The 115,343-nt window shown below is 47.4% G+C and carries 81 protein-coding genes (1 of these 81 running past the window's edge); 45 read left to right on the top strand and 36 right to left on the bottom strand.

Annotated elements, in window-relative coordinates:
• From FXO21_RS00405 to FXO21_RS00395, 3 genes are all read left to right on the top strand, one after another.
• On the top strand, positions 1 to 698 hold the 3' portion of the coding sequence (locus FXO21_RS00405) for an alginate lyase family protein (RefSeq protein ID WP_149638241.1). Its footprint begins 583 nt before the window's first position; the window shows 698 of its 1,281 coding nt (coding positions 584-1,281); its start codon lies beyond the left edge, outside the window; its stop codon occupies positions 696 to 698.
• A 2-nt stretch (positions 699 to 700) separates the two neighbouring features.
• Positions 701 to 2,566 carry a heparinase II/III domain-containing protein gene (locus tag FXO21_RS00400; RefSeq protein WP_149638240.1) on the top strand — a complete coding sequence of 622 codons (1,866 nt, stop codon included), beginning with the start codon at positions 701 to 703 and terminating at the stop codon, positions 2,564 to 2,566.
• Between the two features lie 98 nt (positions 2,567 to 2,664).
• Complete coding sequence (locus tag FXO21_RS00395) at positions 2,665 to 4,125, top strand: BNR-4 repeat-containing protein (protein WP_149638239.1); 1,461 nt, start codon at positions 2,665 to 2,667, stop codon at positions 4,123 to 4,125.
• A gap of 90 nt (positions 4,126 to 4,215) precedes the next feature.
• Here the strand turns inward: FXO21_RS00395 and FXO21_RS00390 are convergent, their stop codons facing one another.
• The 3 genes from FXO21_RS00390 to FXO21_RS00380 all read right to left on the bottom strand — a co-directional run bounded on the left by FXO21_RS00390 (position 4,216) and on the right by FXO21_RS00380 (position 6,037).
• Positions 4,216 to 4,629, bottom strand: coding sequence for a hypothetical protein (locus FXO21_RS00390; protein WP_149638238.1), 414 nt, complete (start codon positions 4,627 to 4,629; stop codon positions 4,216 to 4,218).
• Between the two features lie 255 nt (positions 4,630 to 4,884).
• A complete protein-coding gene (locus FXO21_RS00385; RefSeq protein WP_149638237.1) occupies positions 4,885 to 5,592 on the bottom strand; it encodes a porin family protein in 708 nt (235 codons plus the stop codon).
• A gap of 34 nt (positions 5,593 to 5,626) precedes the next feature.
• Entirely contained in the window at positions 5,627 to 6,037 is a 411-nt protein-coding gene (locus FXO21_RS00380) for a hypothetical protein (RefSeq protein ID WP_149638236.1), read from the bottom strand.
• 195 nt (positions 6,038 to 6,232) lie between these two features.
• On the opposite strand from FXO21_RS00380, the gene FXO21_RS00375 reads away from it, so the two are divergent.
• Together FXO21_RS00375 and FXO21_RS00370 are read left to right on the top strand one after the other, a co-directional pair.
• Complete coding sequence (locus tag FXO21_RS00375; protein WP_149638235.1) at positions 6,233 to 6,565, top strand: PadR family transcriptional regulator; 333 nt, start codon at positions 6,233 to 6,235, stop codon at positions 6,563 to 6,565.
• Complete coding sequence (locus tag FXO21_RS00370; RefSeq protein ID WP_225865502.1) at positions 6,565 to 9,207, top strand: ABC transporter permease; 2,643 nt, start codon at positions 6,565 to 6,567, stop codon at positions 9,205 to 9,207. Before FXO21_RS00375 ends, FXO21_RS00370 begins: the two co-directional genes overlap by 1 nt.
• 80 nt (positions 9,208 to 9,287) lie before the next feature.
• Here FXO21_RS00370 and FXO21_RS00365 read toward each other — a convergent pair whose 3' ends face one another.
• From FXO21_RS00365 to FXO21_RS00345, 5 genes are all read right to left on the bottom strand, one after another.
• Positions 9,288 to 11,198: a SusD/RagB family nutrient-binding outer membrane lipoprotein gene (locus FXO21_RS00365; RefSeq protein WP_149638234.1), complete on the bottom strand. Its 1,911-nt coding sequence runs from the start codon at positions 11,196 to 11,198 to the stop codon at positions 9,288 to 9,290.
• Between the two features lie 32 nt (positions 11,199 to 11,230).
• Positions 11,231 to 14,338, bottom strand: a complete 3,108-nt coding sequence (locus FXO21_RS00360; RefSeq protein WP_149638233.1) for a SusC/RagA family TonB-linked outer membrane protein — start codon at positions 14,336 to 14,338, stop codon at positions 11,231 to 11,233.
• Between the two features lie 301 nt (positions 14,339 to 14,639).
• Positions 14,640 to 18,785: a hybrid sensor histidine kinase/response regulator transcription factor gene (locus tag FXO21_RS00355; RefSeq protein WP_149638232.1), complete on the bottom strand. Its 4,146-nt coding sequence runs from the start codon at positions 18,783 to 18,785 to the stop codon at positions 14,640 to 14,642.
• A gap of 83 nt (positions 18,786 to 18,868) precedes the next feature.
• Positions 18,869 to 20,584, bottom strand: a complete 1,716-nt coding sequence (locus FXO21_RS00350) for a GMC oxidoreductase (protein ID WP_149638231.1) — start codon at positions 20,582 to 20,584, stop codon at positions 18,869 to 18,871.
• 8 nt (positions 20,585 to 20,592) lie between these two features.
• On the bottom strand, positions 20,593 to 21,201 hold the full coding sequence (locus tag FXO21_RS00345) for a gluconate 2-dehydrogenase subunit 3 family protein (protein ID WP_149643297.1): 609 nt from the start codon (positions 21,199 to 21,201) through the stop codon (positions 20,593 to 20,595).
• Positions 21,202 to 21,407: 206 nt separating this feature from the next.
• Between FXO21_RS00345 and FXO21_RS00340 the strand changes: the two genes are divergently transcribed.
• Both FXO21_RS00340 and FXO21_RS00335 read left to right on the top strand, forming a co-directional pair.
• Positions 21,408 to 21,959: a YciE/YciF ferroxidase family protein gene (locus tag FXO21_RS00340; RefSeq protein ID WP_149638230.1), complete on the top strand. Its 552-nt coding sequence runs from the start codon at positions 21,408 to 21,410 to the stop codon at positions 21,957 to 21,959.
• A gap of 18 nt (positions 21,960 to 21,977) precedes the next feature.
• Positions 21,978 to 24,167 carry a catalase gene (locus FXO21_RS00335; RefSeq protein ID WP_149638229.1) on the top strand — a complete coding sequence of 730 codons (2,190 nt, stop codon included), beginning with the start codon at positions 21,978 to 21,980 and terminating at the stop codon, positions 24,165 to 24,167.
• 77 nt (positions 24,168 to 24,244) lie between these two features.
• Here the strand turns inward: FXO21_RS00335 and FXO21_RS00330 are convergent, their stop codons facing one another.
• Both FXO21_RS00330 and FXO21_RS00325 read right to left on the bottom strand, forming a co-directional pair.
• Positions 24,245 to 24,730, bottom strand: coding sequence for an ankyrin repeat domain-containing protein (locus tag FXO21_RS00330; protein WP_225865501.1), 486 nt, complete (start codon positions 24,728 to 24,730; stop codon positions 24,245 to 24,247).
• A gap of 73 nt (positions 24,731 to 24,803) precedes the next feature.
• On the bottom strand, positions 24,804 to 25,778 hold the full coding sequence (locus FXO21_RS00325) for a c-type cytochrome (RefSeq protein ID WP_149638228.1): 975 nt from the start codon (positions 25,776 to 25,778) through the stop codon (positions 24,804 to 24,806).
• Between the two features lie 194 nt (positions 25,779 to 25,972).
• Between FXO21_RS00325 and FXO21_RS00320 the strand changes: the two genes are divergently transcribed.
• From FXO21_RS00320 to FXO21_RS00310, 3 genes are read left to right on the top strand one after another with little or no spacing between them, the layout of a single operon-like run.
• Positions 25,973 to 26,509 carry an LVIVD repeat-containing protein gene (locus tag FXO21_RS00320; protein ID WP_149638227.1) on the top strand — a complete coding sequence of 179 codons (537 nt, stop codon included), beginning with the start codon at positions 25,973 to 25,975 and terminating at the stop codon, positions 26,507 to 26,509.
• 44 nt (positions 26,510 to 26,553) lie between these two features.
• Positions 26,554 to 27,318 carry an LVIVD repeat-containing protein gene (locus FXO21_RS00315; protein ID WP_149638226.1) on the top strand — a complete coding sequence of 255 codons (765 nt, stop codon included), beginning with the start codon at positions 26,554 to 26,556 and terminating at the stop codon, positions 27,316 to 27,318.
• Positions 27,315 to 28,007, top strand: a complete 693-nt coding sequence (locus FXO21_RS00310; RefSeq protein ID WP_149638225.1) for a hypothetical protein — start codon at positions 27,315 to 27,317, stop codon at positions 28,005 to 28,007. Before FXO21_RS00315 ends, FXO21_RS00310 begins: the two co-directional genes overlap by 4 nt.
• Before the next feature lie 9 nt (positions 28,008 to 28,016).
• Here FXO21_RS00310 and msrB read toward each other — a convergent pair whose 3' ends face one another.
• From msrB to FXO21_RS00280, 6 genes are all read right to left on the bottom strand, one after another.
• Complete coding sequence (msrB, locus tag FXO21_RS00305) at positions 28,017 to 28,583, bottom strand: peptide-methionine (R)-S-oxide reductase MsrB (RefSeq protein ID WP_149638224.1); 567 nt, start codon at positions 28,581 to 28,583, stop codon at positions 28,017 to 28,019.
• Positions 28,584 to 28,678: 95 nt separating this feature from the next.
• Positions 28,679 to 29,407: a bacillithiol biosynthesis deacetylase BshB1 gene (bshB1, locus tag FXO21_RS00300; protein WP_149638223.1), complete on the bottom strand. Its 729-nt coding sequence runs from the start codon at positions 29,405 to 29,407 to the stop codon at positions 28,679 to 28,681.
• A gap of 9 nt (positions 29,408 to 29,416) precedes the next feature.
• Positions 29,417 to 30,496 carry a M23 family metallopeptidase gene (locus FXO21_RS00295; protein WP_149638222.1) on the bottom strand — a complete coding sequence of 360 codons (1,080 nt, stop codon included), beginning with the start codon at positions 30,494 to 30,496 and terminating at the stop codon, positions 29,417 to 29,419.
• A 76-nt stretch (positions 30,497 to 30,572) separates the two neighbouring features.
• Positions 30,573 to 31,535, bottom strand: a complete 963-nt coding sequence (trxB, locus tag FXO21_RS00290; RefSeq protein ID WP_149638221.1) for a thioredoxin-disulfide reductase — start codon at positions 31,533 to 31,535, stop codon at positions 30,573 to 30,575.
• 159 nt (positions 31,536 to 31,694) lie between these two features.
• On the bottom strand, positions 31,695 to 33,611 hold the full coding sequence (locus FXO21_RS00285; RefSeq protein ID WP_149638220.1) for an OmpA family protein: 1,917 nt from the start codon (positions 33,609 to 33,611) through the stop codon (positions 31,695 to 31,697).
• A complete protein-coding gene (locus FXO21_RS00280) occupies positions 33,611 to 34,237 on the bottom strand; it encodes a 7-carboxy-7-deazaguanine synthase QueE (RefSeq protein WP_225865500.1) in 627 nt (208 codons plus the stop codon). Before FXO21_RS00280 ends, FXO21_RS00285 begins: the two co-directional genes overlap by 1 nt.
• Before the next feature lie 119 nt (positions 34,238 to 34,356).
• Here FXO21_RS00280 and FXO21_RS00275 point away from each other — a divergent pair, with 119 nt between their 5' ends.
• The 4 genes from FXO21_RS00275 (at position 34,357) to FXO21_RS00260 (ending at position 38,559) form a co-directional block, all read left to right on the top strand.
• On the top strand, positions 34,357 to 36,360 hold the full coding sequence (locus FXO21_RS00275; RefSeq protein ID WP_149638219.1) for a T9SS type A sorting domain-containing protein: 2,004 nt from the start codon (positions 34,357 to 34,359) through the stop codon (positions 36,358 to 36,360).
• Between the two features lie 81 nt (positions 36,361 to 36,441).
• Complete coding sequence (mnmE, locus tag FXO21_RS00270) at positions 36,442 to 37,809, top strand: tRNA uridine-5-carboxymethylaminomethyl(34) synthesis GTPase MnmE (RefSeq protein WP_149638218.1); 1,368 nt, start codon at positions 36,442 to 36,444, stop codon at positions 37,807 to 37,809.
• Between the two features lie 28 nt (positions 37,810 to 37,837).
• Positions 37,838 to 38,260 carry a nucleotidyltransferase substrate binding protein gene (locus FXO21_RS00265; protein WP_149638217.1) on the top strand — a complete coding sequence of 141 codons (423 nt, stop codon included), beginning with the start codon at positions 37,838 to 37,840 and terminating at the stop codon, positions 38,258 to 38,260.
• Positions 38,260 to 38,559, top strand: a complete 300-nt coding sequence (locus tag FXO21_RS00260) for a nucleotidyltransferase domain-containing protein (RefSeq protein ID WP_149638216.1) — start codon at positions 38,260 to 38,262, stop codon at positions 38,557 to 38,559. The genes FXO21_RS00265 and FXO21_RS00260 overlap by 1 nt, the downstream gene beginning before the upstream one ends.
• A 105-nt stretch (positions 38,560 to 38,664) precedes the next feature.
• On the opposite strand, the gene FXO21_RS00255 is transcribed toward FXO21_RS00260, so the two are convergent.
• Positions 38,665 to 40,362, bottom strand: a complete 1,698-nt coding sequence (locus tag FXO21_RS00255) for a DUF6119 family protein (RefSeq protein ID WP_149638215.1) — start codon at positions 40,360 to 40,362, stop codon at positions 38,665 to 38,667.
• Between the two features lie 450 nt (positions 40,363 to 40,812).
• On the opposite strand from FXO21_RS00255, the gene FXO21_RS00250 reads away from it, so the two are divergent.
• From FXO21_RS00250 to FXO21_RS00240, 3 genes are all read left to right on the top strand, one after another.
• Complete coding sequence (locus FXO21_RS00250) at positions 40,813 to 41,100, top strand: hypothetical protein (RefSeq protein WP_149638214.1); 288 nt, start codon at positions 40,813 to 40,815, stop codon at positions 41,098 to 41,100.
• 317 nt (positions 41,101 to 41,417) lie between these two features.
• On the top strand, positions 41,418 to 41,759 hold the full coding sequence (locus FXO21_RS00245) for a P-loop NTPase family protein (protein WP_149638213.1): 342 nt from the start codon (positions 41,418 to 41,420) through the stop codon (positions 41,757 to 41,759).
• Positions 41,760 to 41,789: 30 nt separating this feature from the next.
• Positions 41,790 to 42,287, top strand: a complete 498-nt coding sequence (locus tag FXO21_RS00240; protein ID WP_149638212.1) for an ATP-binding protein — start codon at positions 41,790 to 41,792, stop codon at positions 42,285 to 42,287.
• Positions 42,288 to 42,379: 92 nt separating this feature from the next.
• On the opposite strand, the gene FXO21_RS00235 is transcribed toward FXO21_RS00240, so the two are convergent.
• Entirely contained in the window at positions 42,380 to 44,737 is a 2,358-nt protein-coding gene (locus FXO21_RS00235) for an ABC transporter permease (RefSeq protein WP_149638211.1), read from the bottom strand.
• A 424-nt stretch (positions 44,738 to 45,161) separates the two neighbouring features.
• Here FXO21_RS00235 and FXO21_RS00230 point away from each other — a divergent pair, with 424 nt between their 5' ends.
• From FXO21_RS00230 to FXO21_RS00165, 14 genes are all read left to right on the top strand, one after another.
• Complete coding sequence (locus tag FXO21_RS00230) at positions 45,162 to 45,773, top strand: RNA polymerase sigma factor (protein WP_192579121.1); 612 nt, start codon at positions 45,162 to 45,164, stop codon at positions 45,771 to 45,773.
• A gap of 78 nt (positions 45,774 to 45,851) precedes the next feature.
• Complete coding sequence (locus tag FXO21_RS00225; RefSeq protein ID WP_149638209.1) at positions 45,852 to 46,916, top strand: FecR family protein; 1,065 nt, start codon at positions 45,852 to 45,854, stop codon at positions 46,914 to 46,916.
• 200 nt (positions 46,917 to 47,116) lie between these two features.
• Positions 47,117 to 50,593 carry a TonB-dependent receptor gene (locus tag FXO21_RS00220; RefSeq protein ID WP_149638208.1) on the top strand — a complete coding sequence of 1,159 codons (3,477 nt, stop codon included), beginning with the start codon at positions 47,117 to 47,119 and terminating at the stop codon, positions 50,591 to 50,593.
• A gap of 12 nt (positions 50,594 to 50,605) precedes the next feature.
• Entirely contained in the window at positions 50,606 to 52,336 is a 1,731-nt protein-coding gene (locus FXO21_RS00215) for a RagB/SusD family nutrient uptake outer membrane protein (RefSeq protein ID WP_149638207.1), read from the top strand.
• A gap of 88 nt (positions 52,337 to 52,424) precedes the next feature.
• Complete coding sequence (locus FXO21_RS00210) at positions 52,425 to 55,301, top strand: PVC-type heme-binding CxxCH protein (RefSeq protein WP_149638206.1); 2,877 nt, start codon at positions 52,425 to 52,427, stop codon at positions 55,299 to 55,301.
• A 46-nt stretch (positions 55,302 to 55,347) separates the two neighbouring features.
• On the top strand, positions 55,348 to 56,499 hold the full coding sequence (locus tag FXO21_RS00205) for an FG-GAP repeat domain-containing protein (RefSeq protein WP_225865499.1): 1,152 nt from the start codon (positions 55,348 to 55,350) through the stop codon (positions 56,497 to 56,499).
• A gap of 633 nt (positions 56,500 to 57,132) precedes the next feature.
• Positions 57,133 to 60,318: a SusC/RagA family TonB-linked outer membrane protein gene (locus tag FXO21_RS00200; RefSeq protein ID WP_225865498.1), complete on the top strand. Its 3,186-nt coding sequence runs from the start codon at positions 57,133 to 57,135 to the stop codon at positions 60,316 to 60,318.
• Between the two features lie 14 nt (positions 60,319 to 60,332).
• Positions 60,333 to 62,150: a RagB/SusD family nutrient uptake outer membrane protein gene (locus FXO21_RS00195; protein ID WP_149638204.1), complete on the top strand. Its 1,818-nt coding sequence runs from the start codon at positions 60,333 to 60,335 to the stop codon at positions 62,148 to 62,150.
• Between the two features lie 167 nt (positions 62,151 to 62,317).
• Positions 62,318 to 66,451, top strand: coding sequence for a hybrid sensor histidine kinase/response regulator transcription factor (locus FXO21_RS00190; protein WP_225865497.1), 4,134 nt, complete (start codon positions 62,318 to 62,320; stop codon positions 66,449 to 66,451).
• 23 nt (positions 66,452 to 66,474) lie between these two features.
• Positions 66,475 to 68,931 carry a glycoside hydrolase family 95 protein gene (locus FXO21_RS00185; RefSeq protein WP_149643293.1) on the top strand — a complete coding sequence of 819 codons (2,457 nt, stop codon included), beginning with the start codon at positions 66,475 to 66,477 and terminating at the stop codon, positions 68,929 to 68,931.
• A 32-nt stretch (positions 68,932 to 68,963) separates the two neighbouring features.
• The gene (locus tag FXO21_RS00180; RefSeq protein WP_149638203.1) at positions 68,964 to 70,649 is read left to right on the top strand and encodes a glycoside hydrolase family 43 protein; all 1,686 of its coding nucleotides are present in this window, start codon (positions 68,964 to 68,966) and stop codon (positions 70,647 to 70,649) included.
• Positions 70,650 to 70,702: 53 nt separating this feature from the next.
• Complete coding sequence (locus tag FXO21_RS00175; RefSeq protein WP_149638202.1) at positions 70,703 to 71,224, top strand: VOC family protein; 522 nt, start codon at positions 70,703 to 70,705, stop codon at positions 71,222 to 71,224.
• A 24-nt stretch (positions 71,225 to 71,248) separates the two neighbouring features.
• Complete coding sequence (locus tag FXO21_RS00170) at positions 71,249 to 72,163, top strand: ThuA domain-containing protein (RefSeq protein ID WP_192579120.1); 915 nt, start codon at positions 71,249 to 71,251, stop codon at positions 72,161 to 72,163.
• A 53-nt stretch (positions 72,164 to 72,216) separates the two neighbouring features.
• Entirely contained in the window at positions 72,217 to 74,151 is a 1,935-nt protein-coding gene (locus FXO21_RS00165) for an alpha/beta hydrolase-fold protein (protein WP_149638200.1), read from the top strand.
• Between the two features lie 178 nt (positions 74,152 to 74,329).
• On the opposite strand, the gene FXO21_RS00160 is transcribed toward FXO21_RS00165, so the two are convergent.
• Positions 74,330 to 74,827, bottom strand: coding sequence for a hypothetical protein (locus FXO21_RS00160; protein ID WP_149638199.1), 498 nt, complete (start codon positions 74,825 to 74,827; stop codon positions 74,330 to 74,332).
• 400 nt (positions 74,828 to 75,227) lie between these two features.
• On the opposite strand from FXO21_RS00160, the gene FXO21_RS00155 reads away from it, so the two are divergent.
• From FXO21_RS00155 to FXO21_RS00140, 4 genes are all read left to right on the top strand, one after another.
• Positions 75,228 to 75,632, top strand: coding sequence for a response regulator (locus tag FXO21_RS00155; protein ID WP_149638198.1), 405 nt, complete (start codon positions 75,228 to 75,230; stop codon positions 75,630 to 75,632).
• Positions 75,633 to 76,168: 536 nt separating this feature from the next.
• A complete protein-coding gene (locus tag FXO21_RS00150) occupies positions 76,169 to 76,801 on the top strand; it encodes a response regulator transcription factor (RefSeq protein WP_149638197.1) in 633 nt (210 codons plus the stop codon).
• Between the two features lie 45 nt (positions 76,802 to 76,846).
• Positions 76,847 to 79,900: a sensor histidine kinase gene (locus FXO21_RS00145; RefSeq protein WP_149638196.1), complete on the top strand. Its 3,054-nt coding sequence runs from the start codon at positions 76,847 to 76,849 to the stop codon at positions 79,898 to 79,900.
• A gap of 166 nt (positions 79,901 to 80,066) precedes the next feature.
• The gene (locus FXO21_RS00140; protein WP_149638195.1) at positions 80,067 to 80,612 is read left to right on the top strand and encodes an alpha/beta fold hydrolase; all 546 of its coding nucleotides are present in this window, start codon (positions 80,067 to 80,069) and stop codon (positions 80,610 to 80,612) included.
• An 18-nt stretch (positions 80,613 to 80,630) separates the two neighbouring features.
• On the opposite strand, the gene FXO21_RS00135 is transcribed toward FXO21_RS00140, so the two are convergent.
• Positions 80,631 to 81,503 (bottom strand): DUF808 domain-containing protein, encoded by an 873-nt coding sequence (locus tag FXO21_RS00135; RefSeq protein WP_149638194.1) that lies wholly within the window; start codon positions 81,501 to 81,503, stop codon positions 80,631 to 80,633.
• A gap of 151 nt (positions 81,504 to 81,654) precedes the next feature.
• Here FXO21_RS00135 and FXO21_RS00130 point away from each other — a divergent pair, with 151 nt between their 5' ends.
• On the top strand, positions 81,655 to 82,083 hold the full coding sequence (locus FXO21_RS00130) for a methyltransferase domain-containing protein (RefSeq protein ID WP_149638193.1): 429 nt from the start codon (positions 81,655 to 81,657) through the stop codon (positions 82,081 to 82,083).
• A 55-nt stretch (positions 82,084 to 82,138) separates the two neighbouring features.
• Here FXO21_RS00130 and FXO21_RS00125 read toward each other — a convergent pair whose 3' ends face one another.
• Positions 82,139 to 83,713, bottom strand: coding sequence for a hypothetical protein (locus FXO21_RS00125; protein ID WP_149638192.1), 1,575 nt, complete (start codon positions 83,711 to 83,713; stop codon positions 82,139 to 82,141).
• 199 nt (positions 83,714 to 83,912) lie between these two features.
• On the opposite strand from FXO21_RS00125, the gene FXO21_RS00120 reads away from it, so the two are divergent.
• Positions 83,913 to 85,316 (top strand): TlpA family protein disulfide reductase, encoded by a 1,404-nt coding sequence (locus FXO21_RS00120; protein WP_192579119.1) that lies wholly within the window; start codon positions 83,913 to 83,915, stop codon positions 85,314 to 85,316.
• A gap of 10 nt (positions 85,317 to 85,326) precedes the next feature.
• On the opposite strand, the gene FXO21_RS00115 is transcribed toward FXO21_RS00120, so the two are convergent.
• Entirely contained in the window at positions 85,327 to 86,385 is a 1,059-nt protein-coding gene (locus tag FXO21_RS00115) for a phytase (RefSeq protein ID WP_149638190.1), read from the bottom strand.
• 68 nt (positions 86,386 to 86,453) lie between these two features.
• On the bottom strand, positions 86,454 to 89,282 hold the full coding sequence (locus FXO21_RS00110; RefSeq protein WP_149638189.1) for a TonB-dependent receptor: 2,829 nt from the start codon (positions 89,280 to 89,282) through the stop codon (positions 86,454 to 86,456).
• Positions 89,283 to 89,477: 195 nt separating this feature from the next.
• On the opposite strand from FXO21_RS00110, the gene FXO21_RS00105 reads away from it, so the two are divergent.
• Positions 89,478 to 90,959 (top strand): glycoside hydrolase family 130 protein, encoded by a 1,482-nt coding sequence (locus FXO21_RS00105; protein WP_149638188.1) that lies wholly within the window; start codon positions 89,478 to 89,480, stop codon positions 90,957 to 90,959.
• Here FXO21_RS00105 and FXO21_RS00100 read toward each other — a convergent pair.
• The 3 genes from FXO21_RS00100 to FXO21_RS00090 all read right to left on the bottom strand — a co-directional run bounded on the left by FXO21_RS00100 (position 90,948) and on the right by FXO21_RS00090 (position 94,754).
• On the bottom strand, positions 90,948 to 91,958 hold the full coding sequence (locus FXO21_RS00100) for a glycosyltransferase family 4 protein (protein WP_149638187.1): 1,011 nt from the start codon (positions 91,956 to 91,958) through the stop codon (positions 90,948 to 90,950). The genes FXO21_RS00105 and FXO21_RS00100 overlap by 12 nt on opposite strands.
• Positions 91,955 to 94,198: a glycosyltransferase family 4 protein gene (locus FXO21_RS00095; RefSeq protein ID WP_149638186.1), complete on the bottom strand. Its 2,244-nt coding sequence runs from the start codon at positions 94,196 to 94,198 to the stop codon at positions 91,955 to 91,957. The genes FXO21_RS00100 and FXO21_RS00095 overlap by 4 nt, the downstream gene beginning before the upstream one ends.
• Positions 94,199 to 94,574: 376 nt before the next feature.
• Positions 94,575 to 94,754, bottom strand: a complete 180-nt coding sequence (locus tag FXO21_RS00090) for a hypothetical protein (protein ID WP_149638185.1) — start codon at positions 94,752 to 94,754, stop codon at positions 94,575 to 94,577.
• A gap of 196 nt (positions 94,755 to 94,950) precedes the next feature.
• On the opposite strand from FXO21_RS00090, the gene FXO21_RS00085 reads away from it, so the two are divergent.
• The 4 genes from FXO21_RS00085 (at position 94,951) to FXO21_RS00070 (ending at position 99,232) form a co-directional block, all read left to right on the top strand.
• Complete coding sequence (locus FXO21_RS00085) at positions 94,951 to 95,667, top strand: DUF3891 family protein (RefSeq protein WP_149638184.1); 717 nt, start codon at positions 94,951 to 94,953, stop codon at positions 95,665 to 95,667.
• Positions 95,668 to 95,772: 105 nt separating this feature from the next.
• Positions 95,773 to 97,089: a Gfo/Idh/MocA family protein gene (locus FXO21_RS00080; protein ID WP_149638183.1), complete on the top strand. Its 1,317-nt coding sequence runs from the start codon at positions 95,773 to 95,775 to the stop codon at positions 97,087 to 97,089.
• 139 nt (positions 97,090 to 97,228) lie between these two features.
• Entirely contained in the window at positions 97,229 to 98,224 is a 996-nt protein-coding gene (locus FXO21_RS00075) for a bestrophin family protein (RefSeq protein WP_149638182.1), read from the top strand.
• Positions 98,225 to 98,371: 147 nt separating this feature from the next.
• Entirely contained in the window at positions 98,372 to 99,232 is an 861-nt protein-coding gene (locus tag FXO21_RS00070; protein WP_149638181.1) for a hypothetical protein, read from the top strand.
• On the opposite strand, the gene FXO21_RS00065 is transcribed toward FXO21_RS00070, so the two are convergent.
• The 10 genes from FXO21_RS00065 to FXO21_RS00020 all read right to left on the bottom strand — a co-directional run bounded on the left by FXO21_RS00065 (position 99,219) and on the right by FXO21_RS00020 (position 112,660).
• Entirely contained in the window at positions 99,219 to 101,972 is a 2,754-nt protein-coding gene (locus FXO21_RS00065) for a hypothetical protein (protein ID WP_149638180.1), read from the bottom strand. The two genes, FXO21_RS00070 and FXO21_RS00065, sit on opposite strands and share 14 nt — an antisense overlap.
• A 179-nt stretch (positions 101,973 to 102,151) precedes the next feature.
• Positions 102,152 to 103,498, bottom strand: a complete 1,347-nt coding sequence (locus FXO21_RS00060) for a DUF3526 domain-containing protein (protein ID WP_149638179.1) — start codon at positions 103,496 to 103,498, stop codon at positions 102,152 to 102,154.
• A 1-nt stretch (position 103,499) separates the two neighbouring features.
• Positions 103,500 to 104,942, bottom strand: coding sequence for an ABC transporter permease (locus tag FXO21_RS00055; RefSeq protein ID WP_149638178.1), 1,443 nt, complete (start codon positions 104,940 to 104,942; stop codon positions 103,500 to 103,502).
• 49 nt (positions 104,943 to 104,991) lie between these two features.
• On the bottom strand, positions 104,992 to 105,687 hold the full coding sequence (locus FXO21_RS00050; protein ID WP_149638177.1) for an ABC transporter ATP-binding protein: 696 nt from the start codon (positions 105,685 to 105,687) through the stop codon (positions 104,992 to 104,994).
• A 173-nt stretch (positions 105,688 to 105,860) separates the two neighbouring features.
• Complete coding sequence (locus FXO21_RS00045; protein WP_149638176.1) at positions 105,861 to 106,823, bottom strand: glycerophosphodiester phosphodiesterase family protein; 963 nt, start codon at positions 106,821 to 106,823, stop codon at positions 105,861 to 105,863.
• Entirely contained in the window at positions 106,820 to 107,416 is a 597-nt protein-coding gene (locus FXO21_RS00040) for a histidine phosphatase family protein (RefSeq protein ID WP_149638175.1), read from the bottom strand. Before FXO21_RS00040 ends, FXO21_RS00045 begins: the two co-directional genes overlap by 4 nt.
• A gap of 28 nt (positions 107,417 to 107,444) precedes the next feature.
• Entirely contained in the window at positions 107,445 to 108,881 is a 1,437-nt protein-coding gene (locus FXO21_RS00035) for an FGGY-family carbohydrate kinase (RefSeq protein ID WP_149638174.1), read from the bottom strand.
• On the bottom strand, positions 108,878 to 110,326 hold the full coding sequence (locus tag FXO21_RS00030) for an FGGY-family carbohydrate kinase (protein ID WP_149638173.1): 1,449 nt from the start codon (positions 110,324 to 110,326) through the stop codon (positions 108,878 to 108,880). The genes FXO21_RS00035 and FXO21_RS00030 overlap by 4 nt, the downstream gene beginning before the upstream one ends.
• 12 nt (positions 110,327 to 110,338) lie before the next feature.
• Positions 110,339 to 111,343, bottom strand: coding sequence for a 2-hydroxyacid dehydrogenase (locus FXO21_RS00025; RefSeq protein WP_149638172.1), 1,005 nt, complete (start codon positions 111,341 to 111,343; stop codon positions 110,339 to 110,341).
• A 54-nt stretch (positions 111,344 to 111,397) separates the two neighbouring features.
• On the bottom strand, positions 111,398 to 112,660 hold the full coding sequence (locus FXO21_RS00020; protein WP_149638171.1) for an MFS transporter: 1,263 nt from the start codon (positions 112,658 to 112,660) through the stop codon (positions 111,398 to 111,400).
• Between the two features lie 180 nt (positions 112,661 to 112,840).
• Between FXO21_RS00020 and FXO21_RS00015 the strand changes: the two genes are divergently transcribed.
• The 3 genes from FXO21_RS00015 to FXO21_RS00005 all read left to right on the top strand — a co-directional run bounded on the left by FXO21_RS00015 (position 112,841) and on the right by FXO21_RS00005 (position 115,229).
• Positions 112,841 to 113,608, top strand: coding sequence for a DeoR/GlpR family DNA-binding transcription regulator (locus FXO21_RS00015; protein ID WP_149638170.1), 768 nt, complete (start codon positions 112,841 to 112,843; stop codon positions 113,606 to 113,608).
• A gap of 93 nt (positions 113,609 to 113,701) precedes the next feature.
• Positions 113,702 to 114,574, top strand: a complete 873-nt coding sequence (locus FXO21_RS00010) for a sugar phosphate isomerase/epimerase family protein (RefSeq protein ID WP_149638169.1) — start codon at positions 113,702 to 113,704, stop codon at positions 114,572 to 114,574.
• Between the two features lie 262 nt (positions 114,575 to 114,836).
• A complete protein-coding gene (locus tag FXO21_RS00005) occupies positions 114,837 to 115,229 on the top strand; it encodes a hypothetical protein (RefSeq protein ID WP_149638168.1) in 393 nt (130 codons plus the stop codon).
• The last annotated feature ends 114 nt before the right edge of the window (positions 115,230 to 115,343 follow it).

Raw genomic sequence — 115,343 nt, 5'->3', positions numbered from 1 at the left:
CCAACCTGAACTTCGGACAGGCAATACCCGGTCGCACCAATGGCAGGGGAATAGGTATCATCGACACCCGCGCGCTGGCGGTGCTGATTGACGGCGTACAGTTGCTAAAAGGTTCTGAAAGTTTGTCCGCGACTGATTATCGGGGTATTCAGGATTGGTATAAAGCATTTTTGACCTGGATGACAACAAGTCCGATTGGCTTGGATGAGGCCGACGAGCATAACAACCACGGTACCTGGTACGACGTCCAGACCGTTTCGATGGCGCTTTTCACAGAACAGCCTGAGCTAGCCAGGTCGATTTTGGAACAACAAACCAAAAAGCGGATCAGTACCCAGCTCGACACCAGCGGGGCGCAGCCGCATGAGCTCGCGCGCACGGTTTCCTGGAATTACTCGGTAATGAACCTGCAGGGTTTCTTTCAGCTGGCGGCATTAGGAGATAATGTGGGTATCGATCTTTGGAACTTTAAGACGCCGGATGGAAAAAGTATCAGATCCGCATTTGAATGGTTACTGCCTTTTGCCCAAAAGAAAAAAAACTGGACCTACCAGCAGATTAAAACCATTCATTATGATGGATTTTTTCAGACTGCCAAAGCGGTTTCACACAAATATCCTGATGTTGATTTGTCGGGGTTAAACACGGAAAATACAGAAGGAAATGGTCTCTTACTGCTCACCAATGCCAACCTCTAGTTATGAGAAAAATCTTTATACTACTCACCGTCCTGCTCAGTTTTCAGGGATTTTCCAGTCAAAGCCAATCGAAACCTGAGGTACTTAAGTCTTTAAAAGAAGGGCATCCCAGGCTGCTTTTACTGAAAGGGGAGGAGCAGCAAATTTTGTCGCAGGTTAAAAAATATCCCGAATGGAATGCGGTACACCAGCAAATACTGGCTGAATGTGACAAACTTCTGGATGTGCCCCCGGTCGAGCGGATCAAAATCGGAAAGCGGCTGCTCGATAAATCGCGCGAGTGTCTGAGGAGGGTCTTCCAATTGTCGTACGCATACAGGACTACCAAAAATGAAAAGTATCTCCGGCGGGCGGAAAAGGAAATGCTGGCTGTGGCTGCTTTCGAAGACTGGAACCCGACGCACTTTCTGGACGTGGCCGAAATGACGATGGCCGTTGCAATCGGCTACGACTGGCTCTATGACGGGCTGGCAACCGAAACAAGAAACACGATCGCAGAAGCAATATTGAAAAAGGGCATTGAACCTTCACTTGACAAGAGGTACAATGCATTTCTGAAAGCAGAACACAATTGGAACCAGGTTTGCAATGCGGGGATTTCCTTCGGCGCGCTGGCTATCGCGGAAAATCAGCCGGAAATTGCCGCGAATGTGATTTCGCGCGCTGTCGCCAGTATTCCAAAAGCAATGGGCCCGTCTTACCAGCCCGACGGTGCATATCCGGAAGGGTTCAGTTACTGGGGATATGGCACCAGCTTCAATGTTTTGTTTATCAGCGCGGTTGAGAAAGCATTGGACACGGACTTCGGGCTTTCGAAATCACCCGGCTTTTTGAAAACTGCCGGATTCCTTCAAAACCTCGTAGGGCCTTCCGGCCTGGCGCACAATTGGGGCGACAGCGGATTGAAGGAAGGGCTTAGCCCGGCTATGTTCTGGTTTGCCGAAAAAAATGGCGATCCTTCGCTGCTCTGGACACAAAGGAAGCTGCTCTCCGATCAGACCGACGGCATGGTGCGCAACCGGATCTTACCGGCGCTGCTGGTTTGGGGTACCAAAACAAACCTTGAAGGGATAAAAGCGCCTGTAAAGAGGCAATGGGTAGGGCAGGGGCCTTCTCCAGTCGCACTGATGCGTACTTCCTGGGTCGATCCCAACGCTATTTTTGTCGGATTGAAAGCGGGTTCCGCATCCGTAAACCATGCGCATATGGATATCGGCTCGTTCGTGCTCGACGCGCAGGGCGAGCGCTGGGCGATGGATTTCGGCATGCAGGAATATAACTCCCTGGAAACAAAAGGGGTCGATCTGTGGAACCGTCAGCAGAACTCCCAGCGCTGGGAAGTGTTTCGTCTCAACAACTTTGCCCACAATACTTTGTCATTTAATGACCAGCTCATGAATGTGAAAGGTTATGCCAAAATAGATTCCTGGTCGGACAGCCGTTCGCAAATGCTGGCTGTGACTGATCTTTCAGATTTATATAAAGGTCAGGTTGCAGCTGCAAAACGAGGCGTTTCGATCCGCGATGAAAAGTGGGTTGTAGTCAGAGATGAGGTGAAAACAGCCGACAAACCTGCCAAAATGCGCTGGAACCTGCTCACGGGCGCAGCTGTAAAAGTGCTCGACGGAAAAACAGTGGAACTATCGCAAAACGGAAAAAAGATGCTGCTCGTTTTTGAAACAAAAGCCGATATTGAGATCAAGACCTGGCCTACCACCCCGACCCACGATTATGACGCACCCAACCCGGATACGCAATTTGTAGGCTTCGAGGTGACGTTGCCGGCTAATTCATCTGAAAGCTTCAATGCTATTTTCTCACCTTCCGCCAAACTGCCTCAGGTTAAGCCGCTTGCGGATTGGAAATGAGAGGTGGAAAGTAGTCAACCGGGGAAGATGCGGTCCAGAAGGTGCTTTAAATTTTGGGCTGGTTGCCCGAAAATCGATATGAATAGAAAACAAGTAATATGAAAACCCACCTGAAATTTAGTGCCCTTTATCTTTTCATATCATTGGGGCCGGCTGTGCAGGCGCAGCAGAAACCGGTGCATCCGGATGCCAGGTACGCCGAGGCGGAAATCGTTCAGCAGAAGGCAAATGGCTTCAAAGGGATCTGGTATATGAACCAGCCTTCGAATGATGAATATGTTTATAAGTATAGTGGAGGGCTTGCTGTGTACCCGGCTAATCACCGTCCTTTCGCGATTTATTCAAAGGAAGTGGACAAAACGTTTTTCTGTTTTGGGGGCACGGACGATACCAATTCCACATTGCTTCATAACGTCTCCTATTTTGACCACAAGACCAAGAAAGTGGCCAATCCCGTGATTTTGCTCGATAAAAAAACGACCGATGCGCACGACAATCCGGTTATTTCAATGGATGATCAGGGACATATCTGGATTTTCTCAACTTCTCACGGAACGCCGCGGCCATCTTACATTCACAAAAGCAAAAAGCCTTACGATATCAGTGCGTTCGAAACCGTGAAAGCAACGGAGATCGTCAATGGCCAGGCGCAGCCTTTCAACAACTTTTCCTATTTTCAGGTTTATCCGATCAAAGGGAAAGGTTTTATAGCCCTTTTTACCAAATACAATAAGGCGGGCCAGCGCGTGATCGGATACAATACTACCAGGGACGGTGTTCATTGGAATGAATGGAAAGTACTGGCCCATATTCAGAGCGGGCATTACCAGGTGAGCGCCGAGTCAAATGGCAAGGTGGGTGTCGCTTTTGACTATCATCCCGATGGTAAAGGATTGAATTACAGGACCAACCTGCATTACCTGGAAACTTCTGATTTTGGTGCAACCTGGCAGAATGCGGAAGGGGCACAGGCCCAGCTGCCCATTACATCTACGCAAAACATCGCATTGGTAAAAGATTATGCTGGTGAAAAACTGAACTGTTACCTGCTGGACATTACTTTCGATAAGCGCCGGAAGCCTGCTATCCTGGTTATTTCCAGCAAAGGCTACGAAGCCGGCCCGGATAATAGCCCGCGGGAATGGACGCTGTTTCGCAGGCGGGGGAAAAACTGGACTAATAACGTAGTAACCACTTCGGACAGCAACTATGATATGGGCTCGGTATACGTTGAATCCAGGAAGGTTATCAAAGTGGTAGGTCCCACGGTAGACGGCCCGCAGGCTTATAATCCGGGTGGAGAAGTAGCGATGTGGCTGACCAAAAACAGGGGCAAGACCTGGCAAAAGGAAAAGCAGCTGACCCGGAACAGTGAAATGAACCACTCGTACGTGCGCAGGCCCTCGGGGGCTCAACCCGACTTTTACGGTATCTGGGCAGACGGCAACGGCCGCAAGCCTTCCGAATCGAACCTGTACTTTACCAACCGTGACGGGGATGTCTATAAGCTTCCCCGAAACAGCAGCGATGAGATGATCACACCGGAGTTAATGAAATAAGAGTAGTGTTTAGTAGTAAGAAAGTGCTCTACCGGGTGAATTCAGAGTTTTGTCTTTGAATTCACCCGGTGTTTTTATGTTAGTATTTTGTCACTCAATCAGACTAGTGTAGATTACATTTTCTTTTGCCATTGCCAGGCCGGGAATCTTACCTGCTTCATCATCTGCTTCACAGCTAACAGGGTTTCCATTACAGTCAAATAAATAAAAGGCTATTCCGCCACTGCCCAGCGCAAAATTAGTGTAAACAACAGGTTGACCTTTGTACCTAATAAGAGAAATCATGCCTATATAATTTCCTTTGTGGGTCTTACTTATGCGATCTTCTTCAGCTTTGGTAAGCATATCTGACAACCACACCATTGTATTCTGATCGCATACCGATTGGGCTCTGCCAAGAGCGCATTGAACATCATGACCACATGCCGGATCACCTGTTTCTGTGCCGGATTTGCAGCTGAATATTATCAACAGAAGAGAGATGATGTGTAATGATATTTTCATGTAGCTGTTTTTTTAAATGGTGATAATCATTTAAAAATTACACAATTTTTTTAGATGATTACTTCATAGAAGCCTATCTGTTGATATGTGTGCTATCAGCATGAAATAAAGCATATTCCGGCATTAGGTCTACGCTGAATTGCTTACCAGGGATCGTTGTTTTTCTGCACCTGCATTTACCAGGAATCCGCCGCTGCGCCATTTATACATGCTTTGGGCAGGTGGATATATTGATATAATTTTAAGACGATAAAGTCATTTAAATACTGTAAATGCTGCCCTTATTGACATGTTCTGCCTTTCTAAATTCGTTTTCACCCCATTGGGTGATAAATCGCCACGGTACTTTTTAACAAGCGGCATTCCCAGGAAATACTGATATTCTGCTGATACTGCCCATCTTCCCTGCTTTACACCGGCTGCGACCAGGAGGGCGGGGTCTATATTTTTAAGAGTAGTTGGTTTCCAGGTTTCATTCTTATACCGCCAATATTCATTTTTGAATCTAACCAGCCTGTCTGCTTTTACTCCGCCATCAACAAACAGTCTCAGGTTTGCATTATTTAAGAAATACTTTCTTAAATGTAGCGCAAGGGACAGATAATGATGGGTTTCCTTGAAATCAGAACCATTGCCTGATTTCTTCGTTGCACCTGTAAGGACATTGTCCTGGACATGAACAAATTCATAACCGATTTGCGGGATCGCTGCCCATGTTGACAAGAGCTTTCTCTCCGCCCATAACGCTCCGCCAAAATTCAGCCACGACGTTGCTGTAGAGGTGTAAGTTGATAAAATTTGATTTTGATATTTATCACTTTTGACGACTTTAAATCGTTCAGAGGTTAATCCGGCCAATACACCATAGTTCCACTTTTTTACCTTTTGAGAGTACGCAGGATCAGGGGCGGCAATTTTCAACAATAGCAGAGCAGCTAAACCATAGAGAAGATTTCTTTTCATAATGAAAGGTTTTTTTGCCGATGTGCATTGAATACTATTTTTGTTTGAATCTGTACCGAATGCCCCAACTTCCCCTGATAATTGGCGAGCCTTCTGAAATGATTGGAGCCAGCTCTATATGAAATCCAAAAGTCTTTGCAGGAAAAGGGAAAAAGTGAGCTCCTAAGGGAACGACCAAACCAGGAAGCGTATTTATTCTCCCTCCCAATCCGGCATATACTTCAAAGTCCTCTTTATTGAGGAACTGATAACTGACCACAGCCTCTAACGACATGTTATCCAGTTGTGTATCTATGCCCGCACGGAGTTCTGGAAGAAACCGGTCTTTTAACTCATAGCTGAAGCCTATAAATGGCAAATTGGATTGATGGGCACTAACCCCAAATTGTGCAAAAGTTATACTTGTTGAAAATAAGAAAAATAAAATTGTAAATAAGTTACGCATACCAGCAAGACTTTAAATTCTAAAAGTGTAATAAACAAAAATGTAAAAGCAAATGCACCAGGTCGGACAAGGTAAGAAGGAGTTAGAAAAGAAATGCAACTGCCTGGAAATTTTGACATTTTTACATACAAAACATGAATTAATAAAACCATTATACATACATTTACGGAATTGTTAATTTGAAGATCTGAAATTATGAAGGGGACGAACCTAGGGGAATTTGAGGAGCTGGTACTGCTGACCATCGCCGCGTTGGTGCAGGATGCGTACAGTGTGGCGATTTGTGATGAACTGGAAAAGCATACTGGCAGGGTTTCGAAGCTCGGTGTCGTACACGCGGTGCTGAACCGGCTGGAACAGAAAGGCCTTGTTAAAAGCAGGCTGGGGGAGGCTACCAGTGAAAGGGGCGGGAAGCGCAAGCGGTATTATGAAGTGACGCAGGCGGGTAAGGTTGGGTTGATGCGGGCGAAGGAAGTGCGGGATGGTTTGTGGAATATTATTCCGGGATTTAATATCGAACCAGCCTGATGAAAACGACCCTACCTGAGAAAAAAGCGCAGCCGCCTCAGTGGGCGCAACGGTTTCTGGAATGGTATTGCCGGCCAGGGCTGCTGGAAGATCTGCAGGGTGATCTGAACGAGTACTTCGACAGGAATGTAAAGACGAAAGGCGCCAGGCGCGCCAGGTGGATCTATGTCATGGATGTGTTTAAATTTTTCAGGCCGTACACGGTTAGGAAACCGGATTTTCTCAATCTCTATATTCACTACTTTATGATCAGCAGCTACCTGAAAACCTCGCGGCGCAGCCTGGTGCGCAATAAGCTATTTTCCTTTATCAATATCGTCGGTCTCGCGATCAGCATGTCGGTAGGGCTGCTGGTCATAGCGCTGCTGACAGATTTTCTTTCCTACGACGATTTTCACAAGAAAAAGCAGCGTATATACAGGGTGGTTACTAAAAGTGAGCAGCCGGGGCAATCGCCCGCAGACTTTGCGTCTATGTCGCTGAAAGCGGGTAAACAGATGAAGGAGTCTTTTACAGGGTTTGAGGATCTTACCCAGCTGAGGCCAGGATTTTCACGTGACGCCAGGATAGGAAAAGAAACCATTCTCCCGTTGACCGGCTGGTGGGCCGACGAGTCGTTTTTCAAGGTATTTACCTTTCCAATGAAAGAAGGCGACCCGGCTACTGCGCTGCGGGAGCCTTATTCGCTGGTGCTGACTGAAAAAACAGCTAAAAAGCTTTTCGGCGACTCAGATGCGTTAGGCAAATCAATACAGTTTGACACATTGAGCTATACCGTAACCGGAATTCTTGAAGACATTCCCAACCTGTCGCACCTCAGGTTTGAAGCCCTGGTATCGTTTGCGAGCGCGGAAAGTGAAGGCTGGTTTTCGTATGAGGAAACGGATTGGGAGCACTTTTATTCCAACTATACCTATTTCACAATACCCGAAAACGGTACCACCGCCGCCATGCAGGCAAACCTGAACCAGCTGGCAGCCAGGGAGAATAAGGGACTGAAAAACGGCAGGATCAGCTTGTCGGTTCAGCCGCTTTCGGAGATCACGCTGGGCAAGCATTATTCCAACGAAATAGGGCATAGCTTTCCGATGGCAGTGGCCTTGGTATTGGGTGGCCTGGCATTCGTTGTCGTATTGTCTGCCTGTTTTAATTACACCAATCTTTCCATAGCACGGTCACTGAGGCGGTCCCGGGAAGTGGGTGTGCGCAAAATCGTAGGTGCGCTGAAAGGGCATGTACTGGGCCAGTTTGTTGCCGAATCGGTGATCATTGCACTGCTGGCGCTGGTCTTCTCCTTTCTTTTGTTTCTAGTGCTCCGCAAGCAGTTTATGTCTCTGGAGCAATTCCCCGATCATCTGGTCGCGCTCGAACTCACACCAAAAATCGTGCTGTATTTTATTGCATTTGCCACGCTGGTAGGCATTGCGGCAGGCTTTCTGCCAGCGCTGTTTTTTTCAAGAATGAAGGCAATACAGGTGCTTAAAGGTACCTCGGGCATCACGGTTTTCCGTCGGGTTAATCTGCGCAAAACATTGATCCTGATCCAGTACACTTTTTCATTGATGTTTATTACCACAACCATGCTGGGCTATCATCAGTACAAAGAATTTCTGGCATTTGATCTGGGTTTTAAGACGGACAACATCGTTAACATCTGGATGCAGGACAATAAGGCCGAGCTGTTGAAAAAAGAGCTGGCCGAAATGCCGGAGGTGGGCACCATATCCCGGTCAAACATTGTGACCAGTATCGGCACGCTCACCGGTACAAACGCGAAGTATAAGGATCCTGCCGATTCGGTTCGGCTGTATCTCAATTTTGTCGACAATAATTACCTGCCCCTGCATCAGCATAAGTTCCTGGCTGGGAGGAACTTTACCACCCGGCCCGCCAAAGGGAACGAAACCGAGATTATCGTAAATGAACAGGTCCTGAAGCGGTTTAACGTGGGTAACCGCGATCCGAAAAAAGCGTTGGGAGAAGTGTTGCAGATGGATGATAAGAAATTGACGATTGTGGGTGTTTTAAAAGATTTTCATTTCGGTACTGCGGAGAACAAAATCGAGCCCATGGCTTTTCGTCAGTACGATAGCGAGCAAAAAGGGGGATACCTGAACGTTTCCGTCAAAACGAAGGATTGGGCAGCTACCCGCGCAGGCATGGAAAGGGCATGGAAAAAAGTGGATAAGGTGCATGAGCTGAAAGCCAGGTTCTACGATGAGCAGATCGAAATCTTTTACAGTCAGTATTCCGTAGTGGTCAAAGTGATCGGATTTATTACATTTCTGACAGTCTGCATTGCGTCGATGGGACTGCTGGGGATGGTTGTATTTACGACTGAAACCCGGTTGAGAGAGATCAGTGTCCGCAAAGTGCTTGGAGCAAGCGAGGGTGGGCTGGTGTTTCTGTTAAGCAGGGGATTTTTGTCGCTGCTGTTAATCGCTGCGCTGCTGTCACTCCCGGCCACCTACCTGTTTTTCGATAAAGTAGTGCTCGCAAACTTCGTATATCACGCGCCTATCGATGTACTAGCGATGCTCACCGGTGTGCTGGTGGTCATGCTCGTCGCCTTTCTGATTATTGGGAGCCAGGCATTGAGAGCGGCCAGAAGTAACCCCGCGGCGGTGTTGAAAAGTGAATAGCTGACTGACTCTGAACAGTAACAAAAAACCGGGCACTGCTTCAATGCCCGGTTTAAGTAATACGAATCTAATTTGCGATGTTAGTGTTTCGCCCACCAAAGCGGGGTCAGCGTTCCGTCCGGGTTTCCCAGGAAATTCAGGGCCTGGTCGTACCCCCTCGCATTGCTTGCAGGCAGGCTGGAAGGATATTTGAGGCGCTGCGGGAAAAACTTGATATTGGAAGTCATGTAATTGCTGGCATTGAGCGCAGGCATATTGACCAGCGGATTTTCAACTGCCGGGTTCTCAAAGAAAGGTAGTCCCAGCCTGCGGTGATCGCTCCATGCTTCCAAAGGCAGCCAGGGCGTTTGCGCGATAAACTTCTGTGTGATAATCTTGGTAAGAAGGTCGTTTTTTACAGCGCCATTCTTGTAAAGGTTATTGACAGGATAAATCCTGTTGACCGTACCTTCCGCGTTGGTGTACCCATCTTTGTATTTCATGACATAGGTTGCAGGCGGCTCGGCCACATGCGTCCAGCTCACCGACGTGCCGACCCGGTTGTAGGCGGTAGACGATTTGTAGGCAGCTGCGAAATTCGTCACATTCCAGTAAGCCAGGCTGGCATCGATACCCGCCTCGTAGGCAGCCTGACCGCTCATCGGTACCGTCCAACCTCTTACGGCAGCCTCGGCAAGCAGAAAATAAGTCTCCCAGGAAGCAAAGAAGATCCTTTTGCTGGTTCCGTTTCTCAAATGCTGGCCGTGACGGGGAATAGTACCATTGTAGGAACGTACATTGTTTTTAGCGCCTTTCGGTCCCCAGTCTCCGTTAGCTGGCGCATTCCAGGTGTTTTTTGCTTCAATGGTTTTGACTGTTGCCCCTGCGGCATCCACCAGAGTCCGTTCGGTGGTTTTTGCGGTGTTGTCCCACGAAGGGTAGGCGTTGAAGTCAGCGTTGTCGACATCGCCGGGAATGATATAGGTTTTGTATGCCCGGGGATCGATGGTATTTGGCAGCCCGTCCAGCCAATAGCCAGCCGAAGGATCGTTGGTCATCGTCGTAAAATGATCTGCAAATCTCAGCCCGAGATAATCCTGCGGTTTGATAAAAGGAAGCTGGGCCGGCCTTACCTGATCTGCCGATTTAATGCCACCCAATCCAAGATAAAGGTTATTGATTGTCGCAGAGATTGGGAAATAATTCCATTCGCGCGTCATAACCCCCGTGAGCGCATCCCAGCCGCCTGTTTCCTGGATCTGGAAAGTCTCGTCCGCCTTGGTGATCAATGGTCCTGCGGCGGCGGCTTCGAATTCTGCTTTTGCCTTGGCGGGATCTACCTCCGAAAGGCGCATGGCAAGCCTCAGCCGCATTGAGTTAGCATATTTTTGCCACTTGGCATAGCTAAAACCATAGGCCTGGTCGTATTTTGAAATTGCAGAACTTGAAATACTCAGGTCTAGTTTTGCAGAAGCGTCTTTCAATTCATCCAGAAGGTAGTAATACACCGTTTTTTCGTCAGAAAACTCCGGGTTTTTACCCTCAAAACCATTGATTGGAATAGGGCCGAAGTTGTCGGTCAGCTCGCTGAGCAGGTACACGCGCCAGATCCGCGCAACTTGCAGCAGGTTGCCCGTGTACTCTTTGATGTTTCCGGTTTCGATCTGCTTTTCGGCCACCTGGACAGCCGCATAAATGCTATTGAGCCATCCTCCCAGGTAACTGGCCCCGTAATAGTCGCTCGACCAGCCATCGTTGTAGCCGCCCGTCGATATTCCGCCGCCTGCCTGCTGGCGACCGGCCGTTTTCCAGTACAATACAAATACACGCTCTGCGATATGCGGGTCCATCTGGCTCCCGATAATCGAGCCGTTGATAAAATACTCTACCTGCACCTGGTTCTCCGTGGCCAGGTAAGGGTCTGCATTTATCTCATCAAAATCATTGCAGGCCGTTGTAAACAACATCAGCGCCGCAGCGGGCAGGACCGCCCTTTTAAAAAATGCTTTCATATATTTTGAAATCTTTATATCTAAACTGATGATCAGAATCCGAGGGTGAGCGAGAAAAGGAACGAGCGCATGGTCGGGAATCCGCCGTTTTCAAAGCCTACTGCATTGGTACCTGTCGCAAAAACAGACTCGGGGTCAATGCCTTTCAGATGACTTTTTATCATCCATACATTATTGGCCGACGCGCTGATCTTCGCTTTCTGGAAAGTCTTACCCAGCAGCTTTTTAGGCAAGGTGTAGCTGAGCATTACATTCCGCAGACGGATATTGGTCGCATCGTAAATGTATGCTTCTCCTACCCCCAGGTTATTAAGGGTAGAAACTGTGCTCCAGTATTGTTGCTGGGTAACTGGCTCGGTATTGATCGTCGCCTCGCTACCTTCCGCCTGGACAACTCCATCGACCACAAACTCAGGTCTCTCGCCGCCCGGAGCAGTTACTGCCGCAGCACCAGCTGACTGAAGTCCCACATTGGATGCAGAAAATATCTCTCCGCCCAAACGCGCATCGATCAGGAAGGAGAGGCCGATTCCCTGGTAAGAGAAATTATTGGAAATGCCCAGCAGCCCTTTTGCCTGCTGGTTACCCAGCTTGACGATCGTCGCGTCGCGTTGCGGAAGGCCTTCTGCCGTGAGCAGCAATTTGCCAAAGTGCGGGCTGGCCTCGTCTTTCACGCGCAGGAACCGGGTTCCGTAAATATCCCCGTACAGTCCGTCCGTGGTTGCCCTGATAAACAAATCGTCAAATGCGCCCAGCTGGTATTCGTTTACACCCAGATCTTTCGCGATATCGATGATCTTGTTTTCGTTTTTGGAAAAATTAGCCGTGATAGACCAGTTAACCGAGGTAGGCTTGGTCAGGATACCCAGGTCGGCCATGATCTCGATCCCTTTGTTCTGGATATTCCCGGCATTCACTTTCATACTGGAATAGCCGCTCATCGGGTCCATCGGTATGTCGATCAGCTGGCGTGTCGCGTTGGATTTGTACCAGGTAAAGTCTAGTCTCAATCTGTTGTTCAGAAGCTTAAGTTCAGCTCCCAATTCCAGGTTTTTGATCAATTCGCTTCTCACGCCAGAATTTTTCAGCAGCGATTGCCTTACCGCGATCGTATTGCTGAGGGGATCTTTGGAAATGTTGTAACCATTGTACAGCTGGTAAGGCGCCAGGTCATTTCCAACCGTCGCATACGAGCCCCGGAGTTTGGCGTAGTTCATCCAAAGCGGCATGCTGGTGCCCATTTTTTCAAGCATATCCGTCACCACGTAGGAGAGGCTGTATGATGGATAGAAGTAGGAGCGGTTTTCTTCGATCAGTGCGGATGACCAGTCGTTTCTTGCCGTGACGTCAAAGAATATCCAACCCCCATAATTCAGTCCCAAAGAACCGTAAACAGAATTGATTTTTTTACGGCTGTAACCCGGCCAAACCTGTGGCGCAGCAGCCGAGTTGGTCGGAGTAAACAGGTTAGGAACTTCCAAAGCGCCTGTATTGACGGTCAGCGAGCTGAACTTTTGCTGCATTAAGTTACCTCCCAGCGTGAATGTACCGCCCAATAAGCCGAATACTTCATCCTTCGTAGCCTTGATCAATGCACTGTAATTGGTTTCACTGAAAGTTTGTTTGCCCAGTGAATAGGAGTTCGAAAGCGGGCCACCCGCGTAGGTTTTCCGCTCGGTGTTGGTGGTGTACAAATCGCCCCCCGCTTTTACCTCTGCATCCAGCCAGTCGGTGAACGCATATTTCAATGATCCGTTCATAATAAAGCGGTTCCGTGCATCATTGTTGAGGTTATAGCGGCTCAGCCAGTAAGGGTTCGACTGTGAGCCCGGGGCGCCCGGATACCACAGCATTTTGCCGAATTCATTGGTAGCAGCGCTGAAATCACGGATGTCCAGACTTCTTGGCAGCATATATAATACAAACACACTGCTGTTGTCCCTGCCGTTAATCGGCCGGTTGTAGCCGGAAGTATTGTTATAAGCCATTTTGATATCGCTTGTCCAGCGGCTTTCCCTGCCGAAATGCGTCGTCGCTTTCGATGTGAAGTTGACGCGCTTGAGTTTGTTTCCAGGGATAATGCTTCGGTCTTCCAGGTAATTTAGCGATGCAAAAACCGCGGTAGAGCCGTATTGTTGTTGCAGTCCCAGGCTGTAATTCTGGCTTGAACCCGATCTCAGAAAGTTGTTGACATTGTCATGAATAGCCAGCGGCCCCTGTGTGCTGTCCCACCTGGTCACTGTCTGCCCCTCTACTTTCGGCCCCCAACTGGTGGTATTCATGGCATTGTAGATGTTATCAGTACCCTGGCCGAAGGAATTTTGAAGCTCAGGTTTGATAAATATGTTCTCGGTCCCGAGGGTAGTCGAGAAAGTAATACCCAGTCCAGGCTGCTTGCGTCCCGATTTGGTGGTGATTAAAATGACACCATTACCGGCGCGTGAACCGTACAAAGCCGCAGCCGACGGACCTTTGAGGACGCTCATGGTTTCAATGTCCTCGGCGCTGATGTCGCCAAGCCCGTTCCCCAGGTCCAGCCCGGCCCCCCAGTAACCGTTTTCGGTTGTGCCGGTAAAGTTGTCGATCGGAATACCGTCCACCACGATGAGGGGCTGGTTACTTCCGGTGAGCGAGGTATTGCCGCGTAATACGATTTTGGATGATCCGCCAGCGCCATTGCTGGAACGGACTACCTGCAAACCGGCTACTTTACCCGTGAATGCATTCGCCAGGTTTGTTTCCTTTGCATCCGACAAAGCCGATCCCTGGATTTCCTGGATTGCATAGCCCAGCGATTTTTTCTCCCGCTGAATACCCAGGGCCGTCACCACAACTTCCGAAAGTGAAGTTGCATCTTCCAAAAGCGTAATATCGAAATAGGTTTTGTTTCCTACCTCGATTTCCTGCTTTGTGTAGCCGATATAGGAAACGCTCAGCACCGTGCCCGGGCCTGGTACATTGATGCTGAACAAGCCTTCGGTGTCGGTGGTCGTGCCCGTTTTCGATCCCTTCACTACGACAGTAACACCCGGCAGGGGAGGGTTTCCTGCTCCGCCTGTCACCTTTCCGGAGATCTTGGTCTGCGCATAGACCCCCGAAAAGCTGAACAGTAACAGCAAGCTGCATACAAGTTTTCTCATTAGATTATTTGGTATAGGTAAAACAACTGATATAATTAGCGGGGAGAGGTAATCTGTCAAGTCTTTTATTTTGTCTTATATGTAATGTTAGCTTCGTGGGAGGTATCTTAATAGAATTTTCAAAATTTTATATGGAGGTTTATCGATTTGCTGGAATATTATTGAAGGTGTATCATCAGCGCAAATGTATAGAACGCGCAACAATGTAAGCGGGTACAAATGTTACATTGTACCGTATCAAAAGTTACCTGAATACGATTTGTGAAGCTGGAAATCGCTTTTTTGGGTAGGCTGTTTGGGGTTAAGCCTTGTTTTTCCTCTTGCTCAGATAAGCAGAGGGAAGCTCGCCAAACTCATCCTTGAACTGTCGGGCGAAATACTTGGGGTTATTGAAACCCACCTGGTAGGCTACCTCGGAAATGGTCAGCTGACTTTGTTCGAGCAGCCGGGCGGCGCGCTCCATACGTATCGATCGGATAAACTCGACCGGGGTTTTTCCCGAAATAGCGTTGAGCTTGCGGTACAGGTGTATGCGGCTCATTCCCACTTCCCGGCTAAGGGCCTCCACCGAAAAGTCGGCATTGCCGATGTTATCTTCAACGATCGCTATGACCTGTCTGACCAGATTCTCGTCGCGGCTGCTGATGGCAATATCCCTTCCCTTGATGGCGATATGCTGGCTGAACGTTTTGCGGGCCGCTTCCTGCTGTCGCAGAATATTGGAAAGGCGGAATTGCAAAATTTCAAAGTTGAAGGGCTTTTCAATGTAATCATGAATACCCAGCTCGTAGCCTTGCAGATGCTGGTCGGGGGAGGTGCCCGCAGTGAGCAGGACCAGCGGGATGTGTAAGGTGCGTTCGTCATTTTTCAGCTTCCGCACTAACTCCATTCCATCCATTTCAGGCATGGTAACATCCGTCACGACCAGGTCAGGAATGGCGCTTATCGCTTTTGACCAGCCTTCCGAGCCGTTTCTTGCTTCGATAATCCGGTAAAATTCTTTGAGATTGTCTTTCAGGTAAAAGAGAAAATCCTCATTGTCCTCTACCAGAAGCAAGACGGGAAGCGCACTCGCATCCGCGCCTGGCCCGGTCGGAAGAACCGGAACGGGATTTGGTTTTGATGCGATTTCAGCGATTGGTCCCGCGGAAACGGAGCCTTCTGCGCCTTGTACCGGAATCAGAATTTTAAAACAGCTCCCCGCGCCGGGTTCACTATCAACTGTAATCGAGCCACCGTGCAGGTTGACAAACTCTTTGGTAATGGAAAGCCCGATGCCGCTTCCCTGGTTAAGTAGCCCGGCCGGCAGATCGTTTTGAAAGAAGCTCTCGAAGATTTTGTCCTTTTTATCGTGCGGGATACCAATGCCGGTATCGCGCACCTTCATTTCCAGCCACGACCGGGCATGGCTTCCTGTTGGCCGCGCGTTGGCAATTTCAACTGTTATTTTTCCGTGTTCCGGGGTAAATTTGAACGCATTTGAAAGCAGGTTAAAAAGAATTTTTTCCAGCTTGTCCTGATCGAAAAAAGCATTCAGGCTCTGCAATTCAGACTGGAAATACAGGCCGACCTGCTTCTTCTGAGAAATATCGGTAAATGAAAAAACCGCTTCCTTTACGAACTGGACAATATCGCCTTCGGTTGGATTAAACCTGATCCCGCTCACTTCCAGCTTACGGAAATCCAGCAGCTGGTTGACCAGGTTCAACAGCCTCTTCGCATTACGCTGCATCAGCTGCATCTGATTGTACAGGGGTGAATCGGTGTTTTCCTTCAGGATCTTTTCCAGAGGTGATAAAATGAGCGTCAGCGGCGTCCTGAACTCGTGGCTCATATTGGTGAAAAACCGGATCTTGACATCATTGATTTCCCGCAGCCGCCTTGATTCCCGTCTTTCCTGTTCGATCAGGTACTTTTCGCGTTCTTTGTTCCGGATCGTTTTAGCAGCTGCATACAATGCGAATATGAACAGGGCCAGATAAGCTAGCTTTGCAACGGGGGAGTTCCACCAGGGCGGCAGGATCTCAATTTCCAGCGTCGTTTCCTCATTATTCCAGTCGCCGTTTTCGTTCGAGGCCTTCACCCTGAACAGGTAGGTGCCTGGGTCCAGGTTGGTATAGGATGCAGTCCGCGAGCTGGCTTGTGCAGGTACCCAATCTTCGTTAAAGCCTTCTAATTTATAGAGATAGCTGATTTTTTGAGGATGAAAAAAATTGAGTACTGCAAAGTCTATCGCGAAGATATTGGCACTGTGTGGCAGCACTATTTTTTTCGTTTCCGAGATCGCGCTGGTAAGTATCACGCTGCCATCCCCGATTTTGTCCCCCGCATTGACTTTCGTATTGGAAACTGAAAGTGAAGACAAAACAACATTCCGGAACATAGCCTTGGGCAGGATCTGCTCAGGACGGAAGTGGTTATACCCTCTTGCACCACCAAAAAACAACGCTCCGTCACGCGTTTTCAACGCGGCATTTTCGGTAAACTCCGACCCCTGCAAACCGTCGCTTTCGTCGTAGTTGATGAACTGTATTTTAAGACCTTCGCTGGTCTGAGCCAGTTGCATTCTGGCCAGTCCGTGAGGCGTTGCGATCCAAATGTCGCCGGAATCGTCCTCTACCACCGAGAGGGCAGTATTGTGTGGGAGTCCGTCATTTTGTCGGAATACCCGGAACTGTTTTTTTACAGGATCATACAGGTTGAGTCCGTCCTGGGTGCCGACCCAGATCCGCTTTTTCGAGTCCTGCACGATCGCATGCACGATGTTGTTGCTGAGAGAGTTGGGTTTGCCCGGTTCATGATGGTAATTGGTAAATTTACCCGTCGCAGCATCCCGTATATCGACGCCGAATGAGGTACCAAGCCACAAATTCCCGCGGTCGTCTTCTGTAATCTCGCTGATATAGGCATCGTGAACAGAACCAGGTAGCCGGGCCGGATAATGGGTAAATTTTTCGGTTTGACGGTCGAAAAGCTCTAAGCCGCCGTCCAGGGTACCTATCCATAGATTTCCACGCGAGTCCTCCTTAATTTCCCAGACACTGTGGTGCGAAAGACTGCCCGGGTCGGCCGGGTTATGCCGGTATGTTTTGAAATTTTGTCCGTCAAACGAGCTGAGGCCGCCAAAGTACGTACCTATCCAAAGTGTTTCCTGCCTGTCAAGAAAAAGGCTGATCACGACATTGCTTCCCAGGCTATTAGAGTTGGCCGCATCGTGCAGATATTGCTTGTAGGTGTTTCTTTGCCGGTCGAAATAAATCAGTCCCCCGCCATTTGCCCCCATCCAGATATTTCCTTTTTTGTCTTCCAGAAACCTGTTCAGGTCATTATAAGGCAGGCTGGCAGGCTGGGAGCGCTTGTGCTTGAAAAGCGGAAAGCGAAAAATGTCCTCGTGATAATAGTTAACCCCGTCTTTGTAGGTTCCCAGCCATATCACCCCCGATGCATCTTTGTAAATCGCATTAAAAGTATTCTGACTGATCGCATTCCTGTCGTCATCGTCAGGCAGGATGTAGGAGACCTCATTCTTTTTTTTATCGATGAGATTAATACCCCCGTGGTCTACACCGATCCAGATCCTTCCCTGGTTGTCCTGCACTACGCCTTGGATAATATCCGAGTTAAGGCGCGGGTTACCTTGTGTTTTATTATAAAATGAAAAGGAAAGTTCGGATGGATTGAAACGGTGGACGCCCAGATCTTCCCGGATCGCATAGATCCACAATTCTCCGTCTGAATCCACCGTAATGCCGTAGTTGAGCAGTCTCAGTTTGTGCTTTTTTGCCAGGTAGTCGGATCGCCAGACCACTTTGCGCGTTTGAGGGTTGACTTTTTCCAGTATTCCGTTCCGGTGCATGATCCATAAATGCCGGTCGGGGCTGTTGGCGATGGCTGATATTTCATTGCTGGAAATGCTGTTTGTATCTTTTGGTGCATGCAGCAAATGAGCAGCTTTGCCTTTTGCAGCCGGGATATAGTTGAATAGTCCGTTATTTTCCTGTGCAAACCAATAATTTCCTTTTCCGTCTTTGTGAATAATCCTGACAAAACCGGGCGAAATACCCATTTGTTTGAGCTCGTGCGAAGTATTCGCGGCGAATTTTTCTGTCAGTGGATCGTAAACGCTATTTGTGGTGGCTGAGCTGGCCCATACCTTTCCTTTCGGGCCTTCCCAAAGGCTGCGTATGCTGTTGCTGCGCAGGCTGGTGCTGTCGCTGGCGTCGTTTCTGAAAACCTTGAAGTGATATCCGTCATAACGGTTGAGTCCCGAATTGGTACCTACCCACATGAAGCCCTGACTGTCGAGCAGGAAACATGTGGGATGGTTGTTTGAAAGCCCGTTCCTGACATCCAGTTTCAAAAAGCGCAACTGGTCGGACTGTCCTCGAAGCAGGCCGGGGGCTGTTGTCAGGAAAAAGGTTAAAAGTAATTCTTTAAGCAGACGCAAGGATTTGTAGGTTTACCTCTGCTCAATTTACTTTTTTTGTCAAATGATAAAAAGCCTGTACCCGAAATAAGGCTGATCTGTTATTACAAATTCTGCCTTTTCAGTTCATCCACAGCATAACTGGCCGCCCGGGCGGTCATGGCCATGTAGGTAATAGACGGGTTGACGCAGGAAGAAGAAACCATGGCAGCCCCGTCAGTGACAAAGACATTTTTACAATCGTGAACCTGGTTGTATTTGTTCAAAACCGATGTTTTAGGATCTTTCCCCATTCTGGCCGTGCCCATATCGTGAATGCCCAGTCCTGGATGCGTATCCTGGCGGTTAAACCCGGTTACCTGCTTAAAGCCCGCGACTTCAAGCATTTCAACGGCCGAATTCATCATATCCTTTCGCATAGCAAGCTCATTTTCGCCAAATGCAGCATCAAATACGATCAGTGGAACACCCCATTTATCTGTCTTTTCTTTGTCTAAAAACATCCGGTTGGAAGGGTCGGGCAATATCTCTCCAAAACCGCCAAAGCCCATCGTCCATGTCCCCGGGCGGGTCATATCTTCTTTAAAATCAGCCCCGAATCCATTCATCGTAATCCCGCGCTTCCAGTCGCTTTTACTGGCTCCGCCCTGGTAACCATAGCCGCGCAGGAATTGCCTTTTGTCTGTTCCCCAGTTCCTGAACCTGGGAATGTAAAGTGCATTGGGGCGCTGCCCGTATATGTAATCTTTCTCAAAACCGTCCACGGTCGCATTGGCGCCGACGCCCAGGTGGTGGTCCATAATGTTACGTCCTACCTGGTCACTATCGTTGCCAAGCCCGGTCGGGAACCGGTTGGATTTTGAGTTGAGCAGCAATGCAGCCGAATTCATTGAGCCCGCGTTGAGAAAGATAATTTTTGCGAAAAATTCTTCCACTGCCATGGTATGCTGGTTGATCACCCGGACACCTTTGGCCTTTTTCGTTTTCTCGTCGTAAATCACTTCGCTGACAATTGTATCGTGCAAAACAGTCAGCTTATTCGTTTTGCGTGCCGCTGGGATGGAACCGGACAGGGAGCTGTAATAGCCACCGTAAGGACAGCCCCTGGCACATTTCGACCGGTACTGGCAGGAGGCGCGGCCCAGCTCGGTATGCCAGGGCTGCGGCTTGGTCAGGTTGGCGATCCGGCCGATCGTCACGGGACGTTTCAGCTTTTTCATCATTGTTTCCCGGAAATAAATCTCCGGGGCACTCATGGGCATGGCGGGCAGATAATGGCCGTCGGGCAGTACGTCCCAGCCTTCCGCCTGACCGCTGATACCGACGAATTTTTCAACGTGCGTATACCAGGGTTCGAGGTCTTCGTAGCGGATTGGCCAGTCGATCGCGATCCCTTCTTTCGCATTGGCTTCAAAATCCTGTTTGTTCATCCGGTAGGATTGTCTTCCCCAGTGCATGGACTTTCCACCGGTATGATAGGCCCTGATCCAGTCGAAAGGGCGCTTTTCTATGTACGGGTTTTTCTTATCATCTGTGAAAAAACCTCCGGTTTCCTCATTGGCCAGGGTTCCAAAACGGCTGTTGGCCCAGTATTCTTCCGCCGACTGGATCGATACCTTTCCCCGGTGCTCAAATTCCCAGGGGCCTTTCATCGCCGTGTCGTAGTCTTCAATGTGTTTCACTTCCCGGCCGCGCTCGACCATCAGGACATGGATACCGCGTTCGGTAAGTTCTTTTGCAGCCATACCGCCGGTCATGCCTGAGCCGACCACGATAGCATCGTATGTATTGGTTTTATTTGCTTTCAGATTGAGGTTCATGGTGATGGCTAGTAGGCGAAGGATTTTTGATTGGGTTTCAGCTGGATCATTTCCAGTTTACCAGGAATAGGCACGTAGTCAAAAGAAGATTTGATGCCTTGCTCGGAGGTAAAATAACCAAGCATGGTCAGCTCCTTCATTAGTCTCCAGAAAGGCAAACCCTTGGCTTGTTCCTTCATTTGCTCACGGTCTTCATTGTCGCCCATTTTAGTTTGCCGGACCTGATATACCTTCATTTGTTCAACCGAATCGCTTTCGACCTGTCTGAGTATCTCAGTCTTTTCCGATATGTTCAGAGACATGAAATCCTTCTTTTCCAGGTTTTTAACGCCTTCCAAAAAGCTGGCATGCTCCGGCGACTTGTAGCAATCGTGCAGCATCATGACGATAAATTCGGGTACGCCGGCGTCCTGGGCCCCGGGTGTATCTGTTTTTGGAATGATCAGTTCGGCAACTTCTGAGACGATCAGTTTTTGCCGGTCCGTGAAAGCAAGGTCAGCGACAGGTACTTTCTTGCTCAAATTGCTTTCCCATTGTTGCATTGCCAGCAATGTGGGTGCTGAAAACGTGCCTCCGAGCAACAGGGCAACCCGTTGAATAGCATCTCGTCTGTTCATCATCGTCGTTCGCTTACTTTTTAAACTGGTCAAATTCATGTTCACCATTAGCTGGCGGAGTTAAAAGCGAGCAACTGCCTGTTTTTAATGCTGGTCCATGTAACAATGGATTTCTTATTAGCAGGTATATTCATTTGGGGAAGTTTCAGGAATTTTTCAGTGGTACGTGATTTGTAGCAAACGGCGCAAACAAACTTCAAATCATCATGAAAACTGAAACAGGTTCAGAACCTAAATTCACAACCAAAACTACTGCTGCGGCTGAGCCTGCGTTAAATGAGCTCTTTCTGGACGCGCTAAGAGATATTTACTGGGCCGAGAATCATTTGGTCAAATCACTTCCTAAAATGATCGGATCGGCGCATTCTGAAAAGCTGGCAACAACTATTCAAAATCACCTGTCAGAAACAAAAGAGCACGTAAGCCGGCTGGAAGTGGTTTTCGATATGCTCGGCGTTGCGGCTATTGCCAAAAAATGTGATGCAATGGAAGGACTTACCAAAGAAGCGGAGGGTATCATCGAAAGCACCGATGAAGGAACTTCCACCCGCGACGTGGGCATTATCCTTGCTTCCCAAAAGGTAGAACACTACGAAATTGCGACCTACGGCGGGCTAGTACAGCTCGCGACCACGCTGGGGTTCAGCGATGCGGCCGAAATCCTTGGCCAGACACTTGCCGAAGAGAAAACGGCCGATCAACTGCTTACTCAGGTAGCAGAAAGTGATATCAACTACCAGGCTTCCACCGAAGCATAATTTATTCCAACGAGCTATATGAAAGACGATAAAAAAACAGATAAGCCTCTTAAAAGGCAGGAAACCGAGAAAACCCAACAGTTGGCCGAACATACGGCTGACAGTACGGGCGAGCTGATGAATACGAACCACGGCGTGCGCATCAATGATGATCAGAATTCTTTGAAGGCAGGTGAGCGGGGTTCCTCCCTGCTGGAAGATTTTATACTTCGTGAGAAAATCACGCATTTTGACCATGAACGTATTCCCGAGCGGGTCGTACACGCAAGAGGGTCAGGGGCGCACGGGGTTTTCAAGGCTTATAAGTCAATGTCGGGTGTGACCAGAGCGCATTTCCTGAGCGACGAATCGCTTGAAACGCCCGTTTTTGTGAGATTTTCGACGGTAGCCGGATCACGCGGATCCACCGACCTGGCCCGCGATGTGCGTGGGTTTGCGGTCAAATTTTATACCCAGGAGGGAAATTTCGATTTAGTGGGTAATAATATGCCCGTGTTCTTTATCCAGGATGCTATTAAATTCCCGGATTTGGTTCACGCCGTAAAGCCCGAGCCTGACAATGAAATGCCACAGGCCGCATCGGCTCACGATACTTTTTGGGACTTTATTTCCCTGATGCCGGAGTCTGCGCATATGATTATGTGGCTGATGAGCGACAGGGCAATTCCGCGCAGTTACCGGATGATGGAAGGTTTCGGCGTCCACACTTTCCGTTTTGTTAACGCGGAAGGCGTTTCGAATTTTGTCAAATTCCACTGGAAGCCACTGCTTGGTGTGCATTCTGTGGCCTGGGATGAAGCCCAGAATATATCAGGTAAGGACCCCGATTACCATCGCCGGGATTTGTGGGATGCAATTGAAAGCGGCAATTTCCCGGAATGGGAGCTGGGCGTGCAGATTGTGCCAGAAGAGGACGAGTTTAAATTTGATTTCGACCTGCTGGACTCGACCAAAATTATACCCGAAGAACTGGTACCCGTGCAGCGGATTGGTAAATTGACGCTCAACAGGAACCCTGACAACTTTTTCGCTGAAACCGAACAATCAGCTTTCCACATCGGGCACGTGGTGCCGGGAATCGACTTTACCAATGACCCGCTTCTTCAGGGCAGGTTATTTTCTTACACAGATACACAGCTTATCCGCCTGGGAGGTCCCAATTTTCAGGAGATACCCATTAATAGGCCCATCGTGCCCGTTCATAACAACCAGCGCGACGGTTACATGCGCCAAACGATCAACAGGGGAAAGTCAAGCTACAACCCGAATAGTTTGGGGAATGGTTATCCTTTGCAGGCGAAGGCTTCAGAAGGCGGTTTTACTTCCTATCCGGAACGGATCGATGCCAAAAAGATCAGGGCAAGGAGCCGAAGTTTTTTCGATCACTTTTCGCAAGCGCAGCTTTTTTACAATAGCCAGTCGGATCCGGAGAGGAACCACATGATCGATGCATTCAGCTTTGAACTTGGCAAGGTGCAGTCCGTTGAAGTGCGGCAGCGGATGTTGGGGATACTGTCACTCGTTGATAAGGGCCTTGCTGCGGCGGTTGCTTTTGCGCTTCGCATCCCGGTTCCACAGGATCCGGAACTACCTGTGAACCACAGTATTCCAGCTGATGGAAATCTGGCAGACTACGATCCGTTTACGGTGGATACCGCATTGAAGGCGTCGGCTGCATTGAGTATGGCCAACACGGTGAAAGACACCATCAAGACCAGGAAAATAGCATTCCTGGCCGCAGATGGCGTTGATGAAAAATCGTTGACCACAGTGAAAGCCGCATTGGAAGGGGCTGGCGCTATTGTGGAGATAATCTCGCCACGGCTTAATTTCATTCTATCGGAGGGTGACGAGCAAATCCCGGTTAACCACAGCCTTTTAACAGCCGCTTCGGTATTTTATGACGCTGTGTATGTTCCGGGTGGTACTAATAGTGTGGCCACGATTGAAGCGGAAGCAGATGCGGTACACTTCCTTAACGAAGCTTTCAAGCATTGCAAGGCGATAGCAGCCGACCTGGGAGCTGCTCAGGTATTAGAGGCAACGTATTTCAGCAAAAAGATACCGTCGGAATTTTCAGACCAGACGGTGCTCAGAGAAGGTATTGTAGTAGGAGAGGACCCGAAAAAACTAGCGGATCAATTGATTCTTGCTATTTCTCAGCACCGTTTTTGGGAAAGGGAAAAACCGCGAAAGGTTCCTGCATGATGATGTTTTAATAAATAAATCGCCTCACGAAACATGTTTCGTGAGGCGATTTATTTCATGTGCAAACCATGCCCGTTTCAGGAAAGCAATTCAAGGGCCTGCTGATTGCCTTGCTGCAAGGCCAGGTCTTTTACCGATAATCCCCTGACATCGAGAATGGTCGTATCAGCGCCCTCGGACAGCAGCAGCTTCACCAGCTCGTTCCGGCCGAACATGGCCGCGAACATCAATGCAGTACCGCCATTTCCATGTTGCAGGTTCAGGTCGGCGCGATAACTGATCAGCAGCCGGGCCAGGTCCTCATATCCTTTAAAACTAACACCCATCAGCGCCGTATTTCCTCCATGGTCACTGGCATTTACATTGGCCCCATTCTTAAGGAGCAGCTCGGCGGCCTCATAGCGGTTGTTGTAGCACGCGATGATGAGCGGCGTATACCCCTTTTCATCCTGCACATTCACATCCTGCCCCGTCGCGATAATTTCGCTGATTACGGCAGTATTGCCCAGGCGTGTGGCGTGAATGAGTACCGTGTCCAGATTTTCCATATTGGCAGATGTCATTTTATAAATGTTAGAAGGCTCAAAGATTCTTGTAACCTTCTTGCAATTATCCTGCCAGGACTGTTGTCTGCGATTATGGGTTTGGCTCGAACTTGGTAACCACGTGCGTGAGCGGCCGGACTGTTTGCAGGTAGGCGAATATTGCTTTCAAATCGCTTTCTTTCATTCCTGCATACATCGTCCAGGGCATTACGGTGTTGAATTCTTTGGGGCCGACTCGATGTGGCTTGTAGGATGAATCCGCATAGGTTTTGAAGCGTTTTACAAACCCTTCTTCTGTCCACGATCCGATTCCGGTGGCTTTATCCGAGGTAATGTTTGGAGACCGAAGCAATCCGGTAGGGATCTTAAATTCCATGCCGCCTCCAAACTCACTGCCTTCGACGCGCGCGCCTTTTTCCATTTTACTGTGGCATTCTACGCAGCTGGCAGCGGTAACCAAATATTTGCCATAAGCGACCTTGTCGGTCTCTGCCGGCATTTTAGTCAGGTTGGCTTTGGCCGGCATTGTATTGAGCAGGATGCTGACCGGAAAGTCGGCCACAGATTCCGGCACTTCGTTTTTCACCGGCTCCAAGGTGCGCAGGTAGGCGATAATGCTGTAAATATCTTCTTCATCGATCTGCCCGAATCCGTGGTAGGGCATCACAGGAAATAATGCATTTCCCTTTTTACTTACACCGGTGGTAATAGCACGGAAAATCTCTCCATCCGTCCAGTCTGCAAGTGCGTAGGGGGTAATGTTTCTTGCATAGAAATTACCGGGAAAGCCCATGTCGGCGCTAAACTTTTCACCTCCTCCACCGAAATTACCGGAAAGTGGTGCCGTAAAGTAATTCCAGTCTCGGGCTGAATGGCAATCCATACAAACCGAAACGTGATTTGCCAGATATTTGCCACGCTCGATCCGGGCCGGGGTTTTTTCAACTGTAATTACGGGCGGTTCTCCTACATCAGGAAGGGCAGTTTTAACATAAATGGCAGCGCCGGCAACGAAAATGATGAGCAGAAGGAGGATTCCGCCAAAGATTTTGAAGAACTTTTTCATTGAGTAAATGAGGGAGAAAATGGTTCATGATGACTAAGAGGGCCGAAAATATCAGCTAATTGTCAATAAAAAGGAAATTGAGGAAAAAACTTACTTAACGGACAATGCTATATGCTTCGTCCAAACCTTTGGGTATTGCAACCCTTTAATGCAACAATGTGTCAAAGATCCGGGTCTCATTTAACAGCTAAATCATGCAGACATTTCTTCGCCTACTTTCGCTTGTTTTCATCAGTTTCGCTTGTGTCGAGCCAAACGATAGTCCGCCGAATGGGATGCCGTTCGAAGGATCGGGTTACCGGCCGGTATATGCTACCTCAGAAGAACTTGCAAAAATTGATATTTCAGCCCCTCAGCCGCTGGTTGAACCCGGCAAGATTTACCTTTTCGATCCCTATATCTTTGTCAACGAGCTTGGAAAAGGCATTCATATTATTGACAACAAGGATCCAAAAAACCCCAAAAACCTGTCCTTCATTTCTATCACAGGCAATTACGATATTGCGGTGAAAGGAAGCTGGCTTTATGCCGATAATGTATCAAACCTGCTCGTTTTTGATATTAGCAATCCATTATCACCCAAGCTGACGAAGACGATCAGCGATGCCATCCCAGGCAACAATTATCCACCAGCTCAGAATGTATATTTTGAATGCGTCGATAGCAAGAAAGGCATTGTAGCAGGCTGGGAAAAAGTACCGATGCAGGCGCAGCCAAAATGTTTCCGATAGATTGACTATTTCTTTTCCAGGTTTCGACTTTTGATATCAGCAATATGAAAAAGATTATCCCTTTTCTGTTTTTTGGCCTTGCCGTCCTCGGCCTCTGCCTGATCCTGACCGCGTGCCAGGAAGGCAAGGAATCGGCTGTGAATCCGCAAACTGGTTCAGGCGGCTCGATGGCCAGGTTCGCTATCACAGGTAATACCCTTTACATCGTTTCAAAACAATCTCTGGAAGTTTACAATATTGCCGATGGTGCCAACCCGGTAAAAACGGTAAGGAAAGATATGAATGTGGGCATCGAAACGATTTTTCCTTACCGGAACCAGCTCTTCATCGGGGCAAATGACGGCATGTACATTTACAATAACAGTAATCCCGCTAATCCTGCTTATCTGAGCAAGTTTACGCACGTACAATCCTGTGATCCGGTTGTGGTGCAGGATCAATATGCCTACGTTACTTTGAGAAGCGGCGTTGCCTGCAGGCGGGGCAATAGTCTGAGCTCACTGGATGTCGTCGATGTCAGTAATCCTTCCAATCCGCAGCTGGTCAATTCCCAGCCAATGTCATCACCGTACGGGCTGGGTGTTTCTGGTAATAAGTTGTTTGTTTGCGAGGGAGAAAAGGGTTTGAGGGTCATGGATATTTCGAACCCGATCCGGCCGGTTGAAATGCAATTTCACCAGGACCTGCCGGCGTACGATGTAATCGTCCGGCCAAATCATCTGATCGTCACCGGCCAGAAGGGCCTTTTTCAATATAAATATGATCAGGATGACAAATTTGAATTGTTAAGCAAGATTCCGGTTCTATGAAAAACGCTCTATTGTATGTCCTGATCTTTTGCCTGATACATGCCGGGGCTTCCGGCCAGGTTGATGCTGAAACTGCTGCGGATCATGTAATTATCAAATATTCTCCTCTTCCAATGTTCGATTTCGACAATACGATCCAATTTGGGGTAGAGATTCCTTTCGGGCAAAGCGGTGTCACTCTGCAGCAAGACCTGGGCTACGGGCGATCGACCTTTAATGCCTGGTATACAGAACAAACCAATGTGCCCGACAAGTCGACTTACAAAAGCAGGACCACATTGCGGTATTATTATTTCGGGAAGCGGAGGGTAAGGGGCTACGTGGCCGGTGAGTTTATGTTCAAACAAGTCGTCTACCGTGAAAACCAGTGGGTCGGAATGGATTGTTCCGGTTTTGGCGGATGCGGTTATTTTGAGAATAAGGATATCCGCATTGCAAGGATTGTGGGTGCCGGTCATGCAAAAATGGGCTGGCAATTCTATTTTCCAAGCCGGCTTACTATGGATCTTTTCGCGGGTTTGGGTATGAGAAGCATCAAGGTCCGCACGTTGACCCCTGGTCTGGACAATGCATTGATAAGAGGTCCTGACGAATTCTGGGCAGAGTCAACACCAGGCACGCGTGAGATTGTACCGAGCCTGGTGTTGGGTTTTCATCTGGGTTTTGTACTGGGGAAGTTTGAAGACTAGCAGACTTGACTAGCTTCCGGAATTGGCTTTTTTGCCTGCACTGTATTTTTTCTCCGCAGTCTTAGCTTTTTCAAAATCCAGTACTACACCGTTGATGCAGTAGCGAAGGCCGGTAGGAGGTGGACCATCATCGAACACGTGCCCTAAGTGCGACTTGCACCGACCGCACATGACCTCAATCCGGCGCATGCCGTGGCTGTTGTCTTTGGCCTCAATGATCGATTTTTTATTGATAGGTTCAAAGAAGCTTGGCCAGCCGCAGCCGCTCTCGTATTTGGCGTCACTTTTGAACAACGCATTGCCGCACACGGCACAATAGAATGTGCCTACTTCTTTGGAATGTTCGTAGGCGCTCGTGAAAGGCCTTTCGGTCCCTTTCAGCCGGGCTACTTCATAAACCTCCGGTGAAAGTATCTTCTGCCAGTCCTGGTTGCTCTTGTTAACCGGAGCAGAGTCTGTCCGCGAATACTCGGTCGCTTTTTTCTGCTCGCTTTGTTTCGAAGCCGACTGTCCATAGCAATTTTGAAGCAACAGCATCAGCATTCCCGACATCACAAGCACTACTGTATTTTTCATATCCTACTGATTTTTTGATTTTCCTTATATACGATAAAATCCAGCAGACAGTTGTTTCTGGTGGTGATTATGCAACAATTTTATCTGGGAAAAAGTCAAATGAATACAGAAAGATCTTTCACTCCTAGCATTCTGGAAGTTGTAAATCCTTCCCCGAACGTAGCGCCGACCCCATGTCCCATTTCGCGCGCCCGGGCAATGATGAATTCCAGGAATTCGGGAGAGGATATGTAGCTCTGGGGCTCGCCCTCGACTTTATATTCAGGAATATGGAACTGACTTTTGAATGCCCGGATCGCTTCTATTTTCCGGTCGTGAAACGCGGTGATGTCAATCACAAAGTCGGGCTTGATATACCTGTCCTGAATAGCATGGAAGACCAATCTTGGACGCCAGGCTTCCTGTTCATTCCCTTGCTCGTCGAAGGTTTTGATCATTCTTAAACCCGAATAAAAACAGCTGTCTGCAACCAGTTTGCCGCCCCGCCCGTGATCGGGATGCCGGTCGTCGATCGCATTGGTTATCACAATATCGGGCTGATATTTTCTGATAAAGGGAATGATCGCTTTTTGATGCTCTTCATTGTTTAAAAAAAATCCATCTGCCAACCCTACATTCTCCCTGACCGAAACGCCAAGAATTTCAGCGGCGTCTTTTCCTTCCTGGATCCTTCCCTCCGGCGTTCCCCGGGTACCCAGCTCGCCACGGGTAAGGTCAACAATACCGACCTTTTTGCCCAAAGCCATTTGGGACAAAAGCGTTCCTGCACAGCACAGCTCCACATCGTCGGGGTGGGCAGTGATGGCTAAAATATCCAGTTTCATAGGATGAGGTTATTTAATGCGGAGTTTCTGACCAATTCTTAAAGTAGACCTGGCCGACATGCGGTTACGCCGCGCGATGGAAGAAATGCTTACCCCGTAACGTTCTGCAATTGCACCAAGCGTGTCGCCCGGGCGGACTTTGTGTAGCACTGAGCGGCGGTAAGCAACAGGCGCTGCATCCCCTGACTCAAATTCACTCTTGTTTGATTTACCGCGTAGGTGATCCCAAACGCTGCTGGTCAATATAAAGTGATCGGATTTTATGGTTTTGTTGTCCCAGTCAAAAATGTGCCTGGGATCGAATGGATTGCCTTCATAACGGTTTTCATAGTGTAAATGAGAGCCGGAGCTGCGGCCGGTATTTCCACCTAAGCCAATCATTTCACCTGCTTTTACAACCTGGCCCGACTCAACCGTTTGTTTGGACAAGTGACCATAAAGGGTCTCGAGACCATTGTAGTGCCTGACTACAACAAAACGACCGTATCCAGAGCCGTCCCATGCGACAATGCGTACCATTCCGTCGAAAGTGCTGCGTACCGTATCACCGGTTTCCAGATCGAGGTCTGTCCCATTATGCCATCTTCCCCACCGGTAACTGAAATTCGATGTTGTCGGAGTTTTTTCCATGGGGGTGCTCCATTTGCGGTTGAGCGCCTCGTTATAAAGTGTAAGATCGACAGGCTCGTCGAATTCCAGCGGGTTCAAACCGTAGGGATTAATCGTGCGAGCGTCCCAGATTACATAATACTCTGCCGCCTTAACCCATTCATCGCCCACCTGTAAAGAATCGACAACCTCTACAACCTCTGTGTCGCCTTCATCAATGGTGGTTGTATCTTCGTTTACGGTCGGATTAAGTGGTTTGACGGGTTCAAATTGGTTTTGAAATCTCAGATTGGAAGTTTCCACTTCATATTCGTCCTCAGGCTGAGGAACAGCTGCTTTGCTTACAGGTCCTTCGTTGGCATTGTTTCCGGACTGGTTTATTTTTGGGTTTCTTCTGAATTTACCTCGCTCTTGGGCTTGCGTGTTCCATGAAATCAAACACACTATCATCAGCAAACTTACAATAAGCTTTACTTTCATATTTAAAAATGGGTCAGACTACATGCAAAATGAATATGCATGTAGTCTGACTAAATTTTAGGGGTTGGGCAAATAATTAAGCTGTCGTTTCTTCGATAATTACTTCAACTTCTCTTTCCATTAAAAATCTTTCTGCGTCCAAAGCGGCCATGCAACCGGTTCCCGCTGCGGTAATCGCTTGTCTGTACACATTATCCTGCGCGTCACCACAAGCGAATACCCCTTTAATATTGGTGCAGGAACTTCCTTTGATGGTCTGAATATAACCGGTTTCGTCCATATGCAGGTATCCCTTGAAGATATCTGTGTTAGGCTTGTGCCCGATTGCAACAAAGAAACCGGTTACATCTAAAAGTTGCTCCTCGCCGGTTTTATTATTTTTTACCAACACCGATTCGAGGCCTTCTTCTCCATTCAGTTTCACAGTTTCCGTATTCCACAAAACCTCGATATTTGGTAACATTTCAATTCTTTTCTGCATGATCTTCGATGCACGCATTTCGTCGCGACGTACAAGCAGGTACACTTTCCGGCACAATTTGGCAAGATAGCTCGCTTCTTCGGCAGCAGTATCCCCCGCGCCGACTACTACTACATCCTGGCCGCGGAAAAAGAACCCGTCACAAACCGCGCAGGCAGAAACGCCCCTTCCGTTCAGCCTTTCTTCTCCTTCGATTCCCAGCCATTTGGCCGAAGCACCGGTGGAAACAATCACCGAGTCTGCAATGATCTCGTGTTTGTTGTCAATGATCACTTTGTGCGGGTATGACGTGAAGTCAACCTCGGTAGCCATTCCGTAACGGACATCGGTCCCGAATCTTTTGGCTTGTTTTTCGAAATGGATCATCATTTCAGGTCCCGTAATTCCATCGGGATAACCCGGATAATTGTCCACCTCGGTGGTAATGGTAAGCTGGCCGCCCGGTTGGGCGCCTTGGTAAAGTACAGGATTTAAGCCTGCTCTGGATGCATATATGGCGGCAGTGTAACCGGCAGGGCCGGAGCCGATAATCAGGCAAGAAACTTTCTCAGATGACATGGATAGCAACAACTTATGTAAATAACGAATGTAAAAATCTTAACTTCAAACAGATTGAAAAAGGAGTGTGTGAAATAAAAAATGCCCGTAAGGCATTCAATCAATACAACAAAGGCAGATTGACAAAAGTGCGAAATTTCACTCCTTTATGCAAGTCTGTCAAAGTATGCGCCACTCTATCCGCCTGTTCTTCTGGCGGTTTTCATCCGAATCGTTGGACGCGACGGGTTTGGTTTCTCCGTAACCTTTCGACGAGGTGCGTTCGGTTACAATACCGGATTTGTGCAAATACTCCTGAACAGATTGCGCGCGCCTCTTGGAGAGCTCCATGTTCTCTGCATCAGATCCGACATCGTCGGTATGTCCGGAAATTTCAATTTTAATGGTTTTATTTCGGTTCAAAAAATCCACCATCTTGTCAAGCTCGACCTTCGATTTTTCGTCGAGCTCGTACTTGCCGGTCTGGAAAAATATATTGTTCAATACTTCTGCCCGGTCTTTTTCAATTGCCTCCAACGGAATTTCCAGGTCTACGAAAGAAACAGAATCATTTACCGAGAACGAAAGACTTTTGAAAAGGTAACCTGCCTTGGACACATAAAAGGCATATTCGCCGCCATTATTGAGTACTGTCAGAAACGTTCCGGTTTTACTGTCGGACGAAAAAGCGCCTACTTTCTGTTGCGTTTTGAGGTCAAAGAGGTCGATTTCTGACGCGAGGGGCTGTCCCGTCTTCTTATCTGTGATCCTGCCTTTTGCGTAACGCGCAGGAATGATCATTTTTTGCAGCGATTCAGGCATTTCGAAGCTGTAAAGAAGTGAACGACCCTTTCCACGGTCGGAAGTATCGTCGGTATAGTAGGCAGTGCGCCCGTCGGAAGCAATGAAAAGTCCGACCTGCTCGGCGGCGGTGTTAATAGGGTACCCTAGATTTTTGGGCTCTGACCAGACCGTATCGATCCTTTGAGAAACAAAAATGTCAAATCCTCCCATGCCAGGCAGACCATTCGAGGCGTAGAAAAGCGTGCGGCCGTTGGCGTGGATGAAAGGCGCATTTTCGTCATCCGAAGTATTAATAGCAGGGCCGAGGTTACTGGGGACCGACCATTGCTTTTTGTCATCAAGCGTGGTTACCCAGATATCCCTTTTTCCCTGACCGTCCTTGCGCTCGGAAGCAAAGTATAAAGTATGCCCATCCGCTGATAAGGAAGGTTGGGATTCCCAGTCTCGGGTGTTGACCTGCTGGCCGAGGTTGACCGGGGCGCTCCATTGAGCGCCTTCTTTTTGAGCTATATACAAGTCGCAGCTTCCATATCCATCGGGCCGGTTGCAGGCAGTAAAAACAAGCGTACGCCCGTCGGCCGAAACGCTGCATGTTCCTTCATTATTAATGGTGTTGATCGATGAGGATATTTCCTCTGGCTTGTCCCAGCCAAGCGTGGCGTGACCATCTTTTTTTCGTTTTGTAATATAAATGTTCTCGTCCCGATCTTCTGTCAGTCCTGTAAATATGAGAGTTTCATTATCGGCCGTCATCACTGGAAAGTACTGGGTCCTGAGAAAATTGACCGTGTCGCCCATCGACTTTTTCTGAATGCGTAGCGGTTTTTTTATTGCTTCCCGGGCAAATTTGGAAGAAATGACAGACTTTTCCGCCAGCCTCGACAAACTGGATTTGGGCGGGAAAAGTTTTAAAGCATTTTCGAAAAATACCTGAGCCGAATCGTACTGCTCTGATTGGAAGTAATATCTGCCGAGCCACTGAAACGCAGGAGCCGACTGCGCCGCTTCGGGCTTAATGGCGATCGCGGCAGCGTAGTATTTTCTGGTTAAATCGGTGTTTCGCTGCAAATCGTAGATCTGCGCCAGTCGCAAGTTAACATCGTAGTTTTTTGGATTTTCGGCGAGCACTTTTTCGAAAAGAATGATCGCTTCTCCCAGCTGTCTCTGCTGCCACGCTTTCTGCGCCTTATCGTAATTCTCCCGGCCCTTTTTGGATAATGTCGCCTCTTGCGCGTGAAGGGTGTAAAATCCTGACAGAAAGAGAATGATGACGATAAAAGCTGCCCGACGCATTATGGAATGTTCATAAATTTGTGAGTTTGTAACGACATTTTCCATTTCGGATTGTCTTTGATATAGTCAATAATCAAAGGCAGCATGATGTCGTGCTTACTCCATTCCGGCTGCATCAGCAGCGAACACTGATCGGAAACCAGGGCTGCGTGTTCTTCGGCGAAATCAAAGTCACTTTTGTTGTAAATAATTACCTTCAATTCGTCGGCCTGACTGTAAATATCGCTATGTGGCGTTTTGAATTTTTTAGGAGAAAAGCAAACCCAGTCCCATCGTCCCGTAAACGGATAAACGCCCGACGTTTCTATATTGGTTTTAAAGCCTGCCTGCTGCAAAGCACCCGTAAGATTGTCGAGGTTATACATCAGCGGCTCACCACCGGTGATCACAGCCAGTCGGCCGGGATGTTGCAATGCGCCGTCAACAATAGCGTCGATTGTGTATTTCGGATGCAGGTTTGCGTCCCAGGATTCTTTTACATCACACCAGTGACAGCCTACTTCGCAGCCGCCCAACCGGATAAAATAGGCAGCCCGCCCACTATGCTGCCCCTCGCCCTGCAACGTGTAAAATGCCTCCATAACAGGAAGCGTGATTGTCTGAATTGGTAAAGTTTCGGTTAACATGCTGCAAAGATACAAAATCAAAACAGGCGTTTTCCCATAAACCGTTAGTCACATTGCATTGATATATAATTCCTTTATTATAAGTTTGTTAAGCACCTCAACTAAAATGACCAGCGTTCATGAAAAAAGCTTTACTATTTGTAATTGTCCTTATATTCTTCCAGGGTGTTACGCCATCGGCTGCCGAAAAAATCCAGATGGTCAATTTCAGTTCTTTGCCTGCGAGTATGCAGCTTTTCGCCCGAAATGACAGTAATGAAGCTGAAATTGTAATAGCAGGCAATGTAGAGTCGGCGGGATACGCCTACATTTCGGTGGTGAAGAGCAGGAACGGGGCCAGGACGGGCTATCACAAAAGCGCGCTCAAATACGCTGGCGAAGTTGCGTCGTTCGATATCAAGTCGACCATTAAATCGGAACTTGCAGAATATGCATTTGAAATTTATGCCTGTAAAAGCGCCACAGATTCTATACTGGTTGTAAAACGTGAAAATGTGGTCGCAGGTGATTTTTACATGATTTACGGGCAGTCGAATGCAGTTGCCTGGGAAGTGGATTATACCTATCGTAATGAATATTGCCGGTCGTTTGGTACCGGTCCGCAAGGTAACGGATGGGGGTTATCCAACGATTTGAGCCCGCGTGTCGGTATTTTTGGGATTGAATTTCAGAAGCGGGTGTCCGAGAAATTCGGTGTTCCTAGCTGTCTGATCAATGGAGCACTCGCCGGTGCTTCCCTTGCCCAGCTCATCGAGCGCAACCCTGCCGATCATGCTGATGCTTCCAAACCCTACGGCGTACTGCTGAACTATGCAATCCAATCCGGTCTTTTGCCCGCGTTGAAAGGAATTTTTTACTGGCAGGGTGAAAACGAAGCCGCCTCACCCGATCCGCTTTCCTGGGCGCCACGTTTTGAACAAATGGTAAACAACTGGAAAGAGGATTATCCGATGGTTGAAAAGATATATGTATTCCAGCTTCCGCTATTCGGCGGAGGCGGTTACGACGACCGCATTGGCCAATTCCGGGAAGACCAGCGGCTGCTGGGCGAAAAATATCCGGTTATCCAACCATACGCCGCATTAGGCGCGGTAGGGTGGAACGGTTTTCACTACGGACTGGAAGGATATCTGCAGCTAGGCCGGGACCTGGCGGATATGGCCGGTTACTATCATTATGGACAGAAAGAAAAAATCACATCCCCCAGCCTGAAAAAGGCATATTATTCAACCAAAGATTCCACAGAAATAACGATGGTTTTTGAAGATTACCAGAAAATGGTGTATCCCAACGACACATTGAACACTAACATCGAAGGCAGCCAGGAGCCGGTCTCCAACTATTCGGTCAAAGACTTTTTTTATCTCAATAAGGAATGGCAAAAGCTTAAATCGGGCAGGGCGGAGGCGAACAGGATCATCGTGGAAAAGAAAACCGCAGGCCCCGATTCGCTGATCAAGTACCTGCCTTCCAAATACCACTACGCCGGTTTGCTTTCAGCTCCGTGGGTTTACATTGGGCCTTTTTTGCGGAATGATAAAGGTTTCAGGGCATTTGCATTTCACCACAACAAAATCTATCCGTTCCCCGACCTGGGCACGATCAAGCTGACGGCCCGGGACGAGGTAGGTAGTGTAATCCTGAGCTGGAACGAGCTGCCAGGGGCGACGGGCTACATACTGGAAAGATTCGGCGGACCGGATTCTGCCGGCTCGCACGAAATCCTGCATTTACCGCTGCAAGCCACTTATGCAGACAAGTCGGCCAGGCAGGGAGTGGAGTACACTTACTCGATCCGCGCGACCACAGCGCATGCGGAATCTGCGATAACCAGCATCCGGCACAAAAAGCTAAGCGAGGATGTACTCGGCACGGAAACGCTTGCTGCCGGAAATTTCGATGTGTTCCCTAATCCGGCTATGCATGAAGTAAATGTGGTATCTGCCAAAAATAAAATACAGCTGCTGGAAGTGTTCTCGACTTCGGGCGCCAAGCTCGGCGAGAAACGATATAACCAGCAGGATTGGGCCGTATTTGCTTTAAACGGCATTTCGGCAGGCTATTACCTGATGCGGATCCATACGAATGCAGGCGTTGTAACCAAGCGGATCATGGTCAGGTAGTTGCAAGATCCTGCTGAGCATTACCCGGGATAAAGGCAGCAGAACTTTGCCCGGTCGTGGATTAAGTCACATATTTGCAGGATGGATACTGTAAAAATTCACCAGCAGGAAGTTATTTGCGCGTTGGCAACCCCGTCGGGAGTTGGAGCGATTGCAGTGATCAGGGTTTCTGGATCAGGCAGCATTGAAATGGTCAGCCGTATTTTTAAAGGCAAAAATTTGACCGAAGTCCCATCGCATACCGTGCATTTCGGCACCATTCGCGCAAATGGCGAGATTGTTGACGAAGTGCTGGCGACAGTTTTTAAAAGTCCCAAATCTTTTACCAAAGAAGATTCCGTGGAGATATCCTGCCACGGCTCAAACTATATAATAGGACAGATTCTCCGCTCCCTGATTTTCGAGGGCGCCCGCATTGCCGCGCCCGGTGAATTTACCCAGCGCGCATTCCTGAACGGACAGTTTGACCTCGTACAAGCCGAAGCCGTCGCGGATCTGATCGCGGCCGACTCACACGCAAGTCACAAAACGGCACTGAACCAATTGAGAGGAGGTTTCTCCAAAAAACTGACCGCGTTACGTGCCGAGCTGATCCATTTCGCCTCCATGATCGAGCTGGAACTGGATTTCGGCGAGGAAGACGTGGAGTTTGCACAAAGGGACGATTTGCGCAAATTGATTGACGCGCTGCAACAGAATATCGAACCGCTGATCAGCTCATTTCATTACGGAAATGCGATCAAAGAAGGTATCCCAGTCGCGATTATCGGCTCCCCGAATGTCGGAAAATCGACGCTTTTGAATGCGCTTTTAAATGAAGAGAAAGCGATCGTCACCAGCATTGCCGGCACCACTCGTGATGTTATTGAAGATACGATGGTTCTGGAAGGACTGAAATTTCGGTTCATCGACACCGCAGGCATTCGCCAGACCTCCGACGTGGTCGAATCCATTGGTATTGAACGTTCCAAAAGCGCAATGGAAAAGGCCGACGTTATCATTTTTCTTTTCGACAGCAAAGAAACGCTCACCGACAACCAGGAACTTGCAAGTCAGCTCCCGCCGGAAAAACCCCGGTTTTTTGTGCTCAATAAAGCCGACATTAATCCCGATCTGGCTGACGAATTATCCGCAGCAAATCCGGACTTCAAAATCATTTCCGCCCAAACCCAGGCCGGTCTGCCAGCATTGACCAGCAGCCTGATCGATTTGGTAAAAGGCCACACGCCGGCAGATACGGTCATCAACAACTTCCGCCACTACGAGCATCTGGTAAAAACCCAGAATTCTCTCACCGACGTTCTGAATGGACTTTCACTCGGCGTCACCGGCGATTTTCTGGCGCAGGATATCCGGCTGGCATTACATCATTTGGGGGAGATTACGGGGACGATTGTGACGGATGACTTGCTTGAGAATATTTTTAGGAAGTTTTGTATCGGAAAGTAAATGTTGAAATTGGCACAAAATCGAAACTGTGATCGAGCAGGATATCCGTTGGGAACGGCGCTTTGAAAATTATAAAAAGGCACTTAAAAAGTTAGGCGAAGCTGTGAAGCTCGATGCCGAACGGTCATTGAGTGAACTCGAAAGGCAAGGGATCATACAAGCATTCAAATACACGCACGAGCTGGCCTGGAAAGTAATGCAGGATTTCTTTGTCTATCAGGGCAATACTGAAATCCGAGGGTCAAGGGATGCGACACGACAGGCTTTTAGTACTGATTTGATCGCAGATGGAGAGAGTTGGATGGAAATGGTCAAAAACAGAAATCTTACCAGCCACACTTATAACGAAGAAATCTCCGAAGAAATTTACACAAACATTGTTGACCGGTTTTACCCGTTATTTATGAAGTTTCAGGAAACGATGGAGCGTATTAAATTTCGACATGACTAATGCACGGATTATCAGAAAAAACCGTCAGTAGCATTCAGGGGGTGTTTGCCAAGCATCCAGAAATAGAGCAAGCCATTCTATACGGATCGCGTGCGAAAGGGAATTACCGAAACGGCTCCGATATTGATCTTGTTTTGGTAGGGTCGGGGCTCGACCTACCTCAGTTGTTTAAAATTGAATTGGAACTGGATGATCTGATGCTTCCCTATAAAATCGACCTCTCTGCTTATCACAAAATTGAAAATCAGGAACTCATTGAGCATATTGATCGGGTGGGGGTGGTTTTTTTCAATGTATAAACTAGACCGAGATATCGCTTATCGGGAGGATTGTAGATTCATTGTTTGCATTGAATACTGTCATGCACTAAACGGCCGGCCACAGGTAAAATGTTTCGTCGATATTTATGATCGACGAATTTGACAAAACAGCAAATCATAATAATTTGAGCGCATATCACTTGAACATTGAATTAGTGAAAATCGAGCTATGTTTGAATCAAATTTATCAATTGATTCCTCAACTAGAAGATCGTCATTTAAATGTGAAGCAAATGCCATTATAAAACTGATTCGCTTTTTGAACAAGTCTAAAAATTGTTCTTCGCTTAGCCTATTTACGGAACGGTCCTTTTCTATGAGTTTATTATATATTTTTCGTAGAATAGATTTGTCCTCACTTCCAATTGCGTCCTTCAACCTTCTCGCCGCAATCGTAATTTGATTATTTAATTCTCTGATCTGCGACGTAAATCCATACTTTACGTGTATTAAATAAATGTTGACTTCGTCATAGTATATTAGATCGCAAAGTTCTACCCCGTCCACTATTATAGTGTCAATAACAATATAATTTTCGGCACCATTATACAAAAAGTTGTAGTTGCCTTCCCGAGATATATTTACCTTGTCCCAAGGCTTATGCAAAATTAATGGTGGTGCTTTGTAAGTTGTTAGTAGTTGCAAGGTGCTGTTTCTTAAATCATGGATGAAGGTGGGTCGAAGATGGTACCATTTAGTATCAACAAGAAACACAGGTTTATTTTTATAGGTAAATTCCGAAGAAATATGGAACAAGAAGCTAGAGGATACGCTTGTCTTATGATTCTTAATGCAGGTAACTCTAACACCTTGTAGATAGACCATAAATTTAAATCTGTCACTTTCTCCGTGTAAGTCAACAGCTCGTTTGAGAACGGTGTCGTATATGTCACCACGATCATATAACTCGTCGAATGTGGTGTAGCCATTTCTGGGGGTTTTCTCCTTTAACTTATAGGAATCTGCTTCGTAGAATTTTTCAATATTATTAGGATTGCAGAAATCATGCTCAAATTTGTATACAGTTGGATTGTTGCGCTTATATAATCCTCCTATATCATTAAAGATTCTAGTTATAAATTCAGGGTATAGCTCTTCGTTAATTAATTTTTGATCTTGGATCTCTTTATAGGAGCTTAAATAATCTGACGCTGCAAGTTCAGAAATGGTAGTTAATTCGAGTATTACCATGTGTAGAATTTCAAAATCAATTTCTTTCTTTATTTTAAATCCTTTGCCAACAGAAACTTGTATTCTCTCATTTTTTTTGCTTTTCACAAAGTGGAAATGCAAGTCAGAGATTTCCTGGCTTAATTTAATATGTATTTCTTCCGGGATCTTGCCAAATTTGACAAAATCAATAATTCTATAATTATTACGAAATTGCTCCTTAATTCCAGCACGGTGGCCAGTAATGCCCCGTGATTTTATGGAGGCAAGTTCATCAACTTCCGGCTTCATTATTCTCGCGTATGTATTAAGACCAAATGCGTGATCCATGAACGGGATAATTAGTCTATAGGCATGACCTCCTACTACGCAATAAATGCTATTATCAACTTCTGCGAAGAGTAAGAGGGATAATTGTTGCTGTCTGAAATTGGCATGCTCGATTAATTGCTCAGGAAGAAATTTTTGCCAGTCGGAAAGAGTCTCATCCGTGTTATACAGATATAGGTAATAAGTAACATTGCCTTTGACAAATGATGTAAATTCGGGTGACTTGATTTTTACCTTTAATTCAGGACGTTCATTGTATGTTGCAACAATCACTTTGAGCATTGACACTGTTGTAGTACAGTTGACAAATTTTCTATGGTCTTTGTCGATTCGGTAAATGTTGGGATTTAGTGTCATCTTAACTGTGGAGGATGTTTATGGTCAATGAACATAAGCCATAAGTTAATCATAATCTACTTTAGACGACTAGAATAAAGTGTTGTTTGTCAAAGCATAGCTTGGTACTGCAATTTTGTAAAAGTGGGCTCGTAGCCTGCCACCTTGATTCCAGTATCTTCCATCACCGTTAGTTCATTCCCTCGCCGTCCATCAGAACTTTCCACTATATTTGCCCCGCAAACTTTGAAAAATAAATATAGAGCTAATGTTAAAAACTGGGGAAAAATGGCCTTGGAGGGGCATACGGGTGCAAGTCCCGAAACCTATCAAAGTTAGCTCTTTGACGAAGTTTGCGGTGACCTCTCCTTATTTATTCACACTTATCCATTTTTTATGCAAACTTCGAATGGTTCTGGTGTTGGCTCGAATGAACGTTCAGTCAATGCAGCGATTGATGCACGTCACGCATCAGATGTCAGCAAGCCGTTAACGGAGTCACAAGCCGAGTTTTGGTACCTCGTTGAATGTCAGGGATGTAATGAATTGGCGCATTCTCTTAGGACAATCCACGATCTTGCTCTTTATCATTCGGACGTTCCGTTTGATATAGCCGAAAAGTCGGCTTTGTATGATCTGAAAGTGCTTTGGGAGGGTTTTGAGAAAATGGGACAAAAAGCATGAGATTTTAAGGACTGTCGCCAGGCAGTCCTTTTTCAATTCTTACTACGCTCTTCCAAGACTTCGCGGTGATTCAGGACGAATTGTCATCTCTTTCCATAATGGAAATTAATGGTCAGAAAACGCTGACGAGCAGATCGTATATTAGAATACGTCACCGATATTATCAGAGGTCGAAAATGGAACCAAGGCGCGTGCATCTATCCGGGGCTCTGAACAATCGGCTCCCTCCATCAGGAGCATCGCCGAGTCGAATGGTCAGATCCGGATCAGCTGGATGCCATTTAAAGTCAAATTGTAAAATCTGAATTTTCTAAAACATGAGTCGTATTATTGAATTTACCCTGCAATCGAAAGGCGGGGTAGGGAAGAGCCTTCATACCTATTGCCGGGCTTTATCTGTTCCGGAAGAGCATTCACTGTTTGTCGATGTGGATAGCTCGACGCAGACTTCCACAAGGCAACTAAAATTTCTCGGCCCGGAAAGGCTGGAAACCATTTTACTCTTAGATGCACGTGATGTACTTGTGCGAGACAAGTTCCTGGGCTATATGGAAAGTCTCGCGGAAAGCAATTTTGAGCGTATCTACATGGACTTCGTGACGCCGGAGTCTGAGCAAATTCCGGCACTTATCCAGCGGGACATTCCGTTTAAGGAGTAGCAGTGGGCCGGACATCAGCTAGCGAAATGAATGAGCAAACTAGGCGCAGGCTTCTCTTCCCAATTTGTTCTTCCTAATGCCGAAAGTGTTCCTATGAAACCGAACATCAGCAAGCTAAGTGAAACGCTGAATACGAGTCGGGCACTCGTAGTGGAGTATATGCATTATCTGGAAGAGTTGGGCATATTGATGTTGTTGCACCGGGATAGCTTCGGCATTACCAGATTGCAGAAACCCGACAAGGTGTATCTCAGTCATCCGAACCTTCAATTCGCATTGCATCAGAGTCGTCCGGATATTGGAACATTGCGTGAAAGCTTTTTCCTGAGCCAGGTTCGGCCCCTGCATAAAGTTGAGTACATGGAGAAGGGAGACTTCAAACTGGATAGAAAGGTGACTGTTGAAGTCGGGGGCGCGAATAAGACCGGGCAACAGCTCGCAGGTGTTGATGCTTATGTAGCTGCTGATGGGCTTGAAGTGGGATATGGAAATAAGATTCCACTCTGGATGTTTGGACTGTTGTATTGATTTTCTCCTTGCCCGTTCTGTTTTGCGTATGAGCTGCGCCACGGATTTTCGATTCGTCCATTCTTACTGCATTGTTTTAGCTATCTGCATAGTCAGTCTGCTTTCAACGTGTGAACAGGATTGGCCAGCGCTGCTTTTATGCTTCGAAAGCTGACCGTAACCAGGGCGACTGTAAGGCAAACAAGCCCGGCTAGCAGGCATGCCCACCAGCTTATCTCAGTGTGGTAAGCAAACCTGTCGAGCCACTGGTTCAGAGCGTAAAAGGCAACCGGACTTGCCAGTAGAATTGCCAGCATCACGATAAAGAGATAGTCTTTAATTAATAATGCCACGATGCCCGGGACTGAAGCACCGAGGACTTTCCTAATGCCTATTTCCTTTATTCGCAGGCCGGTCGAAAATGTAACCAGACTTAGCAAGCCCAGGCACGATACGAAAACGGTCAGGAACGCAAAGATGTTAAACAGTGTCATCATCACGTCGTCCCTTCTGAATTGAGCTTCAAAAACACTGTCCAAAAACTTATATTCAAATGGGAAATCAGGATAGTGGTTTTTCCAGGCGCTTTCAATCGAGGCAAGGTTTTCCGGGTTCGTTTTTAGCATAAGGGATGCGGCAGGAGAAGTGTTGTAAACCATCACCAAAGGTTCTACCGGGCTGTGCACCGACTTGTAATTAAAGTCTTTGACCACACCGATCACTTCTCCCTTATGGCGGAAACCTTCCATCGCCTGACCAACCGGGTTTTTCCAACCGGACATTTTTACAAAAGCTTCGTTGACGATGAAGCCGCCATTTTTGTCCGAAACACGGTTTGAGGATATGTTCCTGCCCTGCAATAATTTAATATTCAGAGTGGGAATGAAATATTCATCAATAAAGAAATAGGTGCTGATGACTTCTTTTCTCAAACCATTGGATTTGAAGATAGTTGTGGCAGCCGGATATGTAGCGTCCACCTGCATTACATCGGTGCCAACCGTGACCCGCTGTACGTTGCTTTGCTGGCGCAAAATTGTCGCAAAAGCATTCAATTTAGAGCGTGCAACAGAATCGTCTGGCGCTTGTATTGCTACCACCTGCTCTTTGTCAAAACCCGGATTGTGATTTCTTAAGAACTTCATTTGCTGATGAATAACTACAACTCCAAACACCATGACCACGGCAAGTGAAAACTGGAAAAGTGTAATGCCTTTTCTAAGCCAGATAGAATTCCCGTTCGTTGTTAGTGTACCTTTTAAAGCTTGGACCGGTTTGAAAGCTGACAACATCAAAGACGGGTAGATCCCGGCAAGAACGGTAATCACCAGCAGGCTCAGCGCAGCGACAGCAAGGATATTACTCCATTCCACAATCATGTTTATTTGAAGCAGCCTGTTTAAGAAGGGGATTGAAATATTAAGGATCAGCGCACCAAGTATCACTGATAATGTGGTGACGATAAATGACTCGAAAAGAAACTGGAAAATCAACTGGCCACGCCTAGCACCATTTGCCTTTCTGATACCCACTTCCCGCGTTCTTTCGATAGCTGTGGAGGTAAGCAGATTGATGTAGTTCAAAACGGCGATGATGAGCACAAATAAGGCCAGGAATGAAAACAGGTAACCATACTGCTTATTTCCTTTTGGCGTATCGCCCATTTTCCCGGTCTGATAATGGACATCCTTCAGTGCCTCAGTTTCAAAAATAAGCTTATATCCGTCCGCGCCCTGTGCTTTAAGCTCGGGTTGAATGTATCGCTGGCTCAGGGCCAGAAGCTTTTTATCAAAGGATTTTAAATCAGGTATTTGTGCGAAAAGCGCGAATGTGTAGACCGGGAAATCGTCCGTCAGCCAGTCCCTGGTATCTAAAAAGTCACGCGACAACATCACTGATATTTTCAAATCGGAATTGGACGGCAGGTCAGCAATGACACCGGTAATTTCATAAGGCGTTTTATTAATCTGAATGATCTGTCCCAATGCGGGCGCTTTACCAAAATATTTTTCCGCAAATGTTTGGGTTATGACTGCTGTATTCGGTCTTATTAAAGCGTGCGTAAAATTTCCTTCCAGAAAGTCAAACGTAAATATCTCAAAGACAGATTGTTCGGAAAAGTAAACGTTTGGCTCGTTTTGCAACAACTGGTTGTGTTTCACAGCCGCCTCTGTGATTTGGAGGCGCACCGTCTGTTCTATTTCACGGTAATCTTTATTTAAAAAGGAGGCCAGCAAAACAGGGGTATTAGCGATTAACATCGGTTTATCAGGCGTCTCAAACTTCGATGTAATCCGTACAATCCTATCCGACTTGTCGTGATGATGATCGTAGGTAAATTCATGTTTTACAAAAAACACAATAGTCAGGCAAACAGCCAGTCCGAGTGCCAGTCCACCGACATTGAGCGCGGCGTAAAATTTCCTGCGCCGAATATTTCTGAGTGCAATTTTTAAATAATCGTTTAGCATAGTCAACGCAGATTTGTTAGTAAGGCTACCATGCAGACCAATACTCCATTCCAGCCAGAATTGTTGATAACAGGCATCGCTTTCCTGATCGGCTGGTGCCGATCGAGCATATACGCAAGCTGACGCATATGTTTAAAAAAGACGCAGCAGATAGCATTGGCTATAATCAATTGCCTACACGCATACACGGATATAGATTTTATTTTAAAAGTGCGTCGTGTATGTTTCCACCAAACCAGAAGGGTCCGACACTGTCTCTCGGTGAAGCATGGACAATTATAAATTTTTTCCAAGTTTGTATCGAAATATGGTAAGTGAGGGAAACCGCTTATGTTGCAGGTATTATTCAGAGACGAACCAGTTAGGATTAACAGATCCTCGACATAAGGACGGCACAAGAGATTATTTAAATAGTGTTTTTCAAATGGATGAAGAGGCAAAATTATGGCGGAGATTTTTAGAAGGGGACCGGACCGTGTTCGATTTTCTGGTTCAAACTTACTACACTTCGCTGTTCGATTATAGTTTGAAATTCACCTCCGACCGGAATAAAGCCAAAGATCATGTTCATGACCTTTTTACAACATTATGGGAAAGGCGCGCTCATTTAAGTCCTGTTGATCACATCAAGCCGTATCTGTTGAAAAGTATACGCAATAATATTTTCAAAGAATTCAACCGCTCCGGGGTTTTTCAGAATATCAGTGACTACGAAGATGAGATTGTTCAGGATGAATCGATGGAGATGAGGATGATCTCGGAAGAATCCGTTATTGAAAGACAGCGTAAAGTCAATTTTATTCTAAGTCAGCTTACCCGCAGACAAAGAGAGATAATCCACCTGAAATTTTACGAAGGCTTGTCCAACGAACAGATAGCCGACATTTTGTTCATCTCCAGAGGTGCCGTAGCCAATCTTTTGCATCAATCTCTGAAGCTTGTAAAACAGAAATGGGAGCTGCTGAATATTGCGCTGAGTGCTTTCTTGTATTTTGCTGATTATGAGATTGTTATTTCAATTTTCAGAAATAATTAAAAAAAATCTTTCTTTTTTCCATTATCCTGAGGCCGGTTTCAGATTATGTTTTCGTAGGGTTAAAAATTTGATGTTTCTATGAGAAAATTTAACAATTCCAATCTTGAAGATTTTCTTTTAGATGATGAATTCAGACATGGTGTCTGGGAAAACGAAAAAGGGAACGCCATGTATTGGAATGAAATTACATCTTCGAACCCCGACAAAGTCAATGTCATGAACCAGGCCCGTGAGTTGCTGCTCCTTTTAGGGCCACAGGTCTCGTCACTTACCAGGCAGGAGCTGGATTCGGGAATTGCAGCAATTTTATCAGCTGATAAGGTTCGGGAAAACAGGTTCGTACTTCGAAAATTGCACTGGTTAGCTATTGCCGCGTCGGTGATGTTGATACTGGGGATTATCGTGTACCGATCAAAAACCGAACAGAACAGATATTCTTATAAAGAAACAATATCCAAAGTTTCTTTGCCTCTTACAGAAGTAACAAATGAAACCGGGGATACAAAATTGGTGAACCTGCCGGATGGAAGCACCGTCAGATTATCACCTTCCAGCCGGATCAGTTATACCGTTCCATTTATTCAAAATAAAAAAAGAGAAATATACCTGATGGGCGAGGCTTATTTCGACATTCATAAAGATATCGCTAACCCACTATACGTTTACACAAATGGTTTGCTGACCAGGGTTGTCGGCACAAGTTTCCTGATCAAAACAAGTAAAAGCGAGGTAAAGGTTTTGGTGCGTACAGGAAAGGTTGCTGTAATACCTATTAAAGACATAGAAACGCAGGGGAAAAAGAATACTGAAATATTGCTTACCCCTAATCAGCTGGCCTTATTTTCCACAAAGGACCATGTGGTTTCGAAAACGATTACCTCTGCTCCTTTGGAAATTGCAAATACCAGGGCCGATATCTCTCATTTTGAAAACCAGCCGGTGATCGAAGTCTTTTCGGCATTGGAAAAGGCATACGGAATTCCCTTTGTTTATGATCGCAGGGTGATGGCAAAGTGCTCGCTCCGCGCCGAGTTTACCAATGAATCGTTCTTTGCAAAACTCGATATTATTACCCGGACAATAGGCGCAAACTATGAAATAAACGACGGGAAAATCATTGTCTCAGGCAAAGGATGCAACTAATAATATAACTGATTATTGAACCTTAACACCACCGGAACCATATGATAAAACCTTAACGTCTTTCGCAAAAAATAGACCGGTAACGGTTCCAGCGTTACCGGTCTTGTACTCCTCACCATTTTAAGCGTGACTTAAAGGTTCTCTTTCGGGAATCATGGGAGGGCTTTGCTGTTCGTGTACACCAAAAACAATGTGAAATTATGAAAAAAAAACATTTACAATTAAAAAATCTGGCAACAGTGATAAAGGTTACATGCATTCCATTCCTTATTTCACTCGTTTTTACAAGCCTGTCATTTGCGGGTAATGGCCTGGCCCAGGAACTCCTGAAACGAGAGGTAAGCATTGAGGCTAACGAGCAACAACTCAGACATGTGCTGGCAAGCATCGAGAAATCGACCAACGTCAAATTCACCTACGTGCCTTCTCTGGTTGATAATCAGAGAGTAAGTATTTCTGCATCCAAACAGACACTCGATAACCTGCTTGCCAAACTGCTGCACCCCCTGGATATTCAATATTCCGTTTCGGGCAATCACATTATCCTGACTAAAAAACCGGAAACTGTAACGGATGAAGAAAAGATACAAGGTTTTGCCGAGCCAGTGCCGGACGAAAATGCAGTGGACGTGACCTTAACGGGAAAAGTATTGACGGCTGATTCAAATGATCCGTTACCCGGGGTTAGCGTGGTGGTAAAAGGGACGTCGATCGGAACGACCAGCAATGAAAAAGGGGATTTTCAGGTTTCCGTTCCCAATGATTTGAAGGCTGTTTTGGTAATAAGCTACGTCGGCTATGAAACGCAGGAAATTACTGTGGGCAATAGTACCAATATCGAGATTTTACTCAAAGAGGATACAAAAGCTTTGGGAGAAGTAGTCGTAGTGGGCTATATGACGCAAAGAAAAGCAGACCTGACCGGATCTGTTGCCATGGTCACGGCGAAGGAAATCGAGAAAAATAGTTACTCGAATGTTATGCAGGGTTTGCAGGGCAGGCTCCCGGGCGTTTACGTCACTGGCGACGGAAGCCCTACCGGAAACGTGAATGTCCAGATCCGCGGATTAACCTCTATGCGATCTGCCCCGCCTTTAATCGTAATTGACGGTTTTCCTACAAACGTCAATCTGCGAGACATTAACCCCAACGACATTGCATCCATCCAGGTGCTGAAAGATGCTGCCTCTGCGAGTATTTACGGATCCAGAGCTGCAAGCGGGGTCATTCTTATTGAGACCAAAAAGGGAAAAATAGGGGAGACAAAAATTGCCTACAGCGGCAATGTCGGTGTATCCAGTTTTATGAACCGGGTACCTATGATGAATACGCAGCAGTTTGGTCAGGCATTCTGGCAGGCGGCTGTTAACGAAAACCAGGATCCCAACGCAGTAACGCAGATATATTCCTTCAAGTGGCATAAAAATGACCAGGGACGGCCGGTATTGGATGAGGTGACTCCGAGGGAATGGCTGAACGCTGACAAAACAATGAAAGCTGCTGATACGGACTGGTTTGACGCCGGATCGCAGTTGGGTTTACAAAACAACCATCAGGTAACATTGACCAATGGAAACAAGAATGTACGAAATATGTTTTCCGTCAATTATTACGAGAACCGCGGAACACAGATTCATACAGGATTGCGACGTATTTCACTGCGCCTGAATTCCGAGTACAGCCTGATCAACGATCGTTTGAGCGTAGGAGAGAATATTGCGGTTTCTACTTCGAAGATTAATGATCAGAACCACAGCCATTCCTTTCTGACCATGCCCCCGATCATCCCTGTTTACACGACAGACGGCGGCTGGGGAGGAACCGCCTACAATCTGGGTATGGATGATTACAACAATCCGGTCCGTATGCTCACACTGGGGAAAGACAATTTTACGACTACGAACAAAATTATCGGAAGTGTTTATGCCAATCTGAAATTATTCAAAAATCTATCCCTGAAAACATTATACGGACTTGATTACACAGGTAATAATTACCGGCATATCGAATTCACCTGGGTGGAAGGCGGTGGAAAACGCAATATTAATAATGGTGTAAGAAGCTATCAGGCCCAGAACATTACATCCACCTGGACAAATACATTAAACTACAACCTGAACACCAGGAACCATAATCTTGATTTCCTTGCCGGTATCGAAACTTCGAGATACACTTTTCAGGATATTAACGGCTTCCGCAGAAATCTGGAACTTGAAAACTACGATTATGGGTATCTGAGCTCTGCCACCGGAACGCAGGAAGTGAATGGTACCGGCGATGAATACACGCTGCTGTCTTATTTTTCAAAGTTCAACTACGTGTTCAAGGAAAAATATTTGCTTTCAGCAACATTGCGGTATGACGGCTCTTCGAAGTTTGGTATCAATAATCAATTCGGCTTCTTCCCTGCGGTTTCTGCGGGATGGCGTTTGAGTGATGAAGAGTTTCTTAAGAACATTCCGCTTATTTCTGATCTGAAATTCAGGGCAAGCTGGGGGATGAATGGAAACTCAAATATCCCGACCAATGCATTGGTCAACTTTTACGATGCCAGTTATAATGCTACAAGTTACGGACTCGCCGGAAACGAAACAGGTACGCTTTATTCAGGTTACAGAAGGCGCCATATTGGCAATTCGAATTTGAAATGGGAAGCAACACGGCAAACCAATTTCGGATTGGATTTTGGAGTACTCAATTCCAGGCTAACCGGATCTGTTGATTATTTTCATAAATACACCGAAGGAATGCTTTATGAACCTCCTTATCTGGCAGCGATCGGGGAAGGCGGTGCACAATGGATCAATGCTGCCAACATGACGAACCGGGGCGTGGAGCTTATTCTGACCTATGGCGACCGGTTTGAAAATGGCTTTGAATATGCCGTAACCGGTAATATGAGTACTTACAGAAATAAGGTCGATGATCTGCCAGAATCCGTAAAATTCACTTATGGAGGAAACGGGCTTGATGACGATATTCTCGGCAGGCCACTCAATTCAATTTACGGATTCGTAGCAGACGGTCTTTTCAAGTCGCAGGAAGAAGTTACGAGTTCGGCTGAACAGCAGGGAAAAGGCCTTGGCCGGATCAGGTATAAAGATCTGGACAACGATGGAAAAATCACCTGGGAGCATGATCGTACATGGATAGGTGTGAGTGATCCCAAATTTATGTACGGCGTTAATTTCGACTCTAAATTCAAAAACTTCGATTTTTCCATGTTTTGGCAGGGAATAGCAGGTAACACCGTGCGCAATGACTGGAAGTCTTACAGTGATTTCTGGAATGTGTGGACACAAAGCGGATTCAACCATCCAACGCGCCTGCTGGGTGCGTGGACACCCGAAAACCCGGATTCCGATATCCCGGCCCTGTCTCTTTACAATACCAATGATGAAAGAAGGGTATCCACCTACTTTACAGAATCCGGCTCTTATCTGAAACTGAGACATATTGAGCTAGGCTATAATTTTCCTGCCGGACTACTGTCCAGAGTTGGTATGAAGCAATTCAGGGTCTATGCCAATGCGCAGAATATAGTCAACCTGAAAAAATGGTGGGGAGCTGATAAATACACGGGCATTGATCCGGAGAACCCGACAAAAGCGGCGGAGTATTCCAGCCCGTATGTCAGGCCGCAGATATTCTTAATGGGTGTAAATGTTTCATTTTGAACACTAACGGATATGAAAAATATTAACAAATATACACTGTTGTTTAGCCTGGTTTTGCTGTTGACACAATGCCAGAGTACGCTTGATGTTCAACCGAAAGGGATCATCACAGAGGACCAGCTTACAGAACCAAAGCATATAGACGGGTTGGTTACTGCTGCCTACGCGTTCATTCCAAGAGCCCATGCCTTTAACACCATGAACCCCTGGATCGCGAGTTTCCGTTCCGACGATGCCTACAAAGGCGGAGGCGGACTGGATGACCAAACGCCCTGGTTCCAGATGGAAACATACTCACTGGTAAATGCCAATGTTGGCAATAATGACGGGGTTTGGTTTAGCGGATACAGCGGAATTTCAAGAGTAAATACCGCCATAAACGCTATTAACAGGATGGACGAAGCGAAGTATCCGCAAAAAGCCCAGCGTATTGCAGAAATGCGGTTTTTGAGAGGTTGGATTCACATGAAACTCAAGAGAATATACAGGTGGATTCCTTACGTGACCGAAGAAGCCACAAACGAAGATATTGCCCGAATTGCTAACAGACCCGATGGAGCAACAACAGATATGCCGATCTGGCAAAAAATTTATGACGATTTGAAATTTGCAGCCGACAACCTGCCCGAAGTCCAGGCAGAAAAAGGCAGGATCAGTAAATTCGGCGCGAAAGCTTTTTTAGCTTATACGGTTCTCTGGATGGCATACCCGCAAAATGAGCAGAACCAACTGACCACCATCGATAATGCCAAGCTTACCGAGGCATTAGCGCTGGTGAACGAAATTATTGATAGCGGTAAATACAAACTGGCTACGGATATAGCTGAGAATTTCATGCTTGAATTTGACAATGCATCGCCGGAATCGTTATGGGAGTTACAGTTTACGATCAATGACGGTACGGTCCGCGGTAATTTGAATGAAGGAAATGGCCTGACCGCTCCCTGGTGGAACCCGTATTTTAGTTGCTGCGATTTTCACAAGCCATCCTATAATATGGTCAATGCATTTAAGGTCAACTCAGGTGGTTTCCCCATGTTCAATACGTTTAACGATGAAAACATTACTAACAAAAAGGAGTACTTTGCAAACAATACCTGGGATCCACGACTGGGTCACACGGTAGCGATTCCGGGGCATCCCTGGAAATACCAGAAGATCATGTTTGACAGTTCGGCTTCAAGGCAACCTGCTGTTTATGGTTATTTCCACTCCATGAAAGAAAATGTTACAACCGACAGCCCGGGCTTATTCAATGAATTCTGGATGTTCAATTCCAAAAATCAGCTCGAAATCCGCTATGCTGAGGTCTTACTTTGGAAGGCGGAGATCCTTATTCAGCTAGGACGACATGCAGAAGCGATGCCCATTATTAATCAGATCAGACAACGCGCGGCCAACAGTACGGCCAGGCTGAAAATGCCGAATGGCACTTTCCCGGTAAAATATAAAGTTGCGCCTTATGTAGAAGGTGCTGGTGTAAAATGGGATAAGGAATTTGCCTGGAATGCGTTGATGTGGGAAGTAAGACTGGAAATGGCCATGGAAGGCAGGCGGTTTTTTGACCTTGTGAGATGGGGTATTGCAGCCAAAACCTTAAATGCTTATCTGGATGTTGAAAAGAAACGGCGCCCCTGGCTGAATGTGGCGAAATTCACGGCTGGCAGAGACGAGTACCTGCCGATTCCGCAGGCTCAGATAAACTGGTCAAGAGGAGTTTACAAACAGAACCCGGGCTATTGATTTATTACGTCTGCCCGTCTCAGGCAGGCGTAATAACGCTTATATTAGTAATACAAATGCTTTTTAATGCTCTATAAATGAATCCGCTATGCGTCAGGTAATTACAAATTTTTTCACGCTTCTTTTTTTCGTCAGTTTGACGGGACTTCCTAAACCGCTTTTAGCGCAAAAGCCCAAAGCTGCCCCAGCCAAAGCCGACACAGCAAAATTCGACCGCGACTATGCGCTGGAAGCAACTATGTTAGGCTTTTTCGGCCCGGACGGCGCCCGTAACCCGACATTGAAGGCCAACAAAGGCGACAAAGTCCGTATCAAAATCACCAACGGCGAGCTGATGACGCATGATATTGCCCTGGAAAAACTCGGAATCAAGAGTAAGGTAATCCTGGAAAAAGGGTCGAGTACCAGCATTAATTTTATAGCGGAGCAAAGCGATACCTATTTCTGTTCCGTGCCAGGGCACCGCGCAGCTGGGATGGTGGGCAGTTTTGAGGTGGTGGAGGGGAATGTCGATGAGAAGACGATTGCGGGGCAGTTGCCCATGAAAGACGGCCAGCCGCTGAACCTGAATTTTGAAACCGGGACATTGAAAGACTGGACTGCGACGGGTGACGCTTTTGCCAACCCATTGTTTAATCAAGACCCTTCACCTGTGCATGAAAAAGAACTGAAGATCGGTTTCGACGGGAAGTACTTTTTGAGCAGCGGCGGGAATACCAACTACAAATTAACCGGAACATTAACTTCCGCACCATTTAAAGTAACGCAGCCTTTTGCCGCATTCAAAGTATCCGGCGGCGCGTTGCAGGATACGCGCGTTGAGCTGGTTCTGGCTGGCACAGACAGCGTCATTTATCACATTACAGGGCAGGGGCGGGCAACATTGCAGCCAGCTGTTGTGGATTTACAGAAATATCTCAACCAGGAAATTTTCATCAGGATTATTGATAATGAGACCGGTATATCGCAAATCCCGTACATACCCAATGATAAATGGGCACACATTAATTTTGATGAATTTCTTTTCTATTCAAGCCGTCCCGAGTTTGGTAATGAATTGAAACAGGAGGATATCATCATTCTCCCTCCATTGGATCCAGTTTTGAACGCGGGGCTTTCGGGTGAAAAAGCGGCTGCTGCCATGACGCCCCCAAAGGGTTTCAAAGTAACACTGGCAGCTTCCGAACCGGAACTTGTAAAACCCATTGCATTTACAATTGACGCAAAAGGCAGACTTTGGGTGGTAGAAGGACGCACTTATCCGGTACGTGCTCCGGAAGGACAGGGCAGGGACAGGATTTTGATATTGGAAGATACAAATGGCGACGGAACATTAGACAGCAAGAAGGTTTTTACAGAAAACCTGAACCTGATCAGCGGAATAGAAGTAGGAATGGGCGGTGTTTGGCTTGGTTCCGCACCTAATCTATTGTTCATCCCTATTGATCCGAAAACAGATAAGCCTGCCGGCCCTGAACAGATTTTGCTGGATGGCTGGGGTTTGCACGATACGCATGAGGTATTGAACAGTTTCAGATGGGGGCCCGACGGCTGGCTGTATGGAACGCATGGTGTTTTCACGCATTCGGTAGTAGGAAAACCGGGGACGCCTGAAGCAGACCGGGCAAAAATCAATGGCGGCGTGTGGCGGTACCACCCGACCCTGCACAAGTTTGAGGTTTTTGCAGAAGGATCGAGTAATCCCTGGGGCATTGATTTCAATGATTACGGGCACCCGTTTATCACTGTGTGCGTGATCCCGCACATGTATCACGTCATCCAGGGTGCACGTTACCAGCGCCAGGCCGGAAAACATTTCAATCCGTACACGTACGATGATATCAAGACCATTGGTGATCATGTGCACTGGCTGGGAGAACGCGGTCCGCACGCGGGCAACTTCCGTTCTGCCGCCGCCGGTGGGGGCCACGCGCATGCAGGGGCGATGATCTATCTGGGCAACAGCTGGCCAAAAGAGTATCGCAACGAGATTTTCATGAACAACATCAATGGTGCGCGTATGAATATTGACCATTTCGAGAAGAAAGGTTCAGGTTACGTGGCGCAGCACCGGCCGGATTTCATGGCGATGAACGATTCGTGGTCACAATGGCTGAATTTCAAATATGATGCTAGTGGGTCAGTCTGGGCGATTGACTGGTACGATAAAAACCAGTGCCATAGTCCTAATCCGGATGTGCATGATAAAACCATGGGCCGCATTTTCAAGATCACGCATGAAAACGACAAGTGGGTAAAAGTGGACCTGACCAAGGCGTCGGATATGGAACTGGTTAATTATCAGCTGCATGATAACGATTATTACGTCAGACAAGCACGGACGATTTTGCAGGAGCGCGGGGCGAGTAAGAAAGTGCACAAGGCATTGAAAGAAATCCTGGCTAAAAATCCTGACGTAACCCGTAAGCTCCGGGCATTGTGGACACTTCACGTCACGAAAGGATTCACGGACCAGGATCTGATGGCATTGTTGGCTAATGAGAATGAATACATCAGAAGCTGGTCCATTCAACTGCTGACGGAAGACAAGCAAGTCACGCCGGAAGCCTTGAAAAAATTTACAGAAATGGCACAGAACGATAATTCCCCCATGGTAAGGCTTTATCTGGCATCGGGAATGCTTCGGCTTGATCCGGCGCAGCGCTGGGATGTGGTGGATGCATTAATGCAGAAGGAAGAGGATAAGAATGACCATAACCTGCCATTAATGGTCTGGTATGCGGCCGAACCACTGGCAGCATTGGATATGAAGCGGGCACTTCAAATGGCCGAGAAGGCGAAATTGCCGAAAATCCTGCCTTACACCATTCAGCGCGTGGCTGCAATAGGTACGGAAGATTCGAAAAAGGTTTTAAAGGACCTGAATCAAAAACTGGGACAAAGTGGCTCGCATGAGAACCACGAAAGCCAAATGCTGATTGGTAAAGTGCTTGATGGAAAGTAGGATAAACGATTTGATAACCAGGATGATATATATAAAAACTGTTTTCGTGTCAGGTCTGTTGGCCGCCGCCATTCATGTAAGTGCTCAGACGGGCGTAAGCACAGGTGACTTTAAAAAAACGAAGATCACCGGTGACTTTATTTCGGAAGGAGCAGCCGTGGCAGATCTGAATAAGGATGGCAAGCCAGACATTATAGCCGGCTATTATTGGTTTGAGGCGCCATCCTGGACCAGGCATGAAATGGCGCCTTCACGGGTTTTCGATCCAAGAAAAGAATACAGCAACTCATTTCTGAACCTGGGAATGGATGTCAATCTGGATGGTTGGGAAGATGTGGTCATCGTTGATTTTCCTGGAAAACCGGGGTTTTGGTTTGAAAATCCTAAAAATAAAGCGGGAGAATGGAAGAAACACATGATTGACGATTCCGTTGGAATTACCAATGAGTCGCCGGGATTTATCGATATCGACGGGGATGGAAGGCTCGATATTCTTTGCGGTGATAAAGACAAAAAGCAGATCATCTGGCTCAAAGCGCCGGTAAAGAAGGGCGACACGAAATGGCAACGCTTTGCTTTAAGTGAGGAGAATGTGCCAGGATCAGAAACTTTTTCACACGGGATCGGTTTCGGGGACATCAATATGGATGGCAGGAACGATGTAGTCGTCCGGGAGGGATGGTTTGAAGGAAATGGTGATATCAAAGCCGGAAACTGGAAATTTCATCAGGCTAATCTGGGCGAGCCGTGTTCTCACATGCAGATCCTGGATGTAAACGGAGATGGAAAAAACGATGTGATCAGCGCCTCGGCACATGCGCTGGGCGTCTGGTGGCACGAGCAGGTCGACGAAGGCGGCAAGATCAATTTTGTGACACATTTGATGAGCGAAACCACTGCGCAAACGCATTCCTCTATCATGGCGGATCTTAATGCTGATGGTAGGAGGGAGTACATCACCGGAAAGCGCTTTCTCGCGCATCACGGGCGCGACCCCGGCGACAGCGATCCTGCAATACTTATGTATTTTGACCTTGATCCCAAAAAACAACCTTACTTCAAGGAGCACGTAATCGATAAGGATTCGGGTGCCGGATTGAACATTGTGGTTATCGATATGAATGGTGATCAAAAACCAGACATAGTAACAGCAAATAAGAACGGTGTTTATTTATTCGAGAATATGATTGCGGAGTAAGGCATTGCCAGGAACTGGATTTTAACCTTGGTATAAATTCAGCTCCTGGTAAATATTGTTATCCCTTCACATACCGATCCTTTCAGTATTGTCAAATCTGACAACAGCATTTCTCCCTGAGGTTCGAAGTAATTTGCGGTAAGCCATCTATCTTAGAATACAGGATATTGATGTGGCATATTACTGTAAAAAATCGCTGTTATATCAGCGAATCCATTGGTAACTATTTCATGCCTTTTCTGGATCATAAGAAGTTGAAAGCGAAGTATTTAAGCCTGGATTCATAGAGCCGCCGGACCGGCAGCTGGTCCGGAAAAGCAGGTGATTCAGTTTATTAAGCAATAAGGAGAAGCTTGTAAGCCGTAGCTAATCGCTACGGCTTATTTATTTAACATGGGAAAGGGCAAAATGTAACATCAGCAATGATTTGTGTAACATTTATCGCGGATTAATTGCATTATATAAATATATATTTGTGCTCGGTTGTGCTGAAAAGCGACTTTATTCATTTGTGTATCAGTTTAACGATGAATAAACGCTGGCTTTTCCAGCATCTGACTGCTGCTACGTGCGTAACGTACCAATGGGTTGTCGCGTAAAAAATGCTTCTATCACCTTAAATTCATTTCTGCTATGAAGGAAAAATTACGGTTTTTTTTACAATTGTCATTTCTACAATTAACATGCCTGATTGCGGCTTCCGACTCGTTCGCCGCGGCTTCTTCTGTTGTATTTGACGGAAGTGTTCGGGCGCAGTCAGTTGACAGGAAATTGAGCGGCAAAGTCTCTGATGAGGCAGGCCAGGGACTTCCCGGGGTTAATGTGACCGTCAAAGGCACTACGCGCGGCACATCCACAGACGCGAACGGACTTTACTCCCTGGAATCAGTGGATGACCAGGATGTGCTGGTTTTCTCATTTGTGGGCTATCTGGCCAAAGAACTTGCGGTAGGTACGGTAAGCAAGCTGGATGTCGTTCTGGCTCAGGATACAAAGGCATTGGAAGAAATTGTGGTGGTGGGTTACGGTACCCAGAAAAAAGCCACGGTTACCGGGTCGATCAGCAGCATTAAAGGTGATGCCATTGCGGAAGTACCGGCACCGAATATTTCACAGTCTCTGGCTGGACGTGTGGTAGGTGTAAGTATGCGGCCCAATGGCGGGCAGCCCGGAAAGGATGACCCGGATATTCACATTCGCGGCATTGTGACAACGGGTAATAACCGGCCGCTTGTCGTCGTGGATGGTGTCAGAAGGGACAATATCAGGCAGGTGGACCCGGCCAGCATAGAGACCATCACGATTTTGAAGGATGCGGCGGCTGTGGCGCCGTATGGTATCGGCGGTGCGAACGGTGTAATTATGATCACCACCAAAAAGGGCAAAACCGGAAAACCACAGGTGCGGATTAGCTCGTCCTACGGCTTCCAAAATCCGACCTACCTGCCCGAAATGCTGTCGGCGAAGGATTACATGGCGTTGCAGAATGAGGCTTATCTGAACCAGACTCCTGGCGGGGCCAGTCTTCCAAACGATCCGGAACTTGTTAGAAACTACGATCAGCTGCATGCGGAGGACCCGTGGAAATATCCGAATTCCAGCTTTGTCGATGTATTTAATAAGAATGTCCCGGTACAAAACCACGGATTGGAACTGAGCGGCGGCACGGAGAATGTCACATATCATGCGGGTGTAAGCTATTTCGACCAAAAAGGTATTTTCGACCCGGTAGGTTACAGGCGTTATAACTACAACCTGAGCCTTGAAATGGCAGCAACCAAGACTACGAAAGTAGGTATGTCGCTGTTTGGAAGCGTTGAAAACACAAAAGATGTAGATGCCGACGAAAGCACTTCTGGCCACCTTTTCCGCAGCTTTTACAAGTTTTTACCTACTCAGAGTCTGTTATATCCCGAGGGTGATAAATGGGGCGAATCGTCGGCCAACACGCCGATCGGCGTGTTACGGTCTGAAGGGTATAGACGCACCAATGGAAGCACGTTGCTCGGTAGCTTGTTTGTCGAACAGCAAATTGCGAAGGGTTTGAGTGCCAAGTTGGTGTTCAGCTATGATCCCTGGCAGCAGAACGTGAAATTGTGGCACGTGCCGTTTGTCTATCACAAGATTGACCTTTCGCAAAAACCTTATACGTACTCCGAAGCTATTTCTCTTCAGGAAGGAAACGGCAGACCGTTCAGATGGCTGGGATTGCAAAACCAAAAGCGGACCAATTACACTTATCAGGCTTACCTGAACTACAACCGCACATTCGGGCCGCATGCGATAACCGGGTTGCTGGTGATGGAAGCCCGCAAGACCAAAGCAGATTCAATGGCTACCCGTCGTAATAATTTCGCGATCGGAATCGATGAATTGAGTTTCGGTAGCTCCGATAAACTGGATTACGATAATGCCGGTGTATCGTCCACGGGATCGGAATTGGGTTACGTATATAGAATAGGGTATACATATAAAGACAAATATATTCTCGAAGCGGCCGGACGTTACGATGGTCACTACTACTTTGCACCGGGCAGCAGATGGGGTTATTTCCCCGCATTCTCGGCTGCCTGGCGGGTTTCGGAAGAGAATTTCATGAAAAACTTCCGTTTTATCGACGAATTGAAAATCAGAGGATCTTGGGGTAAGGCTGGTATGCTGGCCGGCGGGCCTTTTCAATACCAGTCAGGATACGATTTGAGAGGAGCTGCCTATGCATTCGGCAACGGTTCACTGGTTCAGGCATCGAGAGTGCCGCGTGAAGCCAATTCGAAGATTACCTGGGAAATTTCAACAAAAACAGACATTGGATTTGACCTGAGCATGTTGAATTCGCTGCTGACCGTAGAATTTGATTACTTCCATGAAAAGCGGACCGGAATGCTGCTGGCACCGCAGGTAACACTGCCCGTCGAATACGGACTTTCGCTTTCGCAGGAAAATAAGGGAAGAATGAGTGCCAATGGCGTGGAATTGAACATCGGAACGCGCAAGCGGATTTCCAAGGACCTGGACTTTTCTTTGAATGCCAATGCCAGTTACGCTATCAACCGGATGCAGGAAGTTTTCCAGACCGACGCTGAGGCCAATAACCCTAACCGTACGCTGGTTGGAAGACAATTTGGAACACCATACGGATTCAAGTCGCTTGGATTGTTTCAGTCTGCGGAAGACAAAAACGGGGACGGAATTGTAGGGGCGGCGGACGGCTACAATGTTGTCCAATTCGGTGAACTGCACCCTGGCGACATTAAATACGCTGATTTGAGCGGCCCCGACGGCACACCTGATGGTCTGATCGATAATTTCGATCTGACTGTGATCGGCAATCCCGTTTATCCGGCCTTAACATTCGGCCTCACGCCCAGTGTCAACTGGAAGGGGTTTGATGTGAGCTTGTTCTTCCAGGGCTCCGGAAAATCGAGTATCAGTGTAAGACAATTTATGACTGTTCCGTTTGAAAATAATGGCAGCAACACGGGCTACGAATACTACGATAACCGCTGGACGCCTGAAAACCAGCATGCGAAGTATCCCAGATCGACCCCCGCGCCTTATGCAAACAACACAAAGGATTCGGATTTCTGGTGGGTTAATTCAAGCTACCTGCGCCTGAAAACGGCCAGCATTGGATATACGATTCCGAAGAGCGTGCTGGGTAAACTCAAAATGAGCTCAGCCAGGGTTTACTTTCTCACGCAAAACCTGTTTACGATCAGCAAGATCAAGCACATTGATCCGGAAATGGGCTATACCGACCGTGAGACCGCATATCCTGTGATGAAAGCAAGCACATTTGGAATTGATCTGACATTTTAATGATAACCAATACAATGAAAGCAGCTATAAACTACTTTAAAATCATAGGTATGGGCATTTTGATGCTTGTGCTACCCGTATCGTGCGATACAGATGAGTTCTTGGAAAACGCCAACAAAGCCAATCTCACGGATCAAACACAATGGGAATCCGAAACCAATGCCGATGTTTTCCTGAATGATGTGTACAGTGAAATTCCCAACAAGCTGAACCAGACGGAGACACTGGACTATTTTAGCGACGATTACAACATCAGCCATTATTACACGGCTTCCAACTGGCGGCAGGGTGTGACCCAGATCCCGTCCAGCAGCACGGACAATCCCTGGGGCGGAACGCAGGGGCCGACTTACGGTTATACCTGGCAGAATTTTTTCGTCAAGATCAGGAAGTGCAACACGTTTATGCAGAAATTAACTGAGAACAAAGCCAACTTTTCAGAAGCGTATTTCAACAAACGCATTGACGAAGCCCGGTTCCTGAGAGCATTCTTTTACAGCGAATTTTTTGTTCAGATAGGAGGCTTGCCGATCATTAAGGAGCCTTTGGACAGAAATACAATGAGCCCGGAAGAGCTGTTGAGACCGCGGAATACATTCCAGGAAACGTTTGATTTCATTGTAACTGAGCTGGATCAGATTTCGAAAAATGAATACCTGGCCGTCAAATACAATTTGTCGGACAAGGAGGCCGGCCGGGCTACATTGGGAGCTGCGTTAGCCGTGAAAGGCTGGATCGAGCTTTTCGGTGCAAGCCCGTTGTTCAATACTTCTACACCTTATCTAACCGATGCAGAGAAGTTCGTTCATTTTGGTAATTATGATCCTGCGCGCTGGGCGAAGGCTGCTGCTACTAACAAAGAGTTTATTGAAAAATATGGTAACGGGAAGAATTATAACCTGTTTGCCGATCTAAAAAACCTGTTCAGGGCCAGCAATGAGTACAATTCGGAGGTAATCTGGGACCGGCAGGTGGTAGCCAACGTCGGCGGAATGGGTTCCAGCTACGAGCAGCGCGGCGGTCCGACTTACGTGCTGGGCGAATACCGGTCGTGGGGAAATTACAATCCGACACAGGAGCTGGTAGACCAGTTTGCGATGGCCAACGGAAAGCCGATCACCGATCCGACTTCGGGCTATAATCCTCAGAAACCTTATGTAAATCGCGAAAAGCGCTTCTACGATGCCATCGTTCACGACGGAGCGATATACAAGCAGGAATGGATGCCCCGCGCCGACACGATCTACACGCGAATTGACGCAACCTATCCAAATCCTGACCGGACAAACCAGATCGACCTTGCAGGGAAAACCGACGTGGGCGATTCGGGATATTACCAGAAAAAACGATTGAACCCTGACGCGGCGCCGGGTAGCGATGCCAGCGGACAAAACTATATTTTCTTCCGCTATGGCGAAATCCTCCTGAACTTCGCGGAAGCGCAAAACGAAGCGAGCGGCCCGGATGCTTCCGTATATGACGCGATCAACAAGCTACGCGCCCGGTCGGAGCTGCCTGCACTTCCCGGCGGCCTGTCCAAGGAAGCAATGCGTGCTGCCATTGCGCGCGAGCGGAGGGTTGAACTCTGCTTTGAGGACAAGCGCTTTCTGGACAACAAACGCCTGGCTATGGCAGCTACTGTCATGAACAAGCCACGTCACAATATGGTGATCCGGAATTCGGTGCCTGCGAACAATTCGGGTGTTTGGGTTTACACCGTAGAAGAGGAGAAAAAATACAAAGTGAAATTTGAGCTCAAACAGTATATGAGCCCTATTCCGCAAAATGTGCTCGATCAGAATCCCGGTATCAGACAAAATCCCGGATATTGATGAATGCCCGCCGGAAGCCTGCCTGAACATCGGCAGGCTTCCGATCGGTAACATACGCCATGACTTATGTAACATTGTGCCGGTACTTATAGTATTATGCCCACATATATTTGTTTTCTGTTGTAAATCAGGACGAAAAGCAGTTAACAGTAACAACAGCATGTAACATGACCGCAGTCGATCGGCATATCGGGGAAGACAACTACAAGGCAATAATGACAGAGAAGCGCGCATCATACCATTTAATGCTGTTGATGCGAATACTGGTCGCCTGGTTATGTTTCCTGTCAGATGTATCCGGGCAGTCCGCCAAACTTTTCAGTGTTGAAAATGGACTGTCGAGCAGCATGGTCACTGCGGTTCATCAGGATCGTAGTGGCTTCATATGGGTAGCTACCGAAGACGGGCTGAACCGTTTCGACGGGATAAAATTCACCGTGTACCGGCAGGATAAGGCAAATGGCGAAGGCGTGTCCAGTAATTTCATCCAGGTCCTTTTCGAAGACCGGGCGGGAAGAATGTACACCGGCTCGCTCCACGGCCTGCAATATTATGACCCTGCCACGGACTCCTTCCGCACCATACCCCTTATGAATGGGCAAAGTAAAATGGCCAGCGTGCGGGTACTGGCGATCTGCCAGCGAAGGAACGGTGATATTCTGGTAGGTACTTCCGGGCATGGCATATTTAAGGTCGGGCATGACGGCAGGCAACTCTGCGCGAAGCCGATACCCTTGCAGGTTCCCAGCAATCTGATTATTCAATTGTTTGAAGACAGCGATCGTAATCTCTGGGTGTCGACAGAAGACAGAGGGCTGCTGCGGTTTGAGGACACTTCTTTAAAATCCAGCAAAGCTTACTTTGTTTCCAAAAGAAGCCAAAACAACATCATAACAAGCCTCTGCCAGGACAAATATGGCCGGGTGTTTGCCGGAAATATGGTGAGCGGTCTGTACCAGTACAGCACTACGAATGATATCTTTCAACCAGTCCCGTATGACGAAGCCGATAATCTGCCCATTGCTGATCTGACGGTCAACGACAACGGGCAGGTACTCATCGGGACGAGGGGGAAAGGAATGAAATACTTCGATTCTGTGTCCGGTAAGATCCTCGATATGAACCACAATGTGGACACATTTGATTTTACAAAGTCGAAAGTGTTTTCAATTTGTGAAGACAGCTCGGGTAATACGTGGGTAGGAATTTATCAGAAGGGCTTACTGCTGCTGGGCGTCAATACCAACCGTTTTGGCTATATGGGTTATAAGTCGGCCAGTGACAACGCTATCGGTTCGAGTGCCGTGAAAGCGTTATTTGAAGATAGCAGCAATACAATTTGGGTAGGAACAGACAGTGATGGCCTGTATGGATTGCCTCACGCAGTTAAATCAGGTGTTCATTACGTCAAAAGCAAGGATAACCCTGCTGCACCGGAGAATGTGATGGTTGTTTTTGAAGATTCCGAAAGAAACCTCTGGACAGGTTCCTATCTCAGCGGGCTATCCAAACTGGACCGCAAAACCGGGAAGTTTAGCCATTCTGATAAGTTGACAGACAAGAATGGAGACAATGTGCAGCGGGTTTTCGACATCAGGGAGGATTCAAATAAACGGCTTTGGGTCGCCACGATGGGCTCCGGGATTTTTTGCATGGACCTCCGCACGGGGGCAGTTGAAAATCTGGATGCTTTACCAGGCAGGATCAGCCTTCCGAACGAAAATTTCCTTCCCAATAGCTGGGTCAATTGCTTACTGATTTCCAAGGACAACAAACTTTTTATCGGCACCTTCAACGGGCTTGCTTGCCTTGATCTGGAAACCAAGAACTTCGTATCCACATTCTCCGTAAACAGCCTTCTGAAAGGAGTGGTGATTTATTCGCTCTTTGATGACGATAAGGGAAATTTGTGGGCCGGCACTTCGCAGGGACTGAAAAGGATCGCCCGTGCTACCAAAGTGATCACCACATTTGATATGGGCGATGGCCTGCCCAGCAACCTGATCGGTGCTGTAAGAGGCGATAAGGCCGGAAATCTTTGGCTGAGTACAAACCGCGGCCTGTCAAAAATGGACTTGAAAACCAATACGTTTGTCAACTTTTACTCAGCCGATGGATTGCAGGGAAACGAATTCAGCCAGGGGGCCTTAATGGTAACCAAAAATGGGGAATTCTACTTTGGCGGGATCAATGGCATTACCTTTTTCAAGCCCGAGGAAATACGAATGTCCACCAAGCGGCCTGCGGTTCGAATTGTGGACCTGTTTATTCATGATAAGGCGGTGAAAAAGGGTATGAAATCCGGGGGCTATATGATCGTCGATACGACCGTAAGCAGCGCGAAGGAATTTAATCTTGCCCATCATGATAACTCGTTCAGCCTTGAATTTTCGACGATGGATTTTATCGACGCGGAACGCGTTTCTTACATGTATGCCATTAACGATAACGAATGGACAGCGCTGCGGGCCGGTACCAACAGGCTGACATTCGATAATTTAACGCCCGGGAAGTATCAATTCCGGCTAAAAGCAAAATACAGCCAGACAGATTCCGAGCAAACGCAGGTGGCCATCATCATACATCCTGCATGGTACTTCTCGGTTTGGGCGTGGATCGCATATTCCCTGTTTACGCTATTGGCAGCCATTTATATTTTCAAAACATATAAAAACAGGCGGCTGGTAAAAAAGGAAATGCTGGCACATCTGCGCCGGGAAGAGGTTAATGAAGCAAAGCTTGAATTCTTTATCAATATCGCACACGAAATACGTACACCGCTTACATTGGTGGTCAGCCCGCTCCAAAAATTGCTGGCGCAGGATTACAATGCGGAAAGGATGCATTTGTACGAAATTATGGGTCGTAATACCAAACGTATATTGGACCTGGTCAATCAGCTGATGGACATTCGTAAAATTGAGAAAGGCCAAATGTCTTTGCAGTTTTCGAGCGTGGAAATGGTCGATTTTACTAAGGAAATATGTTTGCTGTTTGAAGAACAGATCGAGACAAAGAATATCGATTTTTTGATGGATATGCCTTCGGAGAAGATCTTCGCTCACATTGATCCGCTCAATTTTGATAAGGTTTTGATCAATGTCCTTTCCAATGCTTTCAAATTCACGCCCAAAGGAGGGAAAATCCGTGTTTCAATTTCAATCACAAACGCCCGTACTATCAGTGGAAGACCTGAACTGATCATCGCGATGGAAGATTCGGGCGCATTTATTGATGAAAATGAAACGGAGCGCATCTTCGACTGCTTTTACCAATCCGAACAACACCGTGACTATAACAGGTACGGAACGGGAATCGGCCTTCATCTTGTGAAACAATTGGTAGAACTGCACGGCGGAAAGATCCACGCAGAAAATATGGTAGAAGCCGGCTGCCGGTTTGTGATCTCCATGCCGGTTGAAAAGGTGGAAACAGTAGAAATCGATCCGATCGGTAAAATGTTGGCGGCAGATCAATTGTCACCGGAAACCGCAGCGGACGACGGGCATAGAAACAAGCCGAGGAAAAAAGCCAAACGCCTGGTGATCGTCGATGACGACAGCGAGATCTGCAACTATCTGACAGACGAAATGTCGGGCGAATTCACCGTATTCGCTTATGCGAATGGCGAGGAAGCATATAGAGCTATTTTAAAAGAAATGCCCGATCTGGTGGTCAGCGACGTGATGATGCCGGTTATGGATGGTATGACCCTTTGCAAAAAGTTAAAGGCGAACCCGTTGGTAAACCACATCCCGGTTATCCTGCTCACCGCCAAAACAGCAGAATCGACCAATGTGGAGGGGCTCGAAATGGGAGCGGACGCTTACATTACCAAGCCCTTTAACATGCAGATATTAATGAAGACAATCAATGGGCTGATCAGAAACAGACAGATACTTCGAAACAACGATAATGAGCAGCATTACCAGGAGGAATTCATTTCCCGGATAAATATGAAGGCTTCGGAAGAAAAGCTGCTGGAAAAGGTACATCTGTTTATTGACAAAAACCTGGCAAACCCCGACCTGAGCGTGGAAATGATCTGTAATGAAGTCGGGATCAGCAGGGTGCATTTACATCGCAAGCTCAAAGAACTGACCAATCTGACAACCCGGGATTTAATCCGCAACATCCGACTCAGGCAGGCAGCGGATTTGCTGACGGTGAAGGGTTTGATGGTTTCTGAGGTTGCATTTGCCGTTGGGTTTGCCAATGTAAACAGCTTTTCGGTAGCTTTCAAAGAGTTCTATGGGGTGTCGCCAACAGTGTTTGCGGAGAATTACCTTGAAAAAGCATAAACCAATTTGATAGTATTGATATGATGCGATTATTTTTCTGCCTTTTATTACTGATTACAACCGTTGGATTCGGCCAGACAAACCGGGCACTAAAACTTTGGTATAACCAGCCTTCGGGCAAAACCTGGGAGAATGCATTGCCGATTGGTAATGGCAGACTGGGAGGGATGGTATATGGCAACGTGGCCGATGAGCGGATACAGCTTAATGAAGGCACATTATGGTCGGGTGGCCCGAACCGGAATGACAACCCCGACGCACTGGCCGCGCTGCCAGAGATCCGCAGATTGATTTTTGAAGGAAAACAAAAAGAAGCCGAAAAACTGGCCAATAAGGCAATTATTACTAAAAAATCGCACGGGCAAATGTTTCAGCCTGCTGGCGAGCTGCATCTAAACTTTCCGGGACATGAGCAATATGAGGCATACTATCGCGAGCTGGACATGGAGCGGGCCGTGGCGAAAACGATTTATAAAGTCAATGGCGTAATATTCACGCGGGAAGTCCTCGCATCATTTCCGGACCAGGTGATGGTAGTGCATTTGACGGCCGATAAACCTGGTAAGTTGTCCTTTGCGGCATCCTATTCTACATTACATGCTCAGCCGGAAATCAGAACCACGCCGGGCAGGGAGTTGGTCCTTGCCGGCAGAGGTTCCGATCATGAAGGCGTGACCGGAGCGGTGAAGTTCAAAGTGATCACGAAAGTTAAAAACGATGGTGGTAACGTGTCTGCAACTGATACTTCACTGGTTATCAACGGAGCCGATGCAGCAACAATATTCATTTCGATCGCGACCAACTTCAAGGATTACCGGGATGTAAGCGGTGATGAAAACGCATTGGCGGCTTCCTATTTGAACAGGGCGTATTCCAAATCATACGACGCGATCTTGAAACCGCACATTGCAGCCTTTCAGAAATACTTCAATCGTGTAAAATTCGACCTGGGAACATCAGAAGCAGCCAATCTTCCAACTGACGAACGCTTGAAAAGCTTCCGGAATGTGAATGATCCGGGGCTGGTCACTCTGTATTATCAATATGGCCGTTACCTGCTGATTTCCAGCTCGCAGCCGGGCGGACAGCCTGCCAATTTGCAGGGGATCTGGAACAATAAGATGAGGCCGCCGTGGGATAGTAAGTACACGATCAACATTAATGCGCAGATGAATTACTGGCCGGCAGAGAAGACCAATCTTTCTGAACTGCACGAGCCTTTCCTGAAAATGGTACAGGAGCTTTCGCAAACCGGGCAGCAGACCGCAAAGGATATGTACGGCGCAAGAGGCTGGATGGCGCACCATAATACCGATATCTGGCGGGCAACCGGCGCAATTGACGGCGCATTCTGGGGTATGTGGATCGCTGGCGGTGCCTGGACGAGTCAGCATCTTTGGGAACATTATCTGTACACCGGCGACAAGGCTTATCTGGCAAGAATATATCCGGTACTAAAAGGAGCAGCTACTTTTTATGTAGATTTTCTCATAAATCATCCCAAATATCACTGGCTGGTTGCAAACCCCGGCAGCTCTCCCGAAAACGCTCCCGCCGCGCACGAAGGCTCTTCACTGGATGCCGGCACGACGATGGATAATCAGATCGCTTTTGACATTTTCAGTACGACCATTCGCGCAGCGGAAATATTGAAAAAAGATGCAGCTTTCGTTGATACGCTCAGACAAAAACGCAAACAACTGCCGCCAATGCATGTCGGCCAGTACGGACAATTGCAGGAGTGGCTCGACGACGTCGACGATCCCAACGACCACCACCGCCACGTCTCGCATTTGTACGGTTTGTTTCCGTCGGTGCAAATTTCCCCGTATCGAACCCCCGAGCTTTTCGCCGCGGCACGGACTACTTTAATGCAGCGAGGTGATGTTTCCACAGGATGGAGCATGGGCTGGAAGGTAAACTGGTGGGCCAGGCTGCAAGACGGAAATCACGCATTTACATTGATCCAAAACCAGCTTTCCCCGCTCGGCACGAACAAGGAAGGCGGGGGAACTTACAATAATCTTTTCGACGCACACCCGCCATTCCAGATCGACGGCAACTTTGGGTGTACTTCCGGCATTACCGAAATGCTGATGCAAAGTGCCGATGGGGCAATTCATTTGTTACCAGCGCTGCCGGACGTTTGGAAAGAGGGCAGCATTGGCGGCATCCTTGCATTAGGCGGGTTTGAGATCGTCGATATGCAATGGGCCGGCGGTAAGCTCACTAAGGTAGAAATTCGGTCCAAACTGGGTGGGAACCTTCGGTTACGGGTGCCCAATGCAGTGAAGCTGGCTGGCGGTGCAACACTGAACAAAGCCACCGGGCAGAACCCAAATGCATTTTATATCACCGAGGATACGCCTGCGGCCGTCGTTTCACCCAAAGCCGCAAAGGCAACTCAACCTTTGAAGGAAACATTGATTTACGATGTCCCTACACAGGCTGGGAAAGTGTATTCCTTTCTAGCCCAATAACCTTTTTTACCTGCTGATTAAGCCACAAAAACATGAACAAGCGATTTGCTCAGGCTGTTTTTACAGTATTTTTTCTTGTGATAAGTTATGCTGCTACGGCGCAGACAACCACGATTGTAAACCCAATCCTGACGGGCTTCTATCCCGACCCGAGCGTGGTGCAGGTCGGGAAGGACTATTATCTGGTCAATTCGACTTTCTCCTACTTTCCGGGTATCCCTGTATTTCACAGCAAGGATTTAAAAAACTGGAAGCAGATCGGGAATGTGATCGATCGTCCGTCGCAAATGGATTTCATAGGTGAAAAACTGACCCGCGGTCTTTTTGCACCAGCGATCAGTTACCATAACGGCACTTTTTATGTCACCTGCACCGATATTGATCATGACGGTAATTTTGTGGTCACGTCCAAAAATCCGGCAGGCCCGTGGAGCAACCCGGTCCGTGTCCCGCAGGTTCGGGGGATCGATCCGTCGCTCTTTTTTGATGACGATAATAAAGCTTACATCGTTTATAACAGCGATGCGCCGGGGAGCAAATCCTTGTATCCGGGCCACAGGACAATCCGCATTTATGAAATTGACCCCGTAACGTTGAAAGTGATCGGGGAGGAAAAACAGTTGGTCAATGGCGGGGTGGACCTTAGCAAAAAGCCTGTCTGGATCGAAGCGCCACACATTATGAAGCGTTTTGGCTGGTATTACCTGTACGCGGCCGAAGGCGGCACGTCCGTCAATCATACTGAAGTGGTATTTCGCAGCAAATCCGTTTGGGGACCGTACGTGCCGTATGAAAACAATCCTATTTTGACGCAAATGGGACTTCCCGAAGACCGGAAAGATCCGGTCACTTCCGCAGGCCATGCGCAGTTTGTAGATGGGCCGGATGGTAAAACGTATGCTATTTTTCTCGCTGTAAGGCCTTATGAAGGAGATTATTACAATACCGGACGGGAAACTTTCATAGCACCCGTCACCTGGAAAGACGAGTGGCCGATTATTAATCCGGATACCAAAGAAATTCAATATCAATACAAGGTGCCATTCAGTGAAGTGAAGCAGAAAGGAGCGCTTCCGCAGGCAGGGAACTTTGCCTATACACTCACTTTTGAGAAATCGCTGGACCCGGCATTGCTTTTCATGCGTACCATCGACAGCAGCTCATTTTCACTTTCCAAAAAAAACGGCCTGACCCTGAAATTGAAGCCGGAGACCATTATGGATCTGGGTAACCCCTCCTTTATCGGTAAACGCCAGCAACATTTATACTGCACCACTGAAACCGAGCTTGACTTTTCAGCTCAATCAGAAAAAGAAAAGGCAGGTCTGACCATTTTTCAGGACGAGCGCCATTTTTATTTTATCAGTAAATCAGTGGATCAGGGCAAACCTGTGATCCAGCTTTACAAAAGCAATCCGAAGGACAAGGAAATGGAATTGCTTACTCAAATGCCGCTTGCCGACGCATCGCCAATTAAACTGCGTATCGTGGCCGACGGAGGGACTTGCAGCTTTTATTTTTCCAATGGTACTTCCTGGCAACTGCTGAAAGACAAGCTCGATGCCAAATTCCTGAGTACCAAAGAAGCAGGCGGTTTTATTGGTTGTTTGTTTGGCATGTATGCGACTTCATCCGGCGAAAAAACGACCAACTCTGCCTCTTTTAAATACCTGAAATACAGCGGCAATGATCCCATGTTCGAAAAGGTTTCGAAATAATATCCAGCTGTCAAACTGGTATCTCCCGTGCGTTCAACAATCAATTTTTAAATATGCAAAAGTCAATATCCGCATTCTGCCTGTTCTTTTTTATGCTGCTGTTCGGCAGTGCTACTTACGCGCAATCCAATTTTTCCAGCAGGCTCATCGGCGTTGGCGTCGTGGTCTCCGACATGGAGCGTTCGCTTGATTTTTATGTCGAAGGGATTGGCATGGTTAAAACGGGAAATTTTACGATCAATGAAGATTTTGGAAAACGCTCGGGCCTGACCAATGGTGTGGCTGTGGATGTCAACATTCTTAAACTCGAAAACAGCCCGGAAGCCAACGAATGGAAGCTGATGAGTTTCGGCAAAAAGGCAGCGCATCCCCGGCCTAAATACATTCAGGACGATACGGGAATGCAATACATTACGATCCAGGTCAAAGCGCTCAAACCGGTCATTGAGCGGTTGAAACAGCAAAAAGTGGATTTTCTGGGTAATACGCCAACCGCATTGAACCAGAAACTACACTTCGTTCTGGTACAAGATCCCGACGGCAACTTTGTGGAGCTGATCGGCCCAATGGAATAAAATGGTACTAACTGTAAAATGCTCATGCTCAAATCACATTTTTTCTTCACGCTGATCTGCCTCGGTCTTTGTTCTGCCCGGGCACAGAAATCCGGGCCGATCCCGGTCCTGATCGTGGACGGTTTCAGTAACCATGACTGGAAACAGACTACCGCTGTAACGAAGTGGATACTGGAAGAAAGCGGACGCTTCCAAGTGGATGTTAGTACCATTCCCGCCGATTCCGTGGAACGTGCAGGCTGGAATCCCGTATTTGCTAAGTATGCTGTTGTGATCCAGAATACCAATAATATTCAGAACACCCGGCTTAAATGGCCGGCCGGAGCGGAGCGGCAGCTGGAAGAGTATGTGAAGGGAGGTGGTGGGCTGTATATTCTGCATTCAGGTAACAATGCATTCCCGCATTGGAAAGAATATGACAAAATGATCGGCCTGGGATGGCGTAAAAGTTCAGAAGGCTACGCGCTTGAAATTGGTCCGTCCAGTAGCGTGATCAGGATACCGCCTGGCGAGGGACAGGGGACTGGCCATGGCGACAGGTTTAATGCGCTTATTCAAATATTGAATCCTCATCCTATCAATAAGGGCTATCCCAGCCAATGGCAGACAGCAAATACGGAGGTATACTATTTCCCTCGCGGGCCGGCCGAGAACCTGACGGTGCTGTCGTTTGCCTATGATAGTACCAGTACAAAGCGGACCTGGCCGGTTGAATGGGTAGTTAGTTATGGTGCGGGGCGGGTCTACAATTCAAGTCTGGGACATTTATGGAAGGGAGAGTTTTATCCGCCGGCGTATCGTTGTGTGGGCTATCAGACGACGGTGATCAGGGCTACGGAATGGCTGGCCACAGGCAAAGTAAGCTATCCCGTACCCGCGCAATTTCCAACCGCAAAAAAGCAAAGCCTCCGGGCTGAGGATACATTTAAATCCCCATAGCTGCCTTACGGCTATTTTTCAATCAACCCGAAAACCATTAAAAATCTAAACTAATGAGAAGACTTATCTTGCTGGCAATGAACGTGATAGTGCTGGCAACTGTCACCAATGCTCAAAATGCCCTGATGGAAATGCCGAAGGGTTACGACTCGGTGCGCCCGGATGTTGCGGTCGGAAAATTGGACAGTGTTCAATATGTATCCAAAACGGTGGGTACCTCGCGCAAAGCACTGGTTTACACACCGCCCGGTTACTCCAAAAAGAAAAAATACCCCGTGCTGTACCTGCTGCACGGCATTGGTGGCGATGAAAAAGAGTGGCTCAAAGGCGGAAACCCGCAACTGATCCTCGATAATTTACTTGCCGAAAAGAAGATCGAGCCGATGATCGTGGTGATGCCGAATGGCCGGGCAATGAAAGACGACCGGGCGACAGGCAACATCATGGCGCCGGATAAAGTAGCCGCTTTCGCGACTTTCGAAAAAGACCTGCTGACAGATCTCATTCCGTTTATTGAAAAGAAATACGCCACACTGAATGACAGGGAGCACCGCGCGATCGCGGGCCTTTCGATGGGTGGGGGACAGTCGCTGAACTTCGGGCTGGGTAACCTGGACCAGTTTGCGTGGGTAGGCGGGTTTTCGTCGGCTCCCAATACCAAAAAACCGGAAGAGCTGATGCCTGACCCCGGGGAAACGAAAAAGAAACTGAAATTACTCTGGATTTCCTGCGGCGACAATGACAGACTGATCTCGTTCAGCAAACGGACGCACGACTATTTGTTCGAGCATAGTGTGCCTCACGTTTATTACATAGAGCCGGGGGTGCATGATTTTAAAGTCTGGAAAAACGGGCTTTATATGTTCTCTCAATTTTTGTTCAAACCCGTTGATATAGCCTCTCTGCCCAAATATACCTTGCTAGGCACGCCGGCTTCTACCAATGTCCGCTCGTCGAAATACCCTCAGATCTTGCCCGACAACCGTGTCATATTCAAAGTAAAAGCCCCGCAAGCGCAGAAAGTACAGATCGATCTCGGTAAAAAATATGATATGGTGAAGGATACGGCAGGGCTGTGGACGGTAACGACAGATTCCATTGGTGAGGGCTTCCATTATTATTCGCTGCTGATCGACGGGGTTGCGCTGGCAGATCCGGCGAGCGAGACGTTCTACGGGATGGGAAGAATGGCCAGTGGTATTGAAATACCTTTCCGCGGCGGTTCTTACTATGCGATGCGTGAGGTACCGCATGGAGAAATCAGGATCAAAAGCTACCTGTCCAAAGCAAGCAACAGCTGGCGTGAAATGTACGTGTATACCCCGCCGGGTTACGACCAATCCACCGAGAAATATCCCGTACTGTATCTTTTACATGGCGGCGGCGAGGATCAGCGGGGTTGGGCAACTCAGGGGAAAACAAACCTGATTCTAGACAACCTGATTGCGGAGGGTAAGGCAAAACCGATGATCATCGTGATGATGGATGGAAATCCGGGCAATCCGATGGGGCCTGGCAGTATGGCAACAGCGGGTGATGGTTTTTTGAAAATTTTCGAAAGTGAATTGAAAATGGGCGCGATACCCTTCGTTGAAAGCAGCTTACGGGTGCAGGCTGATGCGGCGCACCGGGCTCTTGCGGGCCTTTCCATGGGTGGCATACAAACGTTATATGCGGGTGTGAAAAACACGGATTTGTTTTCGTCACTGGGCGTATTCAGTTCGGGCTGGTTTGCGAACAACGATGCCTTGTCCGGCCCGCATTACGAATTTGCCAAAACCAACGCAACGACCATCAATAGCAATCTCAAAAACTTCTGGATCTCAATGGGCGGATCGGAAGACATTGCCTACAAGAATTGCAAGATCATGCTTTCGAAGTATGACGAGCTGGGGATTAAATACAAATACAGCGAGTACCGCGGCGGACATACCTGGCCGGTGTGGCGGCACGATTTATTTGAATTTTCGCAGCTGTTATTTAAGTAAGATTTGTTCCGAAAATCATTTTCAACTGTTTCCATTTTGAAAATGGTTGCGTCACCTGGCTGTTCACTACTGTGGCTGATATTCCGGAGATTCTTATTAATCATTTGTCCATCATGTATCTACACCTATTTTAAGATGAAGCCGGTAAATGAGCAGGCAACTTCCCCGCGGCAGCGGACTACCTGTATTTTTTAACGCGGACCCGAATAACAGGTCCCGATTTCCATTGGGACAGGTCCACATACGCGGCGTCGGGCACTACGGGGCCTCTCGGCCACGGGCGGGCATAGCCATAAAAGGGCCTGTCCAAAGACTCAGTTCCCACTTTATCCCGGGGAGCGTCATTGTGAAAGACGCTGGAAGTGGTTCCGTTCGGATTGAACACGACCGACGTATTTCCGTTGCGAAAAGCGGTGGAATGTGTCCCGTCAGGGTTCACGATAACCGATGTATTACCATTGTGAAAAGCAGTAGCGTGCGTTCCGTTCGGGTTTACGATGATCGAGGTATTGCCATTGTGAAAAGCAGTAGCGTGCGTTCCGTTAGAATTTACGATGACAGAAGTGGCACCGTTATTGATAATATGAGAGTGCGTCCCATCCGAATTGACCGCAACGCCTTGAGCATGGGAAACGAGCGTAAAGGTCAGCATTGCCAATGTCAGTCTTAGTTTCATGTGCAAGTGGCGATGATTTTATGTAACCAATTTAAACATAAAAATTGTCATCGTTCTCATCAATCGTACACTAACACGCATTGAAAGGAGCAGGATCAGGTCATGAGTCGAAGCTGTTGAAGGTTATCGAGCTTTATCGTAGAACTAGTTGATTTTTGCACTTAATTTTTTTAAATCACGAATGCATGGTTTTTAATTGACATTTCAATTTTTTGCAATGCTGAATCAAAGCCCGTCAGATACATTTGTCCTGAGATTTGATCCGGGATTAGCTTACACTCGCATCTGCTGGTTTACAGGCATGCTGATCTGGCTTAATTAATAGAAATAGCAGCTGTATGCTACCTGCAAGAGCCCGGAAATAATTGAGATCAACGTTCAAAACAAAAATATTCCAGGCATGACGATTGCACTCATTGATAACCATCCGGTATTTCGTACGGGTATCAGGACCATACTAACAAGTCAGTTTGAAAATGTAGTCATGTTGGAAACAGGGAGTATTCAATCTTTCTCGGGCGGGATACAGCAGGAGGCTGTCGACATCATTATCATCGGCCTGTCGGAAGAACAACCTGAAATTGACCGCAGTGCATTGAAAAAAGCCATTAAGAATAACCCCATGGCCGCGGTGATCCTGTATTATGCGCACAATCCGGGCTTTAAGTTTGCCAGTTCGCTAATCCGCAGCGGCGTCAAAGGGTTTCTTATTAAAAGTGGCGGAGCCAGCGATCTTGCTGTGTGCGTCAACTCGATTCTCTCCGGTGAACCTTACGTTTGCCATCACGTCCGGGCGCTGGCTTAGACGGACAAGCTCATTTCCCCCGGCGATTGCCGTCTTTACCCAGTAGTTAGTTACCGGCTCATAACCTATGCCGGTGCTACCTTATAAGCCCTCACCCCCCATCGGTTTCCGGCTACGCTGCAAACTTTATCTGACGGACAATAGTGGTGCGGGCATGACGCTATTACAGTTTCATTCCTGAAAAAAAATCTCCGGCCTTCAAAAAGAAAGGCAGTGGGTTGGCGTGGGAACCGGGCTGCAAATCATATCTCCCGGCAGGACCGGGAGATGATCAGGTACTCTATGTTACAAAATCAATCCATTTACTTATGATTGCGATGGTCTGTTATACCTTGTCAGGGGTATATTTCATAAGCCCGTCGTGCGTAAAGGTAATGCGTATAACCGGGGACGGCATTGCGAAAGATTGGATGGTTAGCTAAAATCTGTGCTGTTTTTTATTAAATAAATTTAATAATTTATAGAAGTACTACGATGAACGAATTTTTTATATTATTGCCGGGCACAGTCGGAAATCAATTTTTAGTCCATTTAGAATGAGCATTCAGATCATTATCGCAGAGGACCACCCGCTCGTATCGGCAGGAATGCAGTTTTTGTTGACTACCCACAATCCGGATATGGTGGTCACGTGCACGGCTGATTTTTCCAAGACCATCGCGATCCTGGAAAAACGCAGGTTCGACTTGCTGATCATGGACATTAACCTGCCCGGAGGCGATAAGGTGAGTATGGTCAGCTCGGCCAGGCTGCGGCAGCCGGAGCTGCCAATTCTGGTGTGTTCGAGCTATGATGAGCATTTGTATGCATTACCTTTCCTGAAAGCTGGCGCCAATGGGTACATTTCCAAAACATCTATCAATGAGGATTTTACCAGGGCGGTGGATCAGGTCCTTGGCGGGCGCGTTTATGCAAGTCCCGAGGTGATGCAGCACGTTTTTCACCAGTTACTGAATTCCAGGGACACGCAGGATACGGTGATCGACAAGCTTTCAGGAAAAGAACTGGATGTGGCTCAGCTTTTGGTCAAAGGGCATTCCACCAAGGCGATCGGCGAAACACTACACCTTTCAGCCTCGTCGATCAGCATTTATAAATCTAAAATTTTTGAAAAGCTCGGGATAACCAACCTACTGGAACTGACAAAATATTTTAAGGTAAACGAATAATGTAGTTGTCAGGGACGTCTTGAACTCTAATCTTTTGTAAGCGGCATGATGAAAGCAGGTTTTCTACCCATGCTACTATTGGGGTCAATTTTTGTGCTGACAGGGTTGCCTGCGCCGGGCCAGCAGCCGCCGCAAGGGTACTGGATGCAGCATTTCAACGACGAAAACGGGCTTCCTCAAAACAGCGTGAAAGCGCTGAGCGGGGACCGAAACGGGTTTATCTGGCTTACAACCGAGGCCGGTCTCGTCCGCTTCGATGGGCGCAGATTCGTAACTTTTGAAAGATCGGTGTTGCCAATGTCAACGAATCGTCTCAGAGGGTTCGTCCCAGCTGTTGCGGACGGTGCAAAGCATCAGCAATACCTGTTTTATGCCATCACGGAAAAAAATGAATATATGGGTGTCCTTCCGAACGGATTGGTTTCTGTCGACACTACTTTCTATGACCGTTACCGGAAGCGTAATCCATTTGTCAGCAGTACGATCAGGCACAACAGTATACTGGCCGGCTTGCCTGCGCAGTACCATATAGATCCATTTTATGAGCACTATTTTTTCACCGCCGATGGCCGGACATCCTACATCTGGCAAAACGACCAGGTTACCTGTTTTCGCGACGGTAAACAACTTTACAGCTCAAAAGGCCCTTTCAAAAACGTCATGTTGCTTAACGCCAAACCTTACGGGGTAGATAGCGGGGGAAATTTCAAAAAGATAGGCGAAGTTACGCAAAGCGCTCTGATCGGAGGCGATATTGTAGCGAACAGCCATTATTCTTCCCGAAAAACGAGTCCCCGCCTGTTTTGGAACAATATATCCCGCCAGGCTTTTCTTTATCTGAACAAATGCTTTTACAGCCTTACGCCGACGGCAAACGGAAACCTGACCACCCGGTTAATCTTAAAGGGTTTCGATTTTGAGAACCTCAATTTCGTAACGGCATTTTTTGATGAACCACATGGTTTTTTGTTCCTGGGAAGTATTACGAAAGGGTTATTTGTTTTCAAAAAAGAGAATTTCGAAACGCACAAACTTGCAAGCGAGGATGCTGATAACGTTTATTATGCACAGTTACCCGTGTCCGGCCGATCGGTGTTTACTTCACAGGGGTACTGGATTACTTCCGGGAATGATGGTATGGGGGCTGTCGCAAAAAGGATTTCCCCGTTTATGGAGCGTTTGGGCAACAAATTTATAATGGCGCAGGAGCGGGACAGCACATTCTGGTCAGGCGTTGGCTTCGATTTGTATAAGCTGGACCGGTTTGGTCAGAAAATTCTGGCGTCTGTAAAATTACCTGAGAAGGCAAAATCTTTATATATAGAGCCTGGGGGCAGGCTCTGGATTGGATGTGAGGATCATTCGATTTATACCCTCGAAAAATCTGAGGGTAAATACCTGCCCCGGAAAATGGTTACCCTGAACGCCAAAGGGATATTGATTATGCAGCGGGAAGACGCTGAAACCATGTTTGTAGGAACTGAGGGTGGTCTTTACAGGCTCAATACCAGGACCGGAGCATTCCGCACTGTAAAGCCTTTTGAGAAAATGACCGTGCGAAGCTTTCACATGACCCGTGAAGGCGCCTGGGTGACTACTTACGGGAATGGAATTTACCTGTTGAGACAGGACAGGGCTATTCATTTCCCGCTGGACAGCGATCGGTTTTTAGCGACTGCGCATTGTATTGTGGAAGATAGAAACGGCTTTTTCTGGATCAATACAAACCATGGACTTTTTCAGGTCGCCAAAAGAGAACTTCTGAATTTTGCAGATGGTAAAATCGACTTTGTTTATTACCAGTATTATGATAAGCGACACGGTTTTTTGTCCAATGAATTCAATGGTGGATGTCAGCCATGCGCTGTGAGGCTTTCGGATGGGACGGTATCCTTTCCTTCCATGGACGGTTTGGTTTGGTTTAAACCTGAAAGAATCGAGCCGGAACTTCCGGACAATAGTATATTTGTTAGCGCAATTCAGGAAGACACAATTGGGTTGCAAGTAAAAGATTCGCTGCAAATTTCGCGGGATTTCGAGCAGCTAAGATTGACCGTTACAACGCCTTATCTGGGGAATGAAAAGAATGTCCGCATGCATTATAAGTTGTCTGGAACGGGCCGCGAGGAAAACTGGATTCCCGTGAATCCGGATCTTATTATTGCAATCACCAACGTGCCTTATGGTGACTACGTGCTGAAAATCCGGAAAGTAAATGGTTTTAATCCAGGTGATTATACCTATAAATCATTGTATCTGCATGTTCATCGCGCCTGGTATGAAACATGGTGGTTCCGGGCATTGGCAATCGCTTTGATAGCGGGCCTGTTTATGGTATCAGTCCGGTTCAGATCAGCATATCACATCAGAAAAGAACGCGAGGCTAATCTCATACGTCATTACCGGGTGATCAGCCAGATTATAGCTGCGGTTAACCACGACATTCAGACTCCGCTGCATTACATCAGTTTCTCGCTGAAACAATTTAACACATACGTGCACAGACAGACTGACGTTGATCCGCTGATTGTGGTTATGAGCGATGAAACGCTTAATACGTCGCAAAGATTAAATACACTTACCAGGAACCTGCTCGATTACATCAAGCTGCAAAGCAAATCTCCGTCAGCTCGCCGACAAATAGGGCCTGTTAACGTAGCGGAATTGGTTTCCTCGGTTACGGAACTGTTTACTGCGATTGCAGCACAAAGAGAAGTTCGTATCAAAACGATGATTGACCCGGCTGTCACGGTACAAAGTGACGCTAGCTTACTTTCGATTATTGTTCATAATTTAATCGACAATGCGTTGAAAGTCAGTCGGTATCAAATCAACATATCAGCGGTCGCCGAGGCAGGACAAACCCGGATTGTGATTGAAGATGATGGAGGGGGAATACCGGCAGACCAGATGATGTGGTTAAATAAGAACTACAAATCTTATGAAGAATGGCTTTACGCCTCCCGCAACCCAGCCCAAAAAGGGATCGGCCTGGTCATCGTGAAAGATTTGTGCGTGCTGCTCGGCATCGACATTGAAGTTAGCTTGCCTGGGGAAAAGAAAACAATGATCGTGCTTACCTTCACTGGTAAAAGCTAACTGACTGCGCTGGCACCTTGACGGCCAGAATCCCGCCCAACTAGCTCTCGAGGCAGCCGGATATTGTCACAGCCTCCCCCTGCAATTGGCTCGAATACACTGCTTCACTGGCAGCAGAAACAAGTAATTTTAAACCATTGTCCGGTATTCAAATTCTGTTAAGACTATGGAACAGCAAGTAACTTTTTTTCACGGTGGCGGTTCTGCGGAGGATTATGAGGCAGATGAAAAGCTTGTCGCTTCGCTGAGATCACAACTGGGATCGGGTTATTCCGTTCAATATCCATTTCTGCCCGACGACGGAACGCCGGATCTGGGGCGCCGCAGGCAGATCAGCGAGGAGATTTCGGCAGGTCCGGATGGGCTTATTGTGGTTGCTCACTCACTCGGAGCTTCGATGTTACTCGCTTACCTCTCCGAAACGGAGATCACCAAAAAAATCGCAGGCATTTTTTTGCTGGCGACACCCTTCTGGGAAGGGAAGGAGGACTGGGTCGAGCCGTTCAGGTTAAAATCAGGCTTTGCAAAGAAAATTGACAAGAAAATTGCTTTGTTCTTTTATCATTGCCAGGACGATGAAGAGGTCCCGTTTGCGCAGCTTTCGAGTTATAAAAAGCAGCTTTCCTGGGCCCATTACCGGGAATTCGCAACCGGCGGCCATCAATTCGGCGACGATCTTACAGCAGTTGCACGCGACATCATGGCAATATAAAAGAAGCCGCCCGGAGGCCTATTTTCCTTTCAAAAACAGCTTTTTGAAGCCAGTCACCAACAGGAAAACGACCAGTCCCATTACCAGACCAAACCCGAATTCCCTGGCAATATCAGGGAGTTGTGGAAACAGGTGGTGGAAGTAATCAATGTTATGGGCAAAAATCCCTCCGGCAACTAAAATCAAAGCTATTGTGCCCACTACTGACAGAAACTTGATCATCAGTGGTAACGCCTTGACAAGCAGGTGCCCCAATTTTGCGAAGAAACCTTTATCGTTTGATTTTTTAATCAACCTGTAACCGGCATCATCCGATCTTACGATCAGCGCAACGATACCGTAAACGCCCACCGTTGCCAGCAATGCCACCGCAGACACAGTCAATATCTGAATAGTCAGATTCTCTCCCGCTACACTCCCTAATGCGATGATGACGATTTCTACTGAAAGTATAAAGTCGGTTGTTACCGCGGATTTTATTTTTTCCTTCTCATTTTCGAGATCAACGGCACTCCCATGCGGCGTCTCCTTGATAACCGTGTGCTCCGTTTTGGGACGGTGAAAAAAGAACTCAATGATTTTTTCAACACCTTCATAAGCCAGGTAAAGCCCTCCAAGAATCAGGATATAATTGATGGCAGTCGGCAAAAAAGCACTTAGCAGCAACGCCACCGGAACGATAATCAGCTTGTTGATAAGCGAGCCTTTGGTGATGGCCCACAACACCGGCAATTCACGGTCGGATAAAAAGCCTGTGGCTTTCTCTGCATTCACGGCCAGATCGTCTCCAAGTATACCCGCAGTCTTTCGCGTTGCGACTTTTGTTGCTAGCGCAACATCATCCATTAAAAAAGCTATATCATCTAAAATTGCAAAAAATCCTGACGCCATTTTTGGTTTTACTTGTGGGTTATCATTTAATTCAGTTCAGTTTTAATAGCTAAAACTGTTCCAGGTCTGGTATCGATGTGCGAAGGTAGTAAACGATAATGTACTTAGCATGCCAGCTGAACGATCTGTTCCAAGAAAATCAGGATAGAAAATGGCAGCTAAAATTTCTTCCCGGCTTCGGGAAATTGTAAACGCGTTACCGCTTACCGATGGCATCCGAATTCTGGAAATAGGCTGCGGCCCGGGTGCCGCCGCACGTGAAATAGCTGCCCGCATTGGAAATGGGCATATAATGGGCATTGATCGTTCCGAAAAGGCTATTAGTCAGGCAGTTGAAAGCAGCGGGAGCGAAATATCAGCCGGCACATTGTCATTCAGGGTTTCAAAAATTGAGGATTTTGAGCTGGAAAGGAGCGAGCCACTTTTCGACATTGCTTTTGCTGTGCGCGTAGGTGCGCTAGACGGCCGCCATCCCGAAATAGAAAAATTGGCAAAGACGCAGATCAAAAAAGCATTAAAGCCAACCGGCAGGTTGTATATAGACGGCGGGAAGCCACTGAAAGAAGTTCGGCTTGACTGACATGATCATGACAGCTCGGGCGGCATCGGGCAGTACATAATTTGTCGGTTTCGGTTTAATTTTTCTGTTCGATTTTAAATCCATTCCCTAATGTTTGATAATTATATTTCACAAAAATGCTTTTACCGGCAGCCCTTTTTTGGTTTTGATATAGTTTATAAAATGAAATGGGCTTCTCAATGAAATATCGTTCGGTCGGGTCATATTCCACATTTCCAATTTGGTGATCTCTGATAAATCTTCGTAGTTCCAGGGTTGAAAGAAAATGCGCTGACGTTTCCCTCGTTTTGTTACCCATCACTATTTCTATCGCTTTTACCTTTCTGTCAGATTGCAGGTAAACGTCGCTTAGCTGCGTGGTCAAAATTACCAGTGATATCGAAGCGGAAACCAGTATGCAGACCGGAATAAAACGGGGCAGGATTTTCTTGTCCAGCTCGAACGATAAAAACAGATAAATAGCAATAGAAGGAATAATGTAATATCTGATCGAAGTACCGGTAGTGAAGAGAGAAAAAACACCCAGGTAGGTGGCGATCAGTATAGCAATCAGGTTTTTATCCCCGGCAACAATATTTTTTATCAGAAGAAACAAAAAGGATCCGAACAGGAAGAATCCACATGCAGTCGCCAGCAAATGCATGGGTTTGGAAGGTTGATAGGAAAATAAGTTTGTTATTAAAGCTGTGTTAGAAAATACCTGTGAGATACTGAGGCCATGAAATATGCAGAACGCTAAGATCGACAATAGCAGGAATGCGTTAAAAAAATGCGGTTTTATCTTTATTCTCTGGATCCAAACCAGAATCGGAGTCACAGTTATTGTAATTTGTTTGATAAAAATACTCTCGAAAAATAGCAGTACCGGGACGATCACAAATATTCCGTTTCCATAACTTGCCCAAATGTCATTCACCAGAAATTTCAGGTAAAGGACTTGCACACATATATTTAAAAAATTTACTGCCAGTATCGCCGTCACATGGTGTTTGTCAACCTGATTATTCAGGTAAACCCAGATACCGATTCCGATCAAAAGCGCAAGGGGCAACGAAGCGAACAGGATATGGTTATACGAGCCTAAGAGGTTGATCAGCAGAAATGCGAAAACCGTAATAGTCCGTGGTCGGTTTTGCGAAAAAATGATATAAAACAGGCCGAGCTGTAATAGCAAAAAAAGATAACTGAATGTAGTGACTTCCCAGGCGAGTTTAGGGTAAAGAACAAAAATACTTGACTGCATAATCAGTAATTTGAATACGGTCAGCATCCGGTATTTTTGATATTTTAAGAAAATCATTACTGCAATAAATAGTGCTGAAAAGTTCAGTATCACACCTGGTAGGCGCAACTGAAAAACGCCTATCCCAAAATATTTGAATGTAATAAAGGAAACCAGACTTTGCAGGATACCGGTATAAAATGTCATACCGACGGGGCTTTTAATACCTTTTTCTGAATATGAATTTGCTGTCAGCCCAAACCATGCTTCATCTCCGTGCAGCCCGGGCAATTCTTCCAGCCGGAATAGCCAGAATGAAAGAAAGCATAGCAATGCCGCTGCTGTTAGCATCAGTGTCAACAATCGACCCGCATCTTTGGAAATCAGGAATGTAAAAGGTTTTTTCAAATTCAAGGGTTGCGTATTCGCTCGGTTCTAATTTCCGCAAAATATCCTGTTTGTCGCGTGATACCAGTTTTTACCTACTTTACGGTAGCAGGTCGGGTTGCTTTCTGCGCTTAGTTAATGAAGTTGAAATGATTTATATATCGATAATATGCATATATTATTATCTTGCATTTGTCTGTGACATGTTTTGTAGATGAATATGAAAACACTATCAATGCTGCTTTTCTGTCTGTGCGTTGCGGCTACTTCGGACGGAAAAACCAATGTCATCATCTCGGGGAAAGTTACCTCAGACTTCTCGAAAGTCGTGCTCCGCGATTTCAACTATTTTTTGCAGGAGGATATCATTTTCAGCGAGTCCGCCGTAAGCGAAAAGGATAGTTCGTTCATCCTGAACTTTGCGATTGACGAGCCACGCGAGCTGATGATTCTGAATGCACCTGTGTTTGTAACACCAGGAGATACTATCGAACTGTTGACAGACGGCTTCAAAGTCCTGCTTGCAACTGGCAGGAATAAAAGCAACTATTTGTTCTTTTCCGCATTAAAAGCCATTAAGCAGACTTATCCGCAGCTCGAAGAAAAATACAGCAACGACTGGAAGCTTTACAGAGAGGATCTGTACCGAAATTATATTCGGAACGAGTCGCTGCGAGACAGCCTGGCTTCCGCCCTGGTACCGACGGATGAGCTTGCGAGCTATTCGCAGCAACAGCTGACCTGCCAATACTTGGGTATATTGCTCGGTACAGGGAATGCGCGTATCGCAAACAGATCGGTTCGCCAGTCTTATCTCGCTTCATTGGACAGGGACCAGATCGCCCGAAACCTGAAATCCGGACAAAAAAGTGCACCGATCACGCAAAATAGAGCGTGGCAAGAAATGGTTGATGCTGCCATATTATTTGAAACCGGCAGACACGCGACCAGTGCAAATAAGCTCAGGGACATGGTCGCCGTAGCGAATAAGTACCTGGACGATCAGCATCAGGGCATTTACATTGTATATGCATTGGAAAGATATTACCGGGAGGCCGTAAACGGATTCGAGTCTACGCTAGTAGATAGCCTTACCAATATTGCAGACATTAAGCTTGGTCAGTCGCAAGCTTTTAGATCAAAGCTGCTGGCTTTTAAGAAGAAAATCAATGCGCACAGATTAGTGCTCGCCGATAGTGTATTGCAGGCGCCACTGAGAACTCCTGGTCGCCATACGGTCATTTTAGACGAATTGCTGGAAGCGGGCCAAATTGTGGTCCTCGATTTTTGGGCCAGTTGGTGCGGGCCGTGTATACAGGACAGGAAGGATGGAGCAGCTACTTATGCTTTGTTTAAAGAAAACAATGTGTCTGTAATGAGCATATCCATAGATGAGTCCGATGAAATTTGGCTGAAAGCCCTTCAAAGGTTCAGTTTCAATCACAACGAATTCTTACTCGAAAGCTTCCGGCTTACCGCACTGGCGAGAATGATCAACCTAACAAATATACCCCGGACCATTATAGTCGGCCCGAATAAGGAAGTGCTTGCCCTGGATGCTCCCAGACTGGCTGATACGTTCCGCTGGCATCAATTGCTAAAACAATACCAAACCAGCAGATAATTGTAAAAAATCACATGCTGTCGCCGATGATATCTTCCCATTTATAATAATGAAACACCTTACCTTCCGACATCACTACAAAAAGTCCTTTGGGAAATTCAGGAGACAGTGCCAGGCTGGTAACGTCTGAGCCATCGCTCTTGTGGGCGGCTACCTTTACTGTTTTTACCAGCGTATGCGCGTGCGGATCTGCCGCTGTTCCTTCTCTTTTAAATATATAAAATTGATCAGCGCCCTGATCTGAAACGAGCAGGTAACCCGTTTTCGGGCCGGTCTTGTAGATGGAAATTCCTTCATTGTCTTCCGTAAACCCGGTATTTGTGATCAATGTCAGCTCTTTACTGCTGCTGTCGGGATCTGCGTGGTATTTACGCACGCCTACTTGTTCGTCGGAGTAGTAAACGTACCCCATTTCATTATCGACTGCGATGGATTCTATTTCCTTCTTGCCGCTGTATTTGCCGAATTTCCGCACCAGATCAGCCTTTACATTTCCCTTTCCATCGTCTTGCAGCCGGTATTGCCAGAGGTAACCTTCCTTTGGCCCGTTTTTCCTGCCTACGATCGCAAATATCGCTTTATCTGATGGGCGTGTATAGAGTGAAATTCCCATTGGAGCCTGCATCGAATCGCCTTTGAAAACCTCGATTCCACCGAGATCGATCGCTTTCATATCGGGAAGGCTGAATATGCGGATCTTGTTTGCGGCCCTTTCGGTTGCCACAGCGATATCGGTCGGCTTACCCGAAAGCATCAGTCCGTAAGCGATATCGACGTTATTGGGGCGTTTGAGGTTTTTAACTACTTTCTCTTGCTGGATCTTCCCGGCCAGGTCAAACACATATAACCCGCCGTCTTCATCCTTGTCCGTGCCGATGATCAGACTTTTGGATGCGTCCTGCGGATTGATCCAGATCGCCGGATCGTCGGTATCATGCACGACAGAATCTGTGATCACAACCGGCTGAACAATAGTGGAATCCGTAGCCGCTGATTGCTCGGAAGACTGGCGGTTGCAAGCAGTAAGGGTTAAAATGGCAAAAAGGGCAACAATAGAATAGAAATGCATTGATATTGGTGTTTGAATAAAAAACGGGCGGTACTGTGCGCACCGCCCAGATAAGAGGGTTTTTATAGCTATTTGGTCATGTCAAATTTCAAACCAAAATTAAACCTCGGCCTGTAATACTCTGCCTGCGTAGTCCTGGCAGAGATACTTTGGTAGTAGCGGAGAGGTTGATTGGTCAGGTTGTTGGCTTCTGCAAATAGTCTCAGGTTTTTGGTCACCTTATAAGCTGCATTGGCATCAAGGAAAAACTGTTTGTCGTAGTAAATATCATCAAAATCTTCACCGCCTAATGCATCCAGGTACGCAGCGGTATAGTTCGCGGATAGTCTGGCCGAGAAGCGTTTGTTTTCCCACGACAGCGATGCATTGAACATATGCGGTGCAGTACCAGGCAGGGAAACGTCTGTTCTGGCGTCCCCGTCTTCATTATACACACCCTCCGCAAAGGACTTGGTGAAAGTGTAGTTGGTGTAAATTCCAAAGTTCTTCAAAAAGCCCGGAAGGAAATCGAGCTGGCGCTGGAAGGCTAGCTCAAACCCGAAAACATTCACATTATCCCCGTTTCTGGATTGCAGAAAATCCCACTGCTGCCCGTCTGAGATCGGATTGGTTACGCTGGGGAAGTCGGCCGCAAAAGCAGCTTCCGAATATTGCTGGTTGCGATAGGTGTAAATGAAATTTTTGAGGTTTTTGTAAAAAACACCACCAGAGATCAGTCCAACGGATTCGAAGTAATTTTCCGCCATCAGGTCGAAATTCCATGAGTAGGTTGCTTTCAGGTCGGGATTACCGGCTGAAATTTCCTGATCACCCGGAATAATGCTGATGTAGGGAGCGAGTGCGTAATAATTTGGCCTGGCCAGCGCGGTAGTTGCTGCTAACCTGAGGATGAAGTTTTCGGTCGCGTTGTAACGGAAAGATACGCTCGGCAGTACATTTAAATAATTGTTTTCAACCGAACGCGCGCCTGCCAGTTCTTCCTCATCTTCAATGATGTTGCCGGTATAGTCAATGGAAGTATTTTCAAACCTGACACCCAGGATCATGGACAGTTTCTCACTGAAATCCTGGTCAAAGCGGACATATCCTGCCACGATATTTTCTTTCGCATTGTAATTTGCCCCAAGGAACTCACCGGGAACCGGCTCTGCTTCGAATTCGGCTGTATTGGTCAGGTTGAGGTTACCCAGAAAGGTTTTGGAAGCAAACAAACCCGGTACCAGGTGCGAGCCAGCCTGAAATTTGTCGCCCGGCCAGTTGACCGTAGCTGCATCGCCCAGGGTAGCAATTGCATCTTCATTGACAGGGGAGTATTCGTAAAAAACGTTGTTCCTGTCCTTCGTTTTTAACCGCAATCGTGCGCCTACACGCATTCTGCCTTTCTGGTCCGCAATAATGGAAAGCGGGAAACGCAGGTTGACCTTGGCACCCAGTTCGGTTTCTTCGGTAAAATCGTGGTTCTCCGTAATCTCGTTTAGTCCCAGTGTTCTGTCGTCCAGCCCGGCGGATGACAGGAGCGGGGAACGTGAATCACCATTGTAGCTCAACTTGTTACCGCCTTCGCGGAAGTCGATATACCGTTCGTTCGGCCTGTCTTCACTTGCCGTTGAATAGCTGACGGACCAGTCCAGATCTACTTTGGGGCTTAGTAAATGGTCGCCCCGCAGCGAATAATTCTGCACCGTTTGCCTTTCGAGGCGGCCGCCTTTGTTTTTATTGTTATCAATACCTCCCTTGGTCTGCCTGGCTATGCGGCCCTCGAACCCTGTAATCTGGTCGCTATCGTTGTAAAGCGGTTCAATGTCATCGATTCGGAGGCGGTAGCGGTTCTCGATATCGTCGCGCCAGTTGTACATCGCATTGGCGGTTATGGTATGGTTCTGGCCCAATTTGAAATCGAATGCAGCGGAAAGACTTCTCCGGATACGCTGCACATCGTATTTTCTGATATCCGTCTCATTGATAAATACATTGCCAAAATCGTCCTTCGCCCAAACAGCCTCTACATCGTCGGAACCATAATTGTTATTGTTGTAAGAACCGCTCAGTACCATTCCGATCGCATTTTTGGCAAACCGGTTGGCGTAAACAAAACCGCCCGTATAAAGCGCCTTGCCGCGGATCGGGTTGAAGCCCGACGAGAGCGTAGCCGAAATCCGCTGGCTGTTCGGTGCCGCGCGGGTTACCAAGTTCACGGAACCGCCGATCGCGTCCGCGTCCATATCCGGCGTAAGGGTTTTATTGACCTCAATAGTCGAGATCATATCGGAAGGGATCAGGTCCATTTGCACCCGCCTGTTGTCGCCCTCGGCGGAAGGTATCCGGTCGCCGTTCAAGGTAACTGAGTTAAGCTCAGGGGCAAGGCCGCGTACAATGATATTTCTTGCTTCACCCTGGTCATTCTGCATGGTAATGCCTGGTACCCGCTTCAATGCGTCGCCGATGTTGGAATCGGGGAAGCGTCCTACCTGATCGGAGGAAATGATATTGGTAATATTGTCGTTGTTTCGCTGCTGGTTAAGCGCCTTCGCCTGGCCTTTGAGCCGGTCGCCCAACACCAGTACCTCATTGATATCCAGACCGCCTTCTTCCAGGATAAGCTCGAATGATTCTTTTCCGCCAGCTTCTACCACAATGCTTTGCGCATAATTGCGGTAACCCATATAAGTCGCTTCCAGCTGATAGGTGCCGGGATTTACGTTTAGAAATTCAAACTTGCCGTACACGTCCGAAATTGTGTATTGGTTGCCGGGAGTGATTTTGACGGTCGCGCCGGGCAGTGATAGTTTTTGGGCATCCATGATCTTTCCTGAAACCAGGGCCTTTTGTCCGAAACAAAGCGGGGAGGCAAACAGGAGGGGTAGTAGTAAGATCGGTAGTAGTAAAGTTCTTTTCATCGGCCTGATTTTAGTAATCCGCAAAAATCACTGACTAATGTTACCAGGGCGTGAGGGGAATATTATCAAATTATCAAGATCGCGTTACCCTCTTGCTTTGTCCTATTTAATGACTGAATTATTTTAAAGCAGATCATTACGGTGGTTATGGCTCAAATCCGGGATTAATAGTTCATCTTGTCGGAAATTGCGAAAATGTCAATACACATCATACGGAAGGACATTGTCTTTCAGCCCGATTCGAGTCGGGTCATTGCCCGGTTTTTATTTAGCAGCGAAGAGCGCGCCCGCCTGCTGATCACCAGAATCCTGGCACTTTCCGGGCAGGAACAGCACCAGGAGCTTAGTAATGTGTTCCGGAAATATGCCAAACGCCACCGGAATATCCTGCGCATATTTGAAAAGCACTTCCAGAAACTGGCGCACGTGCTGCATGAAATGGAGATAGAGCCGCATTCGCTGAACACCACTCAGAAAATGTTGATCGGGTCCTATTTTACGATGGAATATTCGATTGAGGCAGCGGCATTTTTCAATCCTTCTATTGTCGCAGATCCTGATCAGTCCCGTCTTGGTTTTGGTGAAAAAAGGGTTATCCTCAGCTTCCGCGCGACTGGTGAGGGACATATTTCATCCATCGTATTCAGGTCGGCCATCATCGACCAGAACAGTGCGATTATTGTAGAACCTCCCGGACGAATGCTGGACGCACCGGAGCATGTCAGAAACCACGTTTATAAGAAAAAGACCTTTCTGGCCAAATTAGGTGAAATGCATAACATGGAAAATGCTGCGTATCCAGTCATTGCAGGGAAACTGACGGAGACATTTACCTACGAAGAACTGAAACGTTATGTGGATGAAACCCGTAAGGAAGTCGAAATGGACCAGCCTGGTCAGGTTTTGCTGCGCGAAATCATGTGGCTGGCCTCTTCTCACTATGAAATGGACTTTTCCCTGGATACGGATATTTCCGAGCGCGTGATCTTTCCGATAGCGGATACAGAAAAGCGCGGGATTGAGGATGCCAGATTCGTCCAATTCACATCAGAAAAAGATGAAGCGATCTACTACGCAACTTACACTGCGTATGACGGCATGTCGATCTTGCCTAAATTATTGATGACCAGGGATTTTTATCACTTTAAGGTGCTGCCGATCCACGGAGAAATAGCGCAAAATAAAGGAATGGCGCTTTTTCCCAGAAAGATCAATGGCAAATATGCGATGCTCTGCCGGATCGACGGGGTGAATAATTACATTGCTTTTTCCGATAATATCAACATATGGCGGGACGCTGAGATGATCCAGTCGCCCAAATATCCCTGGGAATTTGTCCAGATCGGAAATTGTGGCTCGCCGCTTGAAACAGAAGCGGGCTGGCTGGTGCTGACGCACGGGGTTGGCCCTATGCGGGAATATGTCCTGGGCGCGTCGCTTTTTGAACTCAACAACCCCCGGAATGAAATCGGCCGGCTCTCGCAGCCGCTGCTGATGCCAAACCGTAAGGAACGGGAAGGTTATGTACCCAACGTCGTGTACTCCTGCGGGGCACTTATTCACAACGGAAGCCTGATCATTCCTTACGCCATGTCCGATTATGCCTCCACCTATGCGGTAGTTGATCTGGCCGAGTTGCTGAAAGAGCTTACCAACAGCCGCGTTTCAGCGGTTTAGCATCTTGTTGTAGACAGCTTCGTATCCTTCAACCATCTTTTCTCTGGAGAATTTGGAGGCAGCCCATTGCCGGCAGAAGGCTCTGCTGATCCGGGGAATATGTGCAACTGCGTCGACGGCCTCCTCTACGTTGCTAACCAGAAATCCGCTTTTCCCGTCAAGCAGCAGTTCGGGCATGGAGCCGCGTCGGAATGCGATCACGGGCGTGCCGCAAAACATCGATTCGGCCACGCTCAATCCGAAAGGCTCTTCAAATTTCACCGGATGCAGCAGGGCAAATGCTTTTCCCAGCAATACCTGCTTCTCCCCGGGGCCGACGTTGCCGCAATAGCATATCTGTTTGTCGTCGATGTACGGTTTTACCTCGTTTTCAAAGTAAGCATTGTCCTGTATCAATCCTGCAATCATAAGCTTCCGGCCGCAGTTCAAAGCGATCTGAATGGCCTCCCGGGTTCCCTTATCAGGGTGTATCCTCCCGAAAAACAGCAGGTAGTCGCCGGGTTCTTCTACAAAAGGAAATGCATCTGCGTCAATACCATTGTATACCGTAGCCAGGTAATCCAGCTCCGGATCCCGATCGGAATCACTGATGGAGACGTAGCCCGTATGCCCGTTATATTTTCGGTAAACTTCTTTGATCTTTTGCGAGGAAAAACCGTGAATGGTTGTCAATAGCGGCGTTTGGATCAGCCTTGAATAGGTGAGGGGCAGGAAGTCGAAATGATTGTGTATCAGGTCAAACTGTCCCGCATTTTCCATTAAATGGCTGATATGCAGGCATTCCGCTACTTTGGCGTCCACCGTTTCATCCTCCGCGTAGGGAGTTGCACAGGCTGACTCCAGTTTCGCATTTGTCAACGAATCCGAGGTTGCGAAAAGGGTTACTTCAATGCCACGGGCATGCAAACCCTCCGTCAGGTCGTACGCTACCTGCTCCCAGGGGCCGTATTTTCGGGGTGGTGTGCGCCAGGCAACCGACGCCAGTATGGCCACTTTCATACCAGGCTGGCTTCCAGATTGGATACTTCCTCGAATGCTTCCAGCACGCTGAGGTGGGAAATCAGGTATGCCAGCGTACTCTCCGCGCCCTGGTTGCGGTTGACCCCATAACTTTCCAGCCCGTCGCAGCAGCCTTTTGTTTCGAAATCATATAAACTGATCCGTAGATCGTTTTCACCCAAAAACCACATGAAACAAGTGTAGAGCTGCCGGATATAAGCCTGGTCTTTTGTAAGCTGAAATGCCTGGTGAAACATCAGTACCATCGCGAGCGCGTCCAGCGGCTGCTGAGCGAACATCGAGTTTTCTCCATCTTTTTTGTACCATTTTTCATTACCTACAATAGAAAGATAACCATCTCGCAAAGTGATATCCGACAGAAATTTCATGCTTTCAAATCCAATCCGCTCTACGTTTTCATCATTCAGGAACTCGGCCGCATGCAGCAGTGCAAGTGGCAGAAAAGCATTGTCATAAGCCAGCAGCGACTCAAACCAATGCCAGTCGTCGGTACGGTTGAGCTCATAGTCTCCGACAAGCCGGTTCGTCAATTGCTTTAATACTTCTTTCATGCCCTCATCGGAAGGATTACTTTTCAGGTAATGGCAGACTCCCACGATCGTATTGGCAATACTTCTGATCGATTTGAGCTTTGTGAAATTAGGCGAGGCGTCGGAGAAGATTTCGCGGGCCGTCTGGTAATAGGCATCGTTGGGTGCATTGCCCAGCAAATATCCCAGCGACCAGATCGCCCTTCCGAAAGAATCTTCGGAGCCCACTTCGTCAAGAAAGTTCCTGTTGAAACTGAGGAAGTTCCGGAACGATCCGTCCGGATTCTGCATATAGTTAATGTAGCTCAGGTAAGTTGGCGAAAGTTTCAGGGCCAGCGGGTGCTTGTTCCGTTTGTAGGTCATCAGTACCATCAGGAGCGCCCGCGCATTATCGTCCAGGCAGTAACCTTCCTTTAAATTGGGAATACCATATTTGGCATGCTGGATAATACCGGTATCGTCGGTGAGCCGCTGCACATGGTCGAGCAGAAATGGCGGCAGGGCCAGCAGGTCCAGGATCATTTCCTTTCCGACCAGCTCATCAGGCTGCTCAGCTACGATCCTGGCGGCCAGTTGTGTATATTTTTCACCTATCTTGGGCCAGGTAATTTCACGTCCGTAATCATAGGCTTTCTTGCGCATATCCTGCATGACCTGCGGATGGTCCAGCAAATCAAGGAAAACTTCACTCAATGCTTCTGCGTCGTTGAAGCCAAAGAGCCTGCCCCTGCCTTCTGAAAGCAGTTCTGCGGCGTGCCAGTAAGGTGTCGATATGACTGCCGAACCCGCGCCAATCGCATAAGATAGTGTCCCGCTGGTGATCTGCGCCTCATTTGTGTAGGGGGTAATATAGATATCCGAAGCCGACAAATATTTGAAGAGCTCGGACTGATCTATAAATTCATTCAAAAAAATGACATGTTTTTCGATGCCCAGCTTTTTTACCAGCCCCATTAAATAGATCCGGTATTCCTCGCCCGAATGCCGGATCACGTTCGGGTGCGTCTTGCCCAGCACGATGTACACCAGGTTCGGATATTTTGAAACAACGGAAGGAAGCGCTTTCAAAACGGTTTCTATGCCTTTATTTCTGCCGATAAAGCCAAATGTGAGCAGTACGTGTTTGGAAGAAAGCTTGAATTCTTTTTTCGCCAGAAGCTGATCGAACTGAATATCCGGAACACCGTGGGCGATTTGTGCGATCTTTTGTTCGGGCACACTGTATTCGGCGATAAGCATATCGACAGCTGTCTGGCTCATGACCACAACAGACTGCGCGATCTTGCAAATCTCTGTCAATACAGCGCGCTCATTGTAGGAAGGGTTTTTGAGGACAGTATGCAGTGTAACAATCAAAGGGATTTTGAGCCTGTACAGCAAAGGCAAAATGTAAATGCCATTTTGCCCGCCAAAAATCCCGAACTCGTGTTCGAGGATACACACGTCGGCGCCACTGATATTGATAAAATTGGCTGCTTCCAGATAATCGGCCTGTTCTTCCTGCCGGATCGTCAGTTTCACTTCCTTTGGGTAATCATAGCGTTGGGCGTTATCATCGATCGCTACCACAATACCCTGGTTCGAAACATCTGTGCCTGGCGAGGCAAGCATCGAATCGAACAGGTTTTTTGTAAAAGTCCCAATTCCGCATTCCCTTGGCGGGAATGTCCCTATAAACGAAATCTTCATAACCTCACGGATTGATTTCTTCTAAGGTACCCTTATTATTTGACACTTATAGTCCCGGGACCCTGGGGCGGCGAATGGAAAGTGTTTAAATTAACTTTAATTCATACCGGTGATTTAATTGCTTGAATGTCTGTGTAAAAGGCCTATCTTACAATAAATCGAAAATATATGTCAAAAGAAAAGGGTGCGCAGAAAGGTGACAAGAAAAAGGCCGGGAAAAATCTCAAAGAGAAAAGAGCCGACAAAAAAGAAAAAAGGGACACTAAATCCGCAGGTGAATGAGGTGGAAATTTTAAATATTCTTTTCGTGAGAAGCCATCAATGAATTCCATTGATGGCTTTTATTTTGACAGGGACACACAAGCGCATTGTTCGCTTAAAGCACAGCGGAAATCTCATCTGCAAAAAAAGCAAACTCCTCGTCACCGCCTTCTGCCGGCCGGCAATAGTATATCCTTTTATAGTACCTTCTGATGGTCACTTTGCGGCCAGGATTTGATTTAACAAAAACGGTCTGCCCGTCGGTGAATTTAGTCTCTGAACTGATCTCTCTCATGGTGTTGAAGAAGTTTGAATGAATAATTAAGAACCGGGTGATGAGCGGGATTGGAGTACCCACTGTAAAGGTGAGCATTGCATGCGGACAAACCGTGCTATATGTTCGATTATTTGCAGGATATTTCAAAGCAGATCATGATGGTGGCAGGCACATTAATTTTATTGATTGAAAGACCATTTAATCAGATGAACAAATGATAGTCACGTATACTGAGGAAGGTTGGTCGATCGTACTGCAGCGCTCGCACGGACTGCTTGCCGGACAACTTTGTGCGCATTGGAAGAAAGACAAACAACCGGCCAGATGGGTAGAAACGCTGGTAGCCACAACCGAGCATGACGATGTGCACAACGAACTGGAATCGGAAGATTTGCTGAATGAGCATGGCGGCCCTAAAAATTTCAAATCTGATAAATTCAATGCAGAAGACTGCAACCGACTGCTCGCCCGCGCCGTCGAAAAGGGACGCTATGTTGCGCTGCTGATCTGCCGGCATATCAGCTTTCTGTATGCATCGGACCCGAAGGCAAAGGCTTACTGCAAGAGGTTAAAGGAAATGGAAAAGGAGTGGATCAGACAGGCGGGGGCTACATCGGGAGAGATTTCGGAAAGCTACGAATTGCTTGAATTTTGCGACGCCATGTCGTTACTGATTTGCCAGGGAATGCAGCAGCCCGAGCACCGCAGGATCGAAATCAGTAACGGTCCGGACGGGATGCGCTATACAATGTGGGAAGCAGAAAACCAGCAGCTGGTCGTATCGCCCTGGCCATTCGAGCACGATTCCATTACGGTTAACTACGAAACGAGACAAGTTCAACAGCTTTCCTTCCGCGACGCCGCCGAATTCCGGAAAGCGCTCGGGGAAGCAGAGGTGAAGCTGCATGCGCTGACGATTGTAAAAGGGTAGGAGCTAAACTGTTAAAGGACGAAGCCGGCGATTTTAAACAAACAGGTATGAATCGACTGGACGGTTCTTTTGAAGGTAGCTGTTTACCTTAAACCCTAGTTTGTTATGGCCAATTCCAGGAGAAAATTCATTGGTAACGCATCTGCGCTGGTGGCTGGTGCAGGTATTTCTTCGGTTTTTCCGGGGGCTCTTTCGGCCTTTCCGCGGCATTATTCTCTGGCAGATCACATCCGCGTCGGCGCAATCGGTATCAATGGAATGGGTTGGCACGATCTGAATGCCGTTTTGAAAAATCCGGGTGTGACCTGTACGGCGCTCTGTGATGTGGACAAAAATGTGCTCGACAAGCGCGCCGCCGAGCTAGCCGCAAAGGGCGTGAAAGTCAAAACTTACAGCGACTACCGGAAGCTGCTGGATGACAAGGACATTGATGCGGTCGTAATCGGCTCGCCCGACCACTGGCATTGCCTGATGATGGCCGAAGCCTGCGAAGCCGGTAAGGACGTGTATGTGGAAAAGCCAATCGGTAATTCGATCGCCGAATGCCGGGCGATGGTAGCCGCCCAGCAGCGTTACAACAGGGTGGTGCAGGTGGGGCAGTGGCAGAGGAGTCAGCAGCATTTCAGGGAAGCTATCGATTTTGTGCATTCAGGCGAACTGGGCAAGATCCGTCTGGTGAAGGTCTGGGGCTATTTCAACTGGGGCGAGCCGCTTACCAAAAAGCCGGACGGTAATCCTCCCGTGGGCGTAGATTACAATGCCTGGCTCGGCCCCGCACCAAAAAGACCGTTTAATCCTAACCGTTTTCACGGCAATTTTAGGTGGTACTGGGACTATGCGGGCGGCGTAATGACCGACTGGGGCGTTCATCTACTGGATTACGCATTGCTCGGCATGAAGGCCGATGCGCCGAAAAGTATCATCGCAGCCGGCGGCCAGTTTGTTTACCAGGAGTCAGGAGTGGAAACGCCGGATACGCTGACGGCTGTTTACGAGTTCGGAGATTTCAATATCCAGTGGGAGCATGCGATTGGGATAGGTGTTGGTCTTTACAACCGGGAGCACGGTATCGCTTTTTTGGGTAATAACGGTACTTTGGTGGTCGACCGGGGAGGATGGGAGGTGATTCCGGACGGCAAGAAAATGGAGGCTGTGCCACTTCGTAAAGCGATGGACAACGGACTGGACCTGCACGCGAAAAACTTCATTGACGTAATCCGTTCCAGGAAAATGGAGGATATCAACGCGCCGATACAGGCTGGCGCCAACATTGCCATCCTTTCTCAAATGGGTAACATTGCATTCCGAACGGGCAGGAAGATTTTCTGGGATAAGGAGAAAGGTGTATTTGATGACAGGGAAGCCAATAAGCTCATCGCCAAAGAATACCAAAACGGCTACAAAATGCCGCGTTTTTCATGAATAGTAAAAAGTGTCAGTGCTTTATCTGCTAAGCTATTTTGGAGAAAAAGCAGGCGTAGGGTTAAAATTGCGGCATTCTTTGAATAAATTGTCGGGATCTTGCATTTAAATCCTGCACATTCTCCTATTCACTATTGCTATGTATGTAAATCGCTACCTGTCGCCCCAGATCGTTTATTTTTACTCATGGAGAATGGTTCTCTTCTCCTTGTTTACCGGTTCAATGGCCATTTTTGTCTACGTTTACCTGGATTGGAGATGGGTTGCGGTACCCTGGCTGCCTGTCTCACTGGTAGGTACGGCCACCGCTTTTTTTGTTGGTTTTAAAAACAACCAATCGTACGACCGGAGCTGGGAGGCGCGCAAAATCTGGGGCAGTATCACGAACCACAGCCGTTCCTTCGGCGCGGCGATCCGTGGCTTCGCCGATATTAATGCCGGGCAGCCGGAAACGGAAACCGAAGTGAGGGTAATTATTTACCGCCATATTGCGTGGTTATATGCGTTACGGAACGCAATGGCGCAGCGCACTACCTGGGAGCACAAGGACCGTGCGAGCAACAGGCAGCGCGAAGCATTGAATATGGCCAAAGTCATCTGCGATGCGGAGATTATCAGGCATTTGCCCGCTGAAGAGCTGGATACGCTGAAGGGAAAGAAAAATATGCCTACCCAGCTTCTCGAACACCAATCACAGCACCTGAGAAGGCTTCGTAACATGGGCTGTATTGACGCGTATCAGCATGTGGCATTGCAGGATCTTGTCTCCAAGCTGTACGATGAACAAGGTAAAAGCGAACGGATCAAAAACACACCCTTTCCGCGTCAGTACGCTACTACGTCCAACTTGTTCATTCTGGTATTTATGACCTTGCTTCCGTTTGGCCTGCTGGCCCAGTTTGTCGAGCTTGGTGAGCGGTATATGTTTTTGCTGATCCCGTTCAATCTGATCGTCTCCTGGGTCTTCATGTTTATGGAATACGTTGGCGACATCAGCGAGAACCCATTCGAAGGCTTGTTGAACGACACCCCGCTTGGCACGATCGTCCGTAACATCGAAATAGACCTGAAAGAAATGCTGGGCAGCGAGGAAGTCCCGGAAAAGCTGGCGCCGTTTAAAGGGGTATTGTTTTGAGGATTTAAACAGCGATTTATAATTCGTTGAGAATTCAAAGATTAATTATCTTCCACTTTTAGTATCTTAACCCAGCTAAGTTTCATTCTGATTATTTGCTCATCCTTTGCGATTACGAAACCTCTCAATCTCTAACATCACAGTGAAATGGAATTAATAGATATTTACGGATGGACTGAAATACCCCTGGAAAGCTTCTCGGTCGAAGATTATATCAAGATGAATCGAAACCTTGATATGATACGTTTTAATCCGATTCAAGTCACCAAGATTTTGAAGGCAACCAAAATGGATCTTTATAAAGATTACACGCTTTATGAATTTTATGACACATCGCCGATCAGGGACTTTCCGGTCAGAATTTTATATAATAGGGAGGCTGGATTAATGTCCGAACTCACAGGTACGAATGCCCCGATCTATACTTTAAATTCGACTTCATTTACCAAAATGATTTCGAAGACTGAGCTGACCGATGACGAGCTTTACGCCGTATTGACAAAATATGTCCGATTCTTTTTCAATAACGTGGAGGGCAGGCATGGAAGCTTCCATATTGTGGAAACTTTTGAAGAAATCAAGAAATACGTGCAGGTTTTTTACGAAACTGAGGCTACAAAAGACGACACCCAGTTAATACGCAACCTGGATCCCGGGAAAATCGGTGAACTGCGAAGTTTAATTAAATCAACAATATACAAACCGGCTAAGAGCGATTTTTACAAAATTAAAAGAGGATTCAGAAATGACACTGAGGACACGGAGTGGATTTCTTATGAAGAAAATGAAGCCAGCTTCCGGCTCAACGCATATATGGTTTTTAAAGGAGCGCTTTTCAACGCAAACGTTAGAGTTTATAGCAATAACCTTGGTAGCCCATCTGGTAATATTGCGCATATTGTGTTGGAAAATGAAGAGTATGTATATCCAAACGGGAAATTAGATCAGTTTGATTTTGTTAATTTTATCCCACCAATATATGATTCTGATGTTTTTAAGAACGTCTGATAATCCTGGTGATACCTATTATAAACATTGAAATTAAAATTACGCCCAGTACATTGTTGAGTATCACAAATGCGGAAGCCCACAATCCCGAGTCGAGAAGGCCGGTATATCTGATGTCCGGGACTATTGACTTGCCGCTTGGACTCCTCGGCGAAAACAAAGTCTTTTGATCCGAATTCATAAAGGGCAATGCGGTTTGCAAAGAATATTGCACCGGAGAGAACGGAATCTTGTCGGTGTTACGCAGCGCTCCGTTCTCAATTATTCCAACATCGGATCTGGCTATCATTCCTCCGTTTCTGGCAGCCTCTCTGAATACAAGGCTGCTGCAGATTATTAGTGTCACCAAGATAGTGAGTGCCCGGTAATGCGGAACGCCTATTCTTGAAATGACTTTCAATATCCAAAGCATTATCCCCTCAGCAATATTTCTTGGGTAAGAACTTAATAAGATGCTACGGGCTTTTCCGTCTTCACCGGTTTTCAAAAATACACTTGCCAGTTGTTCGTAAGGTTGTCTGTTGTTTTCCTCATGGTAATCATAAAACCAGTTGCATTGCTCGAGAGACCTGCTTTTTCGGGAGACGTCTTTGTCCAGATTCTTGCTGTAAATGTAATCGTATTTTAATCCTATCAATTTCCACTTAGTATATTCGAATTCTCCTCGTCTTGTTGATACAAAAAACTGATCGACCTTTGAGGAGTGTAAGTTTACTTCCCCCAATGCACGAAAAGGAATCGGGCTTTCGTCAGGCCCTTCATTGAAAAACAGATCTCCGGATATTTTGGAATATTTAATAGTCAGGGCATTGGGGTAATTGTTTAAGTGTGGTTCATGATGTATTCGTGGGATTACCATCCCCATCTTTCTGCTGATCCGTTCTCTTCTGCTGATTTCGTCTTTTTTCGGTTTAAATTGGTTGGACAAGGTGTTCATTCCTACAAAAAACGCATTGGAACAATCAAACTGACCATGACATTTTATGCCTGAAAAGGATGATTCACCAACGATAATTGAAGTATCAAACATTTTTTGCTGGCATTCATCATCGTCTATCCGGCCTTCGGTTTCGTTTTGCATAATGGTATGCAAAAGTTCATAGCCGGTTGCCAATTGCTGCATTGGAATTGAATAAATCAGGTTTTCGTGATTGTAAATATCCTGGCAAGCATCCATAAATTGTTTCGAAAGTTCTTCGAGCGTCGCAGGGTCACTGTTCAGTTTTTTATAACCTTCCGACAAATTGGTTCTATGCTTTCTTCTGAGCGTGGTGAAATGCGCTATAATTTCCCGCTTCTTGGTCAAAATGGGAGCGCGCCCGGGACTATATGAAATGGTCAACTGACTGTCTCGCAACAGATCTGCTTCCGAAGTTCTGATACTATATTTCGGTGGACAAAATGTTATTCGTCCTTTAATATCAATATTATCACAACCGAGCGCTTTTTCTTGTTTGTCAAGCTCTCCAATAAATTTCGACTGAGAAAGTTGCAGGTTTCGGCCAATCTTTGAGTCCGATAATTCAAGCCTGCCCAGTAATACAGAACCGCGGCTTATAGCGATGTCGCGGCTTGTATCTGTGCGATTGATGTCCAACGCATTCAGAGATCTTAGATTTTTGAAAATAACAGAGTAGTGAATAGTAATGTAGTCACTCTCCGTTGTACTCATATTGATTCCATTGATAACCAAAGCATTTCGGATGGATACCCATCCGATGTTTGAATCGGACAAATCCAGTGAGTAGCCCAGGTAAGTTTCCTCTTCATTATCCCCGAAAAAGTTACTGGCTTCGATTTGAAAGGTACTCTTTATTTGAGCACGGCTGCTGTTGACACTACCGTGAACCGTCGCGCCGATCAGATCTACCTGATTGGCTTGCAGTTCAATCATGTTCACATTTCCGTGTAACTCTGAAAATGATAGTGACACCAGCTCGGATACTTTGGAGTTTTCCAGTATAATGTCATTTAAAACTCTGGTAGCAAGCGCGCTTTTATTTCCGAAACTGCGATTGTAATCGTCTTCTTTTCGTCCTTCGTTAATATCTGAGGATTTGAAGTTGAGAACAATATTTCTGTTATCGGAAGAGTCTTCCCGCTCTTTCTGTATTTCATGCACGTCGGAAATTTTGAAGTCGCCGACAGTCGTCATATTGTCAGCCCGGACACTGGCCTTGATGAGGTTTTGATAAATGTTTTTATGAGCGGTAAATCCAATGTGGCAGGCTCTGAAAACGATGTCTTTGGTTGTCGAATTGGAGAGTGAAATACCTCGGGGAAATATGCAGTTGTCGAATACCAGGTCCAATTTGATGGTGGTATATGCAAGGTTTAAAGAATAGGTGTATTGATTTGTCTGATTATTTTCTGCGGATTTGGAAGACCTGTTTTGTGCAAAGTGTTTATCGATAGTTGCTCCGAAAATTCTGATTTTTCCCTTTGGGAAAATCTTTTCCGCACGTGTTGGATACAATAGCCATTCTAATATTTCTGACCTGATCAGTGTGGTGTTTTTATCAGAAACATACCTGGCCAGATATGGAATTGAGCTGGGATCAAGCGAAGTAGGAATAAATGGTTTGTGGCAAATTGCTTCACCGTGCAGAGATCCTTCATAAATCAAAATCTGCTCAGCATAAGTAAGTTCAAATGCCAGCAAATTTTCCGAGGAATCAGATATGACGTCGTCTGGTATGCGCGACAATTTTAAAAAGTACGCCAGCGTATTAGTGTTCATCTGATTCAGATTTTTGCCGAAGTACTTTCGATCTTTGATTTATCGGTCAAAAATATCAATACGCTCGGCAGGATTGGAAGGGCTTATTTTCAGTGCTTTAAGTTGTTGAAATTATTTTATTCGAACAACTAATCAGACTAAAATAAATGCGGCATTTCCGATCCAATTTTTATCGTGCGTCAGTAAACCCCAGCCCGAAAACGAACTGCGCCGAGCATAACAAACAGCAGGGCCGCGACAAGCAGGGGCAGTGCGGCTTCCGGTATGCTGGTAGTGGTATCGTCGGAGAAATTTTGGATTCCGAAATTTTCCCACTGCTGGCCGCTCACTGGCGCTTCGCTGAAAATCGCCGGGTAAAAATGGAGCCGCAGTTTTTCATGGAAGCGGCTCGTGGCATCCATAAAACGGAGCTGGTTGCTGAGTCCCGAACCGGCGATTTCGTTGAGCTGTACCTGCATCTGTACCGAAGGGATAAAGCGGGCAATGCGCTTGCTGGCCAAATTCCGCATTTCCAGTTTGTGCCGCAGCGCGTTCGACTGGTCTGCCGATTCGTCGTCGCCCATGAGCTGCATTGCATAGTACCAAAGCCAGTTGAATTCCTTTTCGGGGTAACCAAAACTTTTGAACTGCGGATAGTGACTGTAAAACTTGTCAATTGTAGGTTTTTGGTCCATATCCCACTTTTCATGATAGCCTTTACGTTGACTGACGGTCGTTTCCATGGCTTCGGGCACAGGATAAGCGCTCACCAGATAGCTATTGACCATCGCCGGCGTGACGATGATCAAAAGAATCCAGGCTGAAAGCAGCATAACCGCATTGTTGCTGGAAGATTTGTGCATCGAGGCAACCCAAAAACTCAGGGCAAACCAGAACAGGATATAAAGTATCGAGAGTGTGGCAAACAGCCAGAAGCGGGCATCAAGAGGGATTTCAAGCCAAATTACAGCTGGCAAAAGTATTAAAAGAAGTGTGCTGGTGATCACGATAAGCCTCACTGCAAATAGATTTAATATTAGTCCGAACAGATTGTTGCTTTGTACGGCAGCTATTTTCCACGTCCCGCTCTCACGTTCTTCGGAAATGATATTGTAGGTGAATGCAATGATGAAAAGGGGGAAAAGGTAGATCAGTACGAAACTGAAATCGATATTGCCCAGCAGCAGATTGCTCGGATTTTGAAGGTCCGCGTCGTATTTCTGCCCCTCTAGTCCCCTGATCGTAACACTTTGTATCGAAGGGTTTACGTCGCGCTGACCAATAGAAAGGCTGTTAATAGGCGCAGTTTGGTTGACCAGGGAAAATTTCACATAGTACAGCAACAAGCCAACTTCGTCGGGATGATACTGAACGTTCCTGCCGATATGTTCCTTCTGATAGGCAGAAGTAGCTTTTACGTTTTCAGACTGTTTTTCAAGAAACTGGTTTCCGATCACCAGACTGATTATCCCCGTGACGATCAGAAATGCAATGCCGATCCTGACTCCGGCGGATGATAAAAAATTTTTAAATGCCAGCTTAAACATATTAATTGACTTTCAGCTTGTTAGATAGTAATTGAATCAGGCAGACCAGCAAGGCGATCCAGAAAATGAACGCCAGGAAACTGGTCGCCTCATACTGGAACACAGCGCCGACCTTCGGGGATTTATATTCAAATTCAGGCACTTCTTCCCAATGCTTCTGGTCAATTACCACCGGTTTGTCTGTCGGCCCCGGTTTTTTGTTGCTGATGTATTTGATTTGAAGCTCGTTCATCTTCTGGGCCATCGCATAGCGGTAAGCTTCGGCCTGTTTTTGGAAATCGGTATAAGTGCGGTAATCGGTTCCTGCCAGGGACATGGACAGATTTTTGATCGCCATAAATGGATTAAGAAATGCCATTGCCTTCGAGAAGCTGTTCTGACTGTCGTAAACCTTCATCAGATTATCGAAATGCGCATTGTAAATGCGCGCGCTGATTTTTTCGCCCTCAGCCATGACGAAGCCGCTGTAATTGAAGGGCAGCTCGTGGGTTGAATCTACCTGGTGAGCAGCCAGCAGTGAATCCTTTAAAGCTTTGTAGTGAATATCATCGGGATTGTGGCTGTCGCCTTCTTTGAGGACATCTTTTTCAATGTTGGCCTGAAATGTAACTTTTAAGGGTGCGGGATAGAGATAGGTCCCCAGAGCCTGTGAAGCCCTCGGAAGGACAATCGTCAGCATTAGCCAGAGACCGATCAGGGATACCAGCGCCGATTTGGAAGTTTTACTCATAGCCGAAACCAGCACGGCAATCACGCAGAAAAACAGCAGATAGATGCTGTATGACAGGGTTACAAGCACAAGCCTGACCGTTTCGTCAGCAGAAATCTGCCCGTTTTGAAGAAAAAACCATAACAGGAAGGTCGTCGCCATTACGGGCACAAATAGGATCATCGCAATCTGCGCCAGCCCGATCACTTTGCCGGTCAGCAGTTGTTTCCAGCTGATACCCTGCGTCAGAATGATCTTCAATGTGCCGTTTTCACGCTCGGCTGCGATACTTGCAAAACCGATAAAGAAAATCAGAAGAGGCAACAGGATTTGGAGCACCATCGCCATACTGATTTCGCCAAAGCGCAGCATGCCGGTTGAAAAACCTGCCTCTGAGAAATTCACCGAATTTTGCTTGTGGGCTTCCAGAAAAACGGTATTTCCAAAGAAGCTTTCCATCCCGGAATCGAAAATGCTCAAAGGCGCTTTCGGGCGGAATGCGAAGTTTCCGTAATGCGCCATCCGGTGCGGGTGCTTGTCGGGGTTGTCGAGCCAGTCGTGCCGCACCTGGGCCTGGTACCGGGCAATGCTTTCATTTTGTCTGACAAAACCAGCCCAGCTAGTCACCACCGCATACGCGAGTAGGATGCCGATAAACAGGATGAGTATGTAAACAGCCCTGTTCTTCAATGCATTACTGCGGAAGTTTCGGGCGATCAATAGGTGGGGATTCATGTGGTATTTACTGAAATGGAAAGGTCAACGTCTGGGCAGCGGGTGCTCGTCAGACGGTTTGCAGATAAAGCGCTTCGAGCTCATTGGCTGAGATCTCAGAGGCATTTAGCGTTGATACGAGCTCACCTTCACGCATGATGCCGATGTTGGTAGCCACTTCGCGTGCCCTGAAAATGTCGTGGGTAGCCATCAGTATCGCCGTGCCGTTTTCTGCAAGTGACCTGATGATTTCTGAAAACTCATTGGAAGCCTTGGGGTCAAGGCCGCTGGTCGGCTCGTCAAGCAGCAGTACCTTCGCCTTTTTAGCTACCGCAATAGCAATACCTACCTTTTGGCGCATTCCTTTCGAGTAACCCGCCAGCTTATGTTCGAACGACTGGCTTTGCAGGCCGGAGGTGGTCAGCAGGTCACTCAATTCCTGATTAGAATACTTGAAGCCGGCCAGTGAAGAAAAGTACTGCAGGTTTTCGAGCCCGGTCAGGTTTGGATACAGTGTGACCGTTTCGGGGATATATGCCAGGTGCTTTTTGATTTCCTGCGGGTGTTCATCCACCGAAATTCCGTTGACAAGCGCGCTGCCGCCGGTTGGCTGGATAAAGCCGAGAAACAAGTTGATCGTAGTCGTTTTTCCCGCCCCGTTTTGGCCGAGGAGCGCAAATATTTCACCCGGCCGGATCGTCAGGTTCAGATTGTCAAGCGCAAGGTGTGCACCATATTTTTTTGTGAGGCTTTTGGCTTCCAGCATGGATGATTCGGATTTCTTCTAAGAATTGCAATAAACTGCTGCATTTTAAATGCAACAACATTGCAAATATAGAAGTATCCTTTCATGCAACAATGTTGCAGTTGATATTTTTCGCTCAAACATCGGCTCCCGGCGTTCTCAGGCGGGGAAATACAATGCTGCTTCACATATATTTATTTTTTCAAAACCTGTTTACCAAAAAACTTCTGCTTTGGCGAATTGTCTTTCACCAGGGCTTTAACTGCATCGGCAAGCTCGATCGGGTAGTCGGATTCGATGATCGACGCGCCGTCCCGCGCGATCGACTGATACGCCTCTTTCCGCTCTTCCGCGCTTTTTAACTTGTCATAGGAGGAAGCCGCCGATATCATACACATGGCGCCGGCATTGTTCAGCAGCGCATACAGCTCCTTATTGTCGGGCTTTACCAGCGGACCAATGTAGGCGATCAGTTGGGTGAAGGGAACACCCGCTTTCTGATAGTCCTCAAACTCTTTTTTTGTTTTTATAAAAGCAGAGAACGTGCTGTTTTTGTTTTTCTTTAAATAAAATAGCGCCTCGTCGGGGTGGTGGACGGTCATCATTACAAAATGATCTGCTTTGTGTTTACGGATGAGGTCAGCGGTCATTTGCAGAGGTACATCTTTGTGGTCCAGGTTCAGGATGGTCTTTCCACGCGCCCATTCAATTGCTTCCGAAAGCGTAGGGATCAGAAAATCGGTCACATTCCCTTCGGCATCTTTCAGTCTGATATCTTTCAGCTGCGCATAGGTATAGTCCGAAAGCTTGCCTTTTCCGGTGGTGGTGCGGTCCAGCGTCGCATCGTGCAATAGTACAAGTACACTGTCTTTGGTCAGTCGCGGATCGATCTCGAAAAATGCGGGGGTATGTTTTAAGGTGTTCTCAAAAGTCGCGATGGAATTTTCCGGAAATCCTTTCACCATACCGCCCCGGTGACCGGCGATCAGCAGCACGTCATTTCCGGTATATCGAAAAAAAGCGTGCAGATCTTTGGCTGATTTCAGTTTGAGCACATGAATCTGATTTTGCCCTTTCACGGCACTCAGGCTAATAGCTAACAGTGTTAAAGATAAAACCAGTGAGTGGAGTCCAAGGTTTTTTAGTCTGAATTTCATCGCGCATTGAGTTTAAGCAGGCTGAATTCGCCTTCGTCGCTGAGTTGAAAAATAGTAATAGTGGAGTTGTCCTGGACGAGCCGGCGGTAGTTTTTCAACGGCATTCCGAGTTTCCAGGCCATGTAAAAGCGGTTCAACCCGTTATGTGCCACAACCATGATTTTTCCGTCGATATGCTCCTTTTGTTTTTCGGTAAAAAAATCGTCCACGCGTTCGACGATCTCCAGCGCAGTATTGCCCGTCTGGCCGGCCCGGGTTACATCGGGGTTTTCAGCCCAGGCTTGCCACGATTCCGGATCTTCCGCAATAAATTCAGCCCTCGTCTTGCCTTCCCACTTCCCGAAATTGGCTTCAAGCAAACGCGGATCGGCAATCACTTCGCGGTTACCCGATGCAATTTGAGCGGTTACGAAAGCACGCTGCAGCGGAGAGGAGTAAACCGCATCAAAGCGGATGTCTTTCAGTAACTCAGCTGCTGCGTGTGCCTGCTGCTTGCCTTTGTCGGTAAGACCGATGTCAGTTGTGCCGCAGTAACGGTTACCGTCGGCGTTGTAAAATGTTTCTCCGTGACGGAGCAGATATACAGTCAGCATGATGTGTTCAATATTGCGTTGAGAATCATTAATTCAGATATTTTCTATCCCGTAATGCTTCTATAAATAATTCATATCCAGCTTGGTATGGCGCCACGAGTTCTGGGACAGGCTGCACCACTTTTTCCACTGATGTCATCGCTTTTGCTGCTTCGGTGAGTGTTTTGAAATAGCTGCCCGAAGCCGCCACAATTGCAGCACCCGCAGCCCCGGTAACCTGTCTGCATTTATAGACCGGCTTATTCAATACACTTGCCCGGATCGTCAGCCAGGTTTCGCTGTTGCTGGCGCCCCCTGCGGTATATACCGCGTTGACCTGCTCTCCCGAAAGCTGCTCGATGAGCTCGTAGGAAAGGCGCTCCATGTAGGCAACACCTTCCATATTCGCAGCGAAAAGTTGATTTTTATCAATATCCTCTGGCGCAAAACCGCGTGCCTCAGGCGAAATAAAGGGGAATCGCTCTCCGGCCTGCATGAGTGGATATGCCAGTAATGATGTGGGTATGAGCTGCCGCGCGGCCTCATTTAACACTGTTAATTCTTCCTGAAAACCATTGCTGATCCAGTCCGCGCCCGTATTGCTGGCACCGCCGGGCATCCAGTAACCCTCAGGGTGCCGGTGGCAGTACAGCCGGCCGAGCGGGTCCCTGATTTCACGGGTCGTGACACCTTTGACGACCAGCGTCGTGCCGATCGTCGTATTCCAGTCTCCGGGAGAGACCGCGCCTGAGGCAACCTGGGAAGCGCAACCGTCTGTCATTCCGGCAACTACTTTTATTTCAGGTATTTGAAGCAAAGCAGAAATTTCAGGCAACAGTGAACCGATTACCGTACCTGAGGGAACGACCTCTTGCAGCCATTCCTTTTTAAGAGGCAGGTGCTGAAAAATATAGGCTGGCCAGGTCGCCGTTCCTACGTCAAATCCTGTTTTCAGTGCATTGGTAAAATCAGTAGTGCGGTAGTTGCCCGAAAGTTTCCCGATCAGAAAATCAGTCGCATGCACCCAGGTTTTGATCCGATCTATTTTTTCAGGAAAATGATTGACAAACCATACGATTTTTGACAAACCGCTTGACGCATTAAAACCTGTATAACCCTCAGGATGAAAAGTCTCTGCTACCTGCCGGCACATTTTTCCTTCCTCCGCCGACCGCGGATCGCTGTACATCAAAGCGTCGTGAACGGGTATATTGTTTTCATCCAGCGGGATGACGGTACCCGAAGTGGAAGTAACCGACACGGCCCTGATGTCGCTGATTTCAATATTTCCCTTGATAAAATCCGCCAGCTCGTGCAGGCAATGCAGGCAGCAATCCCACCATACCAGCGGCGATTGCTCCTGTCTGGATTCGGAAGTCAGCGGAAAGACCTTTTCCGCATGGGACCGGGCTTTGCCGGTTTGGTCCAGCAGCACAACGCGCACTCCCTGTGTGCCAACATCTATCCCCAAAAAATACGAATTCATGCCAGGCCTGTTTTAAATGTTTCCCGCGCCTGTTTCCATTGTAAATACCACTGCTGCTGGGTTTTGGAAATCTGCGGATGAATTGTTTCCAGGATAGGGGAAGCTTCATGGGTGACACCCAGGGCAGCGTTGCAGACCAACACGCCGCCGTTCACGGAAGCCTGGCGGTAATTATCGCGCAGCACTACTTTTTTATGCAGCAGATTCGCCAGAAACTGCCGCAATACCCTGCTTTGCATTCCACCGCCGCAAACCCAGATATGGTCCTGGTCGTGGGAAGTCACGGCGCTAAGGCTTTTGTAGTTTTCGAATATGCTGCACGCAATGTCCCATAGCGTAGCCAGCACAAAATGGCCTCTTTTCAGCTGGTGCGAGACTGGCGTGTCGAAAAGAAACCCGCCTCTGATGAGGGGCGATTTTTCATCTGCAATCAGTGATCCGAGTGCTGCAATACATTGATTTTCAGTAATGGACGCAACTTCTTTTTCTATGGTTTCGTAAGATTCGTTCGGGTAAAAAATCTCTTTCAACCGCTGGTAGTTCAGGCCGGTTACGCCCGCATTTGCTTCTACCAAAAAACTTTGCTGATCGGTATGGCGGCTTGTCCAAGTTCGTTGCGCGTCGTCCAATATGTATTGACCTTCAATTTTGATCACCGGCGTGGTCGTTCCGGACACTACCACCATATCCTGCACAGAGGGGTAGGTGCTCATGATAGCCAGCTGGGTATCCGAGCCGCCGACAATCACAATCGCGTGCCGGGAAATGCCAAAAGTGTCGGCTACTTCCGGTAGGATCAGCCCCAGCGTCTTGCTGCATTCATGCAGGGGAGGAAGCAGCTTTTGGTCAAGTGCGAACAGGTCGCATAGTTCAGCCGACCAGCTTCCCTTTGCCACATCGTACAAAAGCGTCTCGCAAGCCTGGGAATGCTCGTATCCGACCGTTCCGCTGAATTTGTACAGGATCCAGTCGCTGATGCTGGTGAAAGTTTTTAGATTGTTCCAGTATTCCGGCAGCCTGTTTTTCAGGCCAATCAGTTTCATAGCCGAAAATAGCGAGGTAGGGTAGCGGCCGGTGAGCCTGTAAATTACATCCTTATCTGCTATCTCGTTCTCCCATTCGCGCCCGCGATGATCAATGTTCGGCATGCCGATGACCGACTTTCCGGTGTTGTCGATCGTCACTATGCCTTCCCGCTGACTGGTCGCCGTAATTGCGCTGATTGCTACCGGGCCTGTTTTTGCCAGAAGCTTTCGCGTGAGACTGATCACCTGCTGCCACAATGCAGCGGGCGAAAAAAATATGGATTCAGGATAATGATCGTCTTTTTCGTAGCGCGCGTCTTCACTTTCGACCCCAAGCACAGCGCCGTTGCTCTCCGCTATCGCCACGCGGACATTGCCGGTGCCGACGTCTACAATCAGGTAATATTTGGTTGGTATCATATCAGGAGCGTATTAAAATACTTTGGCTGAAAGTACCTCTCTATTCACCAGCTGCCTGATCGCGTGATTTTTTTCGGTAAAAAACTGATGCAGGCTTTTGTTCATAATATCGGCATGATGGTCTTCGACTTCGAATGTAGCGCCGGCAATATGCGGGGTAGCGAGTACGTGCGGGTGATGGATCAGCTGATAATCCAGCTCATCAGGTGGCTCGTGGTCAAAAACATCCAGGATAGCCCCGCGGATCAGGTCGTTTTTAATAGCGTGCAGCAGTGCTTCTCTTTTGACGACCACCGCACGGGCCGTATTAACGAATATCGCATCCTTCTTCATCAGGCCGATCAGGTCTTCGCCGATCATACCCTCAGTTTCCCGGGTGACCGGCAAATGAATAGAGACCACGTCGCTGGTACGGAACAGTTCGGGCAAATCCACCTTTCGGTAACCTTCGTCTTCGGACGTATAAAAAGGATCATAGTATTGAATATCAGCGGGGAAATGGCGAAGCAGGTTCGCTATTGTTTGTCCTACCGCCCCGAATCCTACCATTCCGATTGTCTTGCCTGCGATCTCATTGCCTTTAAATTGGAGGTAGGAAGTATGCGCACCTGCTTCCCAGTTTTCACCTTCCAGCCATGCAACTGCGGGCAAAGTGTTCCGCATAAGGTTAACCAGGTTGGCAATAAACATTTCGGCCACGGCCTGGGCATTGCGGGCAGGTGTGTTAAAAACCGGAATTCCATTTCGGGTAGCGGCACCTACGGCCACATTGGAAGGCGTACCCCGGCAAACACCTATAAAATGAAAGCCGGCACAGGCGTCGATCACCGCTTCGGTTACTTCGTCGTGTTCGGTAATGAGCGCTTCTGCATTGGTTTCTTTTAGCAAGGCGATCAGTTCCTGGGCATTGTAGGCTCGTCCCTGTGTTTTCCAGGGTTTGTAAATGACCTCGCCAAACTGGCTGTTCAGGGTATTCAGCGCTTTTTCGTGGTAGGGAGCGGTGACTAGTACTTTCATATCGTTGTTATTCAAACGCAATTTTGAGTAAATACAAACTGTAACCCGGCAGGCTTAAATAAGAGGCTGTCCGGCTGTTGGAACGGACTGCTCCGCAGGCTGGGGGAGAGTGATGAACCTGGTAAGAATCGCACTGATAAAGTAAAGTACCGCCAATATCCACACCACACCCTCGCTGCCGATCGAGCCGATAAAGAGGCCCACAATCGCAGGCCCGATAAATACAGGTAAGCCCGCACCCAGATTGAGAATGGCCATCGCCGCGCCTTTTTCTTCTTTGACCAATGAAGGTACCAATGCCGAAAGCGGCACATAGCCGGCCAGCAGACCTCCCCAGAGCACACCGCAAAACATAACCAGCCAGAAACTGCCGTCGAACCAGACCGGGGAGTAGTAAAACAGCAATGTAGTGACCCCGCAGCCGACGCCGCCAAACCACATGATCGTATTGCGCCAGCCCAGCCGGTCGCCGACGAAGCCGAACAGGAGATTGAAAATGATGTTGCTGGTGAAAATGGTACCCCAGATCTGCAACCATTCTTTGGTGGAAAAACCGTGGCCGGCCAGATAGATCGGCAGAAAAACGGGGAATGCAAATTGTGCCGTGGTATTGATGATACGGACAATGCCGCCGAGCAATACCTTCGGCTCTTCCTGAACGATCGTGAGTCCTTTCAGCAGTTCCTTCGCTTTGGTAGAAGTGTTGCCAGCTGCTGCGGAGGCCGATCTGAACTGGTCTTTATTTAAAACCAAAGCAAAAAAAGCCCCGATCGAAACCCAGAAAATAGAGGTCCAAAGCGTATTTTGATAACCCAAATGGTCGATTGCCCAGCTGGAATAGTACGCCCCGAGCACGTTCAGTCCGCCTGTAAACACAAACCAGAACCAACCCACCGCCCTGCCGAGCTGCTGTTGCGGTGTACGGTAAGTGATCCAGACGAGGAATGAGTACGCAAAAAGCGGATAGCCGAAACCGCGGATCGCATACGTGAGCAGCATGACCGGGAAGTTGAGCTGCTGCATCCCCAGACCGACAAATCCAACCGTACCGATTACGTATAGTAAAATGCCCATCAGCATCGCTTTCCGGGGGCCGTAACCTTCGGCGAGCACACCCGAAAACCAGGAGGAAATAGCGATCGTAACGCCATAAACAGTAAATAGCGAGGCGGATTGCTGAATGCTCATGCCGTGTTCGAGCAAGTACGGACTGAGCCAGCCTTGCTCCACACCGTCGCCCATCATAAAGATGAGGATACCGAGATAGCCCCAGGCAAGGTGTTTCGGCATACCGGCTTTGTCTACCAGTGAAGTCATTGTACGAGATTTAAAGGGTTTAGAAGAATGATATTTAGGAATATGCGGAATATAGAGTTTTGTAATATAGCAGGTTTTGGTAGGAACTATCGATGTGAAATTTCTGATAGACAAAGTAAAATAAATATTTTGAAACAAATTGAAATAAAATTAAAGTATTTTTAAGCAATCGAAAAACTTATGACAACCATCACCGAGCGGCACCAGCTCATTTTACAGGAACTGAAAAAAACAGGTACGGTCAATATTGTCGAACTATCGGATCTGATGCAGGTTTCAGGCGTTACGATCCGGAAGGACTTAAAGATATTGGAAGATAAAGGATTGCTTTTTCGGACGCATGGCGGCGGCTCGCTCCATAATCCATACGCAATGGAAAGGCCCATTAACGAAAAGCAATTTATCAATGCCGAGGAAAAACAGCACATTGCCAAAACCGCTGCGGAACTGATCCAGCAGAACGATTCCATTATGATCGGTTCGGGAACGACCGTTTTTGAGCTGGCGCGCTTCCTTTATCCTGCCAAACAGATCACAGTCATCACTCCCGCCGTAAAAGTTGCGCTGGAACTTAGTAACCGGCCAAATGTGGAGGTGCTGCAGCTCGGCGGGCTGATCCGTCAAAATTCTTCTTCGGTAGCCGGTTCTTATGCCGAATATATCCTGGCCAATATTTCCTGCGGCATTCTTTTCATCGGCGTCGACGGCATCGACCTGGATTTCGGCCTGTCGATCAGTAACCTCACCGAAGCCGGGCTGAACCAGAAAATGATCAGTACCGCGCAAACTGTGGCAGTGCTGGCCGATCACACGAAATTCGGGAAGCGGGGAATCGCCAAAATATGTGAGCTCGATCAGATCCACTATATTGTCACCGACCAGCATACGAGTGCAGACACGATCAAAAGCCTGGAAGAACGCGGCATTAAAGTATTGACCGGCAATTAATTTGCAGGTCAAGCCGTAATATCGCAGGCGGGGTAGTGAAATTTGGCATCGCAGTGTCTTCTAGTTGAAATCATCCACATTTCCGCCCAAGCTATGCATATCGACAGAAAAACATTCCTGAAAGAACTTTCCTTTTTGACCGGCGCTTCGCTGCTTTCAAAGAATTTGTCGGCGGCGGGCCTGCTGGCTGCCAGGCCTGAAATGCAGCTGGGGCTTGTCACTTACTTGTGGGGCAAAGATTGGGATGTACCTACGATTATCAAAAACTGCACGGATACTAAAATCCACGGCGTCGAGCTTCGGGTCGAGCATGCGCACCAGGTCATGCCCGAGCTCAGCGCGGCTGCCCGCGTGGAAGTGAAAAAGCAATTTGCCGACAGCCCGGTGCAGATTGTAGGCCTGGGGACCAATCAGCAATACGACTATCCCGACCAGGCCAAACTGAAAGCGTCGATTGACCGCACAAAAGAGTTCATCAAGCTCAGCGCAGATATCGGTGCTTCCGGCGTGAAAGTGAAGCCAAACGCGCTCCATAAGGATGTGCCCACGGAGGAAACGCTTGAGCAAATCGGAAAGTCGCTCAGGGAACTGGCGAAATATGCGGCGGATATGGGCCAGCAGCTCAGGCTGGAAGTCCACGGCGCCGAGACGCAGGAACTGCCGAACATTAAAAAGATCATGAAATATGCCAGCCACCCGAATGCAAAAATATGTTGGAACTGTAACCCGCAGGATCTGAACGGCGCAGGGTTTCAGTCGAATTTTGATTTGGTCAAACAGTATTTTGGAGATACACTCCATGTCCGTGAGCTGGACAGGACGGATTATCCTTACAAAGAACTGATCGCTAATCTGATCAAGATGAACTACAAAGGCTGGGTGCTGCTCGAATGCCACACCAACCCGGAGGATAAAGTAAAGGCAATGCACGAGCAGCGGGCAGTTTTTGACAGGATGGTGGTTTAATTGATTAGAAACCAATCCGAAATTCCACCAATCCGGCGTCACGCTCTATGAGATCCTGATTTGAATCGATCAATGTCGATTTTTACACATAAAATGCTTGTATACAGTGTTTTATATGTGATTTTCGCCAGTCTGTCTTTGTTTGCGGTCTGTCTGTCGAGTTTGGTTTTTTGTTAAAATTCGGCGCTCTAACATTGTATCGGAAGTCGGACATACCCGGGCTTCTTTTACAAATAGCGATCACATTTTAAACAAAGAAACCATGAAAACGCTCATCGCATCAGTACTCGTTGCATTCGCTCTGACTTCTTCACCCAGTTTTGCCGCCAACACATTTGACCACAGTGCCACGTCTGTGGAAAATCCGGAAATCAGGTTCTGGGTTGTTACCGGCGAGAATGGAAAGATAGACGTGAATGTAATTAAATCGGAGATCAGGAACCTTTCGATCACACTGACAGACAAGTCGGGCCATACGCTGGCTACCAGCGATATTTCTGCCGACAGCGCCGCTACCCGCACACGTTTCGACCTTAATGCATTGCCTGACGGTGAATACCAGGTTATTCTGATCGATGGTAAGACCAAACAGGTAAAAACAATCGAACTGAACACACAGGAAACAGAGACTGTGCGCAAGGTATCTGTTGCTTAACCTCCCTGCTGGAAAACTAAAAACCCTTCTCGCAAACTGGACTGAACCCCAAAAGTTGGACGTTTTATAATTTAACGATTAGTGTGATGAGCCCGGTATTGTGCCGGGCTCATT

The sequence above is a fragment of the Dyadobacter sp. UC 10 genome, assembly GCF_008369915.1.
Classification (GTDB): domain Bacteria; phylum Bacteroidota; class Bacteroidia; order Cytophagales; family Spirosomataceae; genus Dyadobacter.
This window is presented reverse-complemented; position numbering and strand designations above follow the sequence as displayed.

Bases quoted from the DNA above. Each gene is read 5' to 3' on its own strand.
- FXO21_RS00260 (WP_149638216.1), top strand. From the start codon at position 38,260: ATGCACGGATTATCAGAAAAAACCGTCAGTAGCATTCAGGGGGTGTTT.
- FXO21_RS00160 (WP_149638199.1), bottom strand. From the start codon at position 74,827: ATGAAACTAAGACTGACATTGGCAATGCTGACCTTTACGCTCGTTTCC.
- FXO21_RS00005 (WP_149638168.1), top strand. From the start codon at position 114,837: ATGAAAACGCTCATCGCATCAGTACTCGTTGCATTCGCTCTGACTTCT.
- FXO21_RS00220 (WP_149638208.1), top strand. From the start codon at position 47,117: ATGAAAAAAAAACATTTACAATTAAAAAATCTGGCAACAGTGATAAAG.
- FXO21_RS00385 (WP_149638237.1), bottom strand. From the start codon at position 5,592: ATGAAAAGAAATCTTCTCTATGGTTTAGCTGCTCTGCTATTGTTGAAA.
- FXO21_RS00035 (WP_149638174.1), bottom strand. From the start codon at position 108,881: ATGAATTCGTATTTTTTGGGGATAGATGTTGGCACACAGGGAGTGCGC.
- FXO21_RS00190 (WP_225865497.1), top strand. From the start codon at position 62,318: ATGACCGCAGTCGATCGGCATATCGGGGAAGACAACTACAAGGCAATA.
- FXO21_RS00195 (WP_149638204.1), top strand. From the start codon at position 60,333: ATGAAAGCAGCTATAAACTACTTTAAAATCATAGGTATGGGCATTTTG.
- FXO21_RS00250 (WP_149638214.1), top strand. From the start codon at position 40,813: ATGCAAACTTCGAATGGTTCTGGTGTTGGCTCGAATGAACGTTCAGTC.
- FXO21_RS00150 (WP_149638197.1), top strand. From the start codon at position 76,169: ATGAGCATTCAGATCATTATCGCAGAGGACCACCCGCTCGTATCGGCA.
- FXO21_RS00015 (WP_149638170.1), top strand. From the start codon at position 112,841: ATGACAACCATCACCGAGCGGCACCAGCTCATTTTACAGGAACTGAAA.
- FXO21_RS00345 (WP_149643297.1), bottom strand. From the start codon at position 21,201: ATGAACAGACGAGATGCTATTCAACGGGTTGCCCTGTTGCTCGGAGGC.
- FXO21_RS00295 (WP_149638222.1), bottom strand. From the start codon at position 30,496: ATGAAAGTAAAGCTTATTGTAAGTTTGCTGATGATAGTGTGTTTGATT.
- FXO21_RS00280 (WP_225865500.1), bottom strand. From the start codon at position 34,237: ATGTTAACCGAAACTTTACCAATTCAGACAATCACGCTTCCTGTTATG.
- FXO21_RS00400 (WP_149638240.1), top strand. From the start codon at position 701: ATGAGAAAAATCTTTATACTACTCACCGTCCTGCTCAGTTTTCAGGGA.
- FXO21_RS00110 (WP_149638189.1), bottom strand. From the start codon at position 89,282: ATGAAAAGAACTTTACTACTACCGATCTTACTACTACCCCTCCTGTTT.
- FXO21_RS00235 (WP_149638211.1), bottom strand. From the start codon at position 44,737: ATGCTAAACGATTATTTAAAAATTGCACTCAGAAATATTCGGCGCAGG.
- FXO21_RS00215 (WP_149638207.1), top strand. From the start codon at position 50,606: ATGAAAAATATTAACAAATATACACTGTTGTTTAGCCTGGTTTTGCTG.
- FXO21_RS00395 (WP_149638239.1), top strand. From the start codon at position 2,665: ATGAAAACCCACCTGAAATTTAGTGCCCTTTATCTTTTCATATCATTG.
- FXO21_RS00210 (WP_149638206.1), top strand. From the start codon at position 52,425: ATGCGTCAGGTAATTACAAATTTTTTCACGCTTCTTTTTTTCGTCAGT.
- FXO21_RS00140 (WP_149638195.1), top strand. From the start codon at position 80,067: ATGGAACAGCAAGTAACTTTTTTTCACGGTGGCGGTTCTGCGGAGGAT.
- FXO21_RS00085 (WP_149638184.1), top strand. From the start codon at position 94,951: ATGATAGTCACGTATACTGAGGAAGGTTGGTCGATCGTACTGCAGCGC.
- FXO21_RS00080 (WP_149638183.1), top strand. From the start codon at position 95,773: ATGGCCAATTCCAGGAGAAAATTCATTGGTAACGCATCTGCGCTGGTG.
- FXO21_RS00165 (WP_149638200.1), top strand. From the start codon at position 72,217: ATGAGAAGACTTATCTTGCTGGCAATGAACGTGATAGTGCTGGCAACT.
- FXO21_RS00115 (WP_149638190.1), bottom strand. From the start codon at position 86,385: ATGCATTTCTATTCTATTGTTGCCCTTTTTGCCATTTTAACCCTTACT.
- FXO21_RS00075 (WP_149638182.1), top strand. From the start codon at position 97,229: ATGTATGTAAATCGCTACCTGTCGCCCCAGATCGTTTATTTTTACTCA.
- FXO21_RS00030 (WP_149638173.1), bottom strand. From the start codon at position 110,326: ATGATACCAACCAAATATTACCTGATTGTAGACGTCGGCACCGGCAAT.
- FXO21_RS00245 (WP_149638213.1), top strand. From the start codon at position 41,418: ATGAGTCGTATTATTGAATTTACCCTGCAATCGAAAGGCGGGGTAGGG.
- FXO21_RS00390 (WP_149638238.1), bottom strand. From the start codon at position 4,629: ATGAAAATATCATTACACATCATCTCTCTTCTGTTGATAATATTCAGC.
- FXO21_RS00275 (WP_149638219.1), top strand. From the start codon at position 34,357: ATGAAAAAAGCTTTACTATTTGTAATTGTCCTTATATTCTTCCAGGGT.
- FXO21_RS00200 (WP_225865498.1), top strand. From the start codon at position 57,133: ATGAAGGAAAAATTACGGTTTTTTTTACAATTGTCATTTCTACAATTA.
- FXO21_RS00360 (WP_149638233.1), bottom strand. From the start codon at position 14,338: ATGAGAAAACTTGTATGCAGCTTGCTGTTACTGTTCAGCTTTTCGGGG.
- FXO21_RS00100 (WP_149638187.1), bottom strand. From the start codon at position 91,958: ATGAAAGTGGCCATACTGGCGTCGGTTGCCTGGCGCACACCACCCCGA.
- FXO21_RS00185 (WP_149643293.1), top strand. From the start codon at position 66,475: ATGCGATTATTTTTCTGCCTTTTATTACTGATTACAACCGTTGGATTC.
- FXO21_RS00285 (WP_149638220.1), bottom strand. From the start codon at position 33,611: ATGCGTCGGGCAGCTTTTATCGTCATCATTCTCTTTCTGTCAGGATTT.
- FXO21_RS00330 (WP_225865501.1), bottom strand. From the start codon at position 24,730: ATGACATCTGCCAATATGGAAAATCTGGACACGGTACTCATTCACGCC.
- trxB (WP_149638221.1), bottom strand. From the start codon at position 31,535: ATGTCATCTGAGAAAGTTTCTTGCCTGATTATCGGCTCCGGCCCTGCC.
- FXO21_RS00135 (WP_149638194.1), bottom strand. From the start codon at position 81,503: ATGGCGTCAGGATTTTTTGCAATTTTAGATGATATAGCTTTTTTAATG.
- FXO21_RS00040 (WP_149638175.1), bottom strand. From the start codon at position 107,416: ATGCTGACTGTATATCTGCTCCGTCACGGAGAAACATTTTACAACGCC.
- FXO21_RS00350 (WP_149638231.1), bottom strand. From the start codon at position 20,584: ATGAACCTCAATCTGAAAGCAAATAAAACCAATACATACGATGCTATC.
- FXO21_RS00120 (WP_192579119.1), top strand. From the start codon at position 83,913: ATGAAAACACTATCAATGCTGCTTTTCTGTCTGTGCGTTGCGGCTACT.
- FXO21_RS00310 (WP_149638225.1), top strand. From the start codon at position 27,315: ATGAAAAACGCTCTATTGTATGTCCTGATCTTTTGCCTGATACATGCC.
- FXO21_RS00240 (WP_149638212.1), top strand. From the start codon at position 41,790: ATGAGCAAACTAGGCGCAGGCTTCTCTTCCCAATTTGTTCTTCCTAAT.
- FXO21_RS00180 (WP_149638203.1), top strand. From the start codon at position 68,964: ATGAACAAGCGATTTGCTCAGGCTGTTTTTACAGTATTTTTTCTTGTG.
- FXO21_RS00055 (WP_149638178.1), bottom strand. From the start codon at position 104,942: ATGAATCCCCACCTATTGATCGCCCGAAACTTCCGCAGTAATGCATTG.
- FXO21_RS00060 (WP_149638179.1), bottom strand. From the start codon at position 103,498: ATGTTTAAGCTGGCATTTAAAAATTTTTTATCATCCGCCGGAGTCAGG.
- FXO21_RS00105 (WP_149638188.1), top strand. From the start codon at position 89,478: ATGTCAATACACATCATACGGAAGGACATTGTCTTTCAGCCCGATTCG.
- FXO21_RS00050 (WP_149638177.1), bottom strand. From the start codon at position 105,687: ATGCTGGAAGCCAAAAGCCTCACAAAAAAATATGGTGCACACCTTGCG.
- FXO21_RS00070 (WP_149638181.1), top strand. From the start codon at position 98,372: ATGGAATTAATAGATATTTACGGATGGACTGAAATACCCCTGGAAAGC.
- FXO21_RS00145 (WP_149638196.1), top strand. From the start codon at position 76,847: ATGATGAAAGCAGGTTTTCTACCCATGCTACTATTGGGGTCAATTTTT.
- mnmE (WP_149638218.1), top strand. From the start codon at position 36,442: ATGGATACTGTAAAAATTCACCAGCAGGAAGTTATTTGCGCGTTGGCA.
- FXO21_RS00090 (WP_149638185.1), bottom strand. From the start codon at position 94,754: ATGAGAGAGATCAGTTCAGAGACTAAATTCACCGACGGGCAGACCGTT.
- FXO21_RS00320 (WP_149638227.1), top strand. From the start codon at position 25,973: ATGCAGACATTTCTTCGCCTACTTTCGCTTGTTTTCATCAGTTTCGCT.
- FXO21_RS00020 (WP_149638171.1), bottom strand. From the start codon at position 112,660: ATGACTTCACTGGTAGACAAAGCCGGTATGCCGAAACACCTTGCCTGG.
- FXO21_RS00375 (WP_149638235.1), top strand. From the start codon at position 6,233: ATGAAGGGGACGAACCTAGGGGAATTTGAGGAGCTGGTACTGCTGACC.
- FXO21_RS00230 (WP_192579121.1), top strand. From the start codon at position 45,162: ATGGATGAAGAGGCAAAATTATGGCGGAGATTTTTAGAAGGGGACCGG.
- FXO21_RS00155 (WP_149638198.1), top strand. From the start codon at position 75,228: ATGACGATTGCACTCATTGATAACCATCCGGTATTTCGTACGGGTATC.
- FXO21_RS00325 (WP_149638228.1), bottom strand. From the start codon at position 25,778: ATGAAAAAGTTCTTCAAAATCTTTGGCGGAATCCTCCTTCTGCTCATC.
- FXO21_RS00170 (WP_192579120.1), top strand. From the start codon at position 71,249: ATGCTCAAATCACATTTTTTCTTCACGCTGATCTGCCTCGGTCTTTGT.
- FXO21_RS00225 (WP_149638209.1), top strand. From the start codon at position 45,852: ATGAGAAAATTTAACAATTCCAATCTTGAAGATTTTCTTTTAGATGAT.
- FXO21_RS00130 (WP_149638193.1), top strand. From the start codon at position 81,655: ATGGCAGCTAAAATTTCTTCCCGGCTTCGGGAAATTGTAAACGCGTTA.
- FXO21_RS00380 (WP_149638236.1), bottom strand. From the start codon at position 6,037: ATGCGTAACTTATTTACAATTTTATTTTTCTTATTTTCAACAAGTATA.
- FXO21_RS00065 (WP_149638180.1), bottom strand. From the start codon at position 101,972: ATGAACACTAATACGCTGGCGTACTTTTTAAAATTGTCGCGCATACCA.
- bshB1 (WP_149638223.1), bottom strand. From the start codon at position 29,407: ATGAAACTGGATATTTTAGCCATCACTGCCCACCCCGACGATGTGGAG.
- FXO21_RS00045 (WP_149638176.1), bottom strand. From the start codon at position 106,823: ATGAAATTCAGACTAAAAAACCTTGGACTCCACTCACTGGTTTTATCT.
- FXO21_RS00315 (WP_149638226.1), top strand. From the start codon at position 26,554: ATGAAAAAGATTATCCCTTTTCTGTTTTTTGGCCTTGCCGTCCTCGGC.
- FXO21_RS00010 (WP_149638169.1), top strand. From the start codon at position 113,702: ATGCATATCGACAGAAAAACATTCCTGAAAGAACTTTCCTTTTTGACC.
- FXO21_RS00255 (WP_149638215.1), bottom strand. From the start codon at position 40,362: ATGCTCAAAGTGATTGTTGCAACATACAATGAACGTCCTGAATTAAAG.
- msrB (WP_149638224.1), bottom strand. From the start codon at position 28,583: ATGAAAAATACAGTAGTGCTTGTGATGTCGGGAATGCTGATGCTGTTG.
- FXO21_RS00340 (WP_149638230.1), top strand. From the start codon at position 21,408: ATGAAAACTGAAACAGGTTCAGAACCTAAATTCACAACCAAAACTACT.
- FXO21_RS00025 (WP_149638172.1), bottom strand. From the start codon at position 111,343: ATGAAAGTACTAGTCACCGCTCCCTACCACGAAAAAGCGCTGAATACC.
- FXO21_RS00175 (WP_149638202.1), top strand. From the start codon at position 70,703: ATGCAAAAGTCAATATCCGCATTCTGCCTGTTCTTTTTTATGCTGCTG.
- FXO21_RS00365 (WP_149638234.1), bottom strand. From the start codon at position 11,198: ATGAAAGCATTTTTTAAAAGGGCGGTCCTGCCCGCTGCGGCGCTGATG.
- FXO21_RS00095 (WP_149638186.1), bottom strand. From the start codon at position 94,198: ATGAAGATTTCGTTTATAGGGACATTCCCGCCAAGGGAATGCGGAATT.
- FXO21_RS00335 (WP_149638229.1), top strand. From the start codon at position 21,978: ATGAAAGACGATAAAAAAACAGATAAGCCTCTTAAAAGGCAGGAAACC.
- FXO21_RS00370 (WP_225865502.1), top strand. From the start codon at position 6,565: ATGAAAACGACCCTACCTGAGAAAAAAGCGCAGCCGCCTCAGTGGGCG.